This window comes from Rhodospirillaceae bacterium, assembly GCA_018662005.1.
In the GTDB taxonomy this organism is placed as follows: domain Bacteria; phylum Pseudomonadota; class Alphaproteobacteria; order Rhodospirillales; family JABHCV01; genus JACNJU01.
Map to the genome: position 1 here is coordinate 288,358 of JABJHA010000004.1, position 105,660 is coordinate 394,017.

The window sequence follows — 105,660 nt, forward strand, 5'->3', positions numbered from 1 at the left end:
CGGAGATGATCTGGGACTTGCCGGTCTTGCCGATGGCCGGGTCATGGGGTCGTTTATTCATCTGATCGACCGGGCGGATAGTGATGACACTTAAACCTGTCATCCAGAATGAACCACCATTCTGGCATCAAAAAACACTGGTCCAGATGAACCCGCAAGAATGGGAATCACTGTGCGACGGGTGCGCCCGCTGCTGCCTGGAAAAGCTGGAAGATTCCGATAGCGGCGAAGTCAGCTATACCAACATCGGCTGCGGCTTGCTTGATGTGCAGGCGTGTCGCTGCACCAATTACCCTGAACGCAAACGATATATGCCCGATTGTGAACAATTGACGCCCGGCAACATCGCCTTTTTGAAATGGATGCCCTCAACATGCGCCTACAAGTTGCTGTCTGAAGGGAAGGATTTGCCTGACTGGCACCCATTGGTAACAGGTGACCCGAATTCGGTTCACAAGGCGGGAATATCCATTCGCGGTCGCGCCGTCGCCCATGAAGATGCCGGTGATTTTGAAGACCATATTGTGATCTGGCCTAAATAGTGAGAAAGATTTTTAAATGACAGATACCCTAAAAGGCGTTTTCGCCGCTGCCCTGACGCCCTTGAACAGCGATTTGAGTGTTGATCATGAAAGGCTTGTCAGCCACTGCCGCTGGTTACTTGAAAATGGTTGTGACGGGCTGGCCGTATTGGGCACGACCGGCGAAGCGAACTCGTTTAATCTGTCTGAGAGAATCGGCATTCTAGAGACTCTTTCCGATGCCGGAATTCCGGGCTCCGCCCTGATGCCCGGCACCGGTAGCTGTTCGATCCCCGAAACCGTTGAAATGACCAGGCGGGCCGTTGATCTGGGGGCTGCAGGGGTGCTGATGCTGCCGCCATTTTATTATAAAAACGTCAGCGACGAGGGTCTGTTCGCCGCCTATAGCGAAGTGATCGAGCGGGTTAGCGACGCCCGGCTTAAAGTTTATCTATATCATTTTCCGCAGATGTCGGCGGTACCCCTTAGTTACGATTTAATCGAACGTTTGCTTAAGCGTTATCCGGATACCATCGCCGGTATGAAAGACAGTTCCGGGGTGTTTGACAATATGGCTGGCGCCGCTGAAAAGTTTCCAGGCTTCGGCGTCTTTAGTGGCGGCGACGACTTCCTGTTGCCGCTTCTGAAAAAAGGCGGCGTCGGGTGCATAACGGCGGTCTGCAATATTGCCTGTAATCTGTCGGCAGAGCTTTACCAGGCATGGCGAAACGATGACCCGGCTGCGGAAGATTTACAAAAGAAATTAATCACGGTCAGGGAAGCGGCCCAAACCTATCCATACAGTGCGGGTTTGAAATCCCTGCTCGCTCATTACAGTGGTGATCAGGGCTGGACCACGGTGCGCCCGCCGCTGGTCGCCCTGGATGAGACACAAACCGCGGATCTGGTTGGTCTTGTTGCGGCTACGGGACACACCCTGCCGCCTTTAGGTTGACCGGTGGGGAATGCCCGAAAAAAGGTGTGCGAAGATCATCACAGCATCGATATTGATGGTCGTGAGATACCACTGATCGTGCGGCGTCACCCACGCGCCCGACGGATCATCCTGCGCGTCAATACGGCGGGCGAAGGGGCGGTGGTGACGATCCCCGCCCACGCGGACCCGGCAGATGGCATTGAGATGGCGCGCCGCCAGTCGGCGTGGTTGGGTCAGCGTCTAGATGACATGGGCGCACGCACCGAATTTAACGATGGCGTCCGGGTCCCCTATCGGGGCCAGGACTATACCTTGCGTCATGATCCGGCAGCCCGTGGCACGGTCTGGGTCGAAGGTGATGAAATCCACGTTACCGGCGACGCCCGCCACATGACCCGGCGTTTGAGCGACTGGATGAAGAAGCAGGCGCGAGCCGAAATCGCGCCGCTTGCCCATACCAAGGCGGCCAGCATCGGTCACACCCCGTCGCGCATTACCATCCGTGATACCCGCACCCGTTGGGGTTCGTGTTCCCATAAAGGCGGCCTGTCTTTCAGTTGGCGTCTGGTGATGGCGCCCAACGATGTTCTTGATTACGTCGTCGCCCATGAAGTCGCCCATCTGGAACACATGAACCACAGTCCTGCATTTTGGCAAACCGTCGATACGCTGACCGCCAACGCCAGCCATGGACGGAACTGGTTGAGCGACAACGGCAGCGCCCTGCACCGGATTGGTTAAGTGATGAAACAGGCTCAACACAAAATCGTTATGGCGACTGAAGGACAGGGACTGTATGAATTTACCGATCAGGTGGTGAACTGGGTATCCGGACAGGGAATTGCAGAGGGACTGTTGACGGTTTTTTGCACCCACACATCGGCCAGCCTGACCATCCAGGAAAATGCCGACAGTGACGTGCAGCGCGATCTGCTGACTTTCTTTGCCAACCTTGCGCCAGAAGACCCGTCCCTGTATCGCCATACCATGGAAGGGTCCGACGACATGCCGGCACACATCAAAAGCGCCCTTAGTGATGTGTCGTTGTCGATCCCCGTTCAGGGTGGCCGCCCGACACTTGGCACCTGGCAAGGGATTTATTTATTTGAACATCGAACCCGCCCTCACAGCCGCACTGTGATTCTTCAACTAATGGGAAACTGAAATTTTGACCCTTTCCGCCTTGATTTTCGACGTCGATGGCACCTTGGCCGATACCGAAGAAGCCCATCGCCAGGCCTTCAATCTGGCTTTTGCCGCCGCTGGTCTTGATTGGCACTGGGACCAAAATTTGTATACCCGCTTGTTGTCGGTGACCGGCGGTCAGGCGCGGATAGGTTTTTTTCTGGAGCAAAGCCAAAGGCCCGCCCTTGCCGATCCGCACATTGCCGAATTACATAAAAGCAAGACGGCGTTTTATGTGGAAGCCATGCAGGCTGGGCGGGTCCCTTTGCGACCCGGTGTTGAGCGCCTGTTATGCGAGGCCAGGGATCAAGGCTTGACGCTGGCCATCGCAACGACGACGACGCCGGTTAACTTTCAATCTCTTATAGAAAGCACATTGGGGAGGGCGGCACTGGACTGGTTCGCGGTTATTGGAGCCGGTGATTGTGTCGAAAACCTGAAACCCGCCCCGGATGTTTATCTTTGGACGCTGGACCGCCTTGGGCTGGAGCCATCCCGGTGTCTGGCCTTTGAGGACAGCGCCAACGGATTGAAGGCGGCGACGGCAGCCGGGCTTGCGACCATCGTGACACCCTGTCCCTACACCAAAGATCACGACTTTACCGGCGCGCTGAGTGTTCATGATAATTTGGATGAACCTGAGCGTGTTGACGTTGCATTTTTGCGGCAACTGCATGGCCGCCTTTAAAATTTCAGGATGAACTGTTACAGTCTCCCTTGCCCATTAAAGGAGAATTCAATGCGCTTTTTTATCATTGTCGGTTTGCTTTTGTCGCTGATGTCGTTTGAAGACGCCCGCTCCGAGACGCTACTGCAGTGCATGGAAAAATGTATTAGTTACGAAGGCGGCAATTCCGACACCAACAAGGCGACCTGTAAAACCCGCTGCGGTTCTGCGATGATCAAACAAAAGCCCGCCGGAATGCGTGATTGCAAGGGCGAGGTAAAAGCCTGTCGGTCTAAATGCGGCAAGGAAAAAATCGGCCAGCCGAGCGCTTGTCACAAGGAGTGCAAGGCGCTGCAAATGTCGTGTATTTAGCTCGTGACAAATTGCGACTTGTGAAACCCCTGAATATATAAAAGCGCGCTCAAGTCGCCGTGATCGATGAAGGCATCGGCGACTTCTTTTAGGCTCTCCGAGGCGTGAATGGCGACGCCAAGACCTGCCGCCTGTATCATCATGATGTCGTTGGCCCCGTCACCAACGGCCAGCACCTCGGCCAGTTGCAGGCCCTTTTGATCACATAATTCGTTTAGGATCGTCAGCTTTGCGATTCGGCCCAGCACCGGTTCTTCAACGGCGCCGGTTAATATGCCATCTTCAAAGATCAATTCGTTTCCCTTGTCATCATCAAAGCCGAGCCGTTCCGAAATACGGCTGGTGAAGAAACTGAACCCCCCTGACACCAGAATGCAGTATGCCCCGTGATGGGACATGGTTTGAACCAGTGTGCGCGCCCCTGCCTTAATGGTAAGACGATCCCGGTAGACGCTTTCAAGCAGATGCTGATCCATTCCCTTCATCAGCAACATTCGTTTGCGCAGGGCTTCTGAAAAATTGATCTCGCCTTTGATCACGGCGGTGGTGATTTCCCTGATTTGTGGGCCGACACCGAATGCGTCGCCCAGTTCGTCAATACATTCCTGATCTATGACCGTTGAGTCCATGTCGGAAATAAGAAGTTTTTTTCGACGGCCCCGAGTGGCGGTACAGGCAGCATCAATGGCTGTTCCTGACAAAGACTCACGAACCTGTTGGGTAACCTCAAGCGAGGTCAGGGGGGAATCCATGAAAAGATCACAAGCCTCGTCCTCGGCCAGCCAATGGGGATCGACAGGGATTTCCAGACGCTGGCAAACACGCTCGATATGCGCGGTCTTAAGCGGATTGGTTTCGGCATTGCCGATCAGGGTGAGGGCGTGGGAAGTCATCAGAATGGTTCGGATTATATCACATCCACTTAAAATACAAGGGTGGTATTTCGTATTCCTGTGGCCGTGATTGCAGTAGATTGGCTGGTATTACGGATCGAAAAATCAAGATGAACAGGGGCGGGAATGACTCCACGCAATGAATGGCGATATAATTTTACAGGCTGGCTTCTGTTTACCGTGTCGGCGTTGTTTTTTATCTGGTCTGCACTCGAGGCGGGTGACCGGGTTTACATCATCGCCAGTTTGTTTTTTTTAATTGCCTGTCTGGTGTTTCTGGTGCCTGTCTGGCGGCTGCGGCCACCGCGGGATTAGCGAATAAGATCAAAGCTATCGACCCTGCTTTTCAGCATATTGTCGAGCCAGTCCGGGTCCATTTGGGGAGCCGAAGATAACTGTAATTTCGTGTAATCGTGGTGCGGGGACTTCAAATTTAACTTTCCAGGGAACCGGCATTGACGATGTGGCCATCGACGGGAATGGCCTGTCCTGACACCCGGGCGCCCTCCGGCGAGGCCAGGAAAAATGCCATGTTGGCGATGTCCTCAATGGATATGAACGTCCTGAGGGACGAGTCCGCCGTATAGCGGTCGCGGATGATCTGGGCATCAATACCCTTTTGTTCGGACTCCGCAGCAATCACCGCGTCCATACGGGGACCATCGACACTGCCCGGGCAAATGGCGTTGACGCGAATGCCGTATGGGCCAAGCTCCATGGCCAGTGTTTTTGTGAAACCGATCAGCGCCCACTTTGAAGATGCGTAAGGCGCGCGCAATGGATAACCCATCATCCCCGCCGTCGATGAAATATTGATGACCGAACCGGCTCCTGCCTTTTTCAAATGAGGCACCGCCTGTTTGCAGCACAAAAAAGCGCCATCCAGATTGACACCAAGACAGGCCTGCCACGCTGCAAGCTCAATGTGTTCCACCGCCGCTGTTGGCCCGGCGATACCGGCGCAATTGACCAGTCCCGTCAAGCCGCCCATGCCATCGACGGCGGCATCAAACAGGTCGATGACGTTTTGCTCATTTGAAACATCGCAAAGGCTGGATGTCAGGCCGGGACGTTGGGCAAGGGTCTCCAATGCGCTTTTGTCGACATCGGCTATGTGGACGAGCGCCCCTTCGGACAAGAACTTCTCAACAATGCCGGCGCCGATGCCGGAAGCACCGGCGGTGACGATAATTTTCTGTGTCATGGGGATGTTTCCTACAGAGCCAGTCCGCCACTGGCGATAAGAACCTGACCGGTAATAAAATCTGATTCAGGAATACACAACAGATAAACGGCGTTAGCGGCATCTTCTGTCGTTCCGGCCCGCCCAAGCGGTGTCAGGCTTTTGATGGTGTCGATCATTTCAGGCTGTATGCCAGCCTTAATCTCACGCCCACCGACGTCGACCAGATCATCCACGCCGTCGCTTAAAGCCTTCGTCATGCGGGTTTCAATAAGACCGAAGGCGACACAATTAACGGTCACGTTATAGCGTCCCCATTCCTTGCCCAATGATTTGGTCATGCCGACCAGGGCGGATTTTGCGGCGGCGTAATTGAGCTGACCGGCATTGCCAAAAAGACCTGAAATGGACGAGATATTGACGACTTTTCGACACTGGGCCTGACCATCTTCTGCCTCACGTTTGGCGGCCTCGCGAATGAAATCAGCAGCCGCGCGAATGATCCTGAAAGGCGCTTTGGTGTGGACATCCATCATCGCGTCCCATTGCTCGTCAGACATTTTCTGGACCACATTGTCCCAGGTATAACCGGCATTGTTGACGATGATGTCGATACCACCAAAGCTGTCGATGGCGGTGTTGATAAAGCGTTCGGCGAAATCATCAGCGGTGACATCGCCTGTGCAGATGGCGGCCTTGGCCCCCAGTGCCCGCACCGCCTCTGCGGTTTCAGCGGCGGCCTCGTCTTCAAGGTCATTGATGACCACGCTTGCGCCTTCGGATGCCAGTTTAAGGGCGATGGCGCGGCCGATGCCACGTCCTGACCCTGTGACCAGCGCCGACTTTCCTTTAAGTTTGCTCACAGTGCCTCCACATAACACTTGCGTATTTCTCGTTTCAGGGTTTTACCGGCCATATTCCTTGGAAACTCATCAAGTATCAGAAGATCAGCCAGACGCTGGAACTTTGCCCCAACGCGATCGTTGGTCCATTTGATTATTGCCTGTGCATCCCCGGAGCTGCCTTCTTTCAGACGTACGGCGGCGACCGGTTTCTCTCCCCATTTTTCATCCGGGACGCCGAAGACGGCGGCTTCGATGATGTCATCATGGCCGCCCAGGACTTCTTCGATATCCTTTGGATAGACGTTCACGCCGCCTGAAATAATCATATCCTTGATGCGGTCGACAAGAAAAAGAAAACCATCATCGTCGACATAACCGACGTCCCCGGTCAGCAACCAGCCATCAACAATGGCGCTTTCGGTCAAGGCCGGACGTTTGTAATAGCCGGGCATCATCATTGGTGAGCGGCCACAAATCTCGCCGATTTCGCCGGCTGGCAATTCAATACCCTGGGGGTCGATAATTTTGACTTCAAACAGTGGCGGTGGCACCCCGACGGAGCCGGTCTTGGTCATGGAATCCTTGCAATCCAGTACGGTGCACATGCCTTCGGTCAGGCCGTACAGTTCGTAAAAACACCCCGGCAATGCTTTGTTCAAGACTTCTTTATAGGTCAGGGGCAGGGGTGCGCCGACAGACAGGATCATCTCAAGGGAAGACAGCCGGGCCGGATCAAATGCAGGGTGATTGACGATCTCGATAATTTGCGCGGGCACCAGGACAATATGGGTGACTTTCTCCGCCTCAATGCCGTCCAAAACCGCTTTTGCATCGAAGGCGCGGTGTAAAATGTAGGTGCAGCCCACGTACATCCACGGCATCAGGTCGAGCATGGCACCGTTAAAGGCGATGGAACCGGCATGTAGGACAGTGCTTTCGGGGTGCATTCGGAAACTTGAGGCGAATGTCGTGCAATAGTGGCCACGCACATAGTGAGTATGGATGATCCCCTTGGGATCGCCGGTGGTGCCGCTGGTGTACATGATGTTGTAGGTATCGTCGTCGCACAGGCCCGCCTCCGGGGGCTCGTTATCTGCTGCGCCTGCGATCAATTCGCCGTAGGTGCAAAAACCGTCAGGGGCCGACGCGTCGCCGCCGACCAGGATGTATCCATCGTCGCGCACGTTACCCAGGTTGCCGCGAATGTCATTTAAAGTCTCTGCGAAACGGGCATCGGCGAAAACCATGGCGGCGTCTGAATTGGCGATCAGGGATTGCAGGCCAGCCGCTTGCAGCAATGTGCTGGCAGGGACAATGACGATACCGGTTTTGGCGGCCATCCAGTAAAGCGTCATCAACTCGAAGCTGTTGGAGAGTACGGCAAACACATGGTCGCCCTTTTTGAGACCATGCGTCAGCAGGGCATTGCTCAGGCAATTAACGTGTTTGTTGAAGTCGCGAAAACTCAGGCGCTGGTCATCGATGACAAAGCCTAAATGATCGGGCCGGTATCTGGCGTGGCGGGGCAGCAGCGTGCCAATATTCATAAGCTCAAAAACTTTTCATGTGTGTGTAAATGAGGTTATGGAATTTAACAAAGTCAGGCAAGAGACTCTGATGCCTGTGAAGCCGGGTTCATTTTGCCGTCCGGGTCGCCCGCTGTGCCAGCACGATGGCGACGCCACCCAGAGTCGCGGCGGAAGCCAGAACCAGACGCAACGTCAAATCTTCCGACAACAGGGCAACCCCGCCAAAGGAGGCGATGGCGGGAACCGAAAGCTGCACAGTGGCGGCACGGGTGGCGCTTAAAGCGGGCAGCACCGCGTACCAGATAACATATCCGCAGCCCGACGCCAGCGCCCCGGAGGCGACTGCCAAAACCAACCCTGCAGAAGTGCTGCTGAAATCCTGCCAAAACACCAGACTGACGACCAGCACCAGGGGAACACAGTAGGTGAAGTTTCTAGCCGTTGCTTCCAGCGGATCGGTCGCCCCCCTGCCCAACAATGAATAAACGCCCCATGCGACACCGGCGATGGTCATTAGCACCGCACCTAACGGGTCGGGCGCTGTGACTCCCGGGGAAACCAGATAGACCAGCCCGAAAACCGCCAGGGCAAGACCGCCCCATGACAGTTTCGCAAAATGCTCACCGCCGCGCAGGGCGACGACAAACATGGTCAATTGAACAGCGCCAAATAAAATAAGAGCGCCCGTGCCGGCGCCAAGGGAAAGATAGGCGAATGAAAAAAACACCATGTAGGTAAACAACATCGCCGCCGATCGCCAGTTGGCGGTGCTGGGCTGGCGCGGTTTTCGCCTGACCACGACAATCAGGATCAAGGTCGCCGCACCGGCGATCACCCTGAGCGATGCAAAGGAAGCAGCGTCAATCAGTCCCTGCCCCAATGCCTGTCTGCACAGCAATGAGTTGGCGGCAAAGGCCAGCATGGCAACGGCCGTCAACAACACCGTGCGCGACGTGCTGTGGGTGGACTGAGTGGACATGGGTGCTGTCACCTTAAAATAAGTAATAAACACACACGCCATCACTCGACATCAAAAGAAGGCACCGGTCAACTGGTTCTTGGTGCCGTTCAGCCGCGGATTTTCATGACACCGGCCTGTATTTGTTTTTGCAAGTCAGCGCCTGTCATGGTCAGGGGATTGCCAAACGCGATGGCGGTCTTTTCAGATTCGGTCAGGAATACAGAGAGCTCCTGTCGAAACAGCCCAGCGATAGCGGCGTCTTTGGCTTCAATATTGTTCACCGCCTTTTCCAATATGGATTGATCGCGGGTCACCCAGCCAAGTTTTACTGCTTCGATCAACGCCACGGCTTTATCACAAGGCGCGCCTATATCACCGGTAACTGGATGATAGGTTCGGTCAAGACTGTCTTTCAGGCTATGGGTACAACAACTAACACTGGCCGGATAGCGGGACCAAAGGGCTGGCATGTATCTGCCAGGGTCTTGCAGGCACAGGGTGAAATAGATCAATTCACCGGCCAGGAATTCGGCATAAAACCGGTAAGCGCTGGTGGCTTGAAAAAGCTCACTGTCGGATCCGGGGCCAGCGGTCATTTCCTTGAGGGTGTCAGCGATTGTCGGGCCCAAACCATCTGGCCACCCTTGAGCATCGTTGTTGCGGGCCGAACCGACACGGTTGAGTTCAGTCAGGATTTTGACGAGATCATAGGAAACCGGTTCAGGCGCTGTTAACCCTAAAGATTTGTAAAAATTTCCGATAACCTCAAAAAACAAAATCCTTTGGGCAGCCGCCTTGTAATAAATCGGATACCCTGCCCCTTCCAGTGCCCCACGATATCCGCACTGGGAAATGTTCAGTGTTTGCCCGGCCTCGGCAGCCAGTAACACCAGCATGTCTTCGCCCGTACGACCGGTGCCGTCTTCGGCGATATGCATCAGTTGCAAAAGGAAATTAACGATCACCAAAAAATCAAGATCAATGTCATCACGCAACCGTCGCGCCCGGCCATCATCAATTGCAGAAAACAAGGCGTCGCTTATCCCCTGAAGATATCTGGGATGAAGGGTTTCAAACCCTGAGATCATACAGCGGCGTTTTCGGGGTTTGGCCAAATCGTCCATGGTCGGATGATGATGTTCGACCTCTTCGTTTAAATCATGGACACTGAGTCGTTGGCCGACACTGACATTTGCCTCGAAATAGGCGGCGGTCATGTCAAAGAAAACCTGACCAGCCGGTGTTGCGTTTGACAAAGCTGACGGGATCAGGCGGTCTCGAATATGGTCCGAACTGCATCTTAATTGACGATACACGCGAGCCCGGCCTTGCAAGTTTTTTTGGTCGTTCATGGATCATATTTAAGGCACGACCGCCATGATTTGTCACGCAAGGGGAAACATATTTGCGGGTGTACGGTAAAACTGACATTATCAGGCGGTGGCTGAAAATCGACGGCGGCCACATCAAACTGGGGCCTGTTTTAAGGATCGTTTCGTGAGAGATTCACTGTTCCATATCCGCAGGAATGATTCTCTTAGTATCCATTCCCAAATCCGCACGATGCTGGTTTCGGCCATACTTGATGGTCATCTGGCCCCCGGCATGGCGCTGCCTTCGTGCCGCAAGATGTCAACGACCCTTGGTGTATCGCGTAACACCGTCGCCCTGGCTTATCAAAGCCTTGTTGATGACGGCTATCTTTTATCACGCGAACGCAGTGGTTATTATATCAGCGGTGAAAACCTAACTGGCAGAAGCAAAGCCCCTGAGCAGGCCCCCCGTCATAAAGACACGCCGGACTGGGAAGGACGTTTCGGGGTTGAACCTTCAAGCCAGCGAAATATCGACCTGCCGCGTGACTGGCGCTCATATCCCTATCCTTTCACTTACGGGCAGGTTGATCAGGACCTGTTCCCCTTGACCGAATGGCGGGAGTGTTCGCGTCAGGCGCTCAGCAAGTCAGCCATGGAGGAGGATTCCTGCGACATCTTCTGTGATGACGACGCCTTGCTGGTGGAGCAGATCTGTTTGCGTCTGCTGCCGCGCCGCGGCATCCGCGTTAATGCGGATCAGATACTGGTCACCCTGGGTGGCCAGAATGCCATTTACCTGCTCGCTAATTTACTGATGACAGAGAAAACGACGGTCGCATTTGAAGAACCGGGATATCCCGATGTCCGCAATATTTTTTCTCTTAGGACGCCTAATCTGGTTCCCATTCCCGTTGACGACGAGGGCTTGCCCGTCGATCAGCGACTTGATGATTGCGATTATGTTTTTGTCACCCCCAGCCACCAGTCGCCAACCACCGTGACCATGCCGCTTGCCCGGCGCGAGGCGCTGCTTAAGAAGGCTCGTGAAAAACGCTTTCTGATTATCGAGGATGATTACGAACCCGAAGCCAATTATGTCAACGAACCGACACCGGCGATCAAGTCCCTGGATGTCGACGACCGGGTTATCTATGTCGGCAGTTTGTCAAAAACCGTCTTTCCCGGATTGCGTATCGGCTATCTGGTCGGCCATCCCAGATTGATAGCAGAAGCACGCGCCCTGCGACGGTTGATGTTCAGGCATCCCCCCAACAATAACCAGCGGACCGTATCGCTGTTTTTGTCACTGGGTCATTACGACACGCTGGTGCATCGGCTCCACCGATCTTACCGGGCCCGCTGGCAGTGTATGGGCGAGGCGCTCGCAAAGCACTTACCTGACTCGTTTCGAGTGCCGACTTTCGGCGGCAGCAGTTTCTGGATCAGGGGTCCCGAAGGTCTTGACGCCGACGCCTTGGCAAAGGAAGCCTTGCAAAAGGGCCTGATCATTCAGCCCGGTCGGGTGTTCTTTTCATCGCGTAGCGCACCGGCGAATTACTTCCGCCTGGGATTTTCAGCCATTCCCATAGAGCGGATCGAGCCGGGCATTGCTATTCTTACCAGCCTAATCAAGGAATTTACCACTTCTTCATCTGACGTATAAGATCGCCAGCATCTGGCCCTATGCTGCCGGGCACAGGCTGTCTATCAATCATTTAGAATTCAGTTTGGATAAGGAATATTGATCATGACAAAAATGACCACGGAAGAAGCCTTCGTAAAAGTCTTGCAGATGCATGGCATCGAACATGCGTTCGGGATCATTGGTTCGGCCTTCATGCCGATTTCAGATCTGTTCCCGAAAGCCGGCATTCATTTTTGGGATGTCGCCCATGAAACCAACGGCGGCCTGATTTGTGACGGCTATACGCGCACAACCGGCAAGATGGCGATGGCGATAGCCCAGAACGGACCGGGCATCACCGGCTTTGTGACGGCGGTCAAAACGGCATACTGGAACCACACCCCGATGTTGCTGGTCACCCCGCAAGCGGCCAACAAGACCATTGGTCAGGGCGGCTTTCAGGAAGTCGAACAAATGGCCCTGTTCAAGGACATGGTCTGCTATCAGGAAGAAGTTCGCCATGCGACCCGGGTCGGTGAAGTTCTCAACCGTGTTATTGAAAAAGCGATCCGTGGTTCGGCCCCGGCCCAGATCAATGTTCCGCGGGATTTCTGGACCCAGGTGATCGATATTGAGCTGCCGCAGATCGTCAGGCTGGAACGCCCTGCCGGTGGTGCTGTGGCCATAGCCGATGCGGCAAAACTTTTATCGGAAGCCAAGTTCCCGGTGATCCTTTCAGGTGCCGGTGTTGTTATTGGCGGGGCCATTCCCGAATGTCAGGCTTTGGCTGAACGTCTTGATGCGCCGGTTGCCAGTGGTTATCAGCACAACGACAGTTTCCCCGGCAGTCACCCGCTGGCCGCAGGGCCGCTCGGCTACAACGGCTCGAAGGCAGCCATGGAACTTATCGCCCAGGCCGACGTGGTGCTGGCTTTGGGAACCCGGCTCAATCCGTTTTCAACCTTGCCCGGTTATGGCATTGATTACTGGCCCACGAACGCCAGTATCATTCAGGTCGATATCAATTCCGACCGTATTGGTCTGGCCAAGAAGGTCTCGGTCGGTATTTGCGGCGACGCCAAACTGGTTGCCAGGCAAATTCTTGATCAGCTTTCGGCGAACGCCGGTGACGCAGGGCGCGAAGAGCGTAAAGCGACAATCCATCAGGCCAAGTCATCGTGGCTGCAGGCGCTTTCCAGTATGGATCATGAAGACGATGATCCGGGCACCGACTGGAATGCAGAGTCCCGCAAGCGCGACGCCGACCTGATGTCACCGCGTCAGGCATGGCGCGCTATCCAAGCTGGACTTCCAGAGGACGCAATCATATCAAGTGACATTGGCAACAACTGTGCCATCGGCAATGCCTACCCGACTTTCGAGGAAGGCCGTAAGTATCTCGCCCCCGGCCTGTTCGGCCCGTGCGGATATGGCTTCCCGTCGATACTTGGGGCCAAGATCGGCAATCCCGATACCCCGGTTGTCGGTTTTGCCGGTGACGGCGCTTTTGGGATCTCCATGAATGAAATGATTTCTTGCGGCCGCGAAGAATGGCCCGCCATCACCATGGTGATTTTCCGTAACTATCAGTGGGGTGCGGAAAAGCGGAACTCGATCCTGTGGTACGACAACAACTTCGTCGGCACCGAACTGAACCCCGACCTGAGCTTTGCCAAAGTCGCCGAAGGCTGTGGCCTGAAAGGGGTTTCGGTCAAAACGCCGGAAGCTCTGACCGAAGCCCTGAAAGTTGCCTGCAAGGCGCAGGACGACGGGGTGACGACGTTTGTCGAAATCGTCCTCAATCAGGAACTGGGTGAGCCGTTCCGCAGGGACGCGATGACGGCACCGGTTGAAGTTGCTGGTATTGACGCCAGTGATATGAGACCGCAAAAGACTTAAAAAGCCGGTGGAGATGCTTGTTTTGTAGATGGTGCTTTCGGGTATCGGCTTGATGCGGGTAGTCTCTGACTTATGAAAACAACAAGTAACAACATTCTTGTCGTTAACGCCGGTTCTTCGAGCGTCAAATTTGCGCTTTTTTCACTGGCTTCAGACCAGCCCTCGGCCATCTTGAAGGGCCAGGTCTCGGGAATTGGCGCCACTCCTGTTATTGATGCCCGGGACGGGCAAGGGAACATCATTTCCTTTGCCCGTCCATCGGGCGGCATCAACACCCATGAGGATGCGTTTGAAGCCCTGATTGACTGGCTTGAGGCGCGTGGTGAATCGGTGGCTGGCGCCGGTCACAGAGTCGTCCACGGGGGCGTTGATTTTACCTCCCCGGTTCGGATTGATGAGAAAACTCTTGTCGCCCTTGAAACCCTGATACCGCTTGCCCCTCATCACCAACCATTTAATCTTGCGGCGATCAGGGCGCTTGCGGCGCGGCTTCCTGACGTGCCACAGGCAGCCTGCTTCGATACAGCATTCCATGCCAGCCAGCCCGCCGAGGCGCGCGAGCTTGGCTTGCCCGCTGTGTACGCCGAAAGAGGGGTCAGGCGCTACGGCTTTCACGGCCTGTCCTACCAATCTGTGGCCGCAGCGTTTCCTGCCATTACCGGCGCGGCATTGCCGTCGCGGCTGGTTATCGCCCATTTGGGCAACGGCGCCAGTATGTGCGCCCTCAAAGACGGCGAGTGCGTCGCTACGACGATGGGCTTTTCGACACTCGATGGCATTCCCATGGGAACCCGCAGCGGTTCTGTTGATCCCGGTGTGCTGTTGCATTTAATGCGCGAAGACGGGGCGTCCTTAACCGAACTTGAAGACCTGCTCTATAACCGCAGCGGCCTGTTGGGGATTTCAGGGACCAGTCAGGATATGCGGACATTACTCGAAAGTGACGACCCCCGCGCTGAAGCAGCGGTTGCATTTTTCTGTTACCGGATTTCCCGTGAGTTGGGTTCACTGGCAGCAGCCCTTGGCGGTTTGGACGCGCTGGTGTTTACGGGCGGCATTGGTGAGAACGCGGCCCCTGTGCGCGCCCGGGTGCTCAGGCAAGCGGCCTGGTTGGGCCTCGCCATTGATGAAGAAGCCAATAACAACGCGGGACCATGCATATCTACAGGCGGTAGCACGGCTCAGGCATGGGTCATTGCGACACAGGAGGAGTTGACAATCGCCAACCACACGAAGGTGGTATTGGAACTGTAAAGTCTTAAATTTAAAGGATTTTTCTCTAACTGTCCCACATGCTTGCGGATAATTGGCCCTTGTCATCGAGGGTGCTGTACGGGACCGTCTCTGTGCCTGGAGTAGAGCTCAGCATTCTTGAGTGGTTGACGAATGAAATCCATTGGCACAGACTAAACTTAAGTAAGAAAAGAATCATAAGTCGAAATAGACAAATCAATAACAAACACAACAGGGAGTTAACAGAATGAGTAAGAAGACGAAATCCCAATTGTCGACCGAGGCGACTTTGCTGGCTGCCAGCAAAGTGACTCGCCGTTCGGTGGTCAAGGGCGTTGCCGTGGTTGGCGCCGGTGCGGTCGCCGCGCCGATGTTTATCAAGGACGCGCTGGCCGCCAAGGAAATCAATATCCTAATGTGGTCCGACTATCTGCCCGAAAAATTCATGGGCGATTTTACGTCAGCCACCGGCATTAAAATCAATTACACCGGCATCGGCTCGAACGAAGAAATCATCAACAAGATGAAGGCCAATAAAGGCCAGGGCTTCGACATCGTTTCCCCGACCAATAACCAGGGCCTGGAATGGGGTCCGCTGGAACTGTTGCAGCCGTTTGATATGGGTAAGGTTCCGCTCGACAAGGTCAACCCGGCTATGTCGAAAATCGGTGATGTTGACTGGAGCTTCAATGGCAAAGGCTCTCACTGGTTGCCGCACATTTGGGGCACCGAAGGCATTGCCTGGCGTACCGATAAGTGGACACCATCAGGCGGCGCACCCAGCTACGGCGACGTCTGGGCCGATGAAAATGCCGGCAAGACCATGGGTCGTCCGCACTCAATGATGCTGGGCGCCGGACTTTACATGGAAACCATCGGCGAGCTTTCCCATGGCGACATGTGGAAGGCGTATCAGTCTGAAACCAACATGCGCCCGATCTGGGACAAGGTCACCTCGTGGGTCATCGCCCGCAAGAAGAACCTGAAACTTCTGTGGAACGATGCTGACACCCAGAAAAACGGCCTGCTCAATGAAGGTGTTATCGTTGGTCAAACATGGGATGGCCCGCCTTTGGCGCTGAAAAGTGCTGGTGAGCCGGTTATGTATCAGGCTCCTAAAGAAGGCTCTATGGCCTGGGTTGACGGCATGGCAATGCCTATTGGTGCGAAGAACACCGATGAAATCTATGAATTCATCAAGTTCTCCTACAACGCCAAGGATGCTGGTGTGGCCATCGATTCACATGGTTACAATTCCCCGGTTCTGGGCGCTGACAAGTTTGCTGGCGCGGCCTACAAGAAGAATTTTTCGGATGCTTATCCCGGCGATTCTCTGGCCAACCTCAACCCGTGGCCGCCACAGGCCCCTTGGTATGCTGAAATTCGTACCGAGTATGTAAACAAGTTCAAGAGCGCTTAAGCGTCGAACCTGTTGAAAATTACCCCCCGGGCGCTCTCAAGCGTCCGGGGACACGTTTCGGTCGGGGGAGTATCAAATGAGTGAAGGCGTAGGCGTCAATCTGCAGGACGTGTGGATCCGTTTCGGGGACTTTGTCGCCGTTCGTGAAGCCAACGTTGATATTGAAGGCGGCAGTTTCTTCTCGTTCCTTGGCCCTTCGGGTTGCGGGAAAACGACGATCCTGCGGGCTGTTTCCGGCTTTCTTGAACCCAGCGATGGCAAGGTTCTGATCGGTGGAAAGGACATGGCCGGGATCGGCCCCAATAAAAGACCGACGGCACTTATTTTCCAAAACCTGGCACTTTTCCCGCTGATGAAAGTCTGGGAAAACATTACCTTTTCACTTGAAGTTCAAGGCGTTGGCGCCGCTGACCGGCGTAAACGCGCTGACGAGTTGCTCGAGATGATTGCGCTGACCGGTCAGGGTGACAAACTTCCTTCAGAATTATCCGGTGGCCAGAAACAGCGCGTTGCCATTGCCCGCGCCTTGTGCGCTTCGCCAGATGTTCTTTTGCTTGATGAGCCGCTTTCGGCCCTTGATTTGAAGTTGCGCCAGCACATGCGCACCGAGCTCAGGCAAATCCAGCAGCGCGTCGGCATTACCTTTATTTACATCACCCACGATCAGGGCGAAGCCCTGACCATGTCAGATAGCGTTGCCGTCATGCGTCATGGCATCATTGATCAAATCGCCGACGGACAATCCATTTATGACGACCCGGCAACCCCGTTTGTCGCCTCGTTTGTTGGCGAGAACAATGTCTTCAGAGGCAAAATCAAATCCATCGATAACGGCATGGCGGTGATCACCACCAATCGAACCGGTGACCTGCGCTCGCGTGTCGGCACATCGGTCAAGGCGACCATGAAAGTGGGCGACGAGGCGATGATCTTTATCAGGCCAGAGGCCCTGAGCATTGCCGAAAACAGCGAAGCTTCAGATCATCGGATCAAGGCCCTGGTCACCAATGAAGAATTTGAAGGCCAGGCCTATAACGTTTTCCTTGAAGGCGGTGAGGGCAAGGAAATCAAGATGTCGCTGGTCAATCAGGGCAAGGTCCGCCAGTCATCCATGGGCAAGGACATGTTTATGGAATACGACCCCGAACAGTCGATCGTCCTGCCCGACGGCGAACTGGCGAACGAATAGGCCGGCCTCATGAAAAAATCAGGCTTCATGTCAGAATTTTTTGAACGCAACGGTCTTGCGCTCGGCCTCTATCTATTGCTGGCGGTTGGCTTTTGGGTGTTCATCCTGATTTTGCTGCCACAACTCTCAATGCTCGATTTTTCGTTCCGCCATCACCTTCCGCCGCCGGAAATGGGTGGGCCGAAAGATGTCTACACGCTTGAACATTACAAGTTCCTGGTACTTGGCGCCCAGGGCGCGGATTCATCGTACAACGCCGTTGATCTGGGCGTTTTTGTGCGTACCCTGCTGGCGGCGTTGTTTGTAACCTTGCTTGACCTGGCGCTTTGTTATCCGCTGGCCTACTACCTGGGCCAGTCAAACGGCGGCGGCTTTATCCGGGTGTTGGTGCTGCTGTTGATTATCCCCTACTGGGTCAATGAAATCCTGCGGGCTTTCGCCTTCCGGATTATTTTTGGCGACAGCGGGGTTATAAACGAGCTGTTGATTTCTATGGGTATGATCGGCAGCCCCATTGATTTTATTCGCGAGAACGTGGCGCTCTATTCGGGGCTGGGTTACGCCTACATTTTGCTGATGATCTTCCCCATCTACAACGTCATTGAAAGCCTTGACCGAAATCAGATTGAAGCCGCCCGCGATATGGGCGCTCCGTGGTGGCGCATTCACTGGCGGGTTGTTATTCCGTATGCCAAGCCGGGCATTTCCTCGGGCTGCACAATGGTCTTTATGTTGACGGCCGGGGCGCTTGCGGCGCCGCAAATTCTCGGTGGGCCTTCCAGTTTGTGGTTTACGCAAATTATTTATCAGTGGTTCAACCAGGGCGGCAACTGGCCCCGCGGGGCGGCCTACGCCATTGTTCTGCTCAGCGTCTGTATCTTTATCGTTCTGTCGATGATGCGGCTGTTCAAGGTTAAAATGGGGGACATCGGCAAGTGAAATCCGAAAATGTCCTGATGAAAGTATTCTTAGGGTTATACCTGGTGGTCTTCTTCGGCTACCTTTTGGGGCCGCTGGTTATCATGAGCATTACCGGTTTCAATTCGCCGGGCTTTCCACGGGCAGCACCTTGGGAGTGCCTGACTTTTGAATGGTTCGATGTGCTGGCAAACGACAAGCGCATTATCAACGGTATTCAGAACAGTTTTATGGTCGGGGCCGGTACTGTCTTCCTGTCCGTGGTTTTGGGGATGGCCGGATCGCTGGTTTTGACCCAGGTCTGGCCGAAGCTTAGGGCTACCTATTACACCATCGTTATCGCGCCGATCCTGATCCCCGGCGTGGTGCTGGGTATTTCGACGCTGGTCTTTTGGGACCGGATCAACGTCATGTTGGGCTTTAGTAGCGAAAGTTTCCTGCATAACGGTATTCTTCTGACGATCCTTGGGCAGTCGACCTTCATCGCTTCCTACTGCATGTTGGTGTTCGTCGCCCGCCTGCAGCGCTTCGATGTCGGCCTGACCGAAGCGGCGCTTGACCTGGGCGCCACCAACGTTCAGGCGTTTCGCAAAATTCTTCTGCCTTTCCTGAAACCGGCCATCGCCTCTTCGGCCGTTCTGGCGTTCCTGGCCTCGTTTGAAAACTACAACACAACCACTTTCACCTTTGGCAAGTACCCAACCCTGACCATCGAACTTGCCCAGAAAGTGCGTTACGGTATCAACCCGTCGATTTCGGTGCTGGCATTCCTGATTGTCGTGTTGACCATCGTTGGTGCGCTCAGTCATGAAATATATCAGCGGCGCAAGCAATTGGCGCTGGCTAACGGGGCCCCGGTCGGGGCTGTCACGGGCGGCTTCCAGTTGCCGAAATTCTTGCGCGGCAATCCGGCATCTATTGTCTTGCTGTTGGTGGCCCTGGGTGGCTTTTCGACCATCTGGTTCGCCAATGTCTACAACCCCCAATCCTGCAAAACCGAAGTGCGCGAAATAAAACGCACCCTTCAACAGCAACGCATTGATGAAATCCGGCGTCAGAAAATTGAGCGTGAGCAGCAAAAACTCCTGCAGGGACCGGATATCTTTGGCACCGGAAGCCGTCCTGGGGATGCACCGCAGAGCCCGGGCAAGGGTGCCTTTGGCAGCGTCTTTGATCCGCAGAATCTCGACAAGACCGGTCCTGAGGGCAGCGAGGCACCGGCAGCAACAAATCCCGGTGCTGGTGCTTTTGGTAGTGTCTTCGACACCCAGAACCTGAAAAAACAATCCGAGTCCGGAAATTAGAGGCGCTCAATGGCTTTACTGACGACGACAATCGGCGCCTTCCCAAAACCCGACTACGTGCCCGTTGTTGACTGGTTCAAGGCAGAGGACAGCACAGTCGACGAAGACCCGACAAGCCGCTACGAGGACGAACTGGCGCGGATGGGGGAGGAGGCCGAGGGTATCTTCACCCGCGCCGCCCGTGATGTGATTAACGATCAGGTCAGCTGCGGGATCGATATCCCGACCGATGGCGAGGTCCGGCGTGAAAATTATATTCACTATCATTGCCGGCATCTCAACGGTATTGATTTTACCACCTTGACCGATACAGTGCTGCGCGAGGGCGCCTATAAAGCGCGGCTGCCAACCATTACCGGTCCTGTTTCGGCAATGGATCATTTTCTGCCCCATGATTACCGGGTCGCCCAGGCGACAACGGACAAGCCGCTGAAGGTGACCATCCCGGGCCCGATGACGATTGGCGATACGGTCGCAGACAGTTATTACGGTGATGAGAAAAAGCGTGGCCAGGAGCTTGCGACAGCACTTAATGCGGAAGTTCTGGCTCTGGCCGAAGCCGGTTGTCAGCATATTCAGGTGGACGAACCGCTGTTCGCCCGCAAGGCCGAAGCGGCGCTCGATTTTGGTATTGATAACCTTGAGCGGGTTTTCCATGGCTGCCCCGAAAGCGTCACCCGTACCATGCACATGTGTTGCGGCTATCCCGATTGTCTGGATGATACGGACTACCCCAAGGCCCCCAAGGAATCATATCTTTCGCTGGCCAAGGCCATTGATGCCTCTTCCATCGCCGCGGTGTCGCTGGAAGATGCCCATCGCCATAACGATCTTTCATTGCTCGAAATGTTCGAGAGGACCACGGTCATCTTCGGTGTCGTCGCCATTGCCTCGAGCCGCATCGAAACAGTGGAAGAAATCCGCCAGCGTCTGGAAGCGGCGCTTGGGCATATTGACGCTCACCGGTTGATCGCGGCACCGGATTGCGGCCTGGGCATGTTGTCACGCGACATGGTGATGGCTAAACTCAGCAATCTTAGCGAAGCCGCCCACGGTTTGGGTTAAGCAGAAAACCTAAAAAAACGTCTCCCGACAGGATTATTTATGCCAAGCCAACTTTTCACGCCTATTAAGCTGCGTGCCCTGACGCTCGCAAATCGCATCATCGTCTCCCCCATGTGTCAGTACAGTGCTAACGGGGGGAGCCTGACTGACTGGCATCTTATGCATCTGGGACAATTTGCGGTTTCCGGCTCCGCCCTGGTCATCGTCGAAGCAACCGGGGTTGAGGCAGCGGGCAGGATATCACCGGGTTGCCCCAGTCTGTGCTCTGACGACAACGAAGCCGCCATGAAGCGCGTTGTCGATTTCTATCGTGATTACGACAACGCCCGTATCGGCATCCAGCTTGCCCATGCGGGTCGAAAGGCATCGACAGACATGCCATGGCGTGGCGGGGCGCCGCTCGCCAAAGATACGCCGCAAGGATGGGAAACTTTCGCTCCTTCGGCCATTCCCTATAACGACGGCTGGCCAACGCCAACGGCACTGGACGGCGAAGGCCTTGAGCGCATTAAACATGCATTCGTTGATGCCGCAAAAAGGGCGGTACGTGTTGGTTTTGACCTGATTGAACTGCACGCTGCTCATGGCTACCTGATGCATCAGTTTTTGTCGCCCCTCAGCAATCAGCGAGATGACGCTTATGGCGGCAGTCTCGACAATCGCATGCGCTTCCCGCTTGAGGTCTTCGCGGCGGTTCGGTCTGTATGCCCTGAAGATTACCCGGTTGGCATCAGGGTTTCTGCTACGGATTGGGTAGAGGGCGGCTGGGATCTGGAAAGTACGATAACTTTTGCGCAGGTACTTTGCGATCTTGGATGTGACTTCATTGACGTTTCCAGCGGCGGTAACTCTCCGGCTCAAAAGATTATTGCCGGCCCCGGATATCAGACCGGTTTTGCTTCGGCTATCCGTCAGGCTGCCAAAATGACAACCATTGCCGTTGGCCAGATTACCGACCCGCGTCAGGCAGAAACCATCGTCGCATCGGGACAGGCTGATATCGTAGCCCTTGCAAGGGGTATGCTCTACGACCCGCGCTGGCCTTGGCATGCTGCCGAGGTGTTGGGTGCTGATACAGCCTTTCCACCCCAGTACATGCGCGCCCATCCAACGCTTCAAGGAGAGCCGGTTCCCGGCAACCCACCGCCGCCTAAAAAGTGATTGCACCCCGGTTCAAGGCGGCTGTTAAATAGTGAAAAAATTGGCGCACCCGACAGAATTCGAACCTGTGACCTCTGCCTTCGGAGGGCTTAAAAAGCCTCTTGCAGGGCATCAAATTTGCCACTAACCAATTGATATCATTATGCAGTGCAGTGCAGCATAATTTGGGACAATGCAGCAAAATTCAACCTGAGTGTCCCAAATTTGTCCCAAGATTTTGAGTCATTCTAAATTACTTGCGCCACATCGGTAGCGTAATATTTTATTTAACGCGGCCATTGACGTCTCTACCTTTGACATCGAAACTCAGGAGTTCGCCGTCAATCAATTTGAGGATTATCACTAATGGCCATGACACATAATCGCAAACCCACCCATCCCGGAATTTTGGTTAAAAGCGGGGTGATTGACGCCCGCGCCGTTGAGATAAATGAATTAGCGCAAGACATCAACATGACCCGAACCAACCTGTCGCGTATTTTGAACGGCCACGGACGCATGACCGCAAAAACCGCCTGTAAGCTGGCTCGGGTTCTCGACATTAGCCCCGAGCCACTTATCAAGGGCCAAGCCGTCTATGACCAGTGGGAAGCTCTCCAGGAATTAAAAGATTGGACTCCTGCAAAAATATACACCGAAACAAAATCCGCCGCCCTGGCTTGATGCAGTTTCATGAAAGCATCCTTCCCATGCTTGAGTTGGATGGAGGAAACATAAAGGAATTTTAGTATGAGCAAGCAAGCTCAGGGTTACCAAATAATCGTGGACGAATTGCCAGAAAATTTTCCCACACATCGCCATGACTCCGAATTTTGGGAGCACCTTGGTCGAACAATAGCCACATTTGGCTTTCTTGAGGAAATGTTGGGTAAGGCTATTTTCATACTCACGGGAACCAAAGAGTTTGAGGATGAAGCAGCGGCTGAGGCAGCATTTGAAAACTGGCAACCGGTTCTTGAAGCGGCCTTAACTGATGTGCTTTCGAAATTAATTTCGTCGTACGAGAAAGCTGTTCGCGATCATCAAAGCACCTCGACTGAAGGTCTGGAAGAATTGCTTGATAGGCTTAAAAAGGCGAACGACATCAGAAACGTGTTGTGCCATGGTTCCTGGAAAGCACCGAATGAAGCGGGAAAATCGGTTCCTCGTTTTGTCAATCGGCGTAAGGAAGTGTTTGATACGCCCGTTGACATCTCGTTTTTGAAACAAACTCGCCAGCATGTCGGAGAGCTTGCCTGCGACGTAATGAATACGGTAACGCAAATGGGGTATCAGTTCCCCGGCTCGAAATCCCCAGGGAAATCATTAACGGAGTAACAGGCAAGAGCCAGAACGGGAAAACATCAATTCTTGATTTTTTCTCGTAACTAATACTATAATATTACCTTATTGGGTATAATGCGAAATTATAACATAATGGTATTACTCCTATCGGTTTCAAAGGCGCAAAAACAGATTTCCCTGCATGTTCGTGGCAGGCGGATTGCTATGGGGCTGACGCAGGAGGGGCTTGCCAGCCGTTCCGGCGTTGCCCTGCCGACCTTGCGCAAGTTCGAGCAAAAGGGGCTGATCTCCCTTGAATCCTTTCTCAAGCTGTTGCTGGTTTTGGGCGGTTTGGAAAATGTCGTAAAGGCGCTGGAGCCGGAACGTTCTGAATTTTCGTCCATAGACGATGTGCTGGACACCAGGGCGGCCAAGACTCCCAAAAAAGGCTGGCGTAAATGAAGTATGTTCCTGTTTCCGAGGTCAAGGTCGGACTGGCATTTAATAAAGCGCCCGTTCATGTGGGGCGGCTGGCGACCCGTGACGGGGTGGTCTATTTTGAATATGACCGTGACTTTCTCAACTCCGGGTTGGATGTTTCACCTTTACGGCTACCGCTTCAACCGGGCTTGCGCTCTTTTGATAGGTTTTTGTTCGAAGGATTGCCGGGTTTGTTTAACGACAGCCTGCCCGATGGCTGGGGGCGGTTGCTGCTGGATCGGTTCGCAAGGGGGCAGGGGATCTTGCCTGAACAGCTTGGCCCGCTTGATCGACTGGCCCATGTTGGAAATAACGGTATGGGGGCGCTGGTTTATGAACCGGATCAAAGCCAGGTTACCTGTGAGAATGAAATCAATCTTGATGCCTTGGCCTTGCAAGCTCGCGAGGTTCTGGACGGCGAAGCTCAAGGCGTGTTGGACGAATTGCTGGCCCTGAACGGATCATCCGCCGGGGCAAGGCCAAAGGTGATGGTCGGGGTTGATGAAGGCCGCGAAAATATCGTTCATGGAATGGCTGATCTCAAGGAGCCGTTTGCGCCCTGGATCGTCAAGTTTTCCAACTCGACAGACGGGCTTGATTCAGGGGCGATTGAATATGTGTACGGCTTGATGGCACAAAAAGCGGGGCTGGAAATGAGCGATGTGCATTTGTTTCCCGCCGATAAAGGCCCCGGATATTTTGCTACCAGGCGGTTTGACCGTGCCCAAGAAAAGCGCATGCATGTTCACAGTGCCTGTGGATTGTTGCATTCGGATTTCAGAACGCCGTCATTGGATTACGAAGAACTGATCACCCTGACCGGTATGCTCACCCGCGATGTGCGCGAGGTTGAAAAGATGTTTCGCCTCGCCGTGTTCAACGTGCTGGCCCATAACCGGGACGATCACGCAAAAAACTTCAGCTTCCTTATGAGCGATACCGGGGAGTGGAAGCTCTCCCCTGCGTATGATCTGACTTTTTCCTCCGGCCCCCGTGGCGAACAAAGCACCATGGTCATGGGAGAAGGCGCAAATCCCGGGATTGAGCATTTGAAAAAACTGGGCGAAGAGGCGAAGCTGGATAAAGCCTGTGTGAATGAGATCATTGAGGAGACACAAGATGCTCTGGCAAACTGGCCTGAACTTGCCAGGGAGTTTGGCGTTGGTCGAGAGAACATCGGGCTGGTCAAGGATAAACTGAGTCAGCAAAATTGAGTTATAAAAGGGGGCGCTATCGCTCATAACATCCCCGATTCGCTATAAAGTGTAGCGTTAACATTTGTTGCACAGATTATCTGACGATTTTTTCTAATTTCCAAAATTATTTTTAATGGTCATACGTGGTCTTGAGACGTCTGGAGAGCGCTTAAACAGTCCCTTATAGGGCATCAAATATACCGCTAACACATTGATATAATTATGCAGTGCAGCATAATTCGGGACAATGCAGCAAAATACAACCTGAGTGTCCCAAATTAGCCCCAAGTATTTAGAGAAATTCTGGGAACTATCCGGTTGACGTACCACACCCCAACTGGTAGAATGGCTTCATAATCAAAGGAATGAAGCCATGACTAAAATTGACCTTACAAATTCGATCTATCACGACAATGACGCGGCGCGTGAACACCTAGAAACCCTACTGTGGCCCGAAGGCCCCGTTTGCCCCCGCTGTGGCGTTATAGGCGACCGGATCACCAAGCTACAGGGCAAAAGCACCCGCCCCGGCGTCTACAAGTGCAAGGACTGCCGCAAGCCTTTTACGGTCACTGTAGGGACCGTCATGGAGCGGTCCAAAGTACCGCTTTGCAAGTGGGTCATGGCCGCTCAACTGATGGCTTCCTCCAAGAAAGGCATGAGCGCCAAACAGCTTGAACGTATGCTTGGCACAAACTACGAAACCGCGTGGTTCTTGTTCCACCGGCTCCGCGAGTGCGCCATCAACCCTACACGCGGCCCCATCCGGGGGCGAAAACAAGGTCGTCGAAGCCGACGAAACGTACATCGGCGGCAAGGCCAAGAACGCACACCGCAGCAAGCCCGTGCCGAAGAAAGAAGCCGTAGTTTCGCTTATTGAGCGTGACGGCGAAGTTCGGTCCTTTCATGTAACCAATGTCAACTCCAAGACATTGCGCCCGATCATCGTCAAGAACGCCGACCGTCGGTCATACCTTATGACCGACGACAGCATAGTCTACCCCAAGGTCGGTCGCGAATTTTCCGGCCACGGCACCGTCAACCACAGCGCCAAGGAATATGTACGCGGCACTTTCTGGTATACGAACACCGTTGAGAGTTACTTTGCCCTCTTGAAATGCGGCATGATGGGCTCATTCCACAGTGTCAGCGAAGCCCATCTTTACCGTTATCTTGCAGAGTTCGATTTCAGGCACAACACCCGCGCAATGTCCGACGCCGAACGGGGCGACGAATTGCTGAGGGGCGCAAAAGGCAAGCGGCTCATGTATAATCAACCTTGTGAAACCGCGAACGTTTAAACAGAAAGCCACGGCGTTCCTACGATGGAAAAAGAAGCAAACTGATCATTGACTCTTAGGTTGTAAAAGAGTCACGATTTCGACCGATACGGCGGATTCGCGGGATGCTGGTATCGTCCAATAGCCATCCATAGATACAGCTTCTTCCCTGCACTCACTGCAATAAGCAACCCCCGTAGAATAAAGCCAAAACGTATAGGCCCCGCATTTGCATTGCCATACGCCAGGATCGTGCCTCGCGCTTGGCGATAACTTAATAATAGAAATAGGAGAACTCCTATGGTCGAGAAAAAGAAAACGGTTTATCGAGATTCAAAAGATGGGCAATTCACGACGAAACGAGATGCGGAGCGGCATCCAGATACAACCGAGAAAGAACGTGTCCGCATTAAACCCCCTGCGCCCAAAAAGAAGAAATAACGAGTTTGATCTGGTTACTTGGTTGCGGCCTTCTTTTTTAGCTTCTTCACTGGGGTAGGCTTTTGCGCGCGCTCGCGCTTAGGGCGCGGTTGTGGCGGCGTCTTTAATAAACGCAGCAACATTTCATCCCTTTGTTGCTCGGCCCCATGTTCGTTTTGGAGACCCTTAGATGACTCGCGATCCTGCATGGCGTTCCGATCTTAAAAAGCTGGCTTATAACCCTGGCGGCTTGCTAGAGGCATTATACATGCCTAAATATATTAGCGAAACAGACGACCGAATCGCAGCAATTCTAGCCGCCACCGGCGTTGAGGATCACTTAATCGCATTTATCCGCACGAGCATGGTTAGCTTAAACAAAACAGAAGACAATGAGTTGTTTGGCCAAGCGGGCCCATTAGCAAACCACGGCATACGTATAAAATTGGCATACGCTCTAGGCTTCATCGGCAAAAAAACCCTAAACAATCTAGAAATCGTCCGATTAATACGCAACGCATTTGCTCACTCGCGTAAGGCCATTTCGTTTTCAACCCCAGAAATCCACGCCGCTTGTAAGAAGCTGACCATAACCGACCAAACGGAGAGTCAAGAAAGTTCCATGTTGTTTGGTTTACCACTAGACGACCCGCGCAAGCGTTTTTTAGCGACTGCCAGATTATTATCCGATGGGTTGATGCGCGCTACTAATCCACAACTTTTTGATGACGGCAGGCATGTCCCATTGGACTAACACCAAACATCTCATAAAAAATCTCACATGCGATGCTTTCAGAATTATCAAAATTTGGGTCATAACCAGAAAACGCAATCGCCCCCGCCTCCATCATCTCAGGTGTAATTTCAATCTCTGGAAGCACCGGCCTGTCAGCCATAATATCTACATCCTGTGTCTTGGTACGTCAACCGGATAGTTCCCGAAATTCTAATGTTGCATCGCAAGGAGATTTACTGGTGTTAGTGATTTATATGTAACTTTTTTCATGAATGATTATGGGTTTTGAGTAAATTTCATTGCAAGTAACCATTTTTCATGAAATTATTATTTTGTAAATTAAAATTCATACAATGAAAGCATTTTTCACCAGGATCATGGATAACGATCAATTTTCAGGGCCAGTCAGCGTTTTTCGTGAATGCCGGTTGCCGGAAGTGGCCCTACCCGTGGGCTATGCGGCCTTGATCGGAGCCTATGATCTTCATGTGCCTTTGCCGCGCACGCTTTGTGCCATCGGTGCGCACCATAAAGTCTACGAGGATGACGGTTGGCGGGTTTACACGCCCCGTCATGCGCCCCGAGCCACGCTGGAAGGGCATCTTGTTTTCGCCCTGAAATACGAGGGACTTGATCTGGCCATTTTAAAGCGGCTGTTTGAAGCGACCGCTCCGGCGACTATCGAAAACATCGTCCACGCCAAACCGACCGGCAGCTATGCCCGGCGCATCTGGTTTCTGTATGAGTGGCTGCTCGGACGCGAGCTTGATCTGCCCAATGCCCAAACCGGTAGCTACGCCGATATTGTTGATCGCAAGCAACAATGGGCGGTGGAGGGGGTAACCTCAAAGCGGCATCGTGTTCGCAACAACCTGCCGGGGACACCGCATTTTTGCCCGCTGGTCTGGCGCACTGAAAAACTGGAACGCTTTGTTGACGCCCGGCTTGATGAACTGGCGCGGGACGCTGTCGGCAAGGTATCGCCGGGAGTCATGGCACGCACAGCGGCTTTCCTGTTGCTGGAAGATTCGAAGTCCAGTTATGCCATTGAGGGTGAATCCCCGCCGCACAACCGCATTCAGCGCTGGGGCAAGGCGATTGGCGAAGCCGGAAAGCACCCGCTGGACTTTGAAGAGTTTCTGCGGTTGCAGCGGGTGGTTATCGGCTCGGATCGTTTCGTTCGTCTCGGGTTTCGTGATGAAGGCGGGTTTATCGGCGCGCACGAGCAAGGAACGCGCCTGCCGCTTCCCGATCATATCAGCGCCCGGCACGAGGACCTGCCGACGCTCATGCAGGCCATGATCGACTTTGACCGGGATTTCTCTGGCGGAATTGACCCGGTGATCGCGGCGGCGGTCTTGGCTTTCGGATTTGTCTATGTTCACCCGTTTGTCGATGGTAACGGCAGGTTGCATCGCTATTTGATACATCACGTTCTGACCGCGCGCGGATTTAATCCCGCCGGAATCGTCTTCCCGGTTTCCTCAGCTATCCTTCAGCGCATCGATGATTACAGGCGCGTGCTGGAAAGTTACTCCAAACGTTTGTTACCACTGATCGAGTGGAAGCCCACCGAGAGCATGAATGTGCGCGTCGAGAATGACACGGCGGATTTTTATAAATACTTTGATGCAACGCTTCATGCCGAGTTTCTGTTCGAATGCGCCCGGAAAACCATCGAGGTAGATCTGCCCGAGGAAGTCGCCTTCTTGGAGCGCTACGATCAATTTAAATCGCGCATCGAAGCCCATGTCGAAATGCCCGCATCAACCGTCGATCTGCTTTTCAATTTCCTCAAACAAAATGACGGCACACTGTCCAAGCGCGCCCGAGAAAATGAATTCACCGCCCTTTCAAATGAAGAGGCCGGAGTGTTCGAACAAATTTATCGGGAGCTGTTCACCGCCACCTCGATTGACTAAGAAGAATTAACCGGAGGCCGTAATAGTGTACGAGAGGGTAACAGTTTCAGAGATAACTCACTTCATCTACAAAATGAATGGGACAGCACCACAGGATGTCGGGTTTGACTTCTTAATGAGGTGGTTGCGGGCCGAGGAAGAAATTTTTCTGTTTGAACATAAGCCCGGATGGTATCGACCGGAGATTTTTCAATTAGCAACTGGACCGGTACTTAAGCCTCCCGACGCACGAGGGGGGCCGGAGTTTTTGGAAATCCCAATGGACAGGCTTTCTATCTTGCACTGGTTTGAACCGGGTTTGGCGGATTCAATTTTTAAGGAAATTAGATATATTTTATCGGATCAAAGACTAACTCAGAAAAGAGGAAATATTGGGCTACTAAAAAAAATAACCATCAACGATCTTCAAAATGATCATTGGGATATCCTGAATCGGTTGATGGTAACGACATCATTGGCGATGCGTTATTGCTGGCACGCATGGGGCGAAGTTCCGGCTCAGGTCATAAACAAGCTCAAGGAAATGGCTCCAAGGCCGACGGGCAGAGGACAAAAACCAAATATTAAGATGACGAAGAATGACTACTGTAATTTCCTGGACATTCTGATTCAGATCGGAGTTCATAAACCAAGGAAAGAAGGTGTTAATGATGCCGCCTTGATGATTCATGAAATTTGGCAGGCAGATCATAAGGTTTCTTTCGTTTACAACAGCATTAAGGGTCACTACCAAGGCAAGATAAAATGATTTCATGAATTGAAACCGTCAATTCATGAATCCAAACAATGGCAATGGCATCGAATTAAAGCCAGCCTGATCGCCGTTCATCGAACAGGATCAGGAACGCCATTAATGCACACATACCTCACACGAAAACAGGTAGCCGAGCGCTATCCGATAAGTTTCTCCCACCTGGCGCATATGGCGAGCCAGGGTCGCGGCATTCGTTACCGAATTATTGGCAAGTGCGCGGTTTATCTCGCGGACGATGTCGAAGTATGGCTGGAGAGCAAGGTCATCGAGCCATCACTTTCAAAAGCTCCCAGAAAACGAGGCCGTCCAAGGAAGATGCCTTCGCGGTAATCATGATGCCTGCCGGTATTGGCGCCGCAAAAAATCCCGATCTCCCCTAACAATATTTGAAAAGGAAACTACACCATGGCCACAATCAATTTTGTACTGCAAGGTAAGGGCGGCGTCGGAAAATCGCTCGTCGCGTCTTTGTTGACGCAACACTATATGAAGCGCGAGATCGCTACCATCTGCTTTGACACGGACCCCGTAAACAAGACGTTTGCGAGTTACAATGCTTTTAACGTCAGAACCATCGATATCCTGAACGACGGCATCATCTGCGTTCAGGAATTCGATAACCTTGTCGAAACCCTGATCGAAGCGCCGGAAGATAGCGCCGTGATTATCGATAATGGCGCATCTACGTTCCTGCCTCTCTGCGCCTATCTGAACGATAACGACGTTGTGCCCTTCCTTGAGAAGTTAGGCCACAGCGTGATGTTTCATTCCGTAGTGACCGGCGGTCAGGCGCTTATCGACACCATGAGCGGCCTCGAAGCCTTATTCGTGAACTTCCCGGACACCCCAGCCACGGTCTGGCTGAATGAATACTTTGGTAAGACAGAGATGAACGGAACGACTTTCTCCGAAACTAAATTATGCAACAACCCAAAGCATAAAATTCACGCCCTGATTACCATCGCGGAGTTGAACAAACACACATTTGGTTACGATTTTGAAAATATGCTGAAGAAGCGCTTGAGTTTTGCCGAAGCCCTGGCGGACCCGAAGTTTACGATTATGACCAGGCAGCGCCTAGTCATGACCTGGCGCGCCATCAATGAACAGATCACCCAGGCTAACCTGTAGCACAGGCATGAGCAAGACCCTGCGAACGGCTACCGTCAAGGCCCATGTTACACCGGGTGAACGCCAACAACTGGTGGCCCGGGCTCACCGCTTGGGCCTGACGGTGTCCGATTACATACGGCGTGTGATGATCAATTTCAGGCTGCCCGAAAGCGCCATTAACGCTAGGTCGGTCCGTGATCTTTACAAGGTCAACGCAGACCTGGCTCGGCTTGGCAACCTGCTCAAGATGGCCATGGACGATGTTGATCTTCCGGTGCCAAGGAGTTCCGACTTGGCACCGGAATCACTATTCCAAAGGATGGAAGAGGCCCGTCAGTTACTAAAAACAAAGATTGAGAAGCTGTAACCCAGCCCCTTCGGATGATAGCCAAGCGAGTTAAACGAACCGGCAACAGCAGCTTTGGCCACCTTGCACGCTACATTGCCGGGGCGCGTGATCAGGGCGAGAAGCTGGACGCGTTATGGATCGTCAATAGTAACGCCGGGGGCGAACTGGAGGACCTAAGCCACGCCATCCGAGACATCGAGGCTACCCAGGCGCTAAACTCACGCAGCAATGCCGACAAGACCTATCATCTGATCGTCTCGTTCCGTGACGAAAAACCGCCCTCAGACCAGTTGAGAGAAATCGAACAGTCCATCGCCAGGGCGCTAGGGTTCGATGACCATCAGCGCGTCATCGCAACCCACCAAAACACCGATAATTTCCATATGCATATTGCCTATAACAAAATTCACCCGGAAACCCTGGTCACCCACTCCCCCTTTCAGGACTTCAAAAAGCTGTCCAATGTTTGCCGCGAGATCGAGAAAGAATATGCCCTCAAGGTCGATCCGGGCATGCAGGAGGGACATGATAAAAACAAGGACAATACCAACCAAGCTGCCAAAGATTTTGAGTCCCACACGTGGCAGCAATCTCTGGATAGTTATGTCAGGGAACACGCAGAGCCTTTAAAGCAAGGCCTGAATAACGCCGACACCTGGCAAGATTTGCACGAGACCTTCGCCGATTATGGCCTGGAACTAAAACTTCGAGGCAACGGCATGATCATCAAAGTCTTGGATGGCAAACAAATGGTCAAAGCCAGCACATTGGAGCGAAGTTTTGCTGCCAGAGCAAAAAAGAAGCTTGGCCCTTTCGTTGCAGCAAACAAAACCAAACGGCCAAAGGTCAAAAAAACTTATGAGGCAATACCAACCACCAACCATAAGGCAACGGCCAAGGTGTGGAGCCGTTACCAATCAAGGAAGGTCGACAAAGGATCATGGGTCGGCAAAGCGGCAAGCAGCTGGAAACAGTTCCTCAAACTGGAAGCCCTAAACGATCCCCTCGCCATCGCGATTATTCAGGCGCAAAAGAAGATGTTGAAATTATTGACGTTCGACAAAACTCCAAGAAAAACCAATTTTCACCAACCTTCTAAAAAACCAAGGAAACGTCATCAGGTCGAGCTTGATCTTTAGATGCTTTACAGATGACCGTCAGAGGCAGGCGCGGGAAGGCAGGTTTCCACCGATCGCTCAAGCGGTATACCTATTATTAATCATATTTGAATGATGAATTGGCCTGTTGCAGCCCATGAAAAGCGGAAACACCATAGAAGGGTAACGGTCAGGCTTTCAGAGTCCCCGTCTTACGGGGCTCCTCGGTGTGCAATCCCTATTGGAAGTGTCCGTGATGTGTTTGAATTTACAGAGCGGCATTTAGAAACGGCAATTCCAGTGTAAAACATCAATTTTCCCCTCACAGCCGATTCAGCATTCTTTCAACCCATTTGCAAACCAACCCTATCTTGCCCGATTTTCAGCCAACTCAGTGTAAAACGTCAATTATGCACTCAGTTGCCAACGCACAAAAATTGATCATCATTTGGAATTATAGGTCGAACTAGAAAATTGTTTAAAACTACGATCAAGTGTCTCTGAAAGCGGGAGCATGCCTGTACACGATCTCTTTCTCCAGAACATTGATCCTGGTGTTCAGATCGCGCAATTGATCGATGATCACTGTCAGGGCCGTCACGGCGGCCTTGGGAAGGTGCCCTTCTCATTGCTTTCGACATTGGCGGCCAGTTTGGCGATATTCTCAACGCCTTGGCCGCACGTCTCTCTTAATGATTAAGAGTGAGACAAATCGACCATGCGCATACGCCCCAAAACACCGTTTGCGATGGAATCTACAATCTGAATTGGAAAGCCTTCCGGCATTGCGGCGCGGGTTCTATCCAATGCTCCAGCCATATCCCGTTGAAGCTCTAAGAAGGTTGCTTCAACAACAGCATCGGCGAGGCCGCATCGCGTGGCCGTTTGCTGAAAGTGACGCGGTGCGATTTCACCAACCCGGTAATGTCGGCTATTTCCAACCGCCATTGCCAACTTCATTTTGTTTTGCGTAATCTGGTGTCTATCGACATTCAACTGGGCCGACATAACGTCATACAGGGGCGTTAATCGGAATCCGCCGCCTGGGTGGATGAAAATGCTAAAGTTTTTGGCGTGTCCATCGGTCGCGCCGAGCAACCAGTTAATTACCTGCGCCTTGAAGAAAAGCTTGCGGTCGTCATCAGGCGTATCGCTGGCTTTCAACAGCTCAAGAATTTGTCCAATTCCTGGACCGCCATCTTGTTCATATTTACCCGTGGGTGAAACGGACAATGCCTGGCAGCAATCCTCTTGCGGCAGGCGTAACAGGCGTTCTCCACCGTTTGCCCAGCGGCGGTCGAAACGTTTCAGAGAAAGCACACGTACATCTTCGAATTCAATGATTGCCGAGTTCGTAACAGGCAGACCAAGTTCGCCAAGCAGGCGCAGGCAAAAGTGTTCATTTTCTACGCTCTGGCTTAGGTCGATACCGTTTTCTAGTTTGCCGATCTGCGGCTTGAGAATGTGGGTCGTCGCTGTTGTACCGTGGGGAATGTGCCAGCGGCCTTCGTGATACAGGAGCGCGGTTTTCTCCTGAGCCCCGGCGATTGAGATACGGAATTCTTCATCTTCGTCTATGCCGAGCGGCGCGTGTGCAAGGTTCCTAATGATCCGTGCTATTTCAGCTTCTTCGACTGGACGACCCGTGAGTGCACCAGCCGCTTCCGGCTCGTGACCCTGAGGAATAAATTGCAATGCGCCAACGCAATCACGCCCTATCGCAGAGAGCAGACTGAAAGCGTCCTGCCCGGTGGCTCGCGCTTTCTCAGCCAGGCGTCGGCGAATGGTTTCGTTATCTGGTAACAAGTTATCGAACACAGCCATCACAGGCTCGCCGATGTAACGGTCTTCGCGTAGCGGCAGCGATAATGAAACAGGCATGGTATGTTCCCATGTCAGCCATGATGCCTCATAGCGGAAGTCGATTGCGCCTGAGGGTTCTCTGTTCAGTTGACCAACGAGGCGAGCGTTGAGGAAAATATTGAGCGGCGCATATGCGCGACGGCGACCCATTAAAATATATCCTCAATATCTTTTGCGCTTGTTTGCGACCGTGGGCGAATAATCAGTTCCAAACCCAAGGCGGAAAGGATATCGAACAGTGTGCTTAACTTGACGCCGCCCTCTCCAGCCTCCAGGGCTGAAACGGTTGGCTGGCGCAGGCCGGCTCTTGCGCTGACGTCTCGCTGGGTTAAGCCCAGGGACTTGCGCCGGCGGCGGATTGCATCGCCAGTCTGTTTTGCGGTACGCGCTGTATTTTCCATCAATAGAATCCTCTCTCTTTTTTCAATATACGTTACAGCGTATAAAAACACAATATACGCTGTAACGTATAAACCACACTTATACGCTACGGCGTATATTGTGTGCGTTGGAACAGTGGCGTTCGTGATGTTGAGGCGATCACCCTTCACAATCTTAGAGAAATGACCCGTTGAGCACCGAAGGCTGCGAATAAGGCTTCGCCCATCTGGCAAACAGGGTGGCGAACAGGATTGAAGTGGCGGCGCTTTCGCAGAAAGTGGGCCACTTCTACTATCCTGCCACTCTTACGACAGGGAAAGTTGTGTGTTTTCGGTTCTTTTTATGTGTAATCGGTTTATTTCGGTTGAGATCCGTTCTTCTCTGTTGTTTTCGAATTATTCTGTCATTTCAAACGGTTATTCATTGTTGCTTTCGGTTATTTTCCGTTACAATCGGTTTAACTCGGTTGTTTTAGTTGTGGAAGATTAAGTCATGGCGCGTTGGGGACAGGCAAGGGTCGAAGTCTTGGCACTTCGTCAGGAAATCAAGGATGAGCTGGTCAGGGGCGTGCCTGTTAAACAGGTCTATGACATGTTTGTAAAGCGTGGCCATATCACGGTCACCTACAATGGTTTCAGGCGACAGGTTCAACCCATTCGCGACGACCTGCGACGCGCCCCCATTGAGATTTCTGCATCTTCCAAGATATTGGCGAATGCACCGATCGAGACACCGGCATCACCCCTTCCCTCAGAGCGTCCAGAACTGGTTAAAGGAAAGCCCAAGAAGGGGTTCGCGTTTAATCCCGTCAGTAAGGCAGAAGATTTTTTCTAAAGGAAAAGCTGTCTGACGTCAGCGCCTTGACCGGGCAGAGCCGACCATGCACGAACGCAATGCCAACCCGACTAGCATCAAACAAAATGGGTTAGGATATCTCTTAATCAGGGCAGTAACTGACCCAAATATTCCGACGCCGGACACGAATTATTATTATGAAAACATTTAAGTCATGAGCTTGATAAAATCTAAGGAACGCGTCGCCGATCATGGAGAGGTGTTCACTCCTCCGTGGCTAGTCGAAGCAATGCTCAACCTCGTTAAGGATGAAGCCGAGCGCATCGACTCCCGATTCCTGGAGCCTGCGTGCGGCAGTGGGAACTTCCTTATCCCGATTTTACAGCGGAAGCTTGCTGCAGTCGAACTCAAGTTTGGAAAGGCGGATTTTGAAAAGCGGCACTACGCTCTTCTCGCTCTGATGTGTATCTACGGAATCGAGCTGCTGGCAGACAACATTGAAGAGTGCAATTCGAACCTAATTGAAATTTTTGCCGGGTATATGAGCCTAGATAAATCAGATGACTTGTATAACGCGGCATCTCATGTGCTGTCCCACAACCTCGTACATGGTGATGCGCTGACGATGAGAACGCATGACGGCCAGCCGATTGCTTTTGCCGAGTGGGGCTACATCGGCAAGGGCAAGTTCCAGCGCCGCGACTTTCGCTTTGACGTCCTCACCGGATCATCGGCCTTCAGCGCTGAGGGGTCTCTCTTTGCCCATCTTGGCAAACACGAAATCTTCAAGCCGATCCAGACCTACCCGCCGATGACGGTTCGCGAACTGGCCGCCGTTCGCGGAGACACACCGAAGGAGGCAGTATGAGCATGCAGACTGGCTTTACCTTGCGCGGGCGCAACCCGGATGTGTTGACATGCATCGCGAATCTCTCGAACGACGAGGTGTTCACACCACCTGAGCTTGCAAACCGCATGCTAGACACGCTGGCCGATGCATGGGCGGCTGATCACAACGGCGCCAATCTCTGGGCCGACAAGTCGGTGAGGTTCCTCGACCCGTTCACGAAGTCGGGCGTTTTCCTTCGAGAGATCACCGACCGCCTCACCGAGGGACTGGCCGATGAGATTCCGAACCTTGAGAAGCGCATCGACCACATTCTGACCAAGCAGGTTTTCGGCATCGGCATCACATACCTCACCAGCCTATTGGCGCGGCGCAGCGTGTATTGCTCGAAGCACGCCAACGGCGAGCATTCGATCGCAAAAAGTTTTGACAGCGAAGCTGGCAACATTTGGTTCGAGCGCACCGAACACTCATGGGGGAACGGCAAGTGCAAGTATTGCGGAGCAAGCCAGAAAGCGCTCGATCGGGGCGAAGGGCTAGAAACCCACGCCTATGCTTTCATTCACACCGACGATATCAAGACTCGGGTCGCCGAGTTGTTTGGAGACGACATGCAATTTGACGTGATCATCGGCAATCCGCCATACCAACTCGGCTCCGACGGGGGCACCAGGGATGTTCCAATTTACCAGCGCTTTGTTGATCAAGCAAAAATGCTGCAGCCGCGATACCTAGCAATGGTCATTCCTTCGAGGTGGATGGCCTCGGGCCTCGGACTCAACGAGTTTCGCAAGACAATGCTTGGGGATCGTCGCATACGTGAACTTGCCGATTTTCCGGCAGCAAGCGATGTATTTCCGGGTGTCGAGGTAAAAGCGGGGGTCTGCTATTTCCTTTGGGACGCCGTGCACGATGGCGATTGTATGGTGACTACGGTACGTAGCGGGGATGTTATTGGGCCAGTTTCAAGAAACCTCGCTGAATACGATGTGTTTGTTCGAGACGCCGGTTCCATCTCGATCCTACACAAAGTCCTGAATGGCGGCGAGCCATCTATCAACACGATCCTCGCGCGTGACAAGGAGTTTGGCTGGACCTCGAACTTCGATGGATTTCACGAAAAGGAACGTCCTGGAGACTTGCCTCTATACTACATTAGGAAGATGAAGCGTGGCGTCGGCCATATTGCTCGCGAAGAAGTAACCAAAAGCAAACGGCTGGTCGACACATGGAAGGTACTAGTCCCGCAAGCGTTCAATGGAGGTGACGCGGTTCCTCATCAAATTTTGGGTAAGCCGCTGATCGCACCATTGCCATCAGTCTGCACCCAATCATTCTTGTTCTTTTACGTTGACTCGCGCGATGCCACAAAGAGCCTTCAATCATACTATACAACACGGTTTTTCCGCTTTCTTGTCTCGCTGCGCAAAATTACTCAACACGCAACTCACTCTACTTACGCTTGGGTGCCAGCCCAAACATGGGATCGTATTTGGACAGACGAAGAACTTTACGCGAAGTATGGTATAACGCCGGAGGAGCAAGAATATATCGAGTCTCAGGTCAGGGTTATGAACCTTGATGATGCTATCAATGAGTAAGCACACTATCGAGGACATCCTAGCGCCAAAGCCGCAAGCCCGGCCACGCATCTACGCATACTCGATTGCAGATGAAGCTCACGCTGGTCTACTCAAGGTCGGGCAAACGACCCGCGACGTAAAGCAACGCGTCGCCGAGCAGCTAAAGACCGCCGCCATCAAGAACTATCGCATTGAGTTGGACGAACCCGCCGAGAGCGACGACGGTACAATCTTCAGCGATCACGAGGTACGTGCGGCGCTCGTCAAAAAAGGTTTTGAGAACACCGAGCTGGAGTGGATGCGCTGCACGCTCAGCGATATGAAGACCGTGCTCACCGAGCTGCGGACGGGTCAAATGTTTACCGGTACGCATCACCAGACCTTCCCGACGCGCCGAGAGCAGGCCGAAGCGGTGAACGTGACACACGCCTATTTCCACTCTCGCTGGGCGGAGGATATGCACGCTGTCCCGCGTTTCCTGTGGAACGCAAAGATGCGTTTTGGTAAGACCTTCACCACCTACCAACTCGCCAAGAAGCTCGGCGCCAAGCGTGTGCTCGTGGTGACCTTCAAACCCGCTGTGGAGGATGCTTGGCAGACGGACCTTGAGGGCCACGTGGACTTCGACGGTTGGCAGTACCTGTCGAAGTCCTCCGGTGGCGACCCGACACAGATCGACGGCAGGAAGCCGGTGGTCTATTTCGGTTCCTTCCAGGACCTATTGGGTCGTGACGCAGCAGGGAACATCAAACCCAAGAATGAATGGCTCCACCAGGTGAATTGGGACCTCGTGGTGTTCGATGAATATCATTTTGGCGCGTGGCGAGAGACCGCAAAGGAGCTTTTTGAAGGGGAGGAGGAGGCGGTTTCCAAGAAAGAAGCCAAGCTTGAATACGCCGCTGGGCTGGCTGTCAGAATAACGTGATTGTTTCATGTTGAATCTCCTCAAAAAACATTACGAGAAAATTCTACTCATTTGTACCGCTAAAAATTGGGAGCATTACCCGAGGACCTCACCGTCCTGTCTCAGAAGGAGACAGAGTTCCTCCCCATCACCACCAAGGCCTACCTCTATCTCTCAGGCACGCCGTTCAAGGCGCTGGCCACCGGCGAGTTCATCGAGGAGCAGTTATTTAACTGGACGTATACCGACGAGCAGCGCGCCAAAGAAGAGTTTGCCACCAAACACCCCGGCAAGTGGAACCCCTACGGTGCGATGCCGCAGATGCGGCTTCTGACGTACCAAATGCCAGATGAGCTGGTGACGGTCGCGAGCGCTGGTGAGTTCGACGAGTTTGACCTCAACGAGTTCTTTGCGGCAAGCGGCACAGGCAACGCCGCGCAGTTTAAGCACAAGAGCGACGTACAAAAGTGGCTGGACATCATCCGAGGCCAGTACGGACCAAAGACCGTCGAGAGCCTCAAGACAGGCACGCGGCCCCCGTTCCCGTATTCAGACGTGCGCTTGTTGCCTTACCTGCAGCACTCGTTCTGGTTCTTGCCCAATGTCGCGGCCTGCCACGCGATGGCAAATCTACTGGCTGAAAAGCACAACACTTTCTGGCACGAATACGAGGTTGTCATAGCTGCCGGTGCGTCGGCGGGGATCGGGCTCAACGCGCTGCCGCCGGTACGTAAGGCGATTGGGAGCGGGTTCCAAAACAAGACAATCACGCTGTCGTGTGGCAAACTAACCACTGGCGTCACTGTGCAGCAGTGGTCTTCCATCCTGATGCTGCGCAACCTGAAGTCGCCGGAGACCTACTTCCAAGCTGCGTTTCGCGTTCAATCCCCCTGGTCCATAAAAAACCCGAATGGTGATAACCCGAACGAAGAAGAAATCCTCAAACCCGTCTGCTTCGTGTTCGACTTCGCGCCCACGCGCGCGCTGCGGCAACTCTCTGAGTATGGGATCGGCCTATCGCCCAATGAGCCGAACCCGGAGAATGCGGTTAAGGACCTTGTATCATTTCTGCCGGTGCTGGCTTACGACGGCGCGAACATGACCCAGATCGATGCAGGTGGCATTCTAGATATAGCCATGGCGGGTACCTCGGCCACGCTGTTGGCGCGCAAGTGGGAGAGTGCGCTGCTGGTGAACGTGGACAACGATACACTGCGCCGGATCATGGGTAATCCTGAGGCGATGGCCGCCGTGGAGCGCATAGAGGGCTGGCGCACATTGGGCGACCATGTCATCGAGACCATCATCAACAAGAGCGAGAAAGTCAAAGAACTCAAGAAAAAAGCCAAGGAGAATGAACTGACAGGGAGGGAGAAAAAGGAACTCACGGTCGAGGAAAAGGAGTACAAGTCCAAGCGAAAGCTCGTGCAGGAGAAGCTGGTCAAGTTCGCGACGCGTATCCCGGCGTTCATGTACCTGACCGACTTCCGCGAGAACACGCTTCAGGATGTGATAACAAAACTGGAGCCGGATCTGTTCTTGGCCGTAACGGGCCTTTCAGTGGAGGACTTTCACCTGCTTGTTAGGATGAGGGTGTTCAACACTGAGCAGATGAACCAGGCAGTTTTCGCCTTCCGTCGCTATGAGGACGCTTCGCTTCGCTACACCGGAGTTGAGAGCCACACTGGCCTGAGCCATTACGGGCTCTACGACACAGTGGTGGCGAGAGAGTGAAAGGCTGTTGTCGGCCCGGATAAGGTAGTAAGAGGGAGCCCGTACCGCTATCACGTAAGAGGATCAGTACCAAGGAGGAATTCCTGACTATGTTTCAGGAATTGAAAAAGGCGGTTCAGGACGATCCGGACCGTCTTGCCGACAGCGTGTTTGAAAACAAGAAACTCGCCGCGCTTGTTAACGACATTTGAGCTTCGGCAAGGGCCATAGACGGACTGAAATTGGACCCGACTATTCAGATAGACACGCATGTACCCGACCAATTTCCCACTGAATGGAGCGAGTATCAGTGCAAATACAAGGAACCCGTCGGGTCGGCCTGGGCGGATATGGTGCTGGATGGATTGTCACTCAACATAGATAAGCTTGAATTTCATGCAATAATTGAAAGTGGCGGCACACTGGTCCGCAGCGTTGGAATCGTTCGGGCCAAAGCACGCATCGGGCTCAAGAACCTGGCTTACAACATGCGGCGCTTGGTTCAATTGGAGCGATTGGCCACAGTACCACCATGATCGCATCCAGGGATGGGTTCTGCTTGAAGCGCCGATTGAAAAAGCAAACGCCCCATGAGGGCAAAAACAATAATCAAACTAATACCAATTGGCTTCGTGTCAGGTCAATACCGGCTTAAAGTTCGTGGAAAGGGGCATTAATCGAGGTGCCCATTATTATAATTATTTTTTACAGATGTGACCCGTTCTCTTGTCCGGCTTGGTACCATTTTGATCAGTTCGCTCAACCTGATACCCATTATTTCCCCCTAGCCTACCCACGTAGATCACTGTCGTATATATTATAAGGCTTGTTGCCAAAACCGAAGAAATAATAGGCTCCAGTCAATCAGCGCCGGTCAACATTAAGCCCTGAAAAAAACCGCACTGAAATTCGCATAATTCTCAATTATGGTGAATCCCTGACAGTCCTCAACAAGTCGCCGTGTTAAGGAATAGACCGATTGAAATAAATCGGGTCGTTATACTGCACGGCGAGGGGCGCCAACTGCCCGGCGAATATTTGCGGCCCAAGTAAAAAGTGATTGCGCACAAGCGGGCGATAGAGCGGTCAGAAAGAGATCGAAGGGGGGAGGGGGTCGAACGAATAAGATGCCACCCCACCCCCAAAATGAGAAAAAAGCGAGTGGGACTCCGGTGCCCGGCCTGGGTGCTGGACAAATATTTTGATTTCCCTTTTCCTCGCGCGCGCACGCGCGAGGAGGCCATATTAAACGCTTACCCGGCGCGTATATGAGGAATTACTCAGCTCTGCAGATCGCTCCGTCTGGGCTAGCACATATGCATTTTTTGACGGACCAAAAGCATTTGAAGTGCTGGCGCGGCGCATGGACGCGACACCCAGCCTACGGGTTACCCTGCTACTGAATATTCAGCGCAAGAGGGGCGATACCACCGCCGCCGAGCACCTTGTGCGCAAGTTTGCGGATCGATTTTGGGCTAAGGACTGGCCAGGATCATCACGGCCAAATGTCTACTACGACCCTCGAGCGCTCGAGACTGAGGGTCCCGCGGGCGTCCTGCATGCCAAGGCCATCGTCGTCGATGACGAGGTTGTTTTCGTGACCTCAGCGAACCTAACCGAGGCCGCCCTCGACCGCAACATCGAGATAGGACTTCTTATACATAGCGTAATTCCGGTGGTCACCCTCCCGAGCCTATAATGCGGGGTCGCAGATCAGCGCCCCAAAGGGCTAAACAGGAGAGTGACCATGGCAGAGTATGTTGGATTTGACGTATCGAAGGAAGAGACGAGTTTTTGCGTAATGGACGAGGCCGGCAAGATATTGGGGCAAGGCAAGGCATTGAGCGATCCGGAGGCTTTGTTTGCAATGCTCAAAGAGCACACGCTTTGCCCTGAGCGGATAGTTCTTGAGACGGGCACCCTTTCCAATTGGCTGGCCCGCGGCTTACATGAATATGGATTGCCCGTGGACGTGATCGATGCCCGCCAGGCCCATGCGGTGATGAAGCTTCAGCACAACAAAACGGACGCCAATGACGCTATTTTGTTGGCTGAGATCGCGCGGACGGGTTTTTGCCGTTCGGTGGCGGTGAGCAGTGAAGCGGCGCAGGAGCACCGGATTTTGATCAAGGCGCGGAAACTTCTAGTCTCTCAGCGCACTGCCACACAGAACGCGATCCGTGGTTTTCTGAGTTCTCTCGGTCTGCGTTTTCCGAAGGGGTCGGGCAAGCTTGGGGAACGGGTCCTCACGGTATTGACAGCACGGCCTGATTTGTCACCACTGATCGAACCGCTGTTGTCGAGTGCCGAGAACCTAGCCCAGGAGATCGCGCGTTTTGATCAGGAAATCAAGGCGCGTGCCGGAGAGATGGTGGCCTGCCGCCTGCTGATGACGGTTCCGGGGATTGCGCACAATACCGCTCTGGCCTTCGTGGCGACCATTGACGAACCCTCGCGGTTCACCGACTCACGCGCGGTGGGTGCCTATCTGGGCCTGACCTCGCGGCGCTATCAGTCCGGGGAGATGGACTATACGGGACGGATATCAAAGAACGGCGACGGCCTGTTACGCAGTCTTCTTTATGAAGCGGCTAACGTTCTTTTGACCGTTGTCCGCAAGTCCCATCCGATCAAGGATTGGGCACGGCGTATTCGCAAACGCAGCTCTCACAAGAAAGCCTGCGTGGCGTTGGCGCGTAAACTGGCGGTAATCATGCACCGGATGCTGATCACCGGTGAAACGTTCCGCTGGCCTGAGATGGAGGCGATAGCTTAAAAGGGAAAAAAACGACAACCGGTTCCGTAAAGTAAAGTCACGGAACCTTCGTCCCCAACCGGGACGATGGCCAAGGCGATCCCGCCCCGCTGGTTGCAAGCCGGACAGAAAACCGTCCGCCATTGCGTCTAATACATTGGGAGGCCAAAGCCAAAGGGCACTATGATGAAGCATCCGGCCCAACCGCCGGAAACGACTTCGGAGACAACCGTGTTCCCGGTGAAGGATAAAAGAAGGGTTTAGGAGCTTGACTGCTGAGCCGGAATTAGACAACCAGAGTATATTGAAGTTTGACCCTTTCCTTTTAACAGGAACCCCATGACCGAACTGATTGGATTTTTAGATGCCGCGAACGATGTTCTGGAAGCGGTAGTTGTTTTTGTGCTGGGTATCGCCATTTTAGCCTTCGGGGTCTTTTTTCTTATTGATGTCACCCAAACGCGAAATGCAATCCGGCGGAATTTTCCTGTTCTTGGCCGGTTTCGTGCCATCTTCGAGTTCTTCGGAGAATTTTTCCGCCAATACTTTTTTGCCATGGACCGCGAGGAAATGCCGTTCAATCGGCATCAAAGAAATTGGGTCCACAGGGCCGCAACTGATAAGAGCAATACGGTCGCATTTGGTTCCACCCGCGATCTGCGACCACCGGGAACGCTGTTATTTGTTAACAGCCCGTTTCCCACCCTTGAGGAAAGTGTAACGCAAATAAATCCACTTGTGTTTGGTCCTAACTGCGAGAATCCATTTTCCACGACTTCGTTGTTCAATATCTCTGCCATGAGTTATGGAGCAATTTCGCGGCCTGCGGTTCAGGCGTTGTCGCGGGGTGCGGCGGCGGCGGGGTGCTGGCTCAATACCGGTGAAGGTGGCTTGTCACCTTATCATCTGGAGGGCGGCTGCGATTTGGTCTTCCAGATTGGCACTGCCAAATACGGCGTGGGCGATAACAAAGGCCAACTGAGTGACAAGCGTCTGATTGAGATTTCTGCCCACGATCAGGTTCGTATGTTTGAAATCAAGCTCTCCCAGGGCGCGAAGCCCGGGAAAGGCGGAATCTTGCCGGGTATTAAGGTCACTGAAGAGATCGCCAGGATACGAGGTATAGAACCGGGCAGTGATTCCCTAAGCCCCAATCGAGATCCGGACCTGGAAACAATTGACGATATCCTCGACCGCATTGCCCACATACGAACGGTCACAGGCAAACCGGTAGGTTTCAAGACGGTTATAGGATCCAAGGGATGGTTAGTAAGACTGTTTGAAGCCTGCCTTGATCGAGGGATAGATTCCGCCCCGGATTTCATCACCATCGATGGTGCCGAAGGAGGTTCCGGGGCGGCACCCATGGGATTGATCGACTACATGGGGTTGCCCATTCATGAAAGCCTACCGTTGGTCGTCGACATGTTGGTCCGCCTTGGGCTCAAGGACCGGGTCAAGGTGATTGCATCCGGTAAATTGATAACGCCGCCTGATATCATATGGGCCTTTTGTATCGGAGCCGATGCGGTGGTCTCAGCAAGAGGGTTCATGTTTTCGTTAGGGTGCATCCAGGCGCAGCAATGTGATAAGGATACCTGTCCGACAGGCATTACCACTCATAATCCACGCCTCCAACGAGGCTTGGTCGTCGAAGAGAAAGCACAGCTCGTCGCCAATTACGTTCGCAATATAAACAAAGGTATTCGGCTCATTTGCCATTCCTGCGGAGTGCATGAACCGAGTGAACTCGACCGCAATCACTGCCGTATTGTCATGCCCAACGGCAGATCGGTACCCTTGGACGAAATTTATCCCATTCAATTGCCCGCAACAGAAGAATAATCGATACCCTTTTTGATCAGCAGGCGGGGCAATCTAAATGGCAATCATGATGATCGTGTCGCCGGTGAATGGCCGCCCTTCGCCAAGCTGCAGTTCATGCACCGGCGCCACACCGCCGTCGTCCGCCTAGAGGAAGCCGGCTGCGAACCCGGCGAGATCGCCGCCATCACCGGCCATTCACGACAGACAATTATCCAGTTCCTCGATCAGCATTACGGCGCCAGAACAGAAAAAATGGCCCGCAACGCATGGGCCATGTTACGCGGGTGTAAAATTATGTCGGAACAATTCCACAGGTCTTACCGATTCAGAATATTCTCTCAAAGCCCTTAATCCTCGAGGCAACCGGAAGCACGGCGCCTTGAATCAACAAAGGTGGCCCCTTTTTACTCCGGAATAGATTCCCTCACCATTGCCATGGTTAGCGCTTGGGAAAACACGAAACCTTGTCTTTACGACGTTAAAACTTATCGGAACCCTTGACTGCCTATGGTCAGTCCCTAAGTCTTTTTTTGCACCAAGCTTGCCCGGAACCAGACGTAGAGCCCGCTGCCGATAACCAATGCCGTGCCGGACAGCATCCAGGCATCCGGGACGTCCCCGAAGACGACAAGGCTGATCGACATTGACGCGAGCAGATGAAAATACGAAAACGGCGCCAGCACCGAGGCCGAGGCTAGACTGTACCCGCGAATCATTAAATAGTGGCCGGTCGCTCCGGCGCTTCCCAACACCGTCATCAGAAGCCACGATAGCGCCGAAGGCGTGTCCCAGAAAAAAGGCAGCATGGCGCTGAGCACGACCAGTCCCGTCGCCGTCGAATAAAAGGTGGTGGTCGCGGCGCTGTCCATGGACCGCATGATTCGCGTCATGATCAGGTAGAGGCTGAGGCAGATCGCCGTCAATATCGGCAGCAGGGAGGCCCACTGAAGCTGGCCGAATCCGGGGTGAACGATCAGCAGGATGCCGATAAAACCGACGACGACGGCGGCCCAGGTGCGGATGCCGACGGATTCTCCCAGGATCGGTACGGACAGGGCCGTGACCAGAACGGGGGCGATAAATTGTATCGCCGTGGCGTCGGCCAGGGGCATCAACGAGATCGCGAAATACATGGTCCCCGTCGCGCCGAGAAGAAATCCGCCCCGTATGGCCTGCAGACCGGGCCGGTTGGCCCGCAAAAAGCCGTAGGACCCTCGGGCGCCGAGGAAGATAAAAGTGACGACGACATGAAAGAAAAACCGCGACCAAATGACCACCGCCACCGGATTATCCTGCATCAGGTGTTTGCCGAGTCCATCCATGCTGGCGAGCAAGGCGCCGGCGACGACAATCAGCAAAATCCCTTTCCGAACATTACCGGTTTCATCGACAGCCGCCGCCCTGACTGGGTTCAGGCGGTAAAACATGCCGTTGACATGATTGTCGGCTCGACGGGGATGAGCGGTTCGAAGCCCATGCCATCAAGCACATCGCGGCGGATGTCGACGCCCGGCGCGACCTGATCAAGCACCATGCCTTCGGCGGTCAGGCGGAACACCGCCCGTTCGGTGACATAGAGAACCTCTTGTCCCCGCCGTATCGCCTCGGCGCCGGAATAGGTGATCTGGCCGACCTCATCCAGGAGCTTCCTGATTTTCCCGGACCGGGTAACCGCGAGGCTGCCGTCGCCGGTCGCAATCTCAGCTCCCTTGGCGTCGAAGGTGCCGCAAAAGACCATCTTGCGGGCGTTGACGGCGATGTCCATGAAACCGCCAGGCCCGACCGGCAGGCCGCCGAGTCGCGACACGTTGACATTGCCGATCGCGTCAATCTCGCCGAAGCCAAGGAAGGCGATGTCGAGTCCGCCGCCGGAATAGAAATCGAACTGGGAGGGACCGTCGATCATCGCCGATGCATTGCGCGCGAAGCCGAACAGCATGCCGTCAAGCAGGGAGCCGCCGTAGGTTCCGTGTTCGATGGTCTGGTAGTAGCGGTCCTGGTCGCCGCGTGCGGCGATGATCTTGGCGATGGCGTCGGGAATGCCGAAGCCGAAGTTGATCACCGCGCCATCGTAAAGTTCCTCCGCCGCCCGGCGGGCGATGACCTGGCGGACGGTGAAGGGCGACTCGGGTTCGGGCGGCACGACGCCCTGGCGTTCACCCGATAGTGTCGGGTCGTAGGGGATGTCGTAAGAGGTCGACTGCTCGGGATCGACCACCACCGCATCGACGATGGCGCCTGGGACCCGCACCGCGCGGGCCGGCAGGGTGCCGGTCTCGACCGCCGTGCGCACCTGGACGATCACCTTGCCGCCGGAATTGTGGGCCGCCTGGGCGATGGCGTAGATGTCCACATTGGCGGTTTCCTGATCGAGGGATATGTTGCCGTGGGCGTCGCCGAAGGAGCCGCGGATGATCGCCACATTGATGGCGAACGGTTTGTAACGCAGCATTTCCTGGCCGTCGAATTCGACCAGTTCGACCAGATCATCGGTCGTCCGCTTGTTCATCTTGCCGCCTTCGAGACGGGGGTCGACGAAGGTGCCGAGGCCGACATGGGTGAACAGCCCGGGCCGGCCGGCGCCGATTTCCCGGTAAAGCTGCATGAGGACGCCGCCGGGCAGCACATAGGCCTCGATTTTTTCGTCACGGGCCATCTCCTGCATGCGCGGCGACCACACCCAGTGACCGCCGATGACCCGCCGCACCATGCCCTCGTGGGCGAAGCAGTTCATGCCCTTGTCCTTGCGGTCGCCAATGCCGAGCGAATGAATGGCGGTCAGGTCACGGGGATGACCGGTGTCGAGAAACCGTTTCTCGACGGCGGCGAACAGGCAGGATGCCTCAACAAGACCGCCACCGCCGCCGATCAGGCCGACGGTGTCGCCGTCGTTGATCAGGGCGACGGCGTCTTCCTTGGACATGAACTTGTTGATGGTCATGGCTCCACTCTTTACGATTTTCAAAGTCCGGGACGATGGCAACCTGCCGTCAAATTATTAAAGACTAATAAAGCTATCTAGGCAACTATATAAAAAAATGTCATATAAACTTTATTTTATCGTATCTAATGACGGAGTCGATGGGAATGCCGCCGAAGACTGAAATGAGGAGCAGGCCATGGCCGGGCAGCGAAATATAGAGGCCGCGCGGTTGCTCGCCGATGCCTGGCTCGCCGATTCCGTGATCGAGCCGTTGCCGGCCCATCTGCGGCCCCGCAACCACAGTGAGGCGACGGCGATTCAGGACGCCATGGCTCGTCGGATCGGTCTGCCGGTGGCCGGCTGGAAGGTCGGGGGGGCGCCGAACGTCGGTCGCATCTTCGCGCCGCGCCTGTTCGCCACGCCGGCTGTCCTGCCCGTGCCGGCGTTCGCCGCGGCGCGGATCGAATGCGAACTCGGTTTCCGCTTGCGCCACGACTTGCCACCGCGATCCGATGACTATAGCGAGGCCGAGGTCGCCGCCGCCTGCGCGCTGATGCCTTGCGTTGAAATCACCACCGCGCGGGTTCGCCAGGCCCGCCATATCGCCCAGTCGCCGGACGACGTGCTCGACATCCTCGCCGACAACGCGGTCCAGGGAGGGCTGGTGGTCGGCGCCGCCATCGACGACTGGCGGACCCTGTCGCTGCTTGACATAACGATCGACCTTCGCATTGACGGCGGCCAGGCTGTGCCGCTTAATCCGCGCGAGGACCGCTCCGAGCCGTTCAAGGTCATGGTTTGGCTGGTCAACGCCCTGTCGGCGCGCGGCATTGGCCTGTCGGTCAGTCAGGTCACCACGCTGGGCAGCATCACGGTCTCGCAACCCCTCGCGCCGGGCCAGTCGGCGGTCGCCGATTACGGCCGCTTCGGCAGCATCGCGGTCGCCGTCGCGGCGCCGGACGAGCAGGTCATACCGGAAAAACTGCTCTAGGCGCGCTACCCGTTCCGCATCGCGTCGCACAGGTTCTGCACCTGTTCGTAGTCGCGGGACTGGGCGGCCATGCGGACCGGTGCGTTGGCGGCGCCCAAACCGGTGTAGCCATCGCGCTGGATGACTTCCAGGAACAAACCGTTGACGTCGCGGGTGAATATCTGGAAGTAGGCGCCGCCGTCGGCGTCCTGATCGTAGAGAATGTTGCGCGCCTTCATATCCCGGATGGCCTGCGGTTCGAGGTCGAAGCGCCGCGGCAGGTCATCGTAGTAGTTGGCCGGCGCCTGCAAGATGATGTCCTGATCCAGTGTATCGGCATAGGCGAAAATATCGACGCAGGTAAAGGCGAAATGGTGGTACGAGGCGAGGATGTTCTTGGCCAGGAACCGCTGCGTCGTGGTGTTCGGCCCGATCGACGCGTTGAGAGACATGCGGATGCGCCCGTTATCGTTCGATATGTTGCGGCTGCGCACGGTTCCGTGCGGGTCGAGGACATCCAGTTGTTCGTTCGATTCGAAGCCGAACATGGCGCAGTAATAGAGCAGGCTGGAAAGGAACTCGGTCGGCGCCACCGCCTGCGAGAAATGATCGATGTCGCGCAGCCCGTTGCCTTCCGCCGGCGGGTGATCGGCGACTTCCACGAAGTCGACATCGTAGAACGCCGGCGCGCCCTCGCCGCCGTCGAGAAAATAGATCATGCTGCCGCCGAGGCCACGGATGGCCGGTATATCAAGTTCGCCGGGCTGCGCCAGATGGCCGATCGTTCCGCCCTGGAACAAGCCGACGCGTTCGACCATCGTCGGCAGCTTGTCGACGTGGAAGGCCAGCCCGCAGACCGACAGGCCGTGCAGCAGATAGAAGGAATGGGCCGGACAGTCCGGCTGCTCGTTGACAACCAGGTTGATTCCGCCCTGCCGGTAGAGCGAGACGTCCTTCGATTTGTGCCGGTGGCTATGGACGAAGCCCATGGCTTCGAGGAGACGCTTGAGGTCGGCGGCGTCCTTGCCTTCGCAGGCGAACTCTATAAAGCCGATATCCTGAACGACCGGAAGCGACGCCACCTCCGTCGCCGTTTCCTCGAGAAGGTGGAAGGCGCGGATGCCGTCTTCGGCGACCTTATGGGCCGGCATGGCGCGCACCTGGTCGTTGAAAATTTCCATCGAAACGGGACCGTCGTAACCCATAGAGCGCAGTAACTTGTAAAGGTCGGTGACAGGCAGATTGCCTTGACCGGGGAACAGCCGGAAATGACGCGACAGCAGCTCGATGTCCATTTTGGTGGTCGGCGCGTCGGCTAGGTGAACGAGGAAGATGCGGGCCGGGTCTATGTCTTCAAGGGGGGCGAAATCGACTTCCATGGCGAAGCTGTGAACGGCGCCGAAAACCAGGCCCAGATTGGTCCTGTCGGCCTTTTCAATAATCTGCCAGGCCTGCCAATAGGTACGCACGCAATGGCTTGTCGACAGGGCCTCGTAACCGACGCGCAGGCCGCGTTCCGACGCCATGTCGGCGAGCAGGGCGAGATCGGCGGCCGCCCTGTCGGCGTCGTCCACGGTATCGGGTTGGGTGTTGGCGCAAACGATCAGCATGGGGGCGCCGGTCTCGGCGGCGAGGTCGAGGAAGCGTCCGGCGCGCTTTAAATTCCATTTCCGGTGTTCGTCCGGCGCCGCCTCGAAGTCGCGCAGGGATTGCAGGCTGAGGATTTCTATTCCGGCCTCGGCGGCGACGCCGGCGACATCGGACAAGCTGCCGTCGAAGTATATAAGATCTTCGCGGAATATCTCAATGCCGGCAAAACCGGCAGTGGCGGCGGCGAATATTTTTTTTTCCAGAGGACCGGAAAACGATAAGGATGAGATACCTCGCTTCATGGCGTTCCTCTCCAGGGGGCATTCGTAACGGGTGCCGAAACAGCTCCATAACGAGACACCTTTATAAGCCGAAACATTTCATCTCGATAGCTCCAATCTCCGTCCCACTTCGCCAGCGGCGGTTGGTCACGGCCTCGCGCATTTCGGCCCGTAAAAGACGGATCGTGTCCTCGGCGAAAATGGAGAGGGGGACATCGGCATTGACCACCGCGTATGCCTTGAACGATGTCGGTTCCGCAATCGGCACGCGGACGACACCCGGGAAATTCCGCGCGGCGACCGAATACTCATCGATAATGGCGACCCCGAGGTTGTGCCGAACCAGGCTGTAGACGGTCTGTGCGAAACGGGCCTGGATGGCGAGCGTGTAGTCATGGCCATTTTCGAGAAATGTCGACGCCAGGATCCGCCCGTAGGGATCGTCGGGATCGATGCCGACCAGCGGATACGCGGCCAACGCGGCCAACGACAATTCCTTGCGCCCGGCAAGGGCATGCCCTTCCGGAACGATGGCGACCAGATCTCCGGTCGCCAACTCGTGCGAGATCAGGCCGGGATGGTCGATCCGGGAACTCATCGCCACCAGTTCTCCCTTCTTGAGGAGCAGGTAGTTGATGGTCTCTTCAATCTTCAGGACGTTGATGTCCATCGCCAGATCGGGATACTTTTCGCGCAGCCTTTTCACCGCCCGCGGCATGATGTCCTGCGAGATGCTCGGCGCCGAGGCAAAAGAAAAGACGGACGAGCCGCCGCGCTTGAGCGCGTCGACGGAATACTGAAGGTCTTCGACTTTCTGGAACACCTCGTTGATCTGGCCGAAGACGTCCCGCGCCTCCTGGGTCGGGATATAGCGGCCATGGCGGCGCGAAAACAGGCTGATGCCTAACTGGCTCTCGGCATGTTTCATCACCCGGCTGATGCCGGGCGCCGAGACATTCAGCACCTCGGCGGCACCCTTGACCGTGCCGGCGGTCATGATGGCGCGAATGACTTCGATCTGGCGTAAGGTCAGCATGCGGCGCGTCCTCTGGTCGGCGGCCAAAATTAACATGAAGTAGCCTGTATATGCAATATTGATAATTGATGTTATGTTGATTTGGGATTGATATAGCCCTCAACGGTTCCCGTTCCCGGCGATGCGGAATGAAGCGAACCGATTGGGAGTTTCTCGATGTTCAATCTGGTCAGCGACGTCCTCATCGAAGACGAATCTTTGCGGGATGGTTTGCAGGGCGAGAAACGCTCGTTCTCTGTCGAGGAAAAGCAGCACTTCATTCGCGGCATGGAAGCCTGCGGTGTGCGGCGCATTCAGGTGGGATCCTTCGTCCATCCGCAGTGGGTTCCGCAGATGGCCAACACCGACGAGCTGTTTTCGCTCCTCGAGCCGGCGCCGGGCGTGACCTATACGGCGCTGGTGCTCAACGACCACGGCCTCGACCGCGCCATTGCCGCAGGGGTCAAGCACCTCAGCATGTCGGTCTCGGCCAGCGAAACTCATTCGATGAAGAATACCAATCGCAGCTTGGCCGATGCCCGCGCCCTTATCAGGCCGATGATCGAGAAAGCCTTGTCGCACGGCATTTCCGTGCGCGCCGGTATTCAGTCGGCCTTCGCCTGCTCCTACGATGGCGCCACGCCGCCTGAACGGGTGTGCGAGATCGCCGCCAGTTACAGCGAACTGGGCGTCCAGGAAATCAACATCGCCGATTCGCCGGGCCTGGCCAATCCCAGGTCGGTCTACGATCTGGCGACCAGGGTGCGGGCGGCAGTGGGCGACGATATCGCCTTGTCGCTGCATCTGCACGACACCCGCGGCCTCGGCATCGCCAATATGGTGGCCGGCCTGCAAGCGGGCGTGGCGATCTTCGACGCCGCCCTCGGCGGCGTCGGCGGTTGTCCGTACATCGCCAACGCCTCGGGCAACATTTCCACAGAAGACGCCGCCTTCGCCCTCGAACAGATGGGCGTCGTCACGGGGGTCGACTGGCGACGGCTCTGCGGCCTCGCCCTGGAGATGGAGAAACTACTGGAAAGAACGCTTCCCAGCAGGATGGCGCACCTGCAAAGCGCCGCTTGAACGGAATTCGACAAGACTATTGAAACAAGGAGAATACAGATGACTGACTCAGTGAGGGTGATGAACCCTTTCAAGGATTGCGATGAATTGTGGTTGGGTCTCGACGAGGAAGGCCTGCGTCGCAAGGTCTTCCAGGTAGTCACCCCCGAGACCGTCGGGGCCAGCAAAATGCGCGCGGGGCTGACGGTCTTCGAGCCGGGCGAGCGTTGCGCGCCGCACAATCATCCCGATTCGGAGGAGATCAACATCGTCATCCGTGGCGAGGGTATCGCCTACGACAAGACGGCCGGCACCGAGACCCGCTTCAAGGAAAACGACTGGATGTTCATTCCGCAGGGCAACGTGCATGTGCATTACAACGATGGCGACGAGCCGCTGTGGCTGATCTGGTGTTACGCGCCAATGGGCGAGTTGCCGACGCGCTGAACGGGAATCGACACGAATATTGAAAGGTTGGAATGATGAATAGGGTATCTGCCTGGGAACGAGAGATCACCGAGGAAGACCGTGCCCATGTCCACACGTTGGTGGCGAAGGCGCGGGCGGCCATGGACGCCATCAAGGATTATGATCAGGCCAGCATCGACCGGCTCTGCCAGGCCGTCGGCTGGGCGACGGCCAACGAGGAAACCTTCACCCGCCTCGCCCATATGGGCGTCGACGAGAGCGGCATTGGCGACCGCGAGGGTCGCCCCAACAAGCGCTTCAAGATCATGGGCGTGCTGCGCGATGCGCTGCGCCAGAAAAGCGTCGGCATCATCGAAGAGGATCCGGAAATGGGCCTGGTCAAGTACGCCAAGCCGGCCGGCGTCATCGCCTCGCTGATACCGACCACCAACCCGGCGCTGACGCCGCCGGTTACGGCGATTTACGCGCTCAAGGCCAAGGACGCCGTGATTTTCTCGCCGCACCCGCGCAGCAAGGGCACGACCGTCGAAACCGTGCGTGTCATGCGCGAGACGCTGAAGGCGCTCGGCGCGCCCGAGGACATATTCCAGTGCATCGAGACGCCGAGCATCCCCGTCACCCAGGAACTGATGGCGAATTGCGACCTGACCATGGCGACCGGCGGCAAGCCGATGGTCACCGCCGCCTACAGTTCCGGAAAACCGGCTTACGGCGTCGGCGCCGGCAACTCGACCATGGTCATCGACGAGACCGCCGACATCGAGGAAGCGGCCCTTAACTCGCGTATCTCGAAGACTTCGGACTTCGGATCCGGTTGTTCGGCGGATGGCAATCTGTTGATCGACAGCAGTATCTACGACCGACTGCGCGATCGCTTGATCGCCGAAGGCGGCTACCTGTGCACTGGCGAAGAAAAGGCCAGGCTCGAAACCGCCCTGTGGGGCGATAACGGTCACCGGACGATGAACACCATCGCCAGCCCGGCCCAGAGCATCGCCAAGATCGCCGGATTCACCATCCCCGCCGACCGAAAGTTCATCATGGTCGAGCAGGATGAGATCGGCAAGCAGCACAAGTTCTCCGGCGAGAAACTGTGCCTGGTCATGGCGCTTTATAAATATCACAACTTCGATGAGGCGCTGGACATGGTGGAGCGCATTTACGAAGTCGCCGGCAAGGGCCACTCGTGCGGCATTTACTCCTTCGACGACGACCACATCGACCGCCTGGCGCAGGTCGCCCCGGTCAGCCGGATGATGGTCCGCCAGCCGCAGTCGAAGGCCAACGCGGGATCGTTCACCAATGGTATGCCGATGACCTCGAGCCTGGGTTGCGGTATCTGGGGTGGCAACATCACCAACGAAAACGTCCACCTGAAGCATTATCTGAACGTGACATGGGTCTCGCGTCCGATACCCGAAGACCGTCCGAGCGAACAGGAACTGTTCGGCGAGTTCTACCAGACACAGGCTCTTTAGACCCGAGTCGCCCGTTTCTCCCAGGGCCACTCTCACCTCCCCCCCCTTGGGCGCAAAGCGCGCCTGGGGGGCGGGTGTTTTTCCGATAATCGCCGGGCGCCGGAAACGCCAGGTTCTGGAGATCGAAAATGAAAGACCAGGTATCCAATTTATTGATCCGCTATCTGGAAGGCCGTGGCGTCAAGCACATATTCGGCCTCTGCGGACACACCAACATCGCCGTCCTGTCGGCCATGTCGAACAGCAAAATCAACTTCGTCACCGTCCGCCACGAGCAGATTGCGGCCCATGCGGCGGACGGCTATGCGCGCGTGACCGGCAAGGCCTCGGTGCTGCTCAGCCATCTCAGCCCGGGCCTGACCAATGCGGCGACCGGCGTCGCCAACGCGGCCCTGGATTGCATCCCGATGGTGGTCATCGCCGGCGACGTGCCAAGCCATTACTACGGCAAGCACCCGCATCAGGAAGTCAACCTTCATGCCGACGCCTCTCAATTCGAGATCTACCGGCCTTTCGTCAAGCGGGCCTGGCGCGTCGACACGCCGGAGTTGTTCCCGGAAATTATCGAAAAGGCATTCGCCCTGGCCGAGAACGGCCAACCCGGGCCGGTTCTCGTCGATGTGCCGATGGATATCTTCTCGGCGGAAATCGACGTCGCCCTGTTCGACCGCCTGCGCCACAACACAAAGACATTGAGCAAGCCATCGATCGACGAAGAGACCGCGGCGACCATCGTCCGTTCCCTTGTCGAGGCCGACAACCCGCTGCTTTATGTCGGTGGCGGCATCGCCTTGGCGAAAGCCACCGGGGAACTCGAGGAATTCGTCGATCACCTGAACATTCCGGTCGCCCACAGCCTGATGGGCAAGGGCATGATGAGCGACGAACATCCCATGATGCTCGGCATGACCGGCTTTTGGGGCACCCAGTTCATCAACGATCAATGCCTCAAGGCCGACTGGGTGCTGGGCCTGGGAACCCGTTTCAAGGAAGCGGATTGTTCGTCCTGGTATCCCGACTACACGTTTAACTTCCCGCCGGCGAAGCTGATCCACATCGACATCGAGGCGACAGAGATCGGGCGTAATTTTCCGACCGAGATCGGCGTCGTGGCGGATCTGAAGCAGGCCCTGAAAGTGATGCTGAAGGTGGCCAGGGAGCTTTATCCGAAAGGCCTTAAGAACCCGGTGCTGGCCGCCGAGATTGCCGCCTACCGTCTCGATTTCAAGGCCTCCAACGCCGAAATGGAAAGCTCGGACGCCTTCCCGATGATGCCCGAGCGTATCCTTGCCGATGTCCGCGCCGCGATGCCGCGTGACGCCATCCTGACCACCGATGTCGGCTGGAACAAGAACGGCGTCGGCCAGCAATTCCCCATCTACACGCCGGCGACTGTGTTCACGCCCGGTGGATATGCGACCATGGGTTTTGGACCGCCGGCGGCGCTCGGAATCAAGATTGCCTGTCCCGATAAAGTCGTGATTTCGATGGTCGGCGATGGCGGTTTCGGGCAAAATCCGGCGCTGCTGGCGACCGCCGCGGCGGAGCGGCTGGGCGTCATCTGGGTGGTCATGAACAACAACGCCTTCGGCACCATCGCCGGCCTGCAAAAGGCTCACTACGGCCTGACCTACGGCACCACTTTCCCCGACGACGGCGACGAGATGATGCCGAACTACGCCGATATTGCCAAAGCCTACGGGGTCGATGGCGTGCGGGTGCGTTCCGCGAAGGCCTTCAAGCCCGCCCTCGAGGCGGCCATCGCCTCCGGCCGGCCGACGGTGATCGACGTCGCCATGATCAACAATCCGACGCCGACCAGCGGTCACTGGAACATCCTCGATATTTACTCGCCCAATAAAGACGTCTCGCATGTGGCGACCTAGGGAATCCTGACTATGGTCTACGGACTCGGCCTTGCCCACGGCCCCGGCAAAACCCGGCCCTTCCCCATGGGGCAGGCACCGGTGCATGGCGATACCTTGCTGACCGGCACGGTCGGCGATCCGATCGGCCATGTCCGGGCGCCGGAGGTCATGGCGGCCTGGTTCGCCCGCCGCGGCATCAACGCCATGTGGCTGCCGTTCCACGTCAGCCCCGAGAATCTGGGGGCTTTCGTCGCCGGCATGCGCGCCCTGGGCAATGTCGCCGGCTTCACGGTCACCATGCCGCACAAGGAGAAGGTCATCCCCCTGCTCGACCATGTGACGGACATTGTCGAGCGGACGGGCTCCGCCAATCTGGTGCGACGGGAAGCGGATGGTCGCCTGATCGGCGATAATGTGGACGGCGTCGGCTTCATGGAGGGGTTGCGGGTCAGCGGCGTCTCCGTTACGGGACGCTCCGTCTGGCTGGTCGGCCTCGGCGGCGCCGGCGCCGCCATCGCCTGGGCCTTGGCCGGGGCCAAACCGGGCCGCATGATCCTGCACGATATCAATGAGACGCGCGCCGTTAACCTCGCCGACTCCCTGCGCCAATGCCATGGCGATATTGCGATCGAGGTGGCAAGACCCGAAAGCATCGATGTCGCCATTAACGCGACTCCCCTGGGGTTGCATGCCGAAGATGACCTGCCCTTCGACCCGGGTGTCGTCAAAACCGGGGGCGACCTTGTCGAAATCATCATGACGCCCGAGGTGACGCCCTTGATGGCGAAGGCCGCCGATCAGGGGTTGCACGTGGTGCCCGGACGCCGCATGCTCGACGGCCAGTTACAACGTTACGCCGACTTCATGGGGCTGTCCCCGGCCACGGGGTGACGCCGCGTCCGGCGGGTCAGGAAGTAAGGAAACCAAGTCATGGATTTCGGCCTCGACCATGAACAGCAAATGCTCATCGACACGGTGCGCGATTTCATCGGCAAGGAGCTGCAACCCCTCGAGGAAGAGGTCGAGGAGACCGGCGTCCTGGCCCCGGAAAAGGCTCGTGCCATTTTTGAAAAATCCCGGCAGCTCGGGTTGTACGCCATGAACATCTCCGAGGAATTCGGCGGCGGCGGCCTTTCGGCGGTCAACACCATGCTGGTCGAGGAGCAATTCGGCCACACCACCGACATCCTGATCCGGCGCGCCTTCGGCAATGTCTACGAGGTCCTGCTGGCCTGCCTGGGTCCACAGGTCGAAAGGTGGCTTCTGCCGACCGTCAGGGGCGAGCGCACCTGTTCCATCGCCTTCACGGAACCCGGCGCCGGATCGGACGCGGCGGGAATCAAGACCCGCGCCCGCGCCCGCCCCGACGGCGAAGGCTGGCTGCTGTCGGGCAACAAGCACTTCGTCAGCGACGGTATGGTTTCCGATTTTTTCGTCGTCACCGCGGTGACCGACCCGGAAAAGAAAGGTAAGGGAATTTCCATGTTCCTGGTCGACAAGGATGCCCCCGGCGTGACCGTCGACCGCGACCAGCCGATGATGGGCCTGCGCGGCACCAGCCACGTCGGGCTGTTTTTCGACGATGTCGCGTTGAGCCGGGAAAACCTGCTGGGCGAGCAGGACAAGGGCCTGGGCATGGCGTTGAAGGTGCTCGGGCGGGTCCGCCTGGCGCAGGTCGGGGCGCGGGCGGTCGGCAAGGCCACCCATGTCCTCGAAATGATGGTCGATCAGGCCAGGGATCGCCATCAGTTCGGACAGCCGCTCGGCGACTTTCAACTGGTCCAGCAGATGATCGCCGACAGCGTCATCGAGATCAACGCCGCCCGGCTGATGGTCCTGCGCGCCGCCTGGGAGATCGATCAGGGACGTGATGCCCGGGACTGGATCGCCATGGTCAAGGTGCAGGCGGCCGAAACCCTGGGCCGCGTCGTCGATCGCGCCGTACAGGTGTTCGGCGGCATGGGCTACTGCAAGGAACTGACCATCGAACGCTATTATCGCGACGCGCGGATTTACCGAATCTTCGACGGCGCATCGGAAATCCACCGTTCGGTGCTCGCACGCAGCGCCCAGCGTTCCGGCGCCGGCCTGTTCGACATCGGTCGCTGACCGGTTGACGGGGCGGGGCGCAGCCTTGAACGACAAGTTCATCAGCGCCACCGCCGCCGTCGCCTTGATTGCCGACGCCGACACCGTCGGCCTGGTCGGCGGCGGTGGTGGTCTGTTGGAGGCATCGTGCCTTTTCGCCGCCGTCGAGCGGCGATTTTTCGACACCGGCCAACCCCGCGACCTGACCCTGATCCACTCCCTCGGCATCGGCGATCGCGGGACAATGGGCCTCAGCCGTTTCGCCCATGAGGGCCTGGTCCGCAAGGTCGTCGGCGGCCATTGGATCTGGTCGCCGCGGATGCAGCAATTGGCCCGCCAGGAGAAGATCGAGGCCTATGTGCTGCCCGGCGGCGTCATCGCCCAGCTCTATCGCGAGATCGGCGCCCGGCGTCCGGGATTGTTCACCCATGTCGGCCTCGGCACCTTTGTCGATCCCCGCCACGGCGGCGGCAGGATGAACGCCAGTGCCGGCGACGACTTGGTCGAGGTGGTCACCATCGATGGCCGGGACATCCTGCGTTACAAGACGTTTCCGGTCCATGTGGCATTGATCCGGGGATCCTTCGCCGACGCCGATGGCAATGTCAGCCTCGACCGGGAGGCCGCCAGCCTGGATACCTACGCGGTCGCCCAGGCGGCCCACAATTGCGGTGGCAAGGTGATCGTTCAGGTCCGCTCGGCTGTCGCACGCGGCTCCTTGCCCGCCCGCTCGGTGCATATACCCGGCGCCATCGTCGATGCGGTGGTGGTCGATCCGGACCAGGCCATGACCTACGATTTCTACTACGATCCCTGCATCTCCGGCGAACACAAGGCGCCGGTCCCCAAGCAGGCGCCGCAGCCCCATTCGATCCGCCGGAGCATCGCCCGGCGGGCGGCGGCGGAACTGCGGGACGGCGCCATCATCAATTTCGGCTACGGCATTCCCGACGGCGTCGCCGCGGTTATCGACGAACGCGGGGAGCGGGACCGCTACTACCAATCCCTGGAACATGGCGCCTATGGCGGCACCCTGTTGTACGGCAAGCAGTTCGGCTTCGTGCGCAACCCGTCGGCCTTTATCGACGCGCCTTCGCAGTTCGATTTCTATTCCGGCGGCGGCCTCGACATCGCGTTCCTCGGTTTCGGCGAACTGGACGCCGCCGGCAATGTCAACGTCTCCAAGCTGGCCGGCCTGACCGTCGGGCCCGGAGGCTTCATCGATATAGCCCAGAACGCCCGCAAGGTGGTGTTTTGCGGCGCCTTCGAGGCCAAGGGGCTGGACGCCGAACCGGTCGGCGGGCGGCTGTCCATCAACCGCCACGGCGCCATCCGCAAGCTGGTTTCGTCCGTCGCCCAGGTCACTTTTTCCGGCCCGCAGGCGGTCCGCCAGGGACAAACAATCGTCTATGTCACCGAGCGGGCCGTCTTCGAGTTGACGGCGGAGGGCGTGGTTCTCAGCGAAATCGCCCCGGGCGCGGATCTTAACATCGACATCCTCGATCGCATGGAATTCACCCCGATCATGGCGGTCGCGCCGAAGCTGATGTCCGAAGAAATTTTCTCTTGAGCTAAAACGAAGCCAGGCCGTCGCCGACCAGCTTGAGGCCGGTAAAAAACAGGAAAACGTAGCAGATACGAAAGAACAAGCGATCATTCACACGGTTGTGCAGCCAGGCGCCCAACAGGATGCCGACCAGCGCCAGGGGCAGAAGCGTCACCGAGACGGCCAACGATTCCGCCTGGAACTGGCCCAGCATCCCGTAGGGAATCACCTTGATATAATTGACCGCCGTGAAGAACACGACGGTCGTCGCCTGATAGGTGGTCTTGTCCAGATTTTCGCGCAGCAGGTAGACCTGAACCGGCGGCCCGCCTGCATGGGCCATGAAGCTGGTGAAGCCGGCGACTCCGCTCCAGGCGAGGCCGCGACCGACGCCGGAACCGACGGCACGATTCGTCGGCGGCGGGCGCAGCGCCTTGATGACGACGCTGGCGGTGAACCACAAGGCGATGCAACCGACGAGCAGCCGGATCAGGCCATCGTCGAGGAAGCGAAAGCCCAGGGCGCCGATGACGATGCCGACGATGGCTGCGGGGATCATGATCCGCAGGTAAGAGGAATTCTGCTTGCCGCGATAGATCCACAGCGAGAACAGGTCCATGAAGCAAAGGATCGGCAGCATGATCGCCGCCGCCAGTGTCGGTGGGATGACCAGAACCATCAACGGCACGGACATAACGCCAATGCCGCCGCCGAACCCGCCCTTGGATATGCCGGCGATGAGGACCGCGGGGATAGCGGCGACGTAGAATGCGGTCTGATCGATCATCTGCGGGGTTTGATTGCCATGGGTGGTCTCTCCCCTCAGGGGTTTTTCACCCATTGCAATATGTGAGTGGCGACAGCGACCAGGGTGTCGTCCTGGTTGGTTACGGTGATTTCCGCCGTCGAACGCCGGCGTTCAAGATCGACCGTCTTGATCGTGTAATCGAGGCTGACGGTGTCGCCGAAAAATACCGGCGCCAGGAATCGCACCCGGTCGAAACCGGCGGCCACGGGGGTTTCATCGGCGACCTCGCGGGTGTGGGCGATGGCCAGGGTCGATACCGTCGACATGAAGCCGACCAAAAGCGCCCCATGGGCCTGCTGGCGACCGATGCTGGAACGCTCCATGTACGATTTGTTGACATGGTTGGGCGAAAAATCGCCGGTAATACCGGCGAAAAGATAAACATCCGTCTCGCTGACCGTCTTGCTGAACGACGCGTGGTCCCCCGGCGTCACATAGAATTCGCTCATGGTGATTCCCTTATCCACCCGCTGCCATTTCGCCCCGCCGATGCCATGCCCCGCACGGCGTCAAAGGCGAATAATAGACTATGCATCATTCAAACTTTAATATACAAGTTTAATTATATCTGTTTTCCAGGAGTTAATCTTATGAGCGGCTATATATCGGGGCAAACCGCGATCGTTACAGGTGCGGCGCGGGGCATCGGTCTGGGAATCGCCCGTCGCCTGGCCGCTGACGGATGCCGGGTGGCCGTTTGGGATCGCGATACGACCCCCCTCGAGGATGTTTCGGATTTCGCGCCGGATTTTGTCCAGCAGGTCGATATTACCGATCTTGGCGCCGTCGAAAGGGCCTTCGCCGCGACCGTCGAGGCCCTGGGAGAGATTCAGATTCTCGTCAACAACGCCGGCATCAACGGTCCCGTCGTGGCGCACTGGGAATACCCGGCCGATCAATGGGACCGGGTCCTGGCGGTCAATCTGACTGGCGTCTTCTATTGCTGCCGGACGGTGGTTCCGCACCTGATCGAACGCGGTTACGGGCGCATCGTCATCGTCTCGTCGGCGGCCGGCAAGGAAGGCGTGCCAAAAATTTCCGGCTATGCGGCGGCCAAGGCCGGCGTCATCGGCCTGTGTAAATCCATGGGCAAGGAACTCATAGAAACCGGCGTCCTGGTCAACAGCATCTGCCCGGTGATGACCGAGACCGACCTGATGCAGGAGATGACCCAGGAGCATATCGATTATTGCCGGAGTCTGATCCCGATGGGTCGCTTCCCCAAGATCGCCGAGATCGCCGCCATGGTCGCCTGGATGGCGAGCCCGGAGTGCAGTTTTACGACGGGATCGGTGTTCGACCTGTCGGGCGGTCGCGCAACCTACTGATACCGAGGCCCCGGAGGATCCGCCATGCTCGATGAAAAACTGCTGTCCATCAACCAGGTCACCGTGCTCAGGCAATGGTCGCTGCCGGAGACGATCGAAGGCCTGGCCCGGCACGGACTTTCGGCGATCAGCGTGTGGCGGGAGAAACTGCACGAGACGGGCGTCGATGAGGCGGCGCGGATGCTCGACGATCACGCCATGACGGTCACCGGGCTGTGCTTTGCCGGCATGATCACCTCACCCGATGCAGCCGAGGCGGAAAAGGCGCGCGACGACGTCCGCCGCGCCCTCGACGAGGCGGCGGCGATCAAGGCCGGTTGCCTGGTGTTCGTCGCCGGCGGCGTCGATCCCCGTGACAAGGACCTGGCTTCGACCCGGGCGCGCGCCCGCGACGGCGTGGCGGCCCTGGTGCCGCACGCCCGCGCCGCCGGCGTGCGCATCGCCCTGGAACCCCTGCACCCGATGATCTGCGCCAACCGCTCGGTGATCAGCAGCGTCGGCATCGCCAACGACTGGTGCGACGCCATCGACGCCGAAGACGTGCTCGGCATCGCCGTCGATACCTACGCGGTGTGGTGGGATCCCCATCTCGAAGCCGAGATTGGCCGCGCCGGCAAGCGGATTTGCGCCTTTCACATCAATGACTGGCTGGCCGACACCCGCGATCTGCGCCTGGACCGCGGCATGATGGGTGACGGCGTCATCGACATTCCGGCGATCCGCGGCATGGTCGAGGCGGCCGGCTACACCGGACACCGTGAAGTCGAGATATTCTCGGAACGCGACTGGTGGCGACGCGATCCCGACGAGGTCATCGGGGTGGTCAAGGAACGCTATCAATCCGCCGTCTGAAAGAAGGAGTCAAAATCAATGACGGAATCCCTGCAAACTCTCGCGCGCGCCCTCGCCGACGCCTGGAACGATGTGACGACGGCCCCGCTGCCGCCTCAGGCCGACGCGCCGTCGTCGCGGGCCGATGCCTATATCGTTCAGGACCGGATGGCGGAATTGATTGTGGATTCCCCGGCCGGTTGGAAGGTCGGGGCGACGGTCCCGGCGGTGCAGCGGCTCGAGGGTCATGATGGTCCGATTCCGGGCCGGCTGTTCGCGTCGCGTCTGTTCGAGCAACCGGCACGGGTGCCGGCGCGTTTGTTCCCCGGCGCCAATGTCGAATGCGAATTCGCCTTTCGCGCCAACCGCGACCTGCCCTATGGCGAGATGCCGTTCACGGCCTCGGGCATCGTCGATGCCATCGATCTGCATCTGGCCGTCGAATTGACCGGTTCACGCTTTACCGCCGATACCGGCGGCAGGCAGCCCGGTTCATTCGACACCATTGCCGACAACGGCAACGGCGCCGGCTTCGTCTTTGGCCCGGCAATCCGCAACTGGCAGGGTATCGCCTTCGAGACCCTGGCGATTACCCCGCGCATCGACAATGGCCCGGCAATCAAGGCCTATCAGGGCGAATACCGCCGCGACCCGGTCGCGGTGATGGCCGAAACCCTGAACGACTTGGCCGCCCGCGGCTTCGTCCTGTCGTCCGGCGATTACCTGTCGACGGGGTCGCTGACCGAACCGACGCCGATCCGCCAGGGCCAGACCCTGATGGCCGACTTCGCCAGCATCGGCACGATGCAGGTGGAACTGGTTTAAAGCCCGTTCAGGCCTTGACCCTGGTGTCGATGCCGAGGATTCCCGACGGCCTGACCATCAGCACGATGATCAACAACATGAACGCGTAGATGTCCTTGTAGCTGCCCGAGATATATCCGGCCCCGAGGCTCTCTGTGACGCCGACCAGGAGTCCGCCCAGAATGGCGCCGGGAAGGTTGCCGAACCCGCCGACGACGGCGGCGGCGAAGGCTTTGACCAGGACCCCGATGCCCATCAGCACCTGGACGTAATTAATCGGCGCGACCAGCACACCGGCGGCGGCAGCCATGCCGCAGGCGACGCCGAAGGTGATGGAGATGGTCATCGGAACGTTAATGCCCATCAGATAGGCGATATCCTTGTTGTGGGCGACGGCGCGGACGGCGAGTCCGAGCCGGGTTTTTTTCAGGAACAGGTGCAGGCCGATCATCAGGATCATCGCCGACCCGAATATCCAGAGATACGATTGCGGCAACACCATGGAGCCGATTTCAAAAGGCATGCCGAAGGAAACCGGGAACGGCTTGGCCTTCGCTCCCCAAATCAGATTGGCGAGATTCTGCAGCGTGATCGACATGCCGAAGCCGCAGATAATCATCCCCATGCCGGCGAACGTGTAGCCGCCGCCGGCGCGGGTCAATCGTCGATAGAAGACGCGCTCGATCACCATGCCGAGGAACCCGGTCAGGATCATGGTGATGGCAATGGTGACCGGAAACGGCAGGCTCAGGGTCTCGGCGACGACCATGCCGATGAAGGCGCCGAACATGTAGATCTCGCCATGGGCGAAATGAACGATATCGAGGCCGGAATAGATAAGGGAAATACCCAGCGCCACCAGACCGTAAACCAGCCCGATGGACAGCCCTACAACGACGAGATCGATGAAATACTGCACCTCAATATTACTCCCTTAAACCGGTCCCGACTTATATATAGAACCTTCTTTTTGCCGTCTTACTGTTGCAGATTTTGGCCGCCATGGCGGTCCGCAACCGTGCCGCCGAGGTAGGACAAGCGGACATTGTCGTCGTGAATCAGATCCTCGGCCGGGCCCTCGATATGGATCACCCCGTCCTTGAGGACGCAGCCGTACTGGGCCAGCAGCAGCGCCATGCGGACGTTCTGCTCGACGATCAGCAAGGTCATGCCTTCGCGGCAGATACGGCTGATGATGCGGAATATGTCGAGCACGATCTGCGGCGCCAGCGCCGCGCTCGGCTCGTCAAGGAGCATCATTTTCGGTTCCGACATCAGGCCGCGACCGATACACAGCATCTGCAACTGGCCGCCCGAAAGGGTCCCCGAGAGTTGCTGGCGACGTTCTTTCAGGATCGGGAAATGATCGTAGACCCGTTCCAGATTGCGGCGGATGCTGGCGCGGTTGTTATTGACGAAGCCGCCGACCCGGAGGTTCTCTTCGACGGTCATCCCAGGGTAGGCTTCCTTGCTCTGGGTGACCTGGGCCAAGCCGCGCCGGACGATCTGGTTGGGACGCTTGCCGTCGATGCGTTCGCCATTGAAGGTTATCGTTCCGGCGGTCGGCTTGATGAGTCCCGAGATCGCCTTCAAAATGGTTGATTTGCCAGTCCCGTTGCCGCCGAGCAGGGCGACGATCTGCGTCTTGGCAACGTTCAGGGTGACCCCGTTCAATATCTGTACGCTGCCGTATCCGGCTTCCAAATTATTTATTTCGAGCATTCATCGCCTTCCACATTCCACCGGCCTCGTGCTTTTCCTCTGATTAGTGTCTCGCCGCCAAAAACATCTTGATTAGGACGCTCGGTACGATATACATTATATCTTATTAAATCAAACAAACAAAAGAAAAACAGATTCAACCAACGAAAAACACATGATCGGATTAACGGAGGAAGCTATGCGAAAAAAAGCGTTTTATCGTACAGGGTGTGCGTTAGCTCTGACGATGGCAATCGGCCTGGTGACGACCACCCTGGCGATCGCCGAGGAAGGGGTGATCCGTATCGGCGTGACCATGCGGATGCTCACTGAAAATGGCCAGAAATACGGTCGTATGATGAAAGACGAGTTCGACGCGGTCAACGCGGCGGGCGGCATCAACGGCAAAAAGGTCGAGATTTTCATGCTCGACGATCAATGCAAGCCTGAAATCGGCGTCGCCAACGCCAATCGCTTCATCAGCCAGAACAGGGTTCACCTGATTATCGGCTCGACCTGCAGTTCCGTCTCCATGCCGATCGTCCCGGTGTCGGCGAAAGCGGAAGTCGCGATGGTCGTTCCCCATTCGACAAATGCAAAAGTCACCAAGCAGAACAGCGAATGGGTGTTCCGCGTTTCGGTTTCCGAGCGCTTTTACAGTGCGGTTCACGGCAAGTGGCTTGCCGAGAACGAAGGCAAGAAGGTGGCCTATCTTTACACCACCGACAGCGCCGCGATTTCGTTCGCCGATTCGTACATGAAGTACATGCGCGATGCTTACAAGATCGAGCCGGTTTATGTCGGGCAGTTGCAGGAAACCGATCTGGATTTCCGTGCTCAATTGCTGCAGATCAAAGGCATTAAGCCCGATATCCTGGCCATCGGCGGCCAGTCCGACGCTCTCGCCCGCCTCGCCCAGCAGTCCTATGAAGTGGGCATCCCCAAGTCGGTGCGCCGGGTAGCCGCGTCGTCCGCGTCCAACGCCACCTTCGCGCCGCTGGCCGGCGATTCCGCCGTCGGCCTTGCGTTCGCCGCCGCGTTTTCATGCTTCGACGACCGGCCAATCGCGAAAAAGTTCGTCAAGATGGTACAGGACAAATACGACGTTCCGTGCCCCGACCACGACTTTTCCCAAGCCTGGGACTTGGCCCAGATCGTAATCAATGTCCTTAAAAGCGCCGATCTCAAGCTGACCGACGACGCCTTGGTCGCCGATCGCCTCACGATTCGCGATGGACTGATCAACATGCCGCCATACGAAGGGCTCGCCTCTGGTCCCATCTCATGGTGCGCCGCCGCAACGCCGCAATGCCGCGACGGCAACCGCACCGGCGTCCTCGTCGAGTACACGAAGGGCGGAAAAAACTATGACATGGGGGTTCTCGCCCGGGTGTCGTTCGAGCCGGACTTCGGCCTCTAGAATAGCCGTGTCCAGCCTGTAAAAAGCCGCCGGCCTGTGCGAACAATCGTCAGGCCGGCGGTGTTACAGTCGGGCCGTGCTTTTTCCCCGGCGTCGCATTCCTTTATCAATTTTTTGAAGGCCTCAATCCCGTGAATGACGAAGGTAACATGGCCGACGCGCCGGCCCAGGTGGGAATTCTCGAGCGGCTGTCGGGGATGCCCAGGATCGTTTCCTGGTCCCTCGGGTTCCTGGCGCTGCTGTTTCTGCCGCTGCTGGCCGTCAACGATTACCAGTACTATCTGCTCGATGTCATGATGATCAACATCATCCTCGCGGTCGGGCTCAACATCGTCAAGGGCTTCGCCGGGCAGGTCACGGTCGGCCATTTCGCCCTGGCGGCGGTCGGCGCCTATACCTCGGCCGTGCTTTCGGTCAACTTCGGCTTTCCCTTCTGGCTCGCCCTGCCGTCGGCGGTTATCGTCACCGGGCTGGCCGGCGCGCTGGTCGGCATTCCTTCCTTCCGGCTCGAGGGCGCCTACCTGGCCCTGGCGACGCTGGGACTCGCCGAATCGGTCCGTGTCTTCATCTCGGCGACCACCTATCTCGGCGCCGCGGAAGGTTTCGGCGGCATTCCGGCGCCGCGGATCGGCGATTTCGTCCTCGACGGGCATCTGGCATATTATTACATCGTCATGCCGCTGGCGCTGGTCGGCATCTATTTCTCGTTTTGCATCCTGCGCTCGGACATCGGTCGCTGCCTGATGGCGTTGCGCGAGGATTCCCTCGCCGCCGCCGCCACCGGCATTAATGTGCGCAAGTACAAGCTGTTCGCTTTCTGCGTCAGCGCCCTGTACGCGGGTACCGCAGGCAGCCTGCTAGCCCATATGGCGCCCGGTTTCCTGCATCCCAACAGCTACACCATCGTCGAGATGGTGACCCTGCTGCTGATGGTGGTGCTTGGCGGCATCGGCCATATCTGGGGCGGCGTGATCGGCGCCGTGCTGGTGACCATCATCTTCGATGTTACCCGCGAGTACGCCGAATATCAGTTAATCGTTTTCGGCATGGTCATCGTCTTGACGGTGACCTACCTGCCACGGGGAATCGGCGGTATCATCGATCGCTTCTTCGTCACCCGGCGGTTCAAGGCGGCGCGCGAGGTTAGCGGCGATGATTCTTGAAACCGCCAACCTGACGAAGAATTTCGGCGGACTGGTCGCCATTTCGAACGTCGACCTGAGCATCGAGGCGGGCGAGGTCCGCGGCATCATCGGGCCGAACGGGTCGGGCAAGAGCACCCTGTTCAACCTGATTTCCGGCATCTACAAGCCCGAACAAGGCAGCCGGATCGTTTTCGATGGCGTGGATATCACCAACCAGGAACCCCATGTCATCGCCCGCCAGGGGGTGGCGCGAACGTTCCAGCTGCTGCGCCTGTTCCAGCAGATGACCGTTCTCGACAACCTCCTCGTCGGCCACCACACCCACGTCCGCTACGGCATGCGCACGGCCCTTGTCGGCACCATGAAATTATGGGACGAGGAAAAAAGGCTGCGCCAGGAGATGATGGAACTGCTCGATTTCATCGGTCTTGCCGACTATGCCGATATGCCTTCCGCCGAATTGTCGGGCGGTCAGCGTCGCCTGCTGGCCCTTGGCCGGGCGATGGCGATGCGACCGAAACTGTTGATGCTGGACGAACCGGCGGCCGGGCTGTCGCCCCCGAACGTCGATAATCTGTTGAAAACGGTGTTCGCCCTCAAGGACCGCTACGGACTGACGCTGGTCATTGTCGAGCATATCCTGAAAGTCGTCATGGAGACCTGCAATACGGTCACCGTGCTCGAGCATGGCGAGAAAATCGCCGAAGGTCCGCCGGCACAGATCAAGGACGACCACCGCGTCATCGAGGCCTATCTCGGCAAGGAGATGGACGATGCCGAGGTCCGGGCGTTCCTGACGTCGTCGTAATTAACCCTGTGAATCCGGAACCAATGGACGAGGAGCCAAGCCATGCCGGTTGACCAACCATCGATTGTCATCGTCGGCGCCGGCGCCATGGGAAGCCTTTTCGGCGGCCTGCTGGCGGAAGGCGGCCTGGACGTCACCTTGCTCGACATCTGGCGAGAGCATGTCGAGACCATCAACGAGAATGGACTGCGCATCGTCGGATACGGTGGCGAACGGGTCATTCCGGTCAAGGCGACCAGCGACGCGGCGACGATAAAAGCCGCCGACGTTTTCGTGTTCCAGTGCAAGGCGCTCTCCAACGAGGACGCCGCCAACAGCGTCAAGCATCTTTTCCTGGGCGAGACCGCCGCCGTCAGTTTTCAGAACGGGCTTGGCAACGAGGAAGTCCTGGGTCGCGTTCTCGGGCCCGACAAGATTCTCGCCGGACTGACCGCCCAGGGGGCGGTGATCGAGGCGCCCGGCGTGGTCCGTAACCATGGCGACCTGCCGACCTATCTTGGCGAGATCGGCGGCGGGCTCTCGGCCCGCGCCAGCGCCATCGCCGAGGCCTTCAACGCCCACGGCCTGCCGACCGAAGCGCTGGCCGACGTCAAGCGGGCGAAATGGAAGAAACTGCTCGGCAACATAGGCTTCAGCGCCGTTTCGGGCACCACCGACCTCAATTCCATCGCCATCATGGCGGTCCCCGAAATGAAGGAAACGGTGTTTCGCGCCGTTGCCGAGGCGGCGGCGGTGGCCCGCGCCTGCGGCATCGATCTCAGTGACGATGAATCGCGCGAGATTCTGATGAAAATGGCCGACGTTTCTGGCGGCGGAACCGGCACCACCAAGTCGTCGCTGTGTACCGACCTGACCAATCACCGACCGACGGAAGTCGACTTCATCTACGGTACGGTGGCTCGTCTCGGTCGCGACCATCAGGTGCCGACGCCGACACTCGATACCTTGATTTCCATCGTCAAGGGACTGGAATCACACTATCTCGCCAACCCATAGGAATGCGCCATGAACAACGAATTTGCAGACAAGGTGGTCGTCGTATCCGGCAGTAGCCGGGGCATCGGCCATGGGATCGCCCGGGCTTTCGCCCGTCAGGGAGCGCAGACGGTACTCGCCGCGCGCGGCCCGTTCGACGCCGCCACCGCCACCATCGTCGAGGATGGATCGCTGGCCCCCGTCACCTGCGCCGGCGACCTGCGCACGCCCGAGGGCTGCGCGCAGGTTCTGGCCCTGGTCAGCGAACGCTTCGGGCGTTGCGATATCCTGGTCAACTCGGCAGGAGCGACCCGCGCCGGGGCCTTCCTCGACCTCGACGAAGATGCCTGGCAGGACGGCTTCGCCCTGAAGTTCTTCGCCTGTTCACGCCTGTGCCGGCTGTTCTGGCCCCTGCTGGCGGCAGCCGAGGGACATGTCGTCAACATTGTCGGCGGCGCCGCGCGGACCCCGGACCCGGAATTCCTGATCGGCGGCGCGGTCAATGCCGCCATGGCCAATTTCTCCAAGGGACTGTCGAAGCTCGGCAAACGCGACAAGGTCAACGTCAACGCCATCTATCCCGGCCTGACCGAGACCGAACGGGTTGAACAGCTGTTCCAACAGCGCGCCGAAGCGACCGGCAAGACGCCGCAGGAAGTCCGCGACGAGGCCGTCGTCAACGAGGGACTGCACAGGCTTGGAAAACCGGAGGACGTCGCCGCGTTGACGCTGTTCCTGTGTTCGCAATCCGCCCGCCATATCCAGGGGACGTCCATCGCCGTCGATGGCGGCGCGACCGCCTGCCTTTTTTAAAGAGAGACTCAAACCCATGTCGCCACTACGCATCGCCCTGATCGGCGCCGGAAACATCGGTCATCGTCATTTAAAGGTTCTGCTGGCCGATCCCGACTATCAGGTGGTCGGCATTGCCGATCCGGCGCCGAACACCGCCGATTACTGTCGTGAGCAGGAAATCCCGTACTTCGCCGATCCCGAAGCCATGCTCGACGAGGTCCGGCCCGATGGCGCGATTGTCGCCGTGCCGAACCAGCTGCATGTCATCACCGGGCTCGCTTGCCTGTCGCGCAAGGTGCCGGTGCTGATCGAGAAACCGCTGGCCGATTCCCTGGACGGGGCCCTCGACATCCTCGACGCCGTTGAAAGTTCCGGCGTCCCGGTCCTGGTCGGCCACCACCGCCGCCACAATCCGATCATGCGCCGGGCCGCCGAGATTCTCAGGGAAGACGGCGTTGGCAAGATCATAGCGGTCGCCGGCATGTGGCTGGCCCACAAGCCCGACGACTATTTCGATATTCCCTGGCGCCGCCAGCCGGGCGCCGGGCCGATCCTGACCAACGCCATCCACGATATCGATAACCTGCGCATGTTGTGCGGCGAGATCGAAACCATCCAGGCATCGACCTCCAATACCGTCAGGGGCCATCCCATCGAGGACACCGCCGCCGCCGTCATCACCTTCGCCAACGGCGCCCTCGGCACCCTGATCGTGTCCGATACGGTGACCTCGCCGTGGAGCTGGGAATGGGTTTCCGAGGAGAACCCGTACTATCCCCATGAACCGCGCGACTGCTATCTGGTGACCGGTACCGGCGGCAGCCTGGCTGTGCCGTCGCTGGAATTGTGCTGGCACGAACCCGGCGGCCATTGGGGCACCCCCTTGACCAAGCGCCGCAACCCGGTCACCCCGGGCGACGCCTATATCGAACAGATGTGCAACTTCGCCGACGTCATCCGCGGCAAGGCGGAACCGGTGGTCAGCGCCTTTGACGGCGCGCGCACCCTGGCGGCGACCCTGGCGATCACCTTGTCGGCGCGCAGCGGCCAGCCGGTGCAAATCGATGACCTGATGCGCCGTGACCGCGACCCGGATGCCGCGCCCACCGAAGAGAAGGCGTCATGAGCACGCCGGTTCGCGCCGCCTGCGTGATGGGGTGGCCGGTCGAGCATTCCCGGGCGCCGATCATGCACGGTTATTGGATCAGCAAGTACGGCATTTCCGGGGATTACCGTAAGGAAGCGATCAGGCCCGAGGATTTCCCCGAATTCGTCAGCCATTTGAGCGAACACGGATATGTCGGCGGTAACATCACCCAGCCGCACAAGGAGGTGGCGCTGGCCTTATCGACGCCCGATGACCGCGCCCGCGCCATTGGCGCGGCCAATGTCGTGTGGCTGGACGACGACGAACTGCGCTCCACCAACACCGATGGCGACGGCTTCATCACGGCGCTCGACCACGGCTCGCCGGGCTGGGACCGGAACCGAGACGTGGCGGTGGTGATCGGCGCCGGCGGCGCCAGCATGAGCGTCGTCTACGTCTTGCTCGAACGCGGCTTTAAGCGGGTTCATGTGGTCAACCGCACCCTGGCACGTGCCGAGATGCTGCGGGACCGTTTCGGTTCGGCGGTCCATCCGACATCCTGGGACGATCTGCCCAGTGTCCTGGCCGAGGCGCAATTCCTGGCCAATTCATCGTCGCTGGGCATGGTCGGGGAGCCCGACAAGGACTGGGACTTGTCCTCCCTGCATGACGACGTCGTCGTCGCCGACGTCGTCTATGCGCCGATCAAGACTTCTCTGCTGGCCGCCGCCGAACGGCGCGGGCTGCGAACTTCCGACGGACTCGGCATGCTGCTGCATCAGGCGGGCCGCGGTTTCGAACTGTGGTTCGGCGTCCACCCGGAAGTGACAGCAGAACAACGGGCGTTGGTTGAGGCCGCACTGAAAGATCATTGAATAACAACCTGACCAGTATAAGGAGGAGACGACATGAAACCCAAAATCATGGTTCTGAACGGCCCAAACTTGAATATGCTCGGAACCCGCCAGCCGGAATTCTACGGCTATGATACCCTCGCCGATATCGAGGGCCGGCTGGAAAAGCTGGCCGAGATCCACGGCGCCATCCTGGATCTGCGCCAGACCAATTACGAGGGCGAATTGGTGACCTGGGTCCAGGAAGCCCGGACAACCTGCGCCGGCATCGTCATCAACCCGGCGGCCTACACCCACACCTCGCTGGCCCTCGGCGACGCGCTGGCCGCCTGCGACATCCCGATCATCGAGCTTCACCTCTCCAACCCCCACAAGCGCGAGGAATTCCGCAAGCATTCCTACGTCTCGCTGGTGACGACGGGGGTGATTTTCGGACTCGGCGCCTATGGCTACGAGGTCGCCTTCGAAGCGATGATCAGGCTCGTCGCCAACAAGGCCGAGGCGGAAGCTAAATAAGGGCCGGCGGCTCGCTGCTTAAAGAATCGATCAGTTTTTCACGTTTAGTTCGAACACAACATGTTCAAACTAAACGTGAACTGATCTAGCGGGGTATGGCGACCGTTTTACCATCGTTAACGGAGAGCTTGGCGGCGTCGGCCAGTTGCTGTGCCGCCAGGCCATCCGCAAGGGTCGGGAGTTGGCCCTGCCGACCGCTGGTGATGGCCTCGAAGAACACGTCCAGTTCCTGCGTGTAGGTGTGTTCGAAACGTTGATACCAGGTCGGAAACAGGCCCTCGTGGGTCATCCCCGATTGCGTAAATTGGCTGTAGGCCCCGACCGGCGCCTGCCGGGTCTGCAACATTCCCTTGGAACCGACCACTTCCAGCCGTTCGTCTTGGCCATAGGCGGCGCGCCAACTGAAGTCGAACTGGCACAGGACCCCGCTCGGCAGACGCATGGTGATCATCGCGGTGTCGACTTCGCCGACCTCGGCGAAACGCGGATTGACCAGCGCCGCCCCCATGGCGAACACCTGCACCGGATGCTCACCGGTGATCCAGCGGGCAAGGTCGTAAAAATGGCTGCCTTTTTCCCCGAACAGCCCGCCCGAGGTCTTGATGAACTCGAGCGTCGGCGCCGCCGCGCTTCGTGAGGTGATGAGAATCGATTCGAGTTGACCGATGTCGCCGCCGGCGACGGCCTCCTTGATGCCGGCATATTGGGGATGAAATCGCCTGTTGAAAGCCATCCCGGCGGTCAGATGCACCGCCCCTGCGGACTCGACGATCGCCGCCCCCGCCGGGTGATCCGAGGCCAGCGGTTTCTCGCACAGGAAGGGTTTGCCGGCGGCGACGCAGGCCCTGGCGACGTCGCCGTGGGAGGCCGTCGATGAGGCGATGATAACGGCGTCCATGGTGTCGCCGAGGGCGTCGTCCAGGGAGGTGGCGGCGCTGGCGCCGTGCTCTTCGGCCACCGTCACCGCCGCTTCCGGGTTGATATCGTAAACGGCGGACAGCCGCGCGCCTGCGTGGCGGGCCAGGTTGCGGGCGTGAATCCGGCCGATGGCGCCGGCGCCAATGACGGCGATGTTCAGCATTGTAAGTCTCCCAATCGATTATCGTCTCAACGGTAGGTTTCCGGATGGGCGCGCATCCATTCGGCGAATTCAAGGATTCCGGCTTCCAGGGAATGACCGACGGTGAAGCCGGTATCGTGTTGCAGCCGTTCGCCGGCGAGCGGCCCGCGCGGGGCGGTGTAGGTGGTCCAGGGTTCGGTCCCTGGCCCCAGTTCGATGACGGCGCCGGGTACCGCCGTGCGAACGGCGGCGGCGACCTGGCTGGTCGTGAAGTTGACCCCCGGGCCGAGATGGTAGAGATCGAAGTTAAGGGCCGGGGCCCGGCAGGCGGCGATCAGGCCAGCGGCGACATCGGCGACATAGGTGAAACTGGCGGCGAAGTCGGCGCCGCCGGGGTCGCGCACCGGCGTGCCCGCCAGCGCCTTGGCCAGGAACACGGGAATCGGCCCCCGCGTCGCGTCGGTGATCACCGTCGGCGGCCCGTACACCCACGAGATACGGACGACCGCCGCCGAGACATCGAACTGGGTGCGATACATGCGGGTCAGCAATTCGGCGCACAACTTTGTGGTGCCGTAGATGTTGGTGGCGGTTGGCGTCGTGTCTTCGAAAATCGGCCTGGTGACGTCGTTCAGATTCTGGAAAACCCCGCCCGTGCTGGCCACGATGACGCGCCGCCAGTGTTTTCGGCGGGCCACATCCAGCAGGTTGGCGACGGCAAGCGCGTTGCTCTGAACCGCCGCCACGGGGTCGGGGCGGGCATAGGCCTCGTTGGAGACCGCGGCCAGATGGATGCAGGCGTCGATGGCGTGGTCGTCGGCCAGGGTTTCGATGGCGGCGATATCGACGAGGTCGCAGGGGAACCAGCGGACGGCGTCGCCAAGGGCCCGGGCGGCGGGCTCATCGAACGTCCGGCGGTACTGGGCGACGACGCCGGCGCCGTCCGCCGATGCCTGGCGGGCGACTTCATATCCCACTTGTCCCATTGCGCCGGTGACCAGAAGCGCCATTACTTTTCCTCCCATGGGTTCGCCGATTGGATTTTAGAGTTCCAGTTGGCAATTGACCCAGGCGCCGCCGGCCTTGTGCGACTCGACGGCGGCTTCGATAAAGCGCACGCCGCGGGCGCCGTCTTCGACCCTGGGATAGAGCAGCCAGTCCTCGGGCAGGACGATTCCGTCACGGCGCGCCGCTACGGCCAAGGCGAACTCGGTGTAGAGGTTGGCCCAGGCTTCGATCCAGCCCTCAGAGTTGCCGCGCGACAGCCGGACAAAGCGTTCGACGCCGGGGCCGATGCCGTCGCCCTGGCCGCGGCTGAGAATTTGATCGGGTTTGCCGAAAATGTTGACCTTGAGGAATTCCGGTTTTTCGTGATCCCATTCGATGCCGCCCAGGCTGCCGTATATGCGCAGCCGCAGGCCACCGCGATTGCCCGGCGCGACCCGGGTCGCCAGCAGGGTTCCGGGGATGTCATCGGCGTAGCGGGTCATCATCATGACCGTATCGTCGAGGGTCTTGGGCAAGCCGCAGACATGCAATTCGGCCCGCAGGTGGGTCAACTCCAGGCCGGAAACGAACGACGCCATGTGATGGGCGTGGGTGCCGATGTCGCCGGTGCAACTCGTCAATCCCGTCTTTGCCGGGTCGAGACGCCATTTGACATGCGGCGCCGCCGCCGTTGCATCGGTGGTCATCCAGTCCTGCATGTATTCGGTATGGATCTGGTTGACCTGTCCGATGACGCCGCCCTGGACCATTTCCCGGGCCTGGCGGACCATCGGGAAAGACGTGAAGGCATGGGCGACGCAGAACACCAACCCGGTCTTGCGGGCGAGATGCAGCAGTTCGATGGCTTCGGAGAGATCGTTTGTCAGCGGTTTGTCGCAGAGCACATCGATGCCGGCCTCGAGGAAGGCGCGGGCGGCGCCGTAATGACCGTCATTGGGAGTGGTGATCACGACCGCGTCGATGCCGTCGGGACGTTCGGCCTCGATCGTGGCCATCTCCTCATAGGTGGCGAAACAACGCTCATCGGGTAGGAACCAGTCGGCGCCCCGCGCCTTGGCCGTTACCGGGTCGGACGACAGGGCCCCGGCCACCATCTCCCAGCGGTCACTGAGCCGCGCCCCCATCGCCTGAATGACGGCGATGCGGCCGCCGCCGACGATGCCGAAGCGCAAGCGCCGGGAAAGACGGGGAAAGGCGCCCTCGAATAAGACCTCGGTCGGAAGCAACCTGTCTCTCGTATCGGTCATGTCTCCCCCTCGTTGCACCGGCGGGAATAGGATATGTTATTTTAAATAAGGTTCTACCATGTATGCAATATAAAAATAGTTATATCGGATAAAATGCACGGTTCAACTTTAAGACACCCAGGCGTCCCCGCTGTCGAGGCGCGGGGCGGCTTGGGGGCTTGTGATGATGAGTGTCTTCAGCCGAGGCGGGATATGCCCTAGGTCAGGATTTGTTCGATGAAAGTCGTCGAAATAACGCTCTGTGCCTCGCGTTCGATGTGGGTGGCCAGGGCCTGGCCGGCCATCTCGCCGTCGCGGTTCAGGGCGGCGCTGAGGATTCTTTCATGGTCTTCATGCTCGACCTCGCGTTGTTCGGCGGTTCGCTGATCGGTCGAAAGACACCAGTAGCGCTGGGTCTGGTCGTACAGGGCCGAGATGAATCGAAGCTGCCAGGGGAAACCGCATTTGCCGATCAGGGCCATGTGGAAGCGCCGGTTTTCGTCCTGATAGGCGCCGTCGCCGATATCGTCCTGTTCGCCTGACGCGGTGGAAAAGCTGGAAAGACGGTACATCGCCCCGACAACCTTGGCCTCCCACTCCAGGTCGCCGTTGTTGACCGAGTGGCACAGGGCATCGACCTCAAGGATGATGCGCAGGCGGGTGATTTCGCGGAATTCCTCGAGCGATGCCGGGGCGGCCCAGTACCCCCGCTGGCCTCTTTTCACCACCAGCCCCTCGGCGGCCAGGCGTGAAACGGCCTCGCGCACGGGTCCAACACTGGTCTGGTAGCGGTCCTTCAGGTCCGAAATTTGAAGCTTGCTCGACGGCGCTATGGTGCTGTTGAGAATATCGGTTCTCAGTTGTTCGTATGCCCAATCCTGTTGAGAAATAGGCAGTGGTTCGTTCAAATTTTCAGACATCGGTCTTTTTCGCTGAAATCATAATAGTTGAAAAATAGCAGCTCAAATAGGTTTTGTCTAACTAAGAAACAACTATACTCAGTATCCCGGGGCATGGGGTGACTTTTGGTCGATGAGCGGACAGATCATGTTTGGACGCTCACGGGATTGCACGGAAAACAATGGAATAAGGGCAGCAATCATGGAAAGCAAAAATGAGCATATTATTGTCGAGCGGCGCGGCACCGGCTTGATCCTGACCCTTAACAGACCGCAGGTCCGAAATGCCCTGCATCCCCCGGCTCATGACGAACTTTCCCGCGCCTTCGACCGACTTGAAGCAGACGATTCCGTTCACTATGCGGTTGTTACAGGCGCCGGCGACAAGGCGTTTTGCACGGGCTCGGACCTGAAATTCCGCGCCGAGACCGGAGAGACCTATATACCGCCCATGGGGTTCGCCGGCCTGACCGAGCGCTTCGGACTCGACAAGCCGGTCATCGCCGCGATCAATGGCGATGCCGTCGGCGGCGGCATGGAGATCGTTCTGGCGTGCGATCTGGCGATCGCCGTAAAGGGCGCGCGCTTCGGCTTTCCGGAACCGAAGGTCGGACTGGCGGCGAGTGGCGGGCTGCATCGTCTGATCCGCCAAATTCCGACGAAATTCGCCATGCAGATCGCCCTCAAGAGCGAGTTGTTTTCCGCCGGCGAGGCGCTTGCCCTGGGGCTGGTCAATGCGGTCGTCGAGCCGCAGGAACTCAATGACGAAATCGATAAACTGATCCAAACGCTGGAGGCCAATGCGCCCTTGTCCCTGCGGGCAACGAAACAGATGATGCTGGCGGGGCTCGACGAGCCTTCCCTGGAAGCGGCGTTCGCCGGCAGTTATCCCGCCTATGAGACGATGCTTGCTTCCGAAGATGCGGTGGAAGGGCCGCTGGCGTTTTCGCAAAAACGGAAGCCAAAATGGCGCGCCCGATAGAGGGATTAATTGTGGGGTTAACAGACATCCTTTCAATTGATAGTCTGACAGAATGGATGAAAAGCAACGCGCTCGGCTTGGCTGGATACGGCTTTACGAAGAGGTAAAAGACGCCGGTTTTGTCTGTCGCCGATGCGGTATTTCCCGACCCACGCTAAGAAAATGGTTTCGTCGTTATCAAGAACACGGCGAGCCTGGATTACTTGATCAATCAAGACGACCACACTCATCCCCTGCCCGGAAGACCACTAAGGAGATTGAGAGCTATATCCTTGATCTAAGGAAGAAACGGAATCTTGGGGCAAAGCGCATCAGTAGTGAACTTTTGCGGCTTCGTGACATCACGTTGTCAGCCCCGGTCATCCAAAAAGTGCTTGTCCGGCAAGGTCTAGGTGAATTGCCCGCTCGCTTGAAAAGGCGAAAGCACCCCATACGTTATAATCGCCCAATTCCTGGTGATCGTGTACAAATGGATGTCTGCAAAATTGGGCCTGGAATGTATCATTATGCCGCTATAGATGATTGTTCCCGTTACAAGGTTTTGGGGCTGTACCCGCGCCGTACAGCGGTCAATACCATCCATTTTCTGGAAAGAGTCGTCGAGGAAATGCCCTTTCCGATTCAACGTCTCCAAACAGATCGTGGGCGAGAATTTTTTGCCTTCAAAGTCCAGACATGGCTTCAGGAATATTGCATTAAATTTCGGCCAATCAAACCGCGCTCACCACATCTCAATGGCAAAGTCGAACGTGGGCACAAAACCGATTTGCAGGAATTCTATGCCACCGCCGACCTTTCAGCCCCTGATTTACAAGACCGTTTGGATGAGTGGCAGCATTTTTACAATTGGCATCGCCCCCATTCATCCCTGGGAGGAAAGCCGCCGATAGATCGCTATCACGAACTCAGCGCTAAAACGCCTTATCAGGATGAGGTCGAGGGCAACTACAATCCGGACAATGAACCCATTCGTGAGCAGAACTACAAGCTAGATTTGGCGCTACGAAAATTGAAATGATGTCTATTGTCCTCACAGATTAATGTCGCGTGCCAGGGTTCGTTATTGCCCTTTTCCAAATAAGAAGTGAGAAAAAGATGATTGTGCAGCACTATTTCGACGATGTCTCCGTCGGCGATGCCGGTATCAGTCCGACCGTGACCATGACGTCGGACATGATCATGGCTTATGCCGACCTCATCGGCGACCACACGCCCGTGCACACCGATGAGGACTATGCCCGCAACTCGTCCTTTGGGGAACGCGTGGCGCATGGGCTTTTGGGGTTATCCCTCACCGATGGACTCAAGACCAGGGCCGATCTTCAATTTGTGCCGGGCATGTCGCTTGGCTGGACATGGGATTTCCGACTGCCCATCAAGATCGGCGACAGCTTGCACGTCCGGTTTCATGTCGCCAGCAAGCGGACAACCGGCAAGCCGGGTTGGGGTATATTGGTTCTCGCCTCCGAGTTGATCAATCAAGACGGAAACGTCGTCCATGAAGGTGAGCACAAGCTGATGATCCCCCTCAATGCCGAAGCTCTCGAAAAGTGAACGCGCTATAACCGGCATTGTCATGTATGGACGCCTCCTGATTTGCAAGTGTTTTGATAGTTGATGGCGGGTTGGGTTTGCAGTCATGTATCCGGCCTTTCGGTGCGACACTCTTGGCCGCTGGCCCTGATGGAATCCGATGGATCGATGCCCAGTCACATTATCGAGCTTTATGCTCGGACAAAGCCTCGGGTTTGACCGATCCCGGTTACCCTGTTTCGCCATCACGTCATCTTCACCCTCGCAATATCAATTTCGTCTTTGTTTCCTGATTAAGCCCGGGCCTGATCGAAGTCTTGTTGATCTCTCAACATGGCCCAGATTACACGCGCTGTTTTGTTAGCCATTGCGACAAGGACAACATTGGTTGGCCGCCTCGCCAGCAATCCCTTGATCCACGGCAAGTGCATCTCGGGTTTCGCCCGGCGCCAGCGCAGGACCGCCCGAGAGCCGTGAACAAGCAAACGTCTCAAATAGCCATCACCACGCTTGGAGATGCGCCCCAACCTGTCTTTCCCTCCTGATGAGTGTTGGCGCGAGACAAGGCCCAGCCAGGCCGCTAACTGCCTACCGGACTTGAACTGTGAGCCATCGCCTATGGTGGCGACCAGTGCTGTTGCTGTAATCACTCCCACCCCGGGAATTGTTGCCAACTGTCGGCTGGTTTCGTGTGAGCGATGCCATGCCTTCAAACGCCTCTCAAGATCAGCAACCTCGGTCTTGATGGTGTGAAGCTGGGCAACGAGGGCCCCGAGCGCTTCGCGGGCAAGTGAAGGCAGCCGCGCATCATTTGTGTCTTCAATGATGGCGATCAACTCATTTACACGCACGGCTCCCTGGCTCACAACAATACCGAACTCACTACAATGACCTCTGAGCGCATTGATCAACATCGTTCGTTGGCGCACCAGGAGCTCTCTTGCCCGGTGAAGCATCAATGCCGACTGCTGGTCGGCGCTCTTTACCGACGCAAAATGCATAGTTGGCCGTACTAATGCTTCACAGATCGCCTCGGCATCCGCCGCATCATTCTTGTTTGTCTTTACAAACGGCTTCACGTATTGCGGTGGGATCAGTCGCACTTCATGACCAAGCGCCTCGATCTCACGTGCCCAGTAGTGCGCACTGGCGCAAGCCTCCATGCCAATCAGGCATGGTGGCATTCCAGCAAAGAACTTCAAAACCTGTCCACGCCGCATCTTCCGGCGCAACACCGGCTGGCCCTTACGATCCGCTCCATGCACTTGAAACACCGTCTTTGCCAAATCCAGCCCTATCGTCGTAATATCCATCTTGGTCGCCTCCTGTAAATGAAGTTCAGCAACTTCCATTATGGCGCAAGTCACGCCGGGACAGGAGGCGTCCATGCCATCACATTAACTGACTGCGGTTTGAGTACTGCCCCCAAGTAACATCTTGAAATGCAGAACATTCCTTCAAGCGTCACCGTTTCCCACCACCAGTCATTCGCCTCGAGGAAGCCGGCTGCGAACCCGGCGAGATCGCCGCCATCACCGGCCATTCACGACAGACGATTATCCAGATCCTCGATCAGCACTACGGCGCCAGAACCGAAAAAATGGCCCGCAACGCCTGGGCCAAACGCCTCGACAACGAGCCGGAATAAGAACGAAACGAGGCCAATCATCAAACGCCGTTTGACGATTGGCCTTTTTTTCGTTTGACGATTGCAAATGTTCTCATTTTGTTTCAAAGAAAAAACCCTCCCAAGCCATTGACCTGAAAGGGTTTTAATTGGTAGGCGCTGAGGGATTCGAACCCACGACCCGCTGATTAAGAGTCAGCCTTTATCGAATATCACCCCATACCATTTCATTGTTTATATTGACTATAAGCTTCTGTTTTTGCTTTATTTTTCAGAATGTGATATATCATTGCATAACAGATGGTATCGGTCCATATCAGCAATTTTTGTCACCTAATTGTCACCTAATAGAGCAGCTGATCAGTTATCAGCGGGTCCAGGAAAATGCCAAAGATCAAGCTAACCAACGCCGCCGTCGAGCGGTTGAAAGCACCCGATGCGGGGCAGGTCGATTACTATGATGCAACCCTCCCCGCCTTTGGCCTCCGGGTCGGCAGGAGCAGGAAGATGTATTTCATCATCATCCGCATCCACGGGAAACGTTCACGGATTACACTGGGCCAGGCCAAGGTCGGGGATGGCCCCGGCATATCGCTGAAAGAGGCCAGAGCGAAAGCTGGGGAGGTAAGTGAGCAAACTGCCCTTGGTATTGACCCCCGCCAAACCAGGGCCGCTGAGAAGACCGCTAACAGGCAAAGGTCAGAGAACACCTTTGAAGCCGTCGCCGACTTATATATAGAACGGTACGCCAAGAAGCAGAAACGGACCTGGCGGGAAGACAAGCGAATCATCAATGTCTACTTAAATCCGGCATGGGGCGACACCCCTATCACGGACATCACCCGCGCCGACGTTGTCAGGTTACTTGATGACGTAGAGGATGCAGCCGCCGCAAAGACCGGCAAAGGCCATTACATGGCGAACAGGGTCTGCGCCTGCGCCCGTAAGATCTTTAATTGGAGCATTGATGAAAGGGCTCTTCTTGAGAACAACCCTATCGGCAGGAAGATGAAAAGAGGCGTTGAAGGTTCCCGCAAGCGGACCTTTACAGATGAGGAAATTAAGGCAATTTGGAGCGCGGCTGATGATATCGGTGGCTTCAAAGGCGGCGCCGTTAAAATGCTAATGCTGACCGGACAGCGTCTCGGGGTGGTAGCCGGGATGAAACATTCCGAAATAGTCGGCGATGTGTGGACTATCAGTGGTGATGAGGTCGGCAGGTCGAAGTCTAAACGCGATCATCTGGTGGCGATGTCAAAGCAGGCGAAGGCTGTTTATGAAACGATGCCAAAGATCGATGGCGTCGATCACGTTTTCTCCGATGGCCGGCGCGGAGATAAAGCCATCGCAATCGGAGGCAAGATTAGAAACATGATGACAAAAGAAGGGGCAGGATCTGAGTGGTGTTTCCAGAACCTGCGATCTCTTGTTGCGACTCGGATGCGCAGCCCCTTGGCAGTGTCACCCATAATCGTTGATTTGGTCCAAGGCCGTATCGATAACTCGGTCCTTTCAAGGCATTACGATGCCAACGAATACGTCGAGGAAAAGCGGACAGCGTTACAGGCGTGGGCGAACCTGCTCGATGAGATCGTTGGCGACACCGACCGCGACAATGTGGTTCCGATTAAGGAGGCTCATGATGATTAAGCGCAAGAGGTCCACACTAATCGGGTCGAGAAAAGTTATCAGGATTAAACGAGAAAAACCCCAAATCCTAGAAACGCCGACAGACAATTTTGAAGATATTTGGCCAGAATTGATTGATGCGCTCACCACATATTATGGAGGGCATGATTGGGGGCAGACAGATCCTGATTGGGCTTCTGTAGCGATGGGGCTTGCAATGGAATACCTTCCTGCATTTCAAGTTCCAGCCACGAAGAAGCCCCCCGGAACCAATCCAGAAACGCTCAACGATCTCTTATTTGTTTCGGAGATGCAAAAACGGATTTCTAAGGGTGATAGTATAGGGAAGGCCGCTAAAAATGTGGCTAAGAAATTTCCAGAACTCGCTAAAACGCAGAGAGCGGCACAGGATAAGTATCGCAATATAAGAAAAGATAAGAATAGGTTTCTTCGTCTCATTTATCTGTATGAGACGTTAGGTCCTCAAAACAATTAAAATTGTGAAGTAATTCAGAAACCGGATTGCTTCACCTCCCCCCTGCCATGCGATTGCTGTTGGTACGACGTATCACAGGACAAATCGCAGAGGTGGGTTATGCCGACAAATCACAACCGAGTTGATATTGCTAATCAAAATTCTCTCCCCGAACGCCTGATCGGTCGTAGAGCCCTCACCGAGATGTTGGGCGGTATCTCCATGATGACGCTTTGGCGGCGTGAGCACGAGCCGGGGTTTCCCAAGAAAATGAAAATCGGAGGCGGCGTCTTCTGGCGGTTGTCCGATGTGATGAATTGGATAGATCTGCACGCGCAAGATGATGGCCATATCTCACAACGCCAAGTCTTGCTGAACGGCGGCACCGTCGAGGCAGCCCGTGACTGACATCAAGGACCAGTGGTCTCGCGTCTCTGACGGCGATTCTCAGTCGCGGGCTTTGGTCCCCTGCAGGGTCCAGAGGCTATTTCGATGACTGGGCCGAAGTCATCAATTATGCCTGCAACAGCAGTTAGAGATCCGGATTTAGATCACGCCGCGTTCCGTGTGTTATCCGTTCTATGCATCTTCACGGACAAAGGTGGTGAATGTTTCCCGAGTCTCAAGACTATTGCTAAAGAACTTGGAATATCGCCTCAAGCCGTTCATCGGCAGATTAAGAATCTAGAGCGACTCGGTCATATCAAAATCACCACTCGGTTTCGTAAAGATGGAAGTCAGACATCGAGTCTATATCAAATTCTAGGCCTTCAACATGAAGTTGAAAGGTGTTCACCTGATGTTGACACCCCATCAACACCAGAGGTTGACCCCCCATTAACATCTGATGTTGACCCTATTAACGACCCATCTGAACAACCCAAGAAGAATATATATAAACTTCCGTTATCTCATGAACAGGAACCAGACCCAGAAGAGCTCTTTAATCGCTGGTATGCGTATTATCCCAAGAAGGTCGATAAGGGGGGAGGCCGAAAGGCTTTTAAATCAGCCCTTCGGAAGACCTCTTTTGAAACACTATTAGATGGTGCCAAGCGCTATGCAGAGTGCGAGACATCGAAGGGCACCCCCAAACAATTCATTTCTGGTCCTGCAAAATGGCTAAATGGCGAGCGCTGGCTTGACGAATACGACGGCAATTGTCCGGCTTCTCTCGATGAATGGGGTTCATACATTTCGAACTCAAATAGTGGAGGACTGACCGATGCAGGTTAAGGAACTTATGCAGCGGATTGATGCTATGTACCCAAGCGCTTTCACAAACGAAACCTCCCGGCGGTCGTGGGGAAGTACATTTTATGAAATTCTTAATCCCTTTGAAGGCGAAACACTTGCCCGCGCTTGGGACGCGACGATGCGGGAGTATATCAAGGTCGCCTTTCCCAAACCGGGCGAGATCCTGACTTACTGTCATCGAGAAAAACCGGCTGCAACAAATGATGGAGGTTTTTGTCGCAATTGGAAATGGATCGAAAGGCGCAAGTCAGAACACATCGAAAATTGGAATAACGGAAATCCCAAACTTCGGAATGATGCCGAGCGAGAAGGCTGGCAGTACCAGCTTAATAACGAACTCTGGAAAAAGGCCAACCGTGTCGCCCAACAAGAATATATCCGGTTCAAGGGTGGCACCCCTTTGCGAAACGAAAACATGATGTTTTCCGAACATCAGATTGCATCCATCCGGGGGGATTTCGTGAACAAAGGTAGCCAAGGCGGCAACCTCGGAAGGTCTGCGGGTCAGGCAATGAATGCCGCAAAGAGGAAAAATGTTAACCCACAGCCCACAATCAAACGGGATCAACCAAACGAGAAAGGAAATCAAAATGACTAAATCGAACAACATTAAAAATGCGTTTATCGGACTAATAATTCAGTACATGGATTAAGCACCTAACGTTATGACAAAAAAGAATAAAACCAATAGGCCACCCCCCAAGGTTCGCTCAGAGCTTGTTTATCGTATCGGCTATCATGCACAAAGAGAATGATCGGTGTATGGGGGGTATGGTCACCAGGTAATTCATAGCAGAAAACTCTAAACAAAAACGATCCAGTTTGCAGGGTTCACATCAGTTTACTGCTTGCTGATCCTGACAATCAGTGTCGTGTATTGTGGGGAACGCCATGACAAAATGGAACTCGTACTTAGTTCTTATTTTTGGATTGATCATTCAAAATAATTGAGACGACAGGTACATTTTCCTCAGATATTGAAACTAGTATTGTTCTCACATTATTAGAAACGGTAATTTCATTAGAACTTATACACTCACCAACCACACCTAAACGCTTTGGCACTAGGTTATCAATCGAGATGAAGAACCTGAACTCGCAACTTTCAAAAGCACAAATATTCTCGCCAACGCTTAGTTTACAATGATGCCGATCGTTCACATACGCTATGATGTCCTCAGGCCCTATAATGCCGGTAACGCGCACAACAAGTTGTCGCTTTTCCTTATTCTGCTTTAGTTGTTGTCCCATAAAGAAACACATTTCTCCTGCCAATACCGACAACCAATTTTATTCCAATGTAGCAGTCGAGAGACCGGTACTGTCACATTAAACCCGCTTTGACGATCATATCCTGAACTCAAAATTTTGGAATGAAAAATCAGACCCCATTCCGCTATTTCAATACATCACCTGAAATTATCCGGCTTGCTGTGATGGCCCTCAATCTTTTCGTTGCCTTCCTGGTATTTGCTCCCAACGGTATTACCGGCGGGCGGTTTGAAAAGTTCAGGTGAATGAAGACTGGAGGTTTCTGTATTCTGGATCATTTGACGTTACATTGCCTCAATTGGCCCCGGATAGGATGGCAATGCCCGCGAATACGAGGGCAATTCCGAGCCATTGCGGCCCGTTGATACGCTCGCGTAAAATGATCCAGGCCAGCAGCACCGTGATTACACCGAAAGTCGATGCGGTTACGGCAGCCACTTCCGCGTTGGCTCCCTGACTGCCCGCGAAGAGCGCAATATAACCGCCGGAGTCCAACAAACCCTGCACTGTCAGAAACGGCCACCATCTAACTGGCAACGCAGGCGCACGCCGTCTTCCGGCGAAAATGAGAATAAGGGTCGCGAGGCTGACTAGACGGCCCATCCAAAGCGTCTGGATTTCGCCATAGATCGGCGCAGCGGCCTGACCGGCAACAACCAAAACCGCATAGGCAATACTGGATAGCACGGCGATAAGGACTGTCTTACGGAACTTCTTACGGATACGGCTGACTCCGGCGCCTCCAGTCTCCGCGCTCCACGCGACAATGGCGGCGCCGGCGATGGTCACGGCCATCGCGGCCCATTCAATCATTCCTGGCCGAACACCGCTAACGACAAAATAGAACAGCAGCACCAGGACCGGATGGGCAGCGACGATCGGTGCAACGACACTGACCGGTCCACGTGCCAACCCCAGATAAAGGAGTAGCGTCATCACGGTTGTCGCTGCACCGTTAATAGCCACCAGCCAAAGGCCGTGCGTGTCCCATACAATCTGCGCACCGGCGCCCCAAACCCATAGGCTGACCAGAGCCGTACTGGCAAGCAGCATACCGAGCAGTGCGTTATGGTGACCGATGGCACGGCTTGAAAACCGCCCCATAAAATCGGCCGATCCCAAGCCGACAGCACAGATGCCACCGAACAGAGCCGCATTCATGGTGACGCCTCCACTACCTTTCGCAGGCCGGCGGATAAGGTGTAGGCAATGTCCGCAATAGAGCAGTAAATCGGCCGGGCTCTCTGGGTCATTCAGTGTGGATTGTCCCCGATAAACTTGACAATTTCACTGGCAAAATCCTCCGGTGCATCCTGTTGTAGCCAATGAGAAGCGTTTTCGAGCCGGACCAGTGTGGCATTTGGAATTTCTTTAGCCAGTTTCTCTCCATCGTTAATTTTCTGCCACGGGTCATGTACACCCCACAACACCAAAGTCGGCGCTGAAATTTCACGATGGCGGTGAACCAGCATGGTGGTGTGATTGGTGTTGAGCGAACTGGCATTTCGAATGAGGCTAATCTTGCCTTCCTCGGTGCTATAGGGGGCGACGATATTGCGCTCAAATTCCGGCGTCAGGCGATCCAAGTTGTGTAAGCCATCCGGTAGGCCAGAAGCCACAAACGCGGCAATCTCAGTCGCCGGCTTGGAGCGCCAGTCCGGATTCCCCAAATCAATCATGTCGTCGATTGGCCAAGAATCGTAAGCGACTACGTTGGTTAACACCAACCGTTGGACCCGATCCGGGTGCTCAATGGCCATGATCAGGGCGACGCCGCCGCCAGTGTCATGCCCGACGATTGTTGCCTGGCTGATATCGAGCGCGTCCATGAAACTTAAGATCATTCGCGTCTGAGCACGGAGTGATCGATCGAACTGATCACGCTTGTCTGAGTAGCCGTGGCCAAGAAAATCCGGCGCTAAAACCCTGCAGTGCGGCTCAAGTAGCGGGATCACGTCGTGATACAAATAGGACCAGGTTGGAATACCGTGCAACAGGATAACCGGTTCACCCATTCCCACGTCGGTATAGGCAACCTCCAGCGGGACGTCAGCGAGATTGTCGAGGTTCAACTTTTTCTGGCGCGAAACGAACTGCTCAAAATCGTCGGTCATACCTTCTCTCATTATCTAACGGATTGATACCGCATTCAGAACTGCGCGGACTTCTCCGTCACCTCCTGATACCAGATCATCCGAGTTCCGATTTTGCCGCGCACTTTCCACTTCATGGATTTTGGAGTCGCCTCAATGGCATCTAAAAGGTCTTGAATGTGCGTACGAATGACATTTCCTTCATCTTCGCTGATCGCCGGGAATTCCTGAATGTGTTCCGGCACACGTTTCAGGTTGGTCGTGAATGTGTGATAAAAACCCCAGTCATGGGACATCATGTCACAGATATAACGAACATCAATGTGCTTGTTCCCATCGGCGGGCGAGCCCAGCGGATGCTCCAGCATCAGCACAAGCGTGTCTTTAAAATCTTTGAGGTTAATTTCAACGATCTGCATTTTCTCGAGCAGCAAATCGGTCGTAGATATGGTGGGCATATCGATATCCAGTCGCCCCTCAAACGGAATACGGTGGCAAAAATAAAGTTCATCGGCAAATACATCAACGTTCAGATTTGATTCAGGGTGAAGATAAATATGCCGTGTACCTTCCGAGGCGACATAGACGCCCTCATCAGGGACATAACCCTCACCGATAAGGAACTCTCGGATTTCCTGATTCTGGCTTTTTAAACCAGCAAAATCCACATCGGTCAAAACACGAGCCATATCGTCAAACAGGTGCAGATTTTTCGGGCACTGAATTCGATAAGCGATTGAGCCGAGGATTCGCAATTGAATTCCACGTTTCTCCGCTTCGCTGACCAACCGAAGGCCCTCATCGACAAATTCCAAGTGCAGGTTTTGGCTTTCTTCAGACATCAACCATCCTCTCGTTTGTTATCCGAAATATTATGCCATCGAGTCTCATTGAGCCCCGAAACCTTGTGGTTTCGGGGCTAGGGGAGATTGCGGATTGGCTCCGCATTATTATTCTATAGGAATTTCCTTGAACGCAAGGGTAACGTCGATGCCCTGCGCTTTTCGGATCTGCTTCATAACTGAATAGAAGACGAGGCCGATCACGAACACGCCGCCGACAATGGCAACCTGCTGCGGATCGTGTCCCGCCGCCGACGGATCAAGATACAGAGTCCAAAAATAGAACTGAGCAGCGGCACAACCCAACGTGCAGGCCACGGTCATCATTGGCAGTCCCATAATCTTCTTGGTCGCGATTGGTGATTTTTCGTAGATCTGCGGACGCAAGTAGGGGAAGAAGATCCCCGCGCCGAGAACGATACTCCACGCCAAAACCGCGGCTTCGATCAGGATCACAATGGCCGAGAAGAAGTCCGTGAAGACGAAAAGGGCCATGAACACGATAGTGACGAGCGTGCTGACGATGATAGCCACCACCGGCGTATGACGCGTTGGCGAAATTGTCGCCCACGCCTCAGGCGCGATCCGGTCGAACGACCATGCCACAATGGCGCGGACGCCGAACGTTTGCATTCCCGGTATCCACATCCACATCCAGAAGATGAAGCCTAGGGAAACCAAAACACAGACCACCGCCGATCCGGTTAACACGCCGGCCAGAAGCGTAATCGTCGGGTCAACTTGGACACCAACGCCTGTCAGAAGGTTAAAGGCCGCGGTGCCGAGGAACTCGTAACCGAACACATCTAGGCACAACGTAATGGTGATGACCCAGATAATGGTCGCCAAAATTATCGCACCCAGCATGCCATAGGTCTGCGACTTCTCGACAGACTTCACTTCGCCGCCAATGGCAATGGAAAAAGCGGCGCCAATCAACGGCAGGAAGGGCCAATTGGAAACCAACCACGTCTGGTTCCAGTCGATGTTCCCGTCCCATCCCCATCCGGCTTCCTTGCCCGATGCAATAATCGCCTGATAGGGCTCCTTGGTTTCCAGAATTGGGCTCATCAGTGTATTGAAGCTTGCGATAAATTCCTCGTTGGATCCGCCCATCAGAACGGCGATCAGCAGGATAGAGCCAAGAATTGCTGCGGACAGAACGAACCGTTGGGTCGCCAAATAAAACCGCATGCCCGATGACAGGATAATGCCCGACAGAATTAGAATTGCCGAACCGATAATAAATGTCGGCCACGGCTCCAGAACCCACGCACCGGCGTTTACCCATGCATCGCTGCCGGTCAGATATCCGATGAACGTGAAGGCCGGCGAAATACCGAGAAGGATGATCCAGTACGCCGCGATCGCGCAATAGAAAAGCCACGCGGTGATTTCCACCAGACTCAGGGTCAGGGCGAGACCAGGTGGCAGAATACGCGATGCGAATACATAGATGCCACCAGATCTGGGCAGCGTCGTGGACCAAGTGATAAATCCGAACGCAATGCAGCACATCATTGCCGCTGCAAGCAGACAGGCCCAGATGAGATCGCCGCCCGGGTAGAATGCGGGCCCGTAAAGCATAATGCTCGCGACGCCAAGTCCGACGCTGACGAGACCGAGATTGTAAATAAAGGTATCCAGTCCGCTCGCCGTCCGAATCAATCCGGACGCCTTGCGAAGAAAAATCCTTTGTTCGCCTCCTGTATCTTCTGACATATCTTTGTCCCCTTTTGTTGTTTCAAAGTCTTAGGCCAGATGGGTGTTTGCGCACATTAACCTTGTGTCAATTGGACGCTTGTCACCTCGCCTTCGCTGAGGGTCACCAACACGCCTTGCAGGATTCCCTCCGGATATACACTGCCGGGATTGACGCATGTGGTCCTCCCGATCTTAATGTTGCCGCGGCCTTCATGAATGTGACCGTGGATTCCCAATACCGGTTGATGTTCCTCGATCACCTTGTACAAAGCACTGCTCCCGGCCTGCATGGACACCGGGTTGCCCATGTCAAACACGACCTGAAGGTTTTCATCGAGCTTTGGACAGCGATCGAGCACCGTGCCATGGGGTGGCACGTGCACATTGAAAATACATTTTTCCATGTTCTTCACCTGCGGCAACAGCACAGCGAACTTCGCTTCATATTCCTCCTCGGAATATTCACGCTCGGTATCCCAAGGCGTCTTGGTGGATCCGCCGCAGTGCAAAATCTCATAACCCTTGAACTCAGTAATCTCCATTTCATGGTACTGGATGTGAGACGCGTTATTGAGTATCGGGTCGATCTCAAAGAAATCGTCATTGCCGGGGCTTGTGATCAGCGGGATGTCCGTACCGGTCAACTTTTCCGCCGCATAGTCGGCCCATTCCTGAACACGTTCGACAACGAGTTTCTTGAACAGCGTATGCTGGGCTTCGGGGTCATTCTTGATGGTCTGGAACTCGGATTCCGTCATGACCGTGGGATAGAACCCCTGATTGTTAACTCGTTTAATGAATTCGTCGAGTTCATCCTGGGAATCCATCGTGACTTCGTCGCCGGTTTGAAATCCCTTGAAAGTTCCATCTGTCTGTTCGGTGATCGGGATAACCGCCTTGCCGGTCAGATCGCCGCCCATGACTAAGAGGTCGGCACCATAAAATTTTGCGCCGTTAACGAATTTCTTGAAACAGATGGAGGAACCGTGCAAGTCGGATGCAAAGAATATTACAACCTTATCGCCTGCGTCCTTTTTCTTCTTATTCCAAAACATCGAAACCTTCCCCCTCAGAACTTGGTCAGATACTTATCTATCTCCCAGCTAGAGACTTGGTTGTGGAAATCCCACCATTCATCGCTCTTGAGATCGACATAGGATTTCTTAAGCTCAGCCCCCAACACCTGCTCGGCGAGAGGGTCCGCATCAAACGCCTCGATCGCTTCCAGCAACGTCCTGGGCAGGAGTTCAACTTTCTCTTGTTCAAGTTGTTCGTCACTTTGTTCGTACATGTTGATGTCGAGTGGATCACCCGGGTCGAGATCTTGCTCGATACCGTTCAGGCCGGCGCCCAGCATCATTGCCGCCGCCAGATACGGGTTCATCGCGGTATCAACGGCGCGGCATTCCCAGCGGGCGCTGGACAGATAGGCGCCTTCGTCCGGATTGGCGGCGCCCTCTACCTCGGGACGCAATTTTGGCACCCGCAGCATATGGGTCCGGTTGTTACCACCATACGAGATGAATACCGGTGCCCAGGTATAGCCAGTCATGGAGCCGGTTTTGACCAGGCGTTTGTACGAATTCACCGTTGGGCAGGTTGTCGCAACGATGGCCTTGGCGTGTTTCTTAATTCCACCAAGGAACTGATAGGCGACCTTCGATAACCCACAGCCACGTGGATCGCGGCTGTCACCGCTTATGTTCTTTCCCGTTTCCAACGATGTCAACGACATGTTGAAATGCGCTCCACTGCCCGTGCGATCTATATAAGGCTTTGGCATGAACGTCGCTTCCCAACCATGACGGCGGGCAATTTCCTTGGTCAGCAGCCGCCATAGCACAAAGCGATCGGCCATGGTGAGTACGTCAGCATAAGCAAAGTCGAATTCGTATTGACCATTAGCGTCTTCATGATCAAATGAATATACATCCCACCCCAGTTCGTTCATGTAGCTAACGACTTCGTCGAGATATTCCATTGCCTCAAGTGTCAGGGTAAAATCGTATGCTGCCTTCGACATTGTATCGTTTGGATTGTGCGGCTTGATGATGCCATCGCTGTTATCGACGACATAGAGTTCGCATTCGATCCCCAAGTTTAAACCATAACCCATTTTGGCGGCGCGCTCGACCTGCTGGCTGAGCAGGGTGCGCGAGCACATGTGCCATGGATCATCGTGGTATTTCAGATTGCCGGGGCACCAGGCGATCTCGGGACGCCAAGGCAATTGGGTGACAGCGCTCGCATCAGGGTGGATCGCCAGTTCGTCGTCGTTGGGGCCCTGCCCAAGTCCGTCCAGGGCCGCACCGGTAAATAATTCGGAACCCCGCATCATCCGTTCGAAATGGTGAACGGGAACGGTTTTACCTTTCGGTATGCCATGCGCATCGACATAGGAAGCGAAACAGTACTTAACGCCCTTTTTGATCAATTCCTCTTGTTGGCGCGCCCAGTCAGCCCCGGATTTTTTGCTTTGTTTACTTTTGTTCGAGATTTTTTCACTCATATAAATTGATTTCCAAATTGTGCACTAAACCATTTTAAAGGCTCGGATGCACGTTAACGCGGCGTGATAATTCCGCATTTTCGTCTATTGACAGTATTCTAAAAAAACAACCACTCCCCCTCTAGTCTCCTACCTTTTGCCCGAATTATTTGCTTCGTTCAACTGGCAATTGGCCCTCAATCCTGCTTCCGGTGGAGATGGTTTTTTCATAAGAACCATCCTTCTCATGGAGACGACATGACTATCGAGCAGAATTAAGAATGTAGGAGAATAATTAATTAGTCAATTAATTAAGAGAGTGCCTACCGTCACTTCTCACCAATATTAAGATCGAAAGGTTTAAATACTGACGCTCGTGGGCCAGGGATTACTGCCTGCTTGGTCGTCGGAACCAAGCTGAGTCCAAATCTGCCGGCGCAGGGCCACAACCGCCTGATCGAGGTCGAAATCGTCGAGAATGACACCCCGCACCATAACGCCGTCCAAATGAGTTGAAATAAATTGTGCAAGCGAATTTGGGTCAACAGGCGCGAACAGGCCTTGTTGAATCCCCAGACGAATACATTCGGAGAGAATGCGCTTTTCTTCGTCATAGAATTGACGAATTTGGCGGTCAATGGCCGGAATTTTTGTCTCTGACCCTGTATAGTCCAGACTGACTTTCACGAACTTATGAATCGGTGCGTACAACTGAACATGATTGTTTAGCCAGTTGTCGATAATATCGGCGGGATTATCGTGGAGGGCTTGGAGATGGCTAAAATTTTTGAAAGCCTGATCAACAGCAAACTCAATTGCCGCACGAAATAGGTCCTCCTTGCTTTCAAAGTAGTAGTAGATCAACGCGGTATTAACCCCGGCGGAATTGGCGATATCCTTGATTGTCACCGAGGCGAAATTGCGCTCGGCAAATAGGTCAAGCGCGGCCGAGGCGAGTTCCTCACTACGTTCGAAGCGAGCCTTGCGCGATGCGCCAGATGGACGTCCGCGCGGGCTTGATTTCTGTGTTTGAAGGTTCTGCTTTGCCACGAGTTCTCTCTTGTCCGGTCAATGATCTGCCTTCGGTTCTGGTATGGCTCACGCGTCCTGCTTGGTGATATACCGCTGGTAGATAAATCACATTGTCGACAGGAATAACAGGCCTAATGGAACGGCCTTTGGCAACAGCGCCAAAGTGGCGAATTTTTAGAAAGGCTTGGTTCCTTAACGAATTCCTATCGACTCCCCGAGGCGGAGTTGACCAGCGACACCATAAGTTTAATCACTTGCCATACCAATGGGCTTTCATGCAGACTTCCTCAATATTAATTAATTGTCTAGTTAAAAAAAATCAAGGGAGAATGGTATGCCTGAGGGGGAAAGCAGACGCCATGCGGCAAACGAAGAGTCATTTCGTCACCTGTGCGAGGCCGATCCGGTACTGGTAGATGTGCTTCCGGCTATCGATGTCGTACCCGGCATGACCCGCGAAACGATCCTGACGTCAGGACCGCCAATGCCGTGGAAAGATTATATCGGCGGTCAGCGCGATGCTATCATTGGCGCTGCCTTATTTGAAGGCGTTGCGGACTCAGCTGAGGAAGCAGACAACAAATTTTCTTCCGGTGAACTGCAGGTCGATGGTTGCCACGACTACAAATGTGTCGGTTCGCTTGCCGGTGTATATTCGGCTTCCATGCCGGTGTTCGTAGTTGAAAACCGAGCCGGTGGAAACACGGCCTTCTGCAATATGTATGAAGGTACCAATCCGCGGCGACTGAACTACGGTGTCTACGACGAAGGCGTCAAAGAGCGCTTGCTTTTCGTTAACGATGTCATCGCGCCGGTAATTGGTGAGACTGTACGTCAAGCGGGCGGTGTTCCCCTCAAGCCTCTGATGAAGCGGGCACTTCACATGGGCGACGAATTGCACAGCCGCAGCACCGCAGCTTCGCTGCTACTGACACGTGAAATTTTTCCACACATGCTTGATCAGGTTGCCGACAACCACGAAGGCGTTGCGCAAACGCTTAACGCCCTGACGGAAGACCATTATTTCTTTCTCCGCCTGTCCATGGCGGCGGCGAAAGCCACGGCTGATCACGCACACGGGATCGAAGGGTCGAGCATGGTCACGGCAATGGCTTTCAACTGCCAGGGATTCGCAATTCGAGTTAGCGGCCTAGGCGACACATGGTTCAAGGGACCGCATGCGGACGTCCAAGCGAAGCTTTTCGATGGACACACCGAGGATGAAATTGCCTGGATGGGCGGCGAGAGTACGATTACCGAAACCATCGGTCTAGGCGGTTTTGCCCAAGCTTGCGCGTTTGCCCTACAGCAGTATCAAGGCGGCTCTGCCGAAGCCATGATCAAGCGAAACGAAGAGTTGTATCGGATAACGATTGGTGAGAACCCGGACTACCACATTCCGGTTCTCGGCTACCGCGGCACACCTACGGGCATAAACATATTTGAAGTTTGCGACACCGGTATTTTGCCTGCCATGGACATCGGCATTGCCGGAAAGGATGGCGGTCAAATCGGTGCCGGACTGGTCCGCGCACCGAAGCAATGTTTTACAGACGCCGCAAAGGCCTATAACGAACGTTACGGCGGGCACTGACACCTCCCTCCCGGTAGCGGCCAACGAAGAATGCGAAGCTTCAAGCCGTGCAGATCAGCCGTTATCATTTGTTTCGATTAGGGTCTTTCCAAGGAGGCGCTTTTGAGCGGCTACAAGACCTTTCAATTGGGCGATACAGAACTGCAATCAGGCGCGGTTCTGCCCAATGCAAAGCTAACCTACCAGACATACGGCGAGCTGAACCCCGCACGGGACAACGTCATTGTTCTACCGACGTTTTACACGGGCACGCACATGCGAAACGAAGGCTTCTTCGGACCCGGCCGCGCCATGGACCCAGCGCGCCACTTCATCGTATCGGTCGACATGTTTGGAAACGGTTATTCGTCATCGCCCAGCAACACATCCACACCCCTAGACGGGCCTCGGTTTCCGAACATCACTCTATTTGACAACATTGCCTGCCAACACCGCCTGCTGACCGAGGAACTGGGTGTCGAAAGCATCGCCCTTGTCGCCGGATGGTCCGTCGCTGGGTGTCAATCCTATCAGTGGGCGGCGCAATATCCGGATATGGTTCGCGCCATTGTGCCATTCTGTGCCTCGGCGAAGGCATCACCACACAATATCGTTTTCCTTGACGGTGTGAAGGCGGCACTGCAAGCCGATGCGGCTTGGAACGAAGGTGATTATGACAATCAACCGGAACGAGGGTTGCGCGCATTCGGACGCGTTTACGCGGGATGGGCCTTTTCTCAAACCTTCTACCGGGAAGGTCTTTACCGGGAACTCGGATTTGAAACATTCGAAGACTTGCTTATGGACTGGGAGGAAGATCACCTCAACTGGGACGCAAATGATTTGCTGTCCAAAATTTGGACGTGGCAGAACACTGATATCAGCGCCAATAATCTTTATGGCGGAGATTTCGAAGCAGCGCTCGGCGCCATTAAGGCCAGGGCTGTTCTGGTTCCCTGCAGTGATGATCTTTATTTTCCGCCGGAAGATAATGCCATTGAGATCCGGCACATGCAGAACGCAGAACTACGAACTTATAAATCACCTTGGGGACATTGCGTCGCCAGTCCGGGTAATGATCCGGGGTTCGAGCAATTTTTGGATGATTGCATCCTGCAGGCAACCGGAAAATAAAGACTCTGCTGACCCAGACTAATAGGTCCAGTTTACCACCATGACATAGCTCCCCAGAGCCGATGTCCCAAGTCCAACATCCATCCTCAGCGAGTGATCAGTTTTTGGATGGGTGCGAACAGCGTAGGTTGCCGGAAAAACAATTTCGACAGAAAAAACAGCCATCGCGCAATCTGTTCATTTAATTGGAAACCGAAAAACAAAACGGCTCCACCAAACAGAGGCAGGATTGCTGTGTGACCTATTTTCCACGTGGTGCCATGGGCCAGGACACTTCCTGGTAGCGCATTGCCGAGATCATCACGACAGCACCGCCCTTTGACGAAGAAGACTATTCCGGCCGCATAACTTTATCGCGGTGACCGATCTTGCCGGCGGATACCATCGTTCCAAGCGTATCCAGGATGACCCGGCAAGCCAGTTGGGAAGTACTGTCGTTCACATCGTAGGGAGGTGAAACCTCCACCACTTCCATTGCGCACAGACCCTCTCGGGCAACAATACGTACCATTTCAAGCGCCTCACGCGGTGTGAACCCGCCCGGCTCCGGTGTCCCCGTGCCAGGTGCGAAACCGGGGTCAATGCTATCGATATCAAATGACAGATAAACTGCATCGGCGTCCTTCCACGCCAATTCTAGGGCTAGGTTTGCCGTCCCTTCGGTGCCTAACTCCTCAAAGTCCTTCATGGTTATCACGCTGGTTCCTCGATCCCGGGCCACTTCCGAACCTGGCCTATTTCCGTACCAACCGCCAATGCCAATCTGGACGAGATTTTTTGGCGGACAATTCGACAACCCGACATCGTGCATATGACTGTGATGCTGGTGCGTCTTAGAGTGATCCACACTTTCGTGATCATTGGTCGTCCAGTACCAAGGCGTCGTATGCATGCGTTCGTCCATATCGATGTCCTGGGTATCGAGATGACGGTCAAAATGGATGATGCCAACATTGCCATCGATGTGGGGTGCGACGCCACGAACATTGGGATAACCCAGGCTGTGATCCCCGCCAACGATAATGGGAAAGGCACCGGATGTGTAGATATGTGAAACAGCCTTTGATACCTGATCAAAGGTTTTCTCAATACTGCCCGGAATAACAAAGATGTCGCCAGCATCACACATGTCCAGTTCTTCAAAAAGATCGACGGCGCCATCCACACAGTAGCCATCGTATAAAGCAGATATTCGCCTGACGCCCTGGGGTCCAAACCGCGTTCCCGGTCGATAGGTCGTTCCACCATCAAAGGGCGCGCCGACGAATGCGGCTTCGTACTGTCCTACTTCACGAATGTCCTCGCAGTAGGGGGTCTTCATGAATGTATTGATCCCGGCAAACGCGGGTAGATGGCCCCGGCTAAACAGTGAGATTGTGCGGTCGTTGATCGAGTCCGCGGCTTCCAGCCCGAGTTCCAGCCCCCTCTCAATCTCCTCTTCCTGTTTGGTTTGCGAAATGCGTTCGAGACGCTTAAGGTTGCGGTTGCCGCGAAGTTCGCCGGTTTTTGGGTCAGGCATTTCTTGTACTCCATCGTTGACTAGTCATCGGCCCATCAGCCTGGGTTGACACACTCGACGCTAGCGCCAAAATGCTGGTGTTCCCGGGTCATCTGCCCAGACGCTTCCGGAACGGGCTGTATCGAGCTTGTAGTCCGTAGCGTTCACGCTAAAGAGGTTCCGCGCCAGTTCACGGGCAGCGGCGATCGGCTGATTAGGATCGGAATCGACGTCGCCTCGGCGATTGCCGATGCCGGTCACCTCCCCTACAAACATATGGTTGAGATAACGGGCCATTTCCTGCATCTGTTGCATGATGGCTAGACGAGCAGAAAAGTTGCTTTCTTCCGCGCTCAGCAGCAGCACGTTCCGTTTCCACTGCAGCCGCTCGACGACCCGGTCCGAAGCCGGATCCGACAGGGAGATGTAACAGAACATTCTGTCAAAAAATGTCTTGAGGATTCCGGAGATGCCGTACCACCAGATTGGAGTCGCAAAGACAAGAGCGTCCGCGTCGAGCACCTTGTCCATGAACAGCGTCCGATAGCCATCATCGATAGTACAGTTGCCGGCAGCATCCCGGCAAGTCCGGCAATCACGCAGAAAACCGGTCATATGATCGGCGATGTACACTAGTTCGCTGTCGCACCCGGATTCGAGTGCGCTCTTGTGAAACTCTAGCGCCAGACGCCAAGAGTTTCCGTCACGCCGAGGACTCGCGGCGAGGACAAGAACCTTGGACGGGTGGTTCTTAGGTTCAAAATTTGGATTCGGCATCTCGACTCCTCCGCGTCTTTCATAAAGGGTTGATCAGCCCCCTTTGACAGGTCCACTAAGAATGTTAGTGCATGACCGACCTTTGGTCCACCTGGATGATAGCACTGTCAGAGGAAAACCGTCTTTGACCGTATCTTAGCAAATCCATAAAATCATGGAATGAAAAATAAGAATCCGTTCCGCTATTTCGGTTTCAACAAGATTACCGTCAACATGCGGGTCAAGAGCAAGGCCAGTGTCGATGAACTCACCGATCTGGCGCTGTTCTCTCCGGTCTACGATATTATTTCGCCGGCGCTGCCGGTAGAGTTCACGCTCACCACATACTAAGTGAACGACAGTCGAAACGAACGGGCTGGCTTTATCGAAATGAACGATAAACCCGGCCCGTTTTTTTAAAGCAAAGTGACTTTATCCGGCCCGGGCGCTGATCCACTTTTCGATATCACGCCAGACGGTCTCGCCCTGCAGATCGCGGGTCAGCATATGGTAGCCGTTAGCGTAGAAGATCACTTGCCGGACGGCTTTGCCGGTTTCGGGCAACCGGGAAAGCATCAGCTGGGTCGGTCCCTTTGGGATAATTTCATCTTTTTCCCCGTACAGTATCAGCATGGGCAGATCAATTTTGTGGGCCGCTTGAAGGGCTGCATCCATCAGGTTTGTCAGCCCGTAGACCGCATCAACCCTTGTTTTTTTGATGATCAGTGGATCCCGGCCCAAGGCGCGGAGCATTTCAATATTGTCCGAAGCCATGATCTTGAGGCCCTGGCCCGTCAATTTGGCCCTTGGCATGATGTGGCTGGAAAGCCATAACGCGGTGGTCTGGTACCAGGGCATGGTTTCACGTCCCCAAACCGCCGGTGCGGATAATATGGCGCCGTCAATGTTCAGGGTCTGGTTCAGGTCGCGGGCTTTTTTCAAGGCTACCATAACAACGGCGCCCCCCATGCTTTCACCAAACAGATAGAGCGGCGTGTCCGGATGGCGGACCCGAACAAGGGCGATAATCGTTTCAAGATCCTGTGTTAAGGCTGCAACGCCGGGCCAGATTCCGGCCTCCGGGGTCGCGCCAAAGCCGCGTTGATCAAAGGCATAGGTGGCGACGCCGCGGCTCGTCAGAAAGCTTCCGGGTCCATCAAAGAAATTGCTGTAATCGTTAAAGCCGTGCACGGCGATGATAACGGCTGTCGGGTTTTGGTCTTCAGGCATCCACCTGCGCAGCGGCATACTTGACCCGTCATGGGCGATGAAATGATCACTGTTCAGACGCGGCATTGCTGTTTCATTCCTGGGTTGTTGAATATCTGGGGACGCGCAACCGCCCAGCATTGTCATCAGCATTAACGTGGCCACAGCCATTAATGCCCGGGACGCCATTAGCGGCCATCGCTTGTTGATGTCAGGGACAGAAAAATATCCTCAAGCTCGGCTTCTTTGGTCACCAGATCGGTAATGCTTAAACCCGCCTCAGCGATGGCGCCGAGGATTTCACCACTGTTGTTTTTGCTTGGCGGATAGCAGATACGCAGACGCTGATCACTTTTAAGTTCGACATTAAAGGGTTTCAGGGCTTCGGGAATGCCGGATAGTTTCTCGCCGACGGTGACGGTCATTTCCTTGGCGTCAAGCCTGCGCAACAGGGAGTCCGTTGCTTCACATGTAATCATTTTGCCGTGATCGATGATGGCGATGGTGTCACACAGTTGTTCGGCTTCTTCCAGATAATGGGTGGTCAGCAGCACCGTTGTTCCCTGTTCGTTGAGCTGGCGCACGTATGACCATAATTGACGGCGCAGGTTGACGTCGACCCCCGCCGTGGGTTCATCAAGCACCAGCACCGGGGGGCTGTGGACCATTGCCTTGGCGACCAGCAGGCGGCGACGCATCCCACCTGAAAGGGTGCGCGCATAGGCATCGGCCTTGTCGAGAAGACCGACGGCTTCCAGGATTTCATCGGAACGCCGGGCACGCGCCGGAACACCGTAGAGACCGGCCTGCAATTCAAGGGATTCCCGGGGCGTGAAGAAAGGATCAATATTCAATTCCTGGGGCACGATGCCAATTGACCTGCGGGCTGCGCGCATGTTGGCTTCGATGTCGTAACCCCAGATGCTGGCGCTGCCTGATGTCGGGATTACCAAACCGGCAAGAATGTTGATCAGGGTCGATTTACCGGCACCGTTTGGACCTAACAGGCCGAAAAACGAGCCTCGCGGAATGTTCAAGGAGACGGCGTCCAGGGCGGGTTCTTGAGCGACGCCATTGCCGCCATCGTAGGTTTTGCTCAAATTGATGGTTTGGACCGCATTGTCTGTCATCGGGGTTGGCCAGCCTTTATCGTCAAAGAAGAAAATCGTATCACATGCGGGCTTTGAATGTCTGGCGGCAATCGCTATCATTGAAAGCTCGAAACATATTATGTCATAGGGTGCGCCATGGAAGTCGAAGAAACCATTATCGTCGAACAATCAAGCGTCAGCTGTGACGGCGACGGCGGGCCGCTGGGCCATCCCAGGGTTTATCTGCAAATAGGCAATGATGGTGAAATCGTCTGCCCGTATTGTTCGCGCACCTATAAACTTGCCGAGGGCGCGAGCCAGGCCGCCGGCCACTAATCCCCCGTGTCAAAAAAAGATTCATTATCCGATCCGCGCCACGTTTTCCTGATCGATGGCTCAGGATTCCTGTTTCGCGCCTACTACGGCATCAAGCAACGTATGACCCGGGCCGACGGCACCCTGGTCAATGCCGTGCACGGCTTCACGACAATGCTGATGAAGCTGATTGATGATACAGACGCCGACCACATCGCGGTTATTTTTGATAGCGCCCGCAAGACCTTCCGCAATGACATCTACCCCGAATACAAGGCCAACCGCGACGCCCCGCCCGATGACCTGATTCCACAATTCGAGCTGGTCCGCGAGGCGACCCGCGCGCTCAACGTCGCCTGCGTCGATATGCCCGGCTTTGAGGCCGATGACCTGATCGCCACCTACGCCAGGCTGGCCAAGGAAGGCGGCGCTGACGTCACCGTGGTTTCTTCTGACAAGGACTTGATGCAACTGGTTGATGACAAGGTGACCATGTTCGACGCCATGAAAAACAGGGAAATCGGGCCTGAACAGGTGATGGAAAAATTTGGCGTCGGCCCGGACCGGGTGATCGAAGTGCAGGCCCTGGCTGGTGACGCGTCCGATAACGTTCCCGGCGTTCCCGGTATCGGTCTTAAAACGGCAGCCTTGTTGGTTAATGAATACGGTGACATGGAAGGGGTGCTGGCCCACGCCGGGGAGATCAAGCAGCCGAAGCGTCGGCAAAGCCTGATCGATCATGCAGAAGGCGCCCGTATTTCCAAAGAACTGGTGACCCTGAAAACAGATGTCCCGATCGACGTTCCTTTAAGTGACTTCGCCATAAAGCAGCCGGACGGGGTGGAGCTGCTTGCCTTCCTCGCCGCACAGGATTTCAAGAAACTGACGGAGCGGGTGAAAAGCCGTTATGGCTTTGAGACTGCTGGTGAAGATTTGCCCGCCGCTGCCGCTGAAGATATCAAGGCCACTTACCAGCTGGTTCAGGATCTTGAGGCACTGGAGAACTGGCTTAGCCAATCCCGCGAAAAGGGTGTCGTTGCTGTTGATACGGAAACCACTTCTCTGGACGCAACCCAGGCCGAATTGGTCGGCGTGTCCCTTTCCACCGGGCCCGGCCGGGCCTGCTATATCCCGCTTGCCCACAAGGCGCCTGCGGCCCAAGGCATGTTTGATCTGGGCGACGGCGGTTCTGAAATTGGTGCGGACGATGGCCCCGAGCAGGTGGCCTTTGATCAGGCCCTGAAGTGCCTCAGCGATTTGTTTGCCGACCCAAGCGTTTTGAAAGTGGGCCACAACATCAAGTACGACGCCCAGGTGCTGGCCAACTATGGCATTATTTTGAACGCCATCGATGACACCATGGTGCTTTCGTATGTTCTTGAAGGCGGCTTGCATGGTCATGGTCTTGATGAACTGGCGATGCTGCATTGTGATCATTCGACGATTAAATTCAAGGAAGTGGCGGGTGCCGGCAAGGCGCAGGTGACGTTTGATTACGTCAGCCTTGAGGCGGCGCTGGACTATGCCGCCGAAGACGCCGACATCACGGCCCGCCTGCACGGACTTCTCAAACCGCGTCTGGTCGACGAAGCCATGGTCACCGTTTACGAGACGCTGGAGCGGCCCCTGATTGGTGTGCTCGTGGATATGGAGCGCCACGGCATTAAAGTTGATGCGGTTGAGCTGAAACGCCTGAGCACCGATTTTGAAGCCCGTCTGGGCGATTTGGAAATTGAAATTCATGGCCTTGCCGGACACGACTTTAATGTCGGTTCACCCAAACAGCTTGGTGAAGTGCTGTTCGATGAAATGGATTTACCGGGCGGTAAAAAAGGCAAGACAGGCGCCTATGCTACCGGTGCGGAAATCCTTGAAAAACTGGCCGGTGATGGTCACGCCCTACCGCAAAAGGTTCTCGACTGGCGGCAACTGGCGAAACTGAAGAGCACCTATACGGACGCCCTGATCGCCCAGATTCATCCCGGCACCGGCCGGGTTCATACCTCGTATTCCATGGCCGGAACCTCGACCGGCAGGCTGGCATCATCAAATCCAAATCTGCAAAATATTCCGGTGCGCTCAGAAGAAGGCCGCAAGATCAGGAACGCCTTTATCGCCGAAGAAGGCTGTCAGTTACTAAGCGCCGATTACTCACAAATTGAACTCAGGTTGCTGGCCCATGTCGCCGGTATAGACACCCTGATCGATGCCTTCAAATCCGGCGAGGATATTCACGCGCTGACCGCCTCACAGGTCTTCGGGGTGCCGGTCGAAGGCATGGACCCGATGGTGCGCCGACAGGCCAAGGCGATTAACTTCGGCATTATCTATGGTATTTCAGCCTTCGGTCTGGCCCGTCAGCTGGATATTTCCAATGGCGCGGCCTCTGACTACATCAACGCCTATTTCGAGCGCTATCCGGGCATTCGCACCTACATGGATCAAACCAAGGAAGAGGCACGTAATCAGGGCTATGTTACGACCCTGTTTGGCCGCAAGTGCCATGTCCGCGGAATCGATGACAAAGCGCCGCAGATGCGCGCCTTCGCCGAACGCGCCGCCATCAACGCGCCCATTCAGGGCGGTGCTGCCGATATTATCAAGCGGGCGATGATCGCCATGCCGGGTGCTTTGAGCCAGGCGGGTTTAAATGCCAAAATGTTGCTTCAGGTCCACGATGAACTGATCTTCGAGGTGCCGGATGAAGAAATCGAGGTAACGTCAGGCGTGGTTAAGAAAACTATGGAAAATGCAGCCCATCTGGATGTTCCATTGATTGTTGATGTCGGCATCGGCCATAATTGGAATGACGCCCATTAAAGTGGATTGGAGAGGCAGTGCCCAAGGAACTGAGAAAACTGGTTTTCGATGACGCCGAACTGCGGGCCGCCGCTTACGATTATTGCTTGCGTAACAGCGTCAATATCCCGCAAGCGCCTGTCGATGAAGTATTGGTCAGCGATAATGATGCCAGTGTTCTGGTGCTCAGGTTTTCTGGCTCTTCGACGTTGGAAGTGGAATTCAAGAAGTCATGTAGGGCGTAATCAGCTATCCTCTGTCATCATTTGCGACATCGGAGGGACAGGCAATGGATGCTCAGGATGTATTGGCTCTTGGCCTCGGGGTTACGCCACC

102 protein-coding genes and 5 pseudogenes (1 of these 107 only partly in view) are annotated in these 105,660 nt (G+C 55.8%); 73 read left to right on the forward strand and 34 right to left on the reverse strand.

The features are described 5' to 3' along the window. The 7 genes in view from HOL66_02650 to HOL66_02680 are tightly spaced (at most 51 nt apart) and all read left to right on the forward strand, a layout consistent with a single transcriptional unit that may run on beyond the window. Positions 1 to 94 carry the end of a cobyrinate a,c-diamide synthase gene (locus HOL66_02650; GenBank protein ID MBT5243129.1) on the forward strand. The gene continues 1,274 nt to the left of window position 1, outside the view, so 94 of the gene's 1,368 nt are visible here — the last part of the coding sequence; the start codon falls outside the window, past its left edge; its stop codon occupies positions 92 to 94. Continuing rightward, positions 84 to 542 carry a YcgN family cysteine cluster protein gene (locus HOL66_02655; GenBank protein MBT5243130.1) on the forward strand — a complete coding sequence of 153 codons (459 nt, stop codon included), beginning with the start codon at positions 84 to 86 and terminating at the stop codon, positions 540 to 542. The genes HOL66_02650 and HOL66_02655 overlap by 11 nt, the downstream gene beginning before the upstream one ends. Before the next feature lie 16 nt (positions 543 to 558). After that, a complete protein-coding gene (locus HOL66_02660; GenBank protein MBT5243131.1) occupies positions 559 to 1,476 on the forward strand; it encodes a dihydrodipicolinate synthase family protein in 918 nt (305 codons plus the stop codon). A 24-nt stretch (positions 1,477 to 1,500) separates the two neighbouring features. Continuing rightward, the gene (locus tag HOL66_02665) at positions 1,501 to 2,199 is read left to right on the forward strand and encodes a M48 family metallopeptidase (protein MBT5243132.1); all 699 of its coding nucleotides are present in this window, start codon (positions 1,501 to 1,503) and stop codon (positions 2,197 to 2,199) included. 3 nt (positions 2,200 to 2,202) lie between these two features. Continuing rightward, positions 2,203 to 2,622: a YjbQ family protein gene (locus HOL66_02670; GenBank protein ID MBT5243133.1), complete on the forward strand. Its 420-nt coding sequence runs from the start codon at positions 2,203 to 2,205 to the stop codon at positions 2,620 to 2,622. Position 2,623: 1 nt separating this feature from the next. Continuing rightward, complete coding sequence (locus tag HOL66_02675; GenBank protein ID MBT5243134.1) at positions 2,624 to 3,331, forward strand: HAD-IA family hydrolase; 708 nt, start codon at positions 2,624 to 2,626, stop codon at positions 3,329 to 3,331. A 51-nt stretch (positions 3,332 to 3,382) separates the two neighbouring features. Further along, entirely contained in the window at positions 3,383 to 3,682 is a 300-nt protein-coding gene (locus HOL66_02680) for a hypothetical protein (protein ID MBT5243135.1), read from the forward strand. On the opposite strand, the gene serB is transcribed toward HOL66_02680, so the two are convergent. Next, the gene (gene serB, locus HOL66_02685) at positions 3,679 to 4,575 is read right to left on the reverse strand and encodes a phosphoserine phosphatase SerB (protein ID MBT5243136.1); all 897 of its coding nucleotides are present in this window, start codon (positions 4,573 to 4,575) and stop codon (positions 3,679 to 3,681) included. The two genes, HOL66_02680 and serB, sit on opposite strands and share 4 nt — an antisense overlap. 126 nt (positions 4,576 to 4,701) lie before the next feature. Between serB and HOL66_02690 the strand changes: the two genes are divergently transcribed. Next, positions 4,702 to 4,890, forward strand: coding sequence for a cytochrome oxidase subunit III (locus tag HOL66_02690; protein MBT5243137.1), 189 nt, complete (start codon positions 4,702 to 4,704; stop codon positions 4,888 to 4,890). Between the two features lie 118 nt (positions 4,891 to 5,008). Here HOL66_02690 and HOL66_02695 read toward each other — a convergent pair whose 3' ends face one another. The 5 genes from HOL66_02695 to HOL66_02715 all read right to left on the reverse strand — a co-directional run bounded on the left by HOL66_02695 (position 5,009) and on the right by HOL66_02715 (position 10,445). Beyond that, positions 5,009 to 5,779, reverse strand: coding sequence for an SDR family oxidoreductase (locus HOL66_02695; protein ID MBT5243138.1), 771 nt, complete (start codon positions 5,777 to 5,779; stop codon positions 5,009 to 5,011). Between the two features lie 11 nt (positions 5,780 to 5,790). Next, the gene (locus HOL66_02700) at positions 5,791 to 6,621 is read right to left on the reverse strand and encodes an SDR family oxidoreductase (GenBank protein ID MBT5243139.1); all 831 of its coding nucleotides are present in this window, start codon (positions 6,619 to 6,621) and stop codon (positions 5,791 to 5,793) included. Next, complete coding sequence (locus HOL66_02705; GenBank protein ID MBT5243140.1) at positions 6,618 to 8,150, reverse strand: AMP-binding protein; 1,533 nt, start codon at positions 8,148 to 8,150, stop codon at positions 6,618 to 6,620. Before HOL66_02705 ends, HOL66_02700 begins: the two co-directional genes overlap by 4 nt. Positions 8,151 to 8,238: 88 nt before the next feature. Next, positions 8,239 to 9,111, reverse strand: a complete 873-nt coding sequence (locus HOL66_02710) for a DMT family transporter (protein MBT5243141.1) — start codon at positions 9,109 to 9,111, stop codon at positions 8,239 to 8,241. A gap of 89 nt (positions 9,112 to 9,200) precedes the next feature. Then, positions 9,201 to 10,445 (reverse strand): hypothetical protein, encoded by a 1,245-nt coding sequence (locus HOL66_02715; GenBank protein ID MBT5243142.1) that lies wholly within the window; start codon positions 10,443 to 10,445, stop codon positions 9,201 to 9,203. A gap of 211 nt (positions 10,446 to 10,656) precedes the next feature. Here HOL66_02715 and HOL66_02720 point away from each other — a divergent pair, with 211 nt between their 5' ends. The 16 genes and pseudogenes from HOL66_02720 to HOL66_02795 all read left to right on the forward strand — a co-directional run bounded on the left by HOL66_02720 (position 10,657) and on the right by HOL66_02795 (position 27,615). Next, on the forward strand, positions 10,657 to 12,072 hold the full coding sequence (locus HOL66_02720) for a PLP-dependent aminotransferase family protein (GenBank protein ID MBT5243143.1): 1,416 nt from the start codon (positions 10,657 to 10,659) through the stop codon (positions 12,070 to 12,072). An 84-nt stretch (positions 12,073 to 12,156) separates the two neighbouring features. Further along, complete coding sequence (xsc, locus tag HOL66_02725) at positions 12,157 to 13,932, forward strand: sulfoacetaldehyde acetyltransferase (protein ID MBT5243144.1); 1,776 nt, start codon at positions 12,157 to 12,159, stop codon at positions 13,930 to 13,932. Positions 13,933 to 14,004: 72 nt separating this feature from the next. Continuing rightward, positions 14,005 to 15,186, forward strand: a complete 1,182-nt coding sequence (locus tag HOL66_02730; protein MBT5243145.1) for an acetate/propionate family kinase — start codon at positions 14,005 to 14,007, stop codon at positions 15,184 to 15,186. A gap of 268 nt (positions 15,187 to 15,454) precedes the next feature. Next, the gene (locus tag HOL66_02735) at positions 15,455 to 16,585 is read left to right on the forward strand and encodes an extracellular solute-binding protein (protein MBT5243146.1); all 1,131 of its coding nucleotides are present in this window, start codon (positions 15,455 to 15,457) and stop codon (positions 16,583 to 16,585) included. A gap of 76 nt (positions 16,586 to 16,661) precedes the next feature. Beyond that, entirely contained in the window at positions 16,662 to 17,774 is a 1,113-nt protein-coding gene (locus HOL66_02740) for an ABC transporter ATP-binding protein (GenBank protein ID MBT5243147.1), read from the forward strand. Between the two features lie 27 nt (positions 17,775 to 17,801). After that, positions 17,802 to 18,713, forward strand: coding sequence for an ABC transporter permease (locus tag HOL66_02745; protein ID MBT5243148.1), 912 nt, complete (start codon positions 17,802 to 17,804; stop codon positions 18,711 to 18,713). 17 nt (positions 18,714 to 18,730) lie between these two features. Continuing rightward, entirely contained in the window at positions 18,731 to 19,996 is a 1,266-nt protein-coding gene (locus HOL66_02750) for an ABC transporter permease (protein MBT5243149.1), read from the forward strand. Positions 19,997 to 20,005: 9 nt separating this feature from the next. Further along, on the forward strand, positions 20,006 to 21,061 hold the full coding sequence (locus tag HOL66_02755; protein MBT5243150.1) for a 5-methyltetrahydropteroyltriglutamate--homocysteine methyltransferase: 1,056 nt from the start codon (positions 20,006 to 20,008) through the stop codon (positions 21,059 to 21,061). Between the two features lie 39 nt (positions 21,062 to 21,100). After that, positions 21,101 to 22,222: an NADH:flavin oxidoreductase/NADH oxidase gene (locus HOL66_02760; protein ID MBT5243151.1), complete on the forward strand. Its 1,122-nt coding sequence runs from the start codon at positions 21,101 to 21,103 to the stop codon at positions 22,220 to 22,222. Between the two features lie 345 nt (positions 22,223 to 22,567). After that, positions 22,568 to 22,885, forward strand: a complete 318-nt coding sequence (locus HOL66_02765) for a HigA family addiction module antidote protein (protein MBT5243152.1) — start codon at positions 22,568 to 22,570, stop codon at positions 22,883 to 22,885. Between the two features lie 66 nt (positions 22,886 to 22,951). Then, positions 22,952 to 23,539, forward strand: a complete 588-nt coding sequence (locus HOL66_02770; protein MBT5243153.1) for a hypothetical protein — start codon at positions 22,952 to 22,954, stop codon at positions 23,537 to 23,539. Positions 23,540 to 23,638: 99 nt separating this feature from the next. Further along, positions 23,639 to 23,947, forward strand: a complete 309-nt coding sequence (locus tag HOL66_02775; GenBank protein ID MBT5243154.1) for a helix-turn-helix domain-containing protein — start codon at positions 23,639 to 23,641, stop codon at positions 23,945 to 23,947. Beyond that, the gene (locus HOL66_02780; GenBank protein MBT5243155.1) at positions 23,944 to 25,179 is read left to right on the forward strand and encodes a type II toxin-antitoxin system HipA family toxin; all 1,236 of its coding nucleotides are present in this window, start codon (positions 23,944 to 23,946) and stop codon (positions 25,177 to 25,179) included. The genes HOL66_02775 and HOL66_02780 overlap by 4 nt, the downstream gene beginning before the upstream one ends. Before the next feature lie 355 nt (positions 25,180 to 25,534). Further along, positions 25,535 to 26,462: pseudogene (locus HOL66_02785) on the forward strand (IS1595 family transposase). Between the two features lie 279 nt (positions 26,463 to 26,741). Then, positions 26,742 to 26,882, forward strand: a complete 141-nt coding sequence (locus tag HOL66_02790; GenBank protein ID MBT5243156.1) for a hypothetical protein — start codon at positions 26,742 to 26,744, stop codon at positions 26,880 to 26,882. Between the two features lie 169 nt (positions 26,883 to 27,051). Continuing rightward, positions 27,052 to 27,615 (forward strand): hypothetical protein, encoded by a 564-nt coding sequence (locus HOL66_02795; protein ID MBT5243157.1) that lies wholly within the window; start codon positions 27,052 to 27,054, stop codon positions 27,613 to 27,615. On the opposite strand, the gene HOL66_02800 is transcribed toward HOL66_02795, so the two are convergent. Next, complete coding sequence (locus tag HOL66_02800) at positions 27,569 to 27,757, reverse strand: hypothetical protein (protein ID MBT5243158.1); 189 nt, start codon at positions 27,755 to 27,757, stop codon at positions 27,569 to 27,571. The two genes, HOL66_02795 and HOL66_02800, sit on opposite strands and share 47 nt — an antisense overlap. 217 nt (positions 27,758 to 27,974) lie before the next feature. Between HOL66_02800 and HOL66_02805 the strand changes: the two genes are divergently transcribed. The 6 genes and pseudogenes from HOL66_02805 (at position 27,975) to HOL66_02830 (ending at position 32,874) form a co-directional block, all read left to right on the forward strand. Next, positions 27,975 to 29,519, forward strand: a complete 1,545-nt coding sequence (locus HOL66_02805) for a Fic family protein (protein MBT5243159.1) — start codon at positions 27,975 to 27,977, stop codon at positions 29,517 to 29,519. Positions 29,520 to 29,544: 25 nt separating this feature from the next. After that, positions 29,545 to 30,267 carry a hypothetical protein gene (locus HOL66_02810; protein MBT5243160.1) on the forward strand — a complete coding sequence of 241 codons (723 nt, stop codon included), beginning with the start codon at positions 29,545 to 29,547 and terminating at the stop codon, positions 30,265 to 30,267. A 105-nt stretch (positions 30,268 to 30,372) separates the two neighbouring features. Beyond that, positions 30,373 to 30,498, forward strand: a pseudogene (locus HOL66_02815) (DNA-binding protein). Between the two features lie 180 nt (positions 30,499 to 30,678). Further along, positions 30,679 to 31,404 (forward strand): conjugal transfer protein TraL, encoded by a 726-nt coding sequence (locus tag HOL66_02820; protein MBT5243161.1) that lies wholly within the window; start codon positions 30,679 to 30,681, stop codon positions 31,402 to 31,404. A gap of 7 nt (positions 31,405 to 31,411) precedes the next feature. Then, positions 31,412 to 31,753 (forward strand): hypothetical protein, encoded by a 342-nt coding sequence (locus HOL66_02825; GenBank protein ID MBT5243162.1) that lies wholly within the window; start codon positions 31,412 to 31,414, stop codon positions 31,751 to 31,753. A gap of 14 nt (positions 31,754 to 31,767) precedes the next feature. Then, positions 31,768 to 32,874, forward strand: coding sequence for a relaxase/mobilization nuclease domain-containing protein (locus HOL66_02830; GenBank protein ID MBT5243163.1), 1,107 nt, complete (start codon positions 31,768 to 31,770; stop codon positions 32,872 to 32,874). 654 nt (positions 32,875 to 33,528) lie between these two features. Here HOL66_02830 and HOL66_02835 read toward each other — a convergent pair. Together HOL66_02835 and HOL66_02840 are read right to left on the reverse strand one after the other, a co-directional pair. Next, complete coding sequence (locus tag HOL66_02835) at positions 33,529 to 34,845, reverse strand: type II toxin-antitoxin system HipA family toxin (GenBank protein ID MBT5243164.1); 1,317 nt, start codon at positions 34,843 to 34,845, stop codon at positions 33,529 to 33,531. Then, entirely contained in the window at positions 34,845 to 35,096 is a 252-nt protein-coding gene (locus HOL66_02840; protein ID MBT5243165.1) for a helix-turn-helix domain-containing protein, read from the reverse strand. Before HOL66_02840 ends, HOL66_02835 begins: the two co-directional genes overlap by 1 nt. Before the next feature lie 472 nt (positions 35,097 to 35,568). Between HOL66_02840 and HOL66_02845 the strand changes: the two genes are divergently transcribed. From HOL66_02845 to HOL66_02885, 9 genes and pseudogenes are all read left to right on the forward strand, one after another. Next, the gene (locus HOL66_02845) at positions 35,569 to 35,910 is read left to right on the forward strand and encodes a hypothetical protein (protein MBT5243166.1); all 342 of its coding nucleotides are present in this window, start codon (positions 35,569 to 35,571) and stop codon (positions 35,908 to 35,910) included. A 175-nt stretch (positions 35,911 to 36,085) separates the two neighbouring features. After that, positions 36,086 to 36,739 carry an N-6 DNA methylase gene (locus HOL66_02850; protein ID MBT5243167.1) on the forward strand — a complete coding sequence of 218 codons (654 nt, stop codon included), beginning with the start codon at positions 36,086 to 36,088 and terminating at the stop codon, positions 36,737 to 36,739. Then, complete coding sequence (locus tag HOL66_02855; GenBank protein MBT5243168.1) at positions 36,736 to 38,319, forward strand: restriction endonuclease; 1,584 nt, start codon at positions 36,736 to 36,738, stop codon at positions 38,317 to 38,319. The genes HOL66_02850 and HOL66_02855 overlap by 4 nt, the downstream gene beginning before the upstream one ends. Further along, positions 38,312 to 40,939: pseudogene (locus HOL66_02860) on the forward strand (restriction endonuclease). The gene HOL66_02855 and the pseudogene HOL66_02860 overlap by 8 nt, the downstream one beginning before the upstream one ends. Before the next feature lie 392 nt (positions 40,940 to 41,331). Further along, positions 41,332 to 41,454 (forward strand): annotated as a pseudogene (locus HOL66_02865) (IS5/IS1182 family transposase). Positions 41,455 to 42,191: 737 nt separating this feature from the next. Further along, positions 42,192 to 42,617: pseudogene (locus HOL66_02870) on the forward strand (phospholipase). Positions 42,618 to 42,665: 48 nt separating this feature from the next. Then, positions 42,666 to 43,694 (forward strand): IS110 family transposase, encoded by a 1,029-nt coding sequence (locus tag HOL66_02875; protein MBT5243169.1) that lies wholly within the window; start codon positions 42,666 to 42,668, stop codon positions 43,692 to 43,694. A gap of 318 nt (positions 43,695 to 44,012) precedes the next feature. After that, positions 44,013 to 45,518 carry an FMN-binding glutamate synthase family protein gene (locus HOL66_02880; protein ID MBT5243170.1) on the forward strand — a complete coding sequence of 502 codons (1,506 nt, stop codon included), beginning with the start codon at positions 44,013 to 44,015 and terminating at the stop codon, positions 45,516 to 45,518. 12 nt (positions 45,519 to 45,530) lie between these two features. After that, positions 45,531 to 45,851, forward strand: coding sequence for a hypothetical protein (locus HOL66_02885; GenBank protein MBT5243171.1), 321 nt, complete (start codon positions 45,531 to 45,533; stop codon positions 45,849 to 45,851). A gap of 167 nt (positions 45,852 to 46,018) precedes the next feature. Here HOL66_02885 and HOL66_02890 read toward each other — a convergent pair whose 3' ends face one another. Beyond that, positions 46,019 to 46,927 carry a DMT family transporter gene (locus HOL66_02890; GenBank protein MBT5243172.1) on the reverse strand — a complete coding sequence of 303 codons (909 nt, stop codon included), beginning with the start codon at positions 46,925 to 46,927 and terminating at the stop codon, positions 46,019 to 46,021. Beyond that, a complete protein-coding gene (locus tag HOL66_02895; GenBank protein ID MBT5243173.1) occupies positions 46,912 to 48,441 on the reverse strand; it encodes an acyl CoA:acetate/3-ketoacid CoA transferase in 1,530 nt (509 codons plus the stop codon). Before HOL66_02895 ends, HOL66_02890 begins: the two co-directional genes overlap by 16 nt. A gap of 178 nt (positions 48,442 to 48,619) precedes the next feature. Here HOL66_02895 and HOL66_02900 point away from each other — a divergent pair, with 178 nt between their 5' ends. Next, the gene (locus tag HOL66_02900; GenBank protein ID MBT5243174.1) at positions 48,620 to 49,414 is read left to right on the forward strand and encodes a hypothetical protein; all 795 of its coding nucleotides are present in this window, start codon (positions 48,620 to 48,622) and stop codon (positions 49,412 to 49,414) included. 5 nt (positions 49,415 to 49,419) lie between these two features. On the opposite strand, the gene HOL66_02905 is transcribed toward HOL66_02900, so the two are convergent. Then, a complete protein-coding gene (locus HOL66_02905) occupies positions 49,420 to 51,285 on the reverse strand; it encodes a sugar phosphate isomerase/epimerase and 4-hydroxyphenylpyruvate domain-containing protein (GenBank protein MBT5243175.1) in 1,866 nt (621 codons plus the stop codon). A 61-nt stretch (positions 51,286 to 51,346) separates the two neighbouring features. Then, positions 51,347 to 52,300, reverse strand: a complete 954-nt coding sequence (locus tag HOL66_02910; protein ID MBT5243176.1) for a LysR family transcriptional regulator — start codon at positions 52,298 to 52,300, stop codon at positions 51,347 to 51,349. A 156-nt stretch (positions 52,301 to 52,456) separates the two neighbouring features. Between HOL66_02910 and HOL66_02915 the strand changes: the two genes are divergently transcribed. The 7 genes from HOL66_02915 to HOL66_02945 all read left to right on the forward strand — a co-directional run bounded on the left by HOL66_02915 (position 52,457) and on the right by HOL66_02945 (position 60,774). Further along, positions 52,457 to 53,362: a hydroxymethylglutaryl-CoA lyase gene (locus HOL66_02915; protein MBT5243177.1), complete on the forward strand. Its 906-nt coding sequence runs from the start codon at positions 52,457 to 52,459 to the stop codon at positions 53,360 to 53,362. Between the two features lie 39 nt (positions 53,363 to 53,401). Beyond that, positions 53,402 to 53,788 (forward strand): cupin domain-containing protein, encoded by a 387-nt coding sequence (locus tag HOL66_02920; protein MBT5243178.1) that lies wholly within the window; start codon positions 53,402 to 53,404, stop codon positions 53,786 to 53,788. A 35-nt stretch (positions 53,789 to 53,823) separates the two neighbouring features. Next, positions 53,824 to 55,248, forward strand: a complete 1,425-nt coding sequence (locus HOL66_02925; protein ID MBT5243179.1) for an aldehyde dehydrogenase family protein — start codon at positions 53,824 to 53,826, stop codon at positions 55,246 to 55,248. 128 nt (positions 55,249 to 55,376) lie between these two features. Next, positions 55,377 to 57,134 (forward strand): thiamine pyrophosphate-binding protein, encoded by a 1,758-nt coding sequence (locus HOL66_02930; GenBank protein ID MBT5243180.1) that lies wholly within the window; start codon positions 55,377 to 55,379, stop codon positions 57,132 to 57,134. A gap of 12 nt (positions 57,135 to 57,146) precedes the next feature. Beyond that, a complete protein-coding gene (locus tag HOL66_02935; GenBank protein ID MBT5243181.1) occupies positions 57,147 to 58,007 on the forward strand; it encodes a shikimate dehydrogenase in 861 nt (286 codons plus the stop codon). 39 nt (positions 58,008 to 58,046) lie between these two features. Then, complete coding sequence (locus HOL66_02940; GenBank protein MBT5243182.1) at positions 58,047 to 59,225, forward strand: acyl-CoA dehydrogenase; 1,179 nt, start codon at positions 58,047 to 58,049, stop codon at positions 59,223 to 59,225. A 25-nt stretch (positions 59,226 to 59,250) separates the two neighbouring features. Beyond that, the gene (locus tag HOL66_02945; GenBank protein MBT5243183.1) at positions 59,251 to 60,774 is read left to right on the forward strand and encodes an acyl CoA:acetate/3-ketoacid CoA transferase; all 1,524 of its coding nucleotides are present in this window, start codon (positions 59,251 to 59,253) and stop codon (positions 60,772 to 60,774) included. 1 nt (position 60,775) lies between these two features. Here the strand turns inward: HOL66_02945 and HOL66_02950 are convergent, their stop codons facing one another. Continuing rightward, positions 60,776 to 61,537, reverse strand: a complete 762-nt coding sequence (locus HOL66_02950) for a sulfite exporter TauE/SafE family protein (GenBank protein MBT5243184.1) — start codon at positions 61,535 to 61,537, stop codon at positions 60,776 to 60,778. 35 nt (positions 61,538 to 61,572) lie between these two features. Continuing rightward, the gene (locus tag HOL66_02955; protein ID MBT5243185.1) at positions 61,573 to 62,007 is read right to left on the reverse strand and encodes a dehydratase; all 435 of its coding nucleotides are present in this window, start codon (positions 62,005 to 62,007) and stop codon (positions 61,573 to 61,575) included. Positions 62,008 to 62,148: 141 nt separating this feature from the next. Between HOL66_02955 and HOL66_02960 the strand changes: the two genes are divergently transcribed. From HOL66_02960 to HOL66_02970, 3 genes are read left to right on the forward strand one after another with little or no spacing between them, the layout of a single operon-like run. Next, positions 62,149 to 62,886 carry an SDR family oxidoreductase gene (locus HOL66_02960; protein ID MBT5243186.1) on the forward strand — a complete coding sequence of 246 codons (738 nt, stop codon included), beginning with the start codon at positions 62,149 to 62,151 and terminating at the stop codon, positions 62,884 to 62,886. A gap of 24 nt (positions 62,887 to 62,910) precedes the next feature. After that, positions 62,911 to 63,738 (forward strand): sugar phosphate isomerase/epimerase, encoded by an 828-nt coding sequence (locus HOL66_02965; GenBank protein MBT5243187.1) that lies wholly within the window; start codon positions 62,911 to 62,913, stop codon positions 63,736 to 63,738. Between the two features lie 18 nt (positions 63,739 to 63,756). After that, positions 63,757 to 64,542 carry a hypothetical protein gene (locus HOL66_02970; protein MBT5243188.1) on the forward strand — a complete coding sequence of 262 codons (786 nt, stop codon included), beginning with the start codon at positions 63,757 to 63,759 and terminating at the stop codon, positions 64,540 to 64,542. A gap of 7 nt (positions 64,543 to 64,549) precedes the next feature. On the opposite strand, the gene HOL66_02975 is transcribed toward HOL66_02970, so the two are convergent. Together HOL66_02975 and HOL66_02980 are read right to left on the reverse strand one after the other, a co-directional pair. Beyond that, positions 64,550 to 65,446 (reverse strand): branched-chain amino acid ABC transporter permease, encoded by an 897-nt coding sequence (locus HOL66_02975; protein MBT5243189.1) that lies wholly within the window; start codon positions 65,444 to 65,446, stop codon positions 64,550 to 64,552. Positions 65,447 to 65,499: 53 nt separating this feature from the next. Next, positions 65,500 to 66,243, reverse strand: a complete 744-nt coding sequence (locus tag HOL66_02980) for an ABC transporter ATP-binding protein (protein ID MBT5243190.1) — start codon at positions 66,241 to 66,243, stop codon at positions 65,500 to 65,502. A gap of 178 nt (positions 66,244 to 66,421) precedes the next feature. Between HOL66_02980 and HOL66_02985 the strand changes: the two genes are divergently transcribed. The 8 genes from HOL66_02985 (at position 66,422) to aroQ (ending at position 73,822) form a co-directional block, all read left to right on the forward strand. Next, positions 66,422 to 67,642 (forward strand): amino acid ABC transporter substrate-binding protein, encoded by a 1,221-nt coding sequence (locus HOL66_02985; GenBank protein MBT5243191.1) that lies wholly within the window; start codon positions 66,422 to 66,424, stop codon positions 67,640 to 67,642. 149 nt (positions 67,643 to 67,791) lie between these two features. After that, entirely contained in the window at positions 67,792 to 68,805 is a 1,014-nt protein-coding gene (locus tag HOL66_02990) for a branched-chain amino acid ABC transporter permease (GenBank protein MBT5243192.1), read from the forward strand. After that, positions 68,795 to 69,595, forward strand: a complete 801-nt coding sequence (locus tag HOL66_02995) for an ABC transporter ATP-binding protein (GenBank protein MBT5243193.1) — start codon at positions 68,795 to 68,797, stop codon at positions 69,593 to 69,595. The genes HOL66_02990 and HOL66_02995 overlap by 11 nt, the downstream gene beginning before the upstream one ends. 42 nt (positions 69,596 to 69,637) lie before the next feature. Further along, positions 69,638 to 70,591 carry a ketopantoate reductase family protein gene (locus HOL66_03000; protein ID MBT5243194.1) on the forward strand — a complete coding sequence of 318 codons (954 nt, stop codon included), beginning with the start codon at positions 69,638 to 69,640 and terminating at the stop codon, positions 70,589 to 70,591. 9 nt (positions 70,592 to 70,600) lie between these two features. Next, positions 70,601 to 71,383 carry an SDR family oxidoreductase gene (locus HOL66_03005; GenBank protein ID MBT5243195.1) on the forward strand — a complete coding sequence of 261 codons (783 nt, stop codon included), beginning with the start codon at positions 70,601 to 70,603 and terminating at the stop codon, positions 71,381 to 71,383. Positions 71,384 to 71,399: 16 nt separating this feature from the next. Next, positions 71,400 to 72,491, forward strand: coding sequence for a Gfo/Idh/MocA family oxidoreductase (locus tag HOL66_03010; GenBank protein ID MBT5243196.1), 1,092 nt, complete (start codon positions 71,400 to 71,402; stop codon positions 72,489 to 72,491). Then, positions 72,488 to 73,327, forward strand: coding sequence for a shikimate dehydrogenase (locus HOL66_03015; protein ID MBT5243197.1), 840 nt, complete (start codon positions 72,488 to 72,490; stop codon positions 73,325 to 73,327). Before HOL66_03010 ends, HOL66_03015 begins: the two co-directional genes overlap by 4 nt. 33 nt (positions 73,328 to 73,360) lie before the next feature. Beyond that, positions 73,361 to 73,822, forward strand: coding sequence for a type II 3-dehydroquinate dehydratase (aroQ, locus tag HOL66_03020; protein ID MBT5243198.1), 462 nt, complete (start codon positions 73,361 to 73,363; stop codon positions 73,820 to 73,822). An 85-nt stretch (positions 73,823 to 73,907) separates the two neighbouring features. Here the strand turns inward: aroQ and HOL66_03025 are convergent, their stop codons facing one another. From HOL66_03025 to HOL66_03040, 4 genes are all read right to left on the reverse strand, one after another. Then, complete coding sequence (locus HOL66_03025; protein MBT5243199.1) at positions 73,908 to 74,903, reverse strand: Gfo/Idh/MocA family oxidoreductase; 996 nt, start codon at positions 74,901 to 74,903, stop codon at positions 73,908 to 73,910. Between the two features lie 26 nt (positions 74,904 to 74,929). Next, positions 74,930 to 75,892, reverse strand: a complete 963-nt coding sequence (locus tag HOL66_03030) for an NAD(P)-dependent oxidoreductase (protein MBT5243200.1) — start codon at positions 75,890 to 75,892, stop codon at positions 74,930 to 74,932. A gap of 33 nt (positions 75,893 to 75,925) precedes the next feature. Beyond that, a complete protein-coding gene (locus HOL66_03035) occupies positions 75,926 to 77,137 on the reverse strand; it encodes a Gfo/Idh/MocA family oxidoreductase (GenBank protein ID MBT5243201.1) in 1,212 nt (403 codons plus the stop codon). A 197-nt stretch (positions 77,138 to 77,334) separates the two neighbouring features. Next, entirely contained in the window at positions 77,335 to 78,036 is a 702-nt protein-coding gene (locus HOL66_03040; GenBank protein MBT5243202.1) for a GntR family transcriptional regulator, read from the reverse strand. A gap of 181 nt (positions 78,037 to 78,217) precedes the next feature. On the opposite strand from HOL66_03040, the gene HOL66_03045 reads away from it, so the two are divergent. From HOL66_03045 to HOL66_03055, 3 genes are all read left to right on the forward strand, one after another. Beyond that, complete coding sequence (locus HOL66_03045; GenBank protein ID MBT5243203.1) at positions 78,218 to 78,997, forward strand: enoyl-CoA hydratase; 780 nt, start codon at positions 78,218 to 78,220, stop codon at positions 78,995 to 78,997. A 52-nt stretch (positions 78,998 to 79,049) separates the two neighbouring features. Continuing rightward, on the forward strand, positions 79,050 to 80,015 hold the full coding sequence (locus tag HOL66_03050) for an IS481 family transposase (GenBank protein ID MBT5243204.1): 966 nt from the start codon (positions 79,050 to 79,052) through the stop codon (positions 80,013 to 80,015). Between the two features lie 77 nt (positions 80,016 to 80,092). After that, positions 80,093 to 80,551: a MaoC family dehydratase gene (locus HOL66_03055; GenBank protein MBT5243205.1), complete on the forward strand. Its 459-nt coding sequence runs from the start codon at positions 80,093 to 80,095 to the stop codon at positions 80,549 to 80,551. A gap of 272 nt (positions 80,552 to 80,823) precedes the next feature. Here HOL66_03055 and HOL66_03060 read toward each other — a convergent pair whose 3' ends face one another. After that, positions 80,824 to 81,843 (reverse strand): IS110 family transposase, encoded by a 1,020-nt coding sequence (locus tag HOL66_03060; GenBank protein ID MBT5243206.1) that lies wholly within the window; start codon positions 81,841 to 81,843, stop codon positions 80,824 to 80,826. A 698-nt stretch (positions 81,844 to 82,541) separates the two neighbouring features. Here HOL66_03060 and HOL66_03065 point away from each other — a divergent pair. From HOL66_03065 to HOL66_03085, 5 genes are all read left to right on the forward strand, one after another. Further along, positions 82,542 to 83,807 (forward strand): integrase arm-type DNA-binding domain-containing protein, encoded by a 1,266-nt coding sequence (locus HOL66_03065; GenBank protein MBT5243207.1) that lies wholly within the window; start codon positions 82,542 to 82,544, stop codon positions 83,805 to 83,807. Next, positions 83,797 to 84,282 (forward strand): hypothetical protein, encoded by a 486-nt coding sequence (locus tag HOL66_03070; GenBank protein MBT5243208.1) that lies wholly within the window; start codon positions 83,797 to 83,799, stop codon positions 84,280 to 84,282. Before HOL66_03065 ends, HOL66_03070 begins: the two co-directional genes overlap by 11 nt. Positions 84,283 to 84,381: 99 nt before the next feature. Beyond that, positions 84,382 to 84,669 carry an AlpA family phage regulatory protein gene (locus HOL66_03075; GenBank protein MBT5243209.1) on the forward strand — a complete coding sequence of 96 codons (288 nt, stop codon included), beginning with the start codon at positions 84,382 to 84,384 and terminating at the stop codon, positions 84,667 to 84,669. Between the two features lie 84 nt (positions 84,670 to 84,753). Continuing rightward, positions 84,754 to 85,497, forward strand: a complete 744-nt coding sequence (locus HOL66_03080) for a helix-turn-helix domain-containing protein (GenBank protein ID MBT5243210.1) — start codon at positions 84,754 to 84,756, stop codon at positions 85,495 to 85,497. Beyond that, positions 85,487 to 86,116: a hypothetical protein gene (locus HOL66_03085; GenBank protein ID MBT5243211.1), complete on the forward strand. Its 630-nt coding sequence runs from the start codon at positions 85,487 to 85,489 to the stop codon at positions 86,114 to 86,116. The genes HOL66_03080 and HOL66_03085 overlap by 11 nt, the downstream gene beginning before the upstream one ends. 314 nt (positions 86,117 to 86,430) lie before the next feature. Here the strand turns inward: HOL66_03085 and HOL66_03090 are convergent, their stop codons facing one another. Then, a complete protein-coding gene (locus HOL66_03090) occupies positions 86,431 to 86,802 on the reverse strand; it encodes a hypothetical protein (protein MBT5243212.1) in 372 nt (123 codons plus the stop codon). A gap of 89 nt (positions 86,803 to 86,891) precedes the next feature. Between HOL66_03090 and HOL66_03095 the strand changes: the two genes are divergently transcribed. Then, positions 86,892 to 87,035, forward strand: coding sequence for a hypothetical protein (locus HOL66_03095; protein ID MBT5243213.1), 144 nt, complete (start codon positions 86,892 to 86,894; stop codon positions 87,033 to 87,035). Positions 87,036 to 87,084: 49 nt separating this feature from the next. On the opposite strand, the gene HOL66_03100 is transcribed toward HOL66_03095, so the two are convergent. The 7 genes from HOL66_03100 to HOL66_03130 form a co-directional block, all read right to left on the reverse strand. Then, on the reverse strand, positions 87,085 to 87,951 hold the full coding sequence (locus HOL66_03100; protein MBT5243214.1) for a DMT family transporter: 867 nt from the start codon (positions 87,949 to 87,951) through the stop codon (positions 87,085 to 87,087). 92 nt (positions 87,952 to 88,043) lie between these two features. Then, positions 88,044 to 88,904, reverse strand: coding sequence for an alpha/beta hydrolase (locus HOL66_03105; protein ID MBT5243215.1), 861 nt, complete (start codon positions 88,902 to 88,904; stop codon positions 88,044 to 88,046). A gap of 35 nt (positions 88,905 to 88,939) precedes the next feature. Next, positions 88,940 to 89,728, reverse strand: coding sequence for a hypothetical protein (locus HOL66_03110; GenBank protein ID MBT5243216.1), 789 nt, complete (start codon positions 89,726 to 89,728; stop codon positions 88,940 to 88,942). A 105-nt stretch (positions 89,729 to 89,833) separates the two neighbouring features. After that, positions 89,834 to 91,447, reverse strand: a complete 1,614-nt coding sequence (locus HOL66_03115) for an APC family permease (GenBank protein ID MBT5243217.1) — start codon at positions 91,445 to 91,447, stop codon at positions 89,834 to 89,836. A gap of 56 nt (positions 91,448 to 91,503) precedes the next feature. Next, the gene (locus HOL66_03120; protein ID MBT5243218.1) at positions 91,504 to 92,484 is read right to left on the reverse strand and encodes a metallophosphoesterase; all 981 of its coding nucleotides are present in this window, start codon (positions 92,482 to 92,484) and stop codon (positions 91,504 to 91,506) included. A gap of 14 nt (positions 92,485 to 92,498) precedes the next feature. Continuing rightward, positions 92,499 to 93,938 (reverse strand): type III glutamate--ammonia ligase, encoded by a 1,440-nt coding sequence (glnT, locus tag HOL66_03125; protein ID MBT5243219.1) that lies wholly within the window; start codon positions 93,936 to 93,938, stop codon positions 92,499 to 92,501. 339 nt (positions 93,939 to 94,277) lie between these two features. Beyond that, positions 94,278 to 94,967 carry a TetR/AcrR family transcriptional regulator gene (locus HOL66_03130; protein MBT5243220.1) on the reverse strand — a complete coding sequence of 230 codons (690 nt, stop codon included), beginning with the start codon at positions 94,965 to 94,967 and terminating at the stop codon, positions 94,278 to 94,280. 316 nt (positions 94,968 to 95,283) lie between these two features. Here HOL66_03130 and HOL66_03135 point away from each other — a divergent pair, with 316 nt between their 5' ends. Next, positions 95,284 to 96,543 (forward strand): DUF1116 domain-containing protein, encoded by a 1,260-nt coding sequence (locus tag HOL66_03135; GenBank protein MBT5243221.1) that lies wholly within the window; start codon positions 95,284 to 95,286, stop codon positions 96,541 to 96,543. A 102-nt stretch (positions 96,544 to 96,645) separates the two neighbouring features. Then, a complete protein-coding gene (locus HOL66_03140; protein ID MBT5243222.1) occupies positions 96,646 to 97,656 on the forward strand; it encodes an alpha/beta fold hydrolase in 1,011 nt (336 codons plus the stop codon). 331 nt (positions 97,657 to 97,987) lie between these two features. Here the strand turns inward: HOL66_03140 and HOL66_03145 are convergent, their stop codons facing one another. Together HOL66_03145 and HOL66_03150 are read right to left on the reverse strand one after the other, a co-directional pair. Next, entirely contained in the window at positions 97,988 to 99,175 is a 1,188-nt protein-coding gene (locus HOL66_03145; protein ID MBT5243223.1) for an agmatinase family protein, read from the reverse strand. Between the two features lie 60 nt (positions 99,176 to 99,235). Continuing rightward, the gene (locus HOL66_03150; protein MBT5243224.1) at positions 99,236 to 99,931 is read right to left on the reverse strand and encodes a flavodoxin family protein; all 696 of its coding nucleotides are present in this window, start codon (positions 99,929 to 99,931) and stop codon (positions 99,236 to 99,238) included. Between the two features lie 159 nt (positions 99,932 to 100,090). Here HOL66_03150 and HOL66_03155 point away from each other — a divergent pair, with 159 nt between their 5' ends. After that, the gene (locus HOL66_03155) at positions 100,091 to 100,261 is read left to right on the forward strand and encodes a hypothetical protein (protein MBT5243225.1); all 171 of its coding nucleotides are present in this window, start codon (positions 100,091 to 100,093) and stop codon (positions 100,259 to 100,261) included. 81 nt (positions 100,262 to 100,342) lie between these two features. Here the strand turns inward: HOL66_03155 and HOL66_03160 are convergent, their stop codons facing one another. Then, positions 100,343 to 101,206 (reverse strand): alpha/beta hydrolase, encoded by an 864-nt coding sequence (locus tag HOL66_03160; GenBank protein ID MBT5243226.1) that lies wholly within the window; start codon positions 101,204 to 101,206, stop codon positions 100,343 to 100,345. A 101-nt stretch (positions 101,207 to 101,307) separates the two neighbouring features. Beyond that, on the reverse strand, positions 101,308 to 102,249 hold the full coding sequence (locus HOL66_03165) for an ABC transporter ATP-binding protein (GenBank protein MBT5243227.1): 942 nt from the start codon (positions 102,247 to 102,249) through the stop codon (positions 101,308 to 101,310). Between the two features lie 117 nt (positions 102,250 to 102,366). Between HOL66_03165 and HOL66_03170 the strand changes: the two genes are divergently transcribed. From HOL66_03170 to HOL66_03180, 3 genes are read left to right on the forward strand one after another with little or no spacing between them, the layout of a single operon-like run. Next, positions 102,367 to 102,546, forward strand: a complete 180-nt coding sequence (locus HOL66_03170) for a zinc-finger domain-containing protein (protein ID MBT5243228.1) — start codon at positions 102,367 to 102,369, stop codon at positions 102,544 to 102,546. A 6-nt stretch (positions 102,547 to 102,552) separates the two neighbouring features. Continuing rightward, on the forward strand, positions 102,553 to 105,345 hold the full coding sequence (gene polA, locus HOL66_03175) for a DNA polymerase I (GenBank protein ID MBT5243229.1): 2,793 nt from the start codon (positions 102,553 to 102,555) through the stop codon (positions 105,343 to 105,345). Between the two features lie 17 nt (positions 105,346 to 105,362). Then, a complete protein-coding gene (locus tag HOL66_03180; GenBank protein MBT5243230.1) occupies positions 105,363 to 105,569 on the forward strand; it encodes a hypothetical protein in 207 nt (68 codons plus the stop codon). The last annotated feature ends 91 nt before the right edge of the window (positions 105,570 to 105,660 follow it).

Coding starts and splice junctions, on each gene's coding strand:
- HOL66_02655 (MBT5243130.1), top strand. CDS start 84: ATGACACTTAAACCTGTCATCCAGAATGAACCACCATTCTGGCATCAA.
- HOL66_02660 (MBT5243131.1), top strand. CDS start 559: ATGACAGATACCCTAAAAGGCGTTTTCGCCGCTGCCCTGACGCCCTTG.
- HOL66_02670 (MBT5243133.1), top strand. CDS start 2,203: ATGAAACAGGCTCAACACAAAATCGTTATGGCGACTGAAGGACAGGGA.
- HOL66_02680 (MBT5243135.1), top strand. CDS start 3,383: ATGCGCTTTTTTATCATTGTCGGTTTGCTTTTGTCGCTGATGTCGTTT.
- serB (MBT5243136.1), bottom strand. CDS start 4,575: ATGACTTCCCACGCCCTCACCCTGATCGGCAATGCCGAAACCAATCCG.
- HOL66_02690 (MBT5243137.1), top strand. CDS start 4,702: ATGACTCCACGCAATGAATGGCGATATAATTTTACAGGCTGGCTTCTG.
- HOL66_02695 (MBT5243138.1), bottom strand. CDS start 5,779: ATGACACAGAAAATTATCGTCACCGCCGGTGCTTCCGGCATCGGCGCC.
- HOL66_02705 (MBT5243140.1), bottom strand. CDS start 8,150: ATGAATATTGGCACGCTGCTGCCCCGCCACGCCAGATACCGGCCCGAT.
- HOL66_02710 (MBT5243141.1), bottom strand. CDS start 9,111: ATGTCCACTCAGTCCACCCACAGCACGTCGCGCACGGTGTTGTTGACG.
- HOL66_02715 (MBT5243142.1), bottom strand. CDS start 10,445: ATGAACGACCAAAAAAACTTGCAAGGCCGGGCTCGCGTGTATCGTCAA.
- HOL66_02720 (MBT5243143.1), top strand. CDS start 10,657: ATGCTGGTTTCGGCCATACTTGATGGTCATCTGGCCCCCGGCATGGCG.
- xsc (MBT5243144.1), top strand. CDS start 12,157: ATGACAAAAATGACCACGGAAGAAGCCTTCGTAAAAGTCTTGCAGATG.
- HOL66_02730 (MBT5243145.1), top strand. CDS start 14,005: ATGAAAACAACAAGTAACAACATTCTTGTCGTTAACGCCGGTTCTTCG.
- HOL66_02740 (MBT5243147.1), top strand. CDS start 16,662: ATGAGTGAAGGCGTAGGCGTCAATCTGCAGGACGTGTGGATCCGTTTC.
- HOL66_02745 (MBT5243148.1), top strand. CDS start 17,802: ATGTCAGAATTTTTTGAACGCAACGGTCTTGCGCTCGGCCTCTATCTA.
- HOL66_02750 (MBT5243149.1), top strand. CDS start 18,731: ATGAAAGTATTCTTAGGGTTATACCTGGTGGTCTTCTTCGGCTACCTT.
- HOL66_02755 (MBT5243150.1), top strand. CDS start 20,006: ATGGCTTTACTGACGACGACAATCGGCGCCTTCCCAAAACCCGACTAC.
- HOL66_02760 (MBT5243151.1), top strand. CDS start 21,101: ATGCCAAGCCAACTTTTCACGCCTATTAAGCTGCGTGCCCTGACGCTC.
- HOL66_02765 (MBT5243152.1), top strand. CDS start 22,568: ATGGCCATGACACATAATCGCAAACCCACCCATCCCGGAATTTTGGTT.
- HOL66_02770 (MBT5243153.1), top strand. CDS start 22,952: ATGAGCAAGCAAGCTCAGGGTTACCAAATAATCGTGGACGAATTGCCA.
- HOL66_02775 (MBT5243154.1), top strand. CDS start 23,639: ATGGTATTACTCCTATCGGTTTCAAAGGCGCAAAAACAGATTTCCCTG.
- HOL66_02780 (MBT5243155.1), top strand. CDS start 23,944: ATGAAGTATGTTCCTGTTTCCGAGGTCAAGGTCGGACTGGCATTTAAT.
- HOL66_02790 (MBT5243156.1), top strand. CDS start 26,742: ATGGTCGAGAAAAAGAAAACGGTTTATCGAGATTCAAAAGATGGGCAA.
- HOL66_02795 (MBT5243157.1), top strand. CDS start 27,052: ATGACTCGCGATCCTGCATGGCGTTCCGATCTTAAAAAGCTGGCTTAT.
- HOL66_02800 (MBT5243158.1), bottom strand. CDS start 27,757: ATGGCTGACAGGCCGGTGCTTCCAGAGATTGAAATTACACCTGAGATG.
- HOL66_02805 (MBT5243159.1), top strand. CDS start 27,975: ATGGATAACGATCAATTTTCAGGGCCAGTCAGCGTTTTTCGTGAATGC.
- HOL66_02820 (MBT5243161.1), top strand. CDS start 30,679: ATGGCCACAATCAATTTTGTACTGCAAGGTAAGGGCGGCGTCGGAAAA.
- HOL66_02825 (MBT5243162.1), top strand. CDS start 31,412: ATGAGCAAGACCCTGCGAACGGCTACCGTCAAGGCCCATGTTACACCG.
- HOL66_02830 (MBT5243163.1), top strand. CDS start 31,768: ATGATAGCCAAGCGAGTTAAACGAACCGGCAACAGCAGCTTTGGCCAC.
- HOL66_02835 (MBT5243164.1), bottom strand. CDS start 34,845: ATGGGTCGCCGTCGCGCATATGCGCCGCTCAATATTTTCCTCAACGCT.
- HOL66_02840 (MBT5243165.1), bottom strand. CDS start 35,096: ATGGAAAATACAGCGCGTACCGCAAAACAGACTGGCGATGCAATCCGC.
- HOL66_02845 (MBT5243166.1), top strand. CDS start 35,569: ATGGCGCGTTGGGGACAGGCAAGGGTCGAAGTCTTGGCACTTCGTCAG.
- HOL66_02850 (MBT5243167.1), top strand. CDS start 36,086: ATGAGCTTGATAAAATCTAAGGAACGCGTCGCCGATCATGGAGAGGTG.
- HOL66_02855 (MBT5243168.1), top strand. CDS start 36,736: ATGAGCATGCAGACTGGCTTTACCTTGCGCGGGCGCAACCCGGATGTG.
- HOL66_02875 (MBT5243169.1), top strand. CDS start 42,666: ATGGCAGAGTATGTTGGATTTGACGTATCGAAGGAAGAGACGAGTTTT.
- HOL66_02880 (MBT5243170.1), top strand. CDS start 44,013: ATGACCGAACTGATTGGATTTTTAGATGCCGCGAACGATGTTCTGGAA.
- HOL66_02890 (MBT5243172.1), bottom strand. CDS start 46,927: ATGTTTTACCGCCTGAACCCAGTCAGGGCGGCGGCTGTCGATGAAACC.
- HOL66_02895 (MBT5243173.1), bottom strand. CDS start 48,441: ATGACCATCAACAAGTTCATGTCCAAGGAAGACGCCGTCGCCCTGATC.
- HOL66_02900 (MBT5243174.1), top strand. CDS start 48,620: ATGGCCGGGCAGCGAAATATAGAGGCCGCGCGGTTGCTCGCCGATGCC.
- HOL66_02905 (MBT5243175.1), bottom strand. CDS start 51,285: ATGAAGCGAGGTATCTCATCCTTATCGTTTTCCGGTCCTCTGGAAAAA.
- HOL66_02910 (MBT5243176.1), bottom strand. CDS start 52,300: ATGCTGACCTTACGCCAGATCGAAGTCATTCGCGCCATCATGACCGCC.
- HOL66_02915 (MBT5243177.1), top strand. CDS start 52,457: ATGTTCAATCTGGTCAGCGACGTCCTCATCGAAGACGAATCTTTGCGG.
- HOL66_02920 (MBT5243178.1), top strand. CDS start 53,402: ATGACTGACTCAGTGAGGGTGATGAACCCTTTCAAGGATTGCGATGAA.
- HOL66_02925 (MBT5243179.1), top strand. CDS start 53,824: ATGAATAGGGTATCTGCCTGGGAACGAGAGATCACCGAGGAAGACCGT.
- HOL66_02930 (MBT5243180.1), top strand. CDS start 55,377: ATGAAAGACCAGGTATCCAATTTATTGATCCGCTATCTGGAAGGCCGT.
- HOL66_02935 (MBT5243181.1), top strand. CDS start 57,147: ATGGTCTACGGACTCGGCCTTGCCCACGGCCCCGGCAAAACCCGGCCC.
- HOL66_02940 (MBT5243182.1), top strand. CDS start 58,047: ATGGATTTCGGCCTCGACCATGAACAGCAAATGCTCATCGACACGGTG.
- HOL66_02950 (MBT5243184.1), bottom strand. CDS start 61,537: ATGATCGATCAGACCGCATTCTACGTCGCCGCTATCCCCGCGGTCCTC.
- HOL66_02955 (MBT5243185.1), bottom strand. CDS start 62,007: ATGAGCGAATTCTATGTGACGCCGGGGGACCACGCGTCGTTCAGCAAG.
- HOL66_02960 (MBT5243186.1), top strand. CDS start 62,149: ATGAGCGGCTATATATCGGGGCAAACCGCGATCGTTACAGGTGCGGCG.
- HOL66_02965 (MBT5243187.1), top strand. CDS start 62,911: ATGCTCGATGAAAAACTGCTGTCCATCAACCAGGTCACCGTGCTCAGG.
- HOL66_02970 (MBT5243188.1), top strand. CDS start 63,757: ATGACGGAATCCCTGCAAACTCTCGCGCGCGCCCTCGCCGACGCCTGG.
- HOL66_02980 (MBT5243190.1), bottom strand. CDS start 66,243: ATGCTCGAAATAAATAATTTGGAAGCCGGATACGGCAGCGTACAGATA.
- HOL66_02985 (MBT5243191.1), top strand. CDS start 66,422: ATGCGAAAAAAAGCGTTTTATCGTACAGGGTGTGCGTTAGCTCTGACG.
- HOL66_02990 (MBT5243192.1), top strand. CDS start 67,792: ATGGCCGACGCGCCGGCCCAGGTGGGAATTCTCGAGCGGCTGTCGGGG.
- HOL66_02995 (MBT5243193.1), top strand. CDS start 68,795: ATGATTCTTGAAACCGCCAACCTGACGAAGAATTTCGGCGGACTGGTC.
- HOL66_03000 (MBT5243194.1), top strand. CDS start 69,638: ATGCCGGTTGACCAACCATCGATTGTCATCGTCGGCGCCGGCGCCATG.
- HOL66_03005 (MBT5243195.1), top strand. CDS start 70,601: ATGAACAACGAATTTGCAGACAAGGTGGTCGTCGTATCCGGCAGTAGC.
- HOL66_03010 (MBT5243196.1), top strand. CDS start 71,400: ATGTCGCCACTACGCATCGCCCTGATCGGCGCCGGAAACATCGGTCAT.
- HOL66_03015 (MBT5243197.1), top strand. CDS start 72,488: ATGAGCACGCCGGTTCGCGCCGCCTGCGTGATGGGGTGGCCGGTCGAG.
- aroQ (MBT5243198.1), top strand. CDS start 73,361: ATGAAACCCAAAATCATGGTTCTGAACGGCCCAAACTTGAATATGCTC.
- HOL66_03025 (MBT5243199.1), bottom strand. CDS start 74,903: ATGCTGAACATCGCCGTCATTGGCGCCGGCGCCATCGGCCGGATTCAC.
- HOL66_03030 (MBT5243200.1), bottom strand. CDS start 75,892: ATGGCGCTTCTGGTCACCGGCGCAATGGGACAAGTGGGATATGAAGTC.
- HOL66_03035 (MBT5243201.1), bottom strand. CDS start 77,137: ATGACCGATACGAGAGACAGGTTGCTTCCGACCGAGGTCTTATTCGAG.
- HOL66_03040 (MBT5243202.1), bottom strand. CDS start 78,036: ATGTCTGAAAATTTGAACGAACCACTGCCTATTTCTCAACAGGATTGG.
- HOL66_03045 (MBT5243203.1), top strand. CDS start 78,218: ATGGAAAGCAAAAATGAGCATATTATTGTCGAGCGGCGCGGCACCGGC.
- HOL66_03050 (MBT5243204.1), top strand. CDS start 79,050: ATGGATGAAAAGCAACGCGCTCGGCTTGGCTGGATACGGCTTTACGAA.
- HOL66_03055 (MBT5243205.1), top strand. CDS start 80,093: ATGATTGTGCAGCACTATTTCGACGATGTCTCCGTCGGCGATGCCGGT.
- HOL66_03060 (MBT5243206.1), bottom strand. CDS start 81,843: ATGGATATTACGACGATAGGGCTGGATTTGGCAAAGACGGTGTTTCAA.
- HOL66_03065 (MBT5243207.1), top strand. CDS start 82,542: ATGCCAAAGATCAAGCTAACCAACGCCGCCGTCGAGCGGTTGAAAGCA.
- HOL66_03070 (MBT5243208.1), top strand. CDS start 83,797: ATGATGATTAAGCGCAAGAGGTCCACACTAATCGGGTCGAGAAAAGTT.
- HOL66_03075 (MBT5243209.1), top strand. CDS start 84,382: ATGCCGACAAATCACAACCGAGTTGATATTGCTAATCAAAATTCTCTC.
- HOL66_03080 (MBT5243210.1), top strand. CDS start 84,754: ATGACTGGGCCGAAGTCATCAATTATGCCTGCAACAGCAGTTAGAGAT.
- HOL66_03085 (MBT5243211.1), top strand. CDS start 85,487: ATGCAGGTTAAGGAACTTATGCAGCGGATTGATGCTATGTACCCAAGC.
- HOL66_03095 (MBT5243213.1), top strand. CDS start 86,892: ATGAAAAATCAGACCCCATTCCGCTATTTCAATACATCACCTGAAATT.
- HOL66_03100 (MBT5243214.1), bottom strand. CDS start 87,951: ATGAATGCGGCTCTGTTCGGTGGCATCTGTGCTGTCGGCTTGGGATCG.
- HOL66_03105 (MBT5243215.1), bottom strand. CDS start 88,904: ATGACCGACGATTTTGAGCAGTTCGTTTCGCGCCAGAAAAAGTTGAAC.
- HOL66_03115 (MBT5243217.1), bottom strand. CDS start 91,447: ATGTCAGAAGATACAGGAGGCGAACAAAGGATTTTTCTTCGCAAGGCG.
- HOL66_03120 (MBT5243218.1), bottom strand. CDS start 92,484: ATGTTTTGGAATAAGAAGAAAAAGGACGCAGGCGATAAGGTTGTAATA.
- glnT (MBT5243219.1), bottom strand. CDS start 93,938: ATGAGTGAAAAAATCTCGAACAAAAGTAAACAAAGCAAAAAATCCGGG.
- HOL66_03135 (MBT5243221.1), top strand. CDS start 95,284: ATGCCTGAGGGGGAAAGCAGACGCCATGCGGCAAACGAAGAGTCATTT.
- HOL66_03145 (MBT5243223.1), bottom strand. CDS start 99,175: ATGCCTGACCCAAAAACCGGCGAACTTCGCGGCAACCGCAACCTTAAG.
- HOL66_03150 (MBT5243224.1), bottom strand. CDS start 99,931: ATGCCGAATCCAAATTTTGAACCTAAGAACCACCCGTCCAAGGTTCTT.
- HOL66_03155 (MBT5243225.1), top strand. CDS start 100,091: ATGAAAAATAAGAATCCGTTCCGCTATTTCGGTTTCAACAAGATTACC.
- HOL66_03160 (MBT5243226.1), bottom strand. CDS start 101,206: ATGCCGCGTCTGAACAGTGATCATTTCATCGCCCATGACGGGTCAAGT.
- HOL66_03165 (MBT5243227.1), bottom strand. CDS start 102,249: ATGACAGACAATGCGGTCCAAACCATCAATTTGAGCAAAACCTACGAT.
- HOL66_03170 (MBT5243228.1), top strand. CDS start 102,367: ATGGAAGTCGAAGAAACCATTATCGTCGAACAATCAAGCGTCAGCTGT.